Genomic DNA, 93811 nt, shown 5'->3' on the forward strand with positions numbered 1-93811 from the left:
TTGGAGCGGGAAACGAGACTCGAACTCGCGACCCCGACCTTGGCAAGGTCGTGCTCTACCAACTGAGCTATTCCCGCTTAATCTTCGTCTTTCGAACCGCTACTGCCTTGGCTGCCTTCACTCACCTTAGTCACTTACTTTTGTAAGCTCCCAAGGATTCGTTCAGTTGCCGCCTTGTCGCAATTCGAAATACTGCGATTGGGTGGTCTGTGCTTTGCAGCACTTTTCAAATTTTGGAGCGGGAAACGAGACTCGAACTCGCGACCCCGACCTTGGCAAGGTCGTGCTCTACCAACTGAGCTATTCCCGCGTACTACTTAATTTTGCTTTCGTAATTTTCGCATTTCTGCGTCGTTACGGGAGGCGCATTATACGAGAAATCTTTCCCTCTGCAACCCCCCTAAAAAATTTTTTTTGAGCTTTTAACTCAAGTGCTGAAATTATCAGCAAGACGTTCAATTTAGCGCCAAACCCACGCCGCCGCAAGTGGATTCCGGCGGTTACGTGACCAGGCAAAGTTTTACAGCTTGATAAAATGCTCGCGGTAGTAAGCCAGCTCCGCCACCGATTCACGGATATCATCCATCGCCTGATGCGTCCCCTGCTTGGTAAAACCATCAAGAATTTCCGGCTTCCAGCGGCGCGCCAGCTCTTTCAGGGTGCTGACATCGAGATAACGGTAGTGGAAGTAGGCTTCCAGTTCCGGCATATATTTAAACAGGAAGCGACGATCCTGACCGATGCTGTTACCACAAATTGGCGATTTCCCCGCAGGCACCCACTCTTTTAAGAACTCGAGCGTCGCCAGTTCTGCTTCGCGATCGCCCATTGTGCTCGCCTTCACGCGCTCCACCAGCCCACTGGCGGTATGGGTACGGACATTCCAGTCATCCATCAACGCCAGTTGTTCATCAGACTGGTGTACTGCAATGGTCGGCCCTTCCGCCAGAATATTCAGGTTGGCATCGGTCACCAGCGTGGCAATCTCAATAATGCGATCGCGCTCGGGATCCAGACCGGTCATCTCAAGATCGATCCAAATCAGGTTGTTTTCATTGGCACTCATGCTATTTTTCCACCCATTCACAGTGACTATATTGATCCACAATTGCGTGTATCATAGATGTTTTGCCCATCAGGGGCGACCAGGAGTCAGTACGATTGAGTAAAAATAAACTCTCCAAAGGCCAACAGCGCCGTGTGAACGCCAATCACCAGCGTCGTCTTAAAACGTCTAAGGAGAAGCCCGACTACGACGACAATCTGTTTGGCGAGCCTGATGAAGGTATCGTCATCAGCCGTTTTGGTATGCACGCTGATGTGGAATCCGCAGACGGCGAAGTTCACCGCTGCAATATTCGCCGTACTATCCGTTCGCTGGTGACCGGCGATCGCGTGGTCTGGCGTCCGGGTAAACCGGCGGCGGAAGGCGTAAATGTCAAAGGGATCGTGGAAGCAGTACATGAGCGCACCTCAGTGTTGACGCGCCCGGATTTTTACGACGGCGTGAAACCTATTGCCGCCAACATCGACCAGATTGTTATTGTCTCCGCCATTTTGCCGGAGCTGTCGCTCAATATTATCGACCGTTACCTGGTGGCCTGCGAAACCTTGCAGATTGAGCCGATTATTGTGCTCAACAAGATAGATCTGCTGGACGACGAAGGCATGGCATTCGTCAACGAACAGATGGATATCTACCGCAATATCGGTTATCGCGTATTGATGGTTTCCAGTCATACTCAGGATGGGCTGAAACCGCTGGAAGAGGCGTTGACCGGGCGCATCAGCATTTTTGCCGGACAGTCCGGCGTCGGCAAATCGAGTCTGCTTAACGCGCTGCTGGGTCTGCAAAAAGAGATCCTGACCAACGATGTCTCAGACAACTCCGGTCTCGGCCAGCACACCACCACTGCTGCCCGGCTGTATCACTTCCCGCACGGAGGCGATGTGATTGATTCCCCTGGCGTGCGTGAATTCGGCCTCTGGCACCTGGCGCCGGAACAAATCACTCAAGGCTTTGTCGAATTTCATGATTACTTAGGCCTGTGTAAATATCGCGATTGCAAACACGATACCGATCCGGGCTGCGCAATCCGTGAAGCGGTTGATGAGGGGAAAATCGCGGAAACTCGTTTCGAAAACTATCACCGTATTCTGGAAAGCATGGCGCAGGTAAAAACGCGTAAAAACTTTTCTGATACGGATGACTGACAATTAAGCTAACCGTCGTTAGAATCGTCCCCTTTTTTTCAGGATCCGGCATGAACGCCGGATCAGGAACGACAAAACAATGGCCTGGAGGCTACCTTGTTAAATTCATTTAAACTTTCGCTACAGTACATTCTGCCAAAACTATGGCTTACTCGCCTGGCGGGTTGGGGCGCAAGCAAGCGGGCAGGATGGCTGACAAAACTGGTTATCGATCTGTTCGTTAAATACTACAAGGTCGACATGAAAGAGGCGCAGAAACCGGACACCGCCAGTTACCGCACCTTTAACGAATTTTTTGTCCGTCCGTTGCGTGACGATGTGCGCCCAATCGATACCGATCCCAATGTCCTGGTCATGCCTGCCGATGGCGTTATTAGCCAGTTAGGTAAAATCGAAGAAGATAAAATCTTGCAAGCGAAAGGCCACAACTACAGCCTCGAAGCCCTGCTGGCGGGTAACTACCTGATGGCGGATCTCTTCCGTAATGGTACGTTTGTGACCACTTACCTCTCCCCGCGTGACTATCACCGCGTACATATGCCATGCAACGGTATCCTGCGTGAGATGATCTACGTGCCGGGCGATCTCTTCTCCGTTAACCATCTCACTGCCCAGAACGTGCCAAATCTGTTTGCCCGTAACGAACGCGTAATCTGCCTGTTCGATACCGAATTTGGCCCGATGGCACAGATTCTGGTCGGGGCGACGATTGTTGGCAGCATTGAAACTGTCTGGGCTGGCACCATTACGCCGCCGCGCGAAGGCATCATCAAACGCTGGACCTGGCCTGCCGGGGAAAACGACGGTTCGGTGGCACTGCTGAAAGGCCAGGAAATGGGTCGCTTTAAACTCGGCTCTACCGTTATCAACTTGTTTGCGCCAGGTAAAGTGAATCTGGTTGAGCAACTGGCAAGCCTGTCTGTCACGAAAATTGGTCAGCCGCTGGCAGTATCTACCGAAACCTTTGTTACGCCAGAAGCTGAACCAGCCCCGCTTCCTGCTGAAGAGATCGAGGCAGAACACGACGCCAGCCCATTGGTTGACGACAAAAAAGACCAGGTCTAATCCATCAAAGGAAACGCTGACGTGCGCCTGATTATCACTTTTCTGATGGCCTGGTGCCTCAGTTGGGGGGCGTACGCCGCGACGGCCCCCGATAGTAAACAAATCTCACAAGAACTGGAGCAGGCAAAAGCGGCGAAGCCCGCGCAGCCAGAAGTCGTAGAGGCGCTCCAGTCCGCCTTAAATGCGCTTGAGGAGCAAAAAAGCTCCCTTGAGCGCATCAAGCAATATCAGCAAGTTATCGATAATTACCCGAAACTCTCCGCTACTCTGCGCGCACAGTTGAACAACATGCGTGATGAGCCGCGCAGTGTGTCGCCGGGGATGTCTACCGACGCGCTGAATCAGGAAATTCTCCAGGTCAGTAGTCAATTGCTGGATAAAAGCCGTCAGGCTCAGCAAGAACAGGAGCGCGCCCGCGAGATTGCGGATTCACTAAATCAACTACCGCAACAGCAAACCGACGCCCGCCGCCAGTTGAATGAAATCGAGCGTCGTCTCGGGACACTTACGGGAAATAGTCCGCTTAATCAGGCGCAAAATTTCGCGTTGCAGGCCGACTCCGCGCGTTTGAAGTCATTGGTCGATGAACTCGAACTGGCGCAACTTTCTGCCAATAATCGTCAGGAACTGGCGCGTCTGCGTTCGGCACTGGCAGAAAAAGAGAGTCAACAACTGGATGCGTATTTGCAGGCATTGCGTAACCAGTTGAATAGCCAACGCCAACTGGAAGCGGAACGGGCGCTGGAAAGCACCGAATTACTGGCAGAAAGCAGTGCCGATTTGCCGAAAGATATCGTCGCTCAATTCAAAATTAACCGCGAGCTGTCGGCGGCGTTGAATCAGCAGGCGCAGCGGATGGATCTCGTCGCTTCACAGCAACGTCAGGCTACCAGCCAGACGTTGCAGGTTCGGCAGGCGCTGAATACGCTACGCGAACAATCACAATGGCTGGGTTCGTCAAACCTGCTCGGCGAAGCACTGCGGGCACAAGTGGCACGACTGCCGGAAATGCCCAAACCGCAGCAACTGGATACTGAAATGGCGCAGTTGCGCGTGCAACGGTTACGTTATGAGGATCTCCTCAATAAACAGCCGCTGCTACGGCAAATCCATCAGGCCGACGGTCAGCCGCTGACCGCCGAGCAAAACCGTATTCTGGAAGCACAGCTACGCACTCAGCGTGAGTTACTGAACTCCTTACTCCAGGGTGGCGACACGCTACTGCTTGAACTGACCAAGCTGAAAGTCTCCAACGGACAACTGGAAGATGCACTGAAAGAGGTCAATGAAGCGACGCACCGCTATCTGTTCTGGACTTCTGATGTGCGCCCGATGACCATCGCCTGGCCGCTGGAAATCGCCCAGGATCTACGCCGTCTGATCTCGCTGGACACCTTCAGTCAGTTGGGTAAAGCCACCATGATGATGCTGACCAGCAAAGAGACGATTTTGCCACTGTTTGGCGCGTTGATTCTGGTCGGTTGCAGTATTTACTCGCGCCGCTATTTCACCCGTTTTCTTGAACGTTCGGCGGCGAAAGTCGGCAAAGTGACTCAGGATCACTTCTGGCTGACGTTACGCACTCTTTTCTGGTCGATTCTCGTCGCGTCACCGCTGCCAGTGCTGTGGATGACGCTCGGCTACGGGCTGCGCGAGGCGTGGCCTTATCCGCTGGCGGTGGCGATTGGCGATGGCGTTACGGCCACCGTGCCATTGCTGTGGGTAGTGATGATTTGCGCCACCTTTGCCCGCCCGAACGGCTTGTTTATCGCTCATTTTGGCTGGCCGCGCGAACGGGTTTCCCGTGGGATGCGCTACTATCTGATGAGCATCGGGCTTATTGTGCCGCTGATTATGGCGCTGATGATGTTCGATAATCTCGACGACCGCGAGTTTTCCGGTTCGCTGGGCCGTCTTTGCTTTATCCTCATTTGCGGTGCATTGGCGGTAGTCACACTCAGCCTGAAAAAAGCCGGTATCCCGCTGTATCTCAACAAAGAAGGTAGCGGTGACAATATTGCCAACCATATGTTGTGGAACATGATGATTGGCGCGCCGCTGGTCGCTATTCTCGCCGCTGCGGTGGGTTATCTGGCAACGGCGCAAGCTCTGCTGGCAAGGCTGGAAACGTCGGTCGCCATCTGGTTCCTGTTGCTGGTGGTTTATCACGTTATCCGCCGCTGGATGCTGATCCAGCGCCGCAGGCTGGCGTTTGACCGGGCGAAGCATCGACGGGCAGAGATGTTAGCGCAACGTGCGCGTGGCGAAGAAGAAGCGCATCATCACAGTAGCCCGGAAGGGGCAATTGAAGTCGATGAAAGCGAAGTCGATCTCGATGCTATCAGCGCGCAATCCTTGCGGCTGGTGCGTTCACTCCTGATGCTGATCGCCCTGCTTTCGGTCATCGTGCTGTGGTCAGAAATCCATTCTGCTTTTGGCTTCCTCGAAAATATTTCGCTATGGGATGTCACATCAACAGTGCAGGGCGTGGAAAGTCTGGAACCGATTACCCTCGGTGCGGTGCTGATTGCCATTCTGGTATTTATTATCACCACGCAGCTTGTGCGCAACCTACCCGCGCTGCTGGAGCTGGCAATTTTGCAGCACCTCGATTTAACGCCGGGTACGGGCTACGCCATCACCACCATCACCAAATATCTGCTGATGCTGATTGGCGGGCTGGTCGGCTTCTCGATGATTGGTATTGAGTGGTCGAAATTGCAGTGGCTGGTCGCTGCGCTCGGTGTTGGTCTCGGTTTTGGTTTGCAGGAGATTTTCGCCAACTTTATCTCTGGCCTGATTATCCTGTTCGAAAAACCGATTCGCATTGGCGATACGGTGACGATTCGCGATCTCACTGGTAGCGTGACGAAAATTAACACCCGCGCCACCACCATCAGCGACTGGGATCGTAAAGAGATTATCGTGCCGAACAAGGCATTTATTACCGAGCAGTTTATCAACTGGTCGCTCTCTGACTCGGTCACGCGCGTGGTATTGACGATTCCGGCTCCTGCCGATGCCAACAGTGAAGAAGTGACGGAGATCCTGCTCACCGCAGCACGTCGCTGCTCGCTGGTGATCGACAATCCGGCACCGGAAGTCTTCCTGGTGGATCTGCAACAGGGGATTCAGATTTTCGAGCTGCGTATTTACGCCGCTGAGATGGGTCACCGTATGCCGCTACGCCATGAGATCCACCAGCTGATTCTGGCAGGCTTCCACGCCCACGGTATCGATATGCCATTCCCGCCTTTCCAGATGCGTCTGGAAAGTCTGAACGGTAAACAAACGGGAAGGACATTAACTTCTGCGGGTAGACGTCGCCAGGCAGGAAGTTTGTAATGTGTGAAGCTGCCAAATGACGCCAACGTGGCTAATTTAGCAGCTTAACTTCATCTTCAGTTATCTCCGGCTCCAGAGAGTATCATCCATAACGCATTTCTTCCTGACAACTCATCGCCGGACTGGCGATGAGTTGTTATTGCAGATAATCAATCTAAAGTTAACTGAGGCTGATTCGCCATGCGGCTGCAATAGTTCTGGTAAATCGCCATCGCTAACAGCGAGAAGAAGACAGGCCCGCCAATCATCCACAATGTGCTGTCCCAGTCTCCGGCTTCAACTACAGGCTGAATGATGGTGAAGACGTTCGCAAATGTCACCACCAGTACAACAACCACAGTTGCGATCATTGCCGACATATGCGTTTTGAAAATCACAAACGGTCTGTCGAGATCCTGACGCGCTTTAAAGAACGGGAAAGCCAGCGCGAGGAACAGATATGGAATGGTCATGGAAACGTTCGCCATCAGCGTCAGCTTGCTAAAGAACGCCGATGCGGTGCCACCGCCAAAGGAAACCAGCAGGATGAAGACAGTAACCAACCCACACTGCATCCACATAGCAATGGATGGCATCCCCATGGCATTCAGGCGCGTCATCGGCTCCGGCCACAAGGCTTTCGGCGTCCCTTGAATAATCGCTTTCAGTGGTGAGTAGCAAAGTGTAAAGAACGCACCGGTGTAGGCGAGGAACATGGAAAGTCCGGTAATACGCGCAAACCATACGCCCAGCGACAATGACGCTTCAGGTGATAAATGCAGTGCATTACCCAGAGACATCCCCAGGCTCTTCATCAGCACATAAGTAATATTACCAAGGTTAACAGAACCATTACTTAATACCTGCTGCCAGTTAGTGCTGACGCCCCATAAGAATATTGCTAACGAATAACCGATTGAAATAACAATAGCGGCAAAAACAATACCTTTAGCAAAGTTCTTTTCTGGGTTTTCCGTTTTATCTACCAGCCCACCTACAGCCTCAATTCCGCCATAAGCAAAAATGGCAAATACGACAAAAGATAACATCGCCAGACCGGACTGATATCCCGGATTCGGTGATACCAGGAAATTAATATCCTGCGCGAAATGCCCACCATTTAATAACAAAATAGTAATGCTTACTAACAGCAATACTAAATTAAGACACATTACTGCAATACCGCCCACCGCAGTAATACGGGCAATTTTATTAATCCCTTTCGAGGCAACGACGGTAACCAGAATCATCCATGCTACAGCCAGCAGCCCAACCACCTGCGTAGGCTCAAGCCCAGCAATGCGCCAGTGCTGGGTCATATCGCTACCATAGAGGAAAGTAGAAAACGGCACCCAGACTTTAGCGGAGGTACTCACCATCCAAATGATATAAGAGGAAAACCACATAAATGTGCCGATGAAAGCAAAACGTGGTCCAACGCTATTATTCATCCAGGAATAGATACCGCCCTCTTCTTTGCGATAGGCAGCCCCCATTTCAGCCATCATTAAGGCGAATGGAATAAAGAATAATAATGCAGAAAATATATACCACGGAATCGCACTATATCCCATTAAATAATAAGCCGAAGGGCTATTCGCAAAACCGAATACTGAAGTAAAGATCATCAGTATGAGTCCAATTAGACTCATCTTTTTTATCGTGTGAGGCATGAAATCATCCTTCATTTCAGCGCGCATATTAAACGCGCCAACTAACTGCACTACCCACCGATTGGTGGGCAACAATAAAACTAAAACAGAATTGATACCTGGATGATAGCAAACATCCAGTCTTAAATTGTGCGCTTTAGCGGAAAAATGAAAACATATGCTACAGAATGGCGTCAGCTACGCCATTCTGTGTTGGATTTTAGCCAATTTTTCAGAATTATGCCCGGTCAACACTAAAGGCGATCACTTCTGCCAGTGTCTCCGCGCCCAGTGCTAACATCACCAGGCGGTCAACGCCTAACGCCACGCCGGAACAGTCGGGCATACCAACTTCAAGAGCTTCGATCAGGTTATGGTCGATAGGATGCTGCGGTAAACCACGTGCCGCACGTTTACGGTTATCCTGTTCAAAGCGTTGTTGCTGTTCACGGGCATCCGTCAATTCATGGAAACCATTCGCCAGCTCAATACCTTTGTAGTAGACCTCGAAGCGTTCTGCGACCCGATGATCCTCGGTACTGATTTGTGCCAGTGATGCCTGAGTGGCTGGAAAATGGTACACAAAAGTTGGTTTCTCTTTACCAATGTTCGGTTCCACGCCAAAGGTAAACAACAGTTGCAGCAGCGTGTCGCGGTCTTCTTCGGTATCTGCAACGTTGCTGAGATCCAGCTTTGCCGCCACTTCCCGCAACTGCGTTTTATCAGCAGAGAGCGGATCAATTTCCAGATAACGCAAGAAGGCTTGCTGATAAGAGAGGCTTTCTGCTGCCGGGCAGTCCAGCACCTGTTGCAGAAGATCGTCCACCTCGTTCATCAACCGGTACATATCATAGTGCGGTCGATACCACTCCAGCATAGTAAACTCAGGGTTGTGATAACGCCCCATCTCTTCATTACGGAAGCTGCGGCACAGCTGGAATACCGGACCACAACCGGCCACCAACAGGCGTTTCATGTGGTATTCCGGACTGGTCATTAACCAGAGATTCATCCCCTGCGAATGCCCGGGGCCAACGAAACGTGTCTCAAACGGGACCAGATGAATATCGGTTACCGTTGCCTGGCTCATACAAGGCGTCTCCACCTCCAGCACTCCACGATCGGCAAAGAAACGACGGATCTCCGCCATAATCGCCGCACGTTTTAATAAGTTAGGAATAGACGCGCTCGGCTGCCAGGATGCCGTTTCGCTCATAGTAAAATCTCCAGTTTTTAACAAGGGCACGAAGTCTACTCGCAACGCGGCGGCGAGACAAATTTTACGCAGGAATCAATCAACGGTGGACGGCGACTAAAAAAACCGCAATATGATGGTTTAGTAATTAAATTAATCATCTTCAGTGATAATTTAGCCCCCTGGCACGCTAAAAAAATCGATCTCGTCAAATTTCAGACTTATCCATCAGACTATACTGTTGTACCTATAAAGGAGCAGTGGAATAGCGTTCGCAGGCCGTAACTTTCAGATACTTACCCTGAAGTACGGTGCTGCGGGATAAAAACAATCTGGAGGAATGTCGTGCAAACCTTTCAAGCCGATCTTGCCATTGTAGGTGCCGGTGGCGCGGGATTACGTGCTGCAATTGCTGCCGCGCAGGCAAATCCAAATGCAAAAATCGCACTAATCTCAAAAGTATACCCGATGCGCAGCCATACCGTTGCCGCTGAAGGGGGCTCCGCCGCTGTCGCGCAGGATCATGACAGCTTCGAATATCACTTTCACGATACAGTAGCGGGTGGCGACTGGTTGTGTGAGCAGGATGTCGTGGATTATTTCGTCCACCACTGCCCAACCGAAATGACCCAACTGGAACTGTGGGGATGCCCATGGAGCCGTCGCCCGGATGGTAGCGTCAACGTACGTCGCTTCGGCGGCATGAAAATCGAGCGTACCTGGTTCGCCGCCGATAAGACCGGCTTCCATATGCTGCACACGCTGTTCCAGACCTCTCTGCAATTCCCGCAGATCCAGCGTTTTGACGAACACTTCGTGCTGGATATTCTGGTCGATGATGGTCATGTTCGCGGCCTGGTAGCCATGAACATGATGGAAGGTACGTTGGTACAGATCCGCGCTAATGCGGTAGTCATGGCAACCGGCGGTGCGGGTCGTGTATATCGCTACAACACCAATGGCGGTATCGTAACTGGTGACGGTATGGGTATGGCGCTGAGCCATGGCGTTCCGCTGCGTGATATGGAATTCGTTCAATATCACCCGACCGGCCTGCCAGGTTCCGGTATCCTGATGACCGAAGGTTGCCGTGGTGAAGGCGGTATTCTGGTCAACAAAAACGGCTACCGTTATCTGCAAGACTACGGTATGGGCCCGGAAACGCCGCTGGGCGAGCCGAAAAACAAATATATGGAACTGGGTCCGCGCGACAAAGTTTCTCAGGCCTTCTGGCACGAATGGCGTAAAGGTAACACCATCTCCACGCCACGTGGCGATGTGGTTTATCTCGACCTGCGTCATCTGGGCGAGAAAAAACTGCACGAACGTCTGCCGTTCATCTGTGAACTGGCGAAAGCGTACGTTGGCGTCGATCCGGTTAAAGAACCGATTCCGGTACGTCCGACCGCACACTACACCATGGGCGGTATCGAAACCGATCAGAACTGCGAAACCCGTATTAAAGGCCTGTTTGCCGTTGGCGAATGTTCTTCTGTTGGTCTGCACGGTGCAAACCGTCTGGGTTCCAACTCGCTGGCAGAACTGGTGGTCTTCGGTCGTCTGGCGGGTGAGCAAGCTATGGAACGCGCATCTACCGCCGGTAATGGCAACGATGCGGCAATCAATGCCCAGGTTGCTGGCGTTGAGCAGCGTCTGAAAGATCTGGTTAACCAGGATGGCGGCGAAAACTGGGCGAAGATCCGCGACGAAATGGGTCAGTCCATGGAAGAAGGTTGCGGTATCTACCGTACACCGGAACTGATGCAGAAAACCATCGACAAACTGGCGGAGCTGCAGGAACGCTTCAAGCGCGTGCGCATCACCGATACCTCCAGCGTGTTCAACACCGACCTGCTCTACACCATTGAACTGGGTCACGGTCTGAACGTTGCTGAATGTATGGCGCACTCCGCAATGGCACGTAAAGAATCTCGCGGCGCACACCAGCGTCTGGACGAAGGTTGCACCGAGCGTGACGACGTCAACTTCCTCAAACACACCCTCGCCTTCCGCGATGCTGATGGCACTACCCGCCTGGAGTACAGCGACGTGAAGATTACTACGCTGCCGCCAGCTAAACGCGTTTACGGTGGCGAAGCGGATGCAGCCGATAAGGCGGAAGCAGCCAATAAGAAGGAGAAGGCGAATGGCTGAGATGAAGAACCTGAAAATCGAGGTGGTGCGCTATAACCCGGAAGTCGATACCGCACCGCATAGCGCATTCTACGAAGTGCCTTATGACGCAACCACCTCATTACTGGATGCGCTGGGCTACATCAAAGACAACCTGGCACCAGACCTGAGCTACCGCTGGTCCTGCCGTATGGCGATTTGTGGTTCCTGCGGCATGATGGTTAACAACGTACCGAAACTGGCATGTAAAACCTTCCTGCGTGACTACACCGACGGTATGAAGGTTGAAGCGTTAGCTAACTTCCCGATCGAACGCGATCTGGTCGTCGATATGACCCACTTCATCGAAAGTCTGGAAGCGATCAAACCGTACATCATCGGCAACTCCCGCACTGCGGATCAGGGTACTAACATCCAGACCCCGGCGCAGATGGCGAAATATCACCAGTTCTCCGGTTGCATCAACTGTGGTCTGTGCTACGCCGCGTGCCCGCAGTTTGGCCTGAACCCAGAGTTCATTGGTCCGGCTGCCATTACGCTGGCGCATCGTTATAACGAAGATAGCCGCGACCACGGTAAGAAGGAGCGTATGGCGCAGTTAAACAGCCAGAACGGCGTATGGAGCTGTACTTTCGTGGGCTACTGCTCCGAAGTCTGCCCGAAACACGTCGATCCGGCTGCGGCCATTCAGCAGGGCAAAGTAGAAAGTTCGAAAGACTTTCTTATCGCGACCCTGAAACCACGCTAAGGAGTGCAACATGACGACTAAACGTAAACCGTATGTACGGCCAATGACGTCCACCTGGTGGAAGAAGTTGCCGTTTTATCGCTTTTACATGCTGCGCGAAGGCACGGCGGTTCCGGCTGTGTGGTTCAGCATTGAACTGATTTTCGGGCTGTTTGCCCTGAAAAATGGCCCGGAAGCCTGGGCGGGATTCGTCGACTTTTTACAAAACCCGGTTATCGTGATCATCAACCTGATTACTCTGGCGGCAGCCCTGCTGCACACCAAAACCTGGTTTGAGCTGGCACCGAAAGCGGCCAATATCATTGTAAAAGACGAAAAAATGGGACCAGAGCCAATTATCAAAAGTCTCTGGGCGGTAACTGTGGTTGCCACCATCGTAATCCTGTTTGTTGCCCTGTACTGGTAAGGAGCCTGAGATGATTAATCCAAATCCAAAGCGTTCTGACGAACCGGTATTCTGGGGCCTCTTCGGGGCCGGTGGTATGTGGAGCGCCATCATTGCGCCGGTGATGATCCTGCTGGTTGGCATTCTGCTACCACTGGGCCTGTTTCCGGGCGATGCACTGAGCTATGAGCGCATTCTGGCGTTTGCACAGAGCTTCATTGGTCGCGTATTCCTGTTCCTGATGATCGTCCTGCCGCTGTGGTGTGGTTTACACCGTATGCATCACGCGATGCACGATCTGAAAATCCACGTGCCTGCGGGCAAATGGGTTTTCTACGGTCTGGCTGCTATCCTGACAGTTGTCACGCTGATTGGTATCGTTACAATCTAACGCATCACCAATGTAAATCCGGCCCGCCTATGGCGGGCCGTTTTGTATGGAAACCAGACCCTATGTTCAAAACGACGCTCTGCGCCTTATTAATTACCGCCTCTTGCTCCGCACTCTCCGCCCCCCAACAGCTCAACGATATTGTGCATCGCACAATGACTCCGCTTATAGAGCAACACAAAATCCCTGGCATGGCGGTGGCGGTGATTTATCAGGGCAAGCCCTATTACTTTACCTGGGGCTATGCGGACGTAGCAAAAAAGCAGCCCGTCACACAGCAAACGTTGTTTGAGTTAGGTTCTGTCAGCAAAACATTTACGGGTGTGCTCGGTGGCGATGCTATTGCACGAGGGGAAATCAACCTAAGCGATCCCGCAACAAAATACTGGCCTGAACTTACTGCTAAACAGTGGAACGGAATCACGCTATTACATCTTGCAACCTACACCGCTGGCGGGCTGCCGTTACAGGTGCCCGATGAAGTGAAGTCCTCAGGCGACTTGCTACGTTTCTATCAAAACTGGCAACCCACCTGGGCACCAGGAACACAGCGTCTGTATGCTAACTCCAGCATCGGTTTGTTCGGTGCGCTGGCAGTGAAACCATCCGGTTTGGGCTTTGAACAGGCGATGCAAACTCGTGTTTTCCAGCCACTCAAACTCACCCATACGTGGATTAATGTGCCGCCCGCAGAAGAAAAGAATTACGCCTGGGGATATCGTGAAGGCAAGGCCGTGCATGTTTCGCCAGGGGCGTTAGATGCTGAAGCTTACGGTGTGAAATCAACCATTGAAGATATGGCTCGCTGGGCGCAGAGCAATATGAATCCCCGTGATATCAACGACAAAACACTTCAGCAAGGTATCCAGCTGGCGCAGTCACGCTACTGGCAAACTGGCGACATGTATCAAGGTCTGGGCTGGGAAATGCTCGACTGGCCGGTAGATCCAGACAGCATCATTAATGGCAGCGACAGTAAAATTGCGCTGGCAGCACGACCAGTAAAAGCGATTACGCCCCCCGCCCCTGCGGTACGAGCATCATGGGTACATAAAACAGGCGCGACCGGCGGATTTGGTAGCTACATCGCATTTATTCCAGAGAAAGAGCTGGGGATTGTGATGCTGGCTAACAAAAACTATCCCAATCCAGCGAGAGTCGCTGCCGCCTGGCAGATTCTCAACGCTTTGCAATAACAACGCAGATGGTTCGAATTTTCGGACCTTTTATCCGCTTTTCCTTGCTGTCATCTACACTTAGAAAAAAACCAGTAAGGAAACATCTATGCGCCTGTTCCCTCTCGTTGCCGCAGCGACTGCGGCATTTCTGGTCGTTGCCTGTAGTTCTCCCACACCGCCTCGTGGCGTTACTGTGGTAAATAATTTCGATACCAAACGCTATTTGGGTACGTGGTATGAGATTGCCCGTTTTGATCACCGTTTTGAACGCGGGCTGGAGAAAGTGACTGCGACGTATAGCCTGCGGGATGACGGCGGCCTGAATGTCATCAACAAGGGTTATAATCCGGACAGAGAGATGTGGCAGCAAAGCGAAGGAAAAGCGTACTTTACGGGAGACCCGCATCGCGCCGCGCTGAAAGTGTCGTTCTTTGGCCCTTTCTATGGCGGCTATAACGTCATTGCGCTAGATCGGGAGTACCGCCATGCGCTGGTTTGCGGCCCGGATCGCGATTACCTGTGGATTCTCTCTCGCACGCCAACCATTTCTGACGAAGTTAAACAGGAGATGCTGGCAGTCGCGACCCGGGAAGGGTTTGATGTCAGTAAGTTTATTTGGGTACAGCAGCCCGGTAGTTAGTGAGTGCTGAGTTTCAGACCAATAATCCCCAATACGATTAACGCCAGACTCGCCAGGCGCATCGGGTTAGCGGACTCACCGAGCAGTACAATGCCGGTGATGGCCGCGCCGACTGCGCCAATACCCGTCCACACGGCATAAGCCGTCCCTACTGGTAACGATTTCATCGCCCAGGCAAGTAGCGCCATACTGACAATCATCGCCGTCACAGTAATAACACTCGGCGTCAAACGACTAAAGCCGTGGGTATATTTCAGGCCAACGGCCCATACCACTTCCAGCAGACCAGCAATAACTAAGATTATCCAGGACATATCAGGCTCCGAAGATTTGGGGCCGTCCCCGGTGAAAAGAAGCGTTTGCAGGTCGTCCTGCAAAGCTGATGGTGAAGGAGGTATTTTGCCGATTTAAGAGGAAATTTCAACGGTTACGACAGTGATTACCGCCGAGAAAAACAAACGGCACGACAAATCTGCCGTACCGTTATTGCTTATTGCTGCGCTTTCGTCGCTGCGCCAGAAATCGCGTTACCGCCATCAGAAATGTCTTCACCAACGCCGCGCGTGGTATTGCAGGCGGTTAATACAGTTGAAAGCACCAGAACAGAAAAGATCGCTGCAATTGTCTTCTTAACCATAACGTCTTCCTTTTAGGTAATGTTATTTGTGTTTGCCTATAGCAAATTAATAATAGACAACATCACCAAAAATGACGGAAATCTGATGATTTTTCGGAAGTGAAGAATAAATTAGCTGGCAGCGCGGGAGATGGAATTACCAAGATGTTTGATGTCTTCGCCGAAACCCCGAGCGGTGTTACAGCCCGTAAGCAGCGTGCTGGCAAGCAAAACAAGAACGATAAGGCGTTTCATCATCTCTGACCTGAATAAGTGATGGTGCAGCCAACAGGCCGCACCACAACCGCATTACTTCACGCGAGAGACGTATTCACCAGAGCGGGTATCCACTTTGATGACTTCGCCGATCTGTACGAACAGCGGAACTTTAACCACAGCACCAGTAGACAGGGTAGCCGGTTTGCCGCCAGTACCTGCGGTATCGCCTTTCAGACCCGGATCGGTATCAACGATTTCCAGTTCAACGAAGTTCGGCGGAGTAACGGAGATCGGCTGACCATTCCACAGAGTTACAATGCACTCAGCCTGATCCAGCAGCCATTTAGCGTTGTCGCCAATTGCTTTTGCATCAGCAGACAGCTGCTCGAAGGTTTCGTTGTTCATGAAGTGCCAGAACTCACCGTCGTTGTACAGGTAAGTCAGGTTCATATCGACAACATCAGCGCCTTCAGCGGAATCAGTAGATTTGAAAGTTTTTTCTACGCGAGTACCAGTCAGCAGACGACGCAGTTTAACGCGAGCAAATGCCTGGCCTTTACCCGGTTTTACGAATTCACTCGCTTCAACCGCGTAAGGTTCGCCGTCTAACATGATTTTAAGACCAGCACGAAAATCGTTGCTATAGTACGTTGCCATAAGGCCCTCTGAAATTTGTTAATTGGTAGCTAAGCCACAAAATGGCGCATATTGTAACCCTAAATACCCCATCCAGAGAAGATTGGTTAACGCAACTTGCCGATGTTGTGACCGATCCTGATGAACTTCTGCGTCTTTTGAATATAGACGCGGACGAAAAACTGTTGGCCGGACGCAGCGCCAAAAAGCTGTTTGCACTGCGCGTGCCCCGCTCATTTATCGATCGCATGGAGAAAGGCAATCCTGACGATCCACTTTTGCGTCAGGTACTTACCTCGCAAGATGAGTTTGTCGTCGCGCCCGGATTCTCCACCGACCCGCTGGAAGAACAGCACAGCGTAGTGCCTGGTTTGTTGCATAAATACCACAACCGGGCGCTACTGTTGGTTAAAGGCGGCTGCGCGGTAAATTGTCGCTACTGTTTCCGTCGCCACTTCCCGTATGCCGAAAATCAGGGCAACAAGCGTAACTGGCAGGCGGCGCTTGAGTATGTTGCGGCGCATCCGGAACTGGACGAGATTATTTTCTCCGGCGGCGATCCGCTGATGGCGAAAGATCACGAGCTGGACTGGCTGCTGACGCAACTGGAGGCGATCCCGCATATCAAACGTCTGCGGATTCACAGCCGTCTGCCGATTGTGATCCCGGCGCGCATCACAGAGTCGCTGGCTGAACGCTTTGCCCGTTCTACGTTGCAAATCTTGCTGGTGAATCACATCAACCATGCCAATGAAGTAGATGAAACATTCCGTCAGGCAATGGCTAAGTTGCGCCGCGTGGGCGTTACTTTGCTGAACCAGAGCGTTCTGTTACGTGGCGTGAATGATAACGCGCAAACGCTGGCAAACCTGAGTAATGCGTTATTCGATGCGGGCGTGATGCCTTATTACCTGCATGTGCTCGATAAAGTGCAGGGCGCAGCGCATTTTATGGTGAGTGATGATGAAGCACGGCAGATTATGCGTGAGTTGCTGACACTGGTGTCGGGATATCTGGTGCCGAAACTGGCGCGGGAGATTGGCGGTGAACCCAGCAAAACACCTCTGGATCTCCAGCTACGCCAGCAGTAACTGATTAACAGGGAAGTTAAATAGAAAATTGCCTGATGCGCTTCGCTTATCAGGCCTACATCGTGCATTGAAACTCAATGAGCTGTAGGCGGGATAAGGCATTTACGCCGCATCCGCCAAGAGCAACGAACACGAGAACAGAGACCTGCCACTAAACAGGGAAATTTAATCTTTGCCCGTTGCATAACCTTTAATTATTCATATACATTGCTGTTGTTACTCTTTATATAGCTAACACCAATAATTAACCTTTCTTTTCTGTTTATATAGAGTGAGCACGGCTATTTATGTTATTTTAACAACTATTACTACCAAGCCCATTTATCTGGCTTATAAATTAAAATTAATTATTTTATTGAGAAATGGTTAGGGAGAACCTACATGGCCATAAGCATCAAGGGTGTTAATACCGGTGTTATTCGCAAAAGTAATAATTTCATTGCACTGGCACTGAAAATTAAAGAGCCTCGCAATAAAGAGTCGTTATTCTTTATGTCTGTCATGGAACTGCGCGACCTGCTGATTGCGCTGGAAAGTCGTCTGCATCAAAAGCATAAACTGGATGCTGCTGCACGCCTTCAGTATGAGCAAGCTCGCGATAAAGTCATTAAGAAAATGGCAGAAAACATCCCAGAAATTCTGGTTGATGAGCTTAAAAATGCCGATATTAATCGCCGGGTTAACACTCTGGAACTTACCGATAACCAGGGCGAAAATCTCACATTCACATTAACTCTGCATGATGGCAGTAAATGTGAATTAATTGTCAATGAGTTGCAGATTGAAATGCTGGCGCGAGCAATCATTCATGCAATTAATAATGCTGAAATGCGTGAACTGGCATTGCGTATTACATCGCTATTAGATTTCCTGCCGTTATATGACGTCGACTGCCAGGACAATGGCAATCTGGAATATGACACCTATTCTCAGCCGGAATGGAAACATAATCTGTTTAGCCATTATCTGGCGGTGCTTTATCGCTTTAAAGATGAAAGTGGTAAAGAACAATTTAGCGGCGCGGTGGTGAAAACGCGTGAAGCGACAGCGGGTAAAGAAATTGAGGCTATCACACGCCGGATGCTTGATTTCAGCCCACGGCTGAAAAAACTCGCGGGTGTGCCATCTCAGGTCTACGTTCGTACAGTAGCAGCAAATAACGCCCAACCACTGACTCAGGATCAATGCTTACGCGCAATACATCACTTACGAGTTCAGTCCATCAGCAAGGCCGCGCCACAGGCGAAATAATCTCATCTTTTTGAATGCGAGGCTGGAGCCATCCAGCCTGAAATTACTGATAACGTTATCGTTGATCATGCCGGATGCGGCGTAAACGCCTTATCTGGCCTACAAATTCTCGAGCATTCAATCAGTTGCAATGCCCGATGTAGGCCTGATAAGCGAAGCGCATCAGGCAATTACACGTTTGTCATCCAGCCTCTGGATCACATCAGTTCGGGCACTTATAAACCTGACCGATAATCTGGCTATCCGTCGGGACAAAACTGGACAACATTCCCTGCGACGGGCTGCTGATGCCATAAATCACGTTACCGCCCATTGCAGCCGCCTGGTTGCGCAGATCGTTTGCTGCGCCGCGCATAGAACCGCCTTCTTCACCGTGTTGCCCGGAAAGCCAGTTACTTTGCTTACCTGTCGCAGTACCAATCAGTTGGCACTCTGCACCTGGTTGCTCGTCAACAATGCGCACACTCTGACCGGCAGCACTCAATTCGTTACTGGAGCTACAACCCGCCATCAGTAGCGCGGCACCGACAATCCCTGCTAAGTATTTTACGTGCATGTTATTCCCCATAATCAATGAGCTGGACGCAACTCGTGTCGTCCGTGTCTGAATCTTATACTAGAAAGATGACCAAAAGAAAAACCCCCAGACATTTCTGCCTGAGGGTTTCTTTATTTCTGCAAGGTGCAGGGCAATTACATCATGCCGCCCATGCCACCCATACCGCCCATACCGCCAGCAGCGCCTAAATCAGCTGCATCGTTTTTCGGCAGGTCGGTAACCATGCACTCGGTGGTGATCATCAGGCCAGCCACAGAAGCTGCGTACTGCAGAGCAGAACGGGTAACTTTGGTTGGATCCAGGATACCCATGTCGATCATGTTGCCGTATTCTTCGGTTGCTGCGTTGTAACCGTAGTTGCCGTCGCCACCTTTAACGGTGTTAGCAACAACAGAAGGTTCTTCACCGCAGTTCAGGACGATCTGACGCAGCGGAGCTTCCATTGCACGCAGTGCAACTTTGATACCCACGTTCTGGTCTTCGTTCTGACCACGCAGGTCAGCCAGTTTAGACGCTACGCGGATCAGCGCAACGCCGCCACCAGCAACCACGCCTTCTTCTACCGCAGCACGGGTCGCGTGCAGGGCGTCTTCAACGCGTGCTTTTTTCTCTTTCATTTCAACTTCGGTAGCAGCACCTACTTTGATAACTGCAACGCCGCCTGCCAGTTTCGCTACGCGCTCCTGCAGTTTTTCACGGTCGTAATCAGAAGTTGCTTCTTCAATCTGCTGACGGATCTGAGCAACACGGCCCTGGATTGCAGCTTCTTCACCCACGCCATCAATGATGGTGGTGGTGTCTTTGTTAATAACAACACGTTTAGCCTGACCCAGGTCTTCCAGGGTCGCTTTTTCCAGCTCCATACCGATCTCTTCAGAGATTACAGTACCGCCGGTCAGGGTTGCGATATCCTGCAGCATTGCTTTACGACGATCGCCGAAGCCCGGTGCTTTAACCGCAGCGACTTTCACGATGCCGCGCATGGTGTTAACAACCAGAGTTGCCAGTGCTTCACCTTCAACATCTTCAGCGATGATCAGCAGCGGTTTGCCTGCTTTTGCAACAGCTTCCAGAACTGGCAGCATTTCGCGGATGTTGGAGATTTTCTTGTCAGCCAGCAGGATGAACGGGCTTTCCAGTTCTACTGCGCCAGTTTCCGGCTTGTTGATGAAGTAAGGAGACAGGTAGCCACGGTCGAACTGCATACCTTCAACCACGTCCAGTTCGTCCTGCAGACCAGTACCATCTTCAACGGTGATAACGCCTTCTTTACCGACTTTGTCCATCGCTTCAGCGATCAGTTTACCTACAGTTTCGTCGGAGTTAGCGGAGATAGTACCAACCTGAGCAATAGCTTTAGAGTCAGAGCACGGTACGGACAGCGTTTTCAGTTCTTCAACTGCAGCGGTAACGGCTTTGTCGATACCACGTTTCAGATCCATCGGGTTCATGCCCGCAGCAACAGCTTTCAGACCTTCAGTGATGATAGCCTGAGCCAGTACGGTTGCGGTGGTGGTGCCGTCGCCTGCAGCGTCGTTCGCTTTGGAGGCAACTTCTTTCACCATCTGCGCACCCATGTTTTCGAACTTGTCTTCCAGTTCGATTTCACGAGCAACGGAAACACCATCTTTGGTGATGGTCGGTGCACCGAAAGATTTATCCAGAACTACGTTACGGCCTTTCGGACCGAGGGTAACTTTCACTGCATCTGCCAGTACGTTTACGCCGCGCAGCATTTTCACACGAGCGTCGTTACCGAATTTTACGTCTTTAGCTGCCATTATCTTTATTCCTTAAATTCGTATGTTCAGTGTCGTGCGCGGATTACGCTTCAACAATTGCCAGAATGTCGCTTTCGGACATGATCAACACTTCTTCATTGTCGATCTTCTCAGATTTCACACCGTAGCCATCGTTGAAAATAACGATGTCGCCAACTTTCACGTCCAGCGGCTTCACTTCGCCATTTTCAAGGATACGGCCATTGCCGACAGCCAGCACTTCGCCACGGGTAGATTTAGCCGCTGCAGAGCCGGTCAGAACGATGCCGCCAGCAGATTTAGTTTCAACTTCTTTACGCTTGACGATCACGCGATCATGCAATGGACGAATATTCATTGATAACTCTCCTTTGAGAAAGTCCGTATCTGTTATGGATGACGCCGGAGCTTACGTGGTTTCCCGGCTGGTGACCAGAGAAATGGGGATGAGGCTTCGCCCCTTCAAGGGGGAAAAAGAAAAAAAATTCTGATCAGCACAAAATCGGGTAAAAATCCTGATTCACCTCACGTTTCATCGCAATTTCGACATCGCCGTCATAAGCGAATCTGATTGTGCTACCATCGAAATCCTGCGCAGTTGCCCAATATTTGGGCGCAATCGGACATCAACCCATGAGTGGACTCAAACAAGAATTGGGGCTGGCCCAGGGTATCGGCCTGCTATCGACGTCATTATTAGGCACTGGCGTGTTTGCCGTTCCTGCGTTAACTGCACTGGTAGCGGGCAATAACAGCCTCTGGGCGTGGCCTGTTTTGATTATCTTAGTGTTCCCGATTGCAATTGTGTTTGCGATTCTGGGTCGACACTATCCCAGCGCGGGCGGTGTTGCGCACTTCGTCGGTATGGCGTTCGGCTCGCGGCTTGAGAGAGTCACCGGCTGGCTGTTTTTATCAGTCATTCCCGTAGGTTTGCCCGCCGCGCTACAAATTGCCGCCGGATTCGGCCAGGCGATGTTTGGCTGGCATAGCTGGCAACTGTTGTTGGCAGAACTCGGTACGCTGGCGCTGGTGTGGTATATCGGTACTCGCGGTGCCAGTTCCAGTGCTAATCTACAAACGGTCATTGCCGGGCTTATCGTCGCACTGATTGTCGCCATCTGGTGGGCGGGCGATATCAAACCTGCGAACATCCCCTTCCCTGCGCCAGGTGATATCGAACTTACCGGGTTATTTGCTGCGTTATCGGTGATGTTCTGGTGCTTTGTCGGTCTGGAGGCATTTGCCCATCTCGCTTCGGAATTTAAAAATCCAGAGCGTGATTTTCCGCGCGCTTTGATGATAGGTCTGCTGCTGGCAGGATTAGTCTACTGGGGCTGTACGGTAGTCGTCTTACACTTCGACGCCTATGGTGAAAAAATGGCGGCGGCTGCATCGCTTCCCAAAATTGTGGTGCAGCTATTCGGTGTAGGGGCGTTATGGATTGCCTGCGTGATTGGCTATCTGGCCTGCTTTGCCAGCCTCAACATTTATATACAGAGCTTCGCCCGCCTGGTCTGGTCGCAGGCGCAACATAATCCTGACCACTACCTGGCACGCCTCTCTTCTCGCCATATCCCGAATAATGCCCTCAATGCCGTGCTCGGCTGTTGCGTGGTGAGTACGTTGGTGATTCATGCTTTAGAGATCAATCTGGACGCACTCATTATTTATGCCAACGGCATCTTTATTATGATTTACCTATTGTGCATGTTGACAGGCTGTAAATTATTACAAGGACGTTATCGCGTACTGGCGGTGACTGGCGGGCTGTTATGCGTTCTGTTATTGGCAATGGTCGGCTGGAAAAGTCTCTATGCGCTAATCATGCTGGCGGGGTTATGGCTGTTTCTGCCAAAACGAAAAACGCCGGAAAATGGCATAACCACATAATCCGGCGTTTTGACATTAATCCTGGCGATCGTTTTTATGATCAATGCGGTCGCGGTCATCATCTTTTCGCTGGTACTCACCATCAAAAGTATTACCGCCACCGGTTCCGGCGCTAAAACCGCCGCCCGGCATCCGGGAGAAACGCAAATGCGGCATCAGCTTCACTGTCAGATGCTTTTGCACCGGCGGTAATAAAAGAAGAAGACCGAGGAAATCGGTGAAAAAGCCCGGTAATAAAAGCAGCAAACCGGCAATGATCAGCGAAACACTTTTAATCATCTCCGCCGCAGGGTTTTCACCCGCCGCCATTTTTTGTTGCATCAGCACAAAATTCTTAAAGCCCTGATTACGTACCAGTGACATACCGATAACCGACGTGAATATAACCAGTACGAGGGTCAGCAATACCCCCAGGACATGGGCAACCTGAATAAAAATTGAAATCTCAATATAGACATAAAGGAAAATGGCAATAAAAGGTAACCAGCGCAAAGGTTTCTCCTGTAATAGCAACCGGTTAAATCCGGGCGCCTGAATGGGTTGCGAATCGCGTTCAGCTTATATTGTGGTCATTAGCAAAATTTCAAGATGTTTTCGCAACTATTTTTGGTAGTAATCCCAAAGCGGTGATCTATTTCACAAATTAATAATTAAGGGGTAAAAACCGACACTTAAAGTGATCCAGATTACGGTAGAAATCCTCAAGCAGCATATGATCCTGGGTATTCGTCCGATGCAGGGGATAATCGTCGGTCGAAAAACATTCGAAACCACATATATTCTGTGTGTTTAAAGCAAATCATTGGCAGCTTGAAAAAGAAGGTTCACATGTCAAACAACATTCGTATCGAAGAAGATCTGTTGGGTACCAGGGAAGTTCCAGCTGATGCCTACTATGGTGTTCACACTCTGAGAGCGATTGAAAACTTCTATATCAGCAACAGCAAAATCAGCGATATTCCTGAATTTGTTCGCGGTATGGTAATGGTTAAAAAAGCCGCAGCTATGGCAAACAAAGAGCTGCAAACCATTCCTAAAAGTGTAGCGAATGCAATCATTGCCGCATGTGATGAAGTCCTGAATAACGGAAAATGCATGGATCAGTTCCCGGTAGACGTCTACCAGGGCGGCGCAGGTACTTCCGTAAACATGAACACCAACGAAGTGCTGGCCAATATCGGTCTGGAACTGATGGGTCACCAGAAAGGTGAATATCAGTACCTGAACCCGAACGACCATGTTAACAAATGTCAGTCCACTAACGACGCCTACCCGACCGGTTTCCGTATCGCGGTTTACTCTTCCCTGATTAAACTGGTAGATGCGATTAACCAACTGCGCGAAGGCTTTGAACGTAAAGCTGTCGAATTCCAGGACATCCTGAAAATGGGTCGTACCCAGCTGCAGGACGCAGTACCGATGACCCTTGGTCAGGAATTCCGCGCTTTCAGCATTCTGCTGAAAGAAGAAGTGAAAAACATCCAACGTACCGCTGAACTGCTGCTGGAAGTTAACCTCGGCGCAACGGCAATCGGTACAGGCCTGAACACGCCGAAAGAGTACTCTCCGCTGGCAGTGAAAAAACTGGCTGAAGTCACTGGCTTCCCATGCGTTCCGGCTGAAGACCTGATCGAAGCGACCTCTGACTGCGGCGCTTACGTTATGGTTCACGGTGCGCTGAAACGCCTGGCTGTGAAGATGTCCAAAATCTGTAACGACCTGCGCTTGCTCTCTTCTGGCCCACGTGCCGGCCTGAACGAGATCAACCTGCCGGAACTGCAGGCGGGCTCTTCCATCATGCCAGCTAAAGTAAACCCGGTTGTTCCGGAAGTGGTTAACCAGGTATGCTTCAAAGTCATCGGTAACGACACCACTGTTACCATGGCAGCAGAAGCAGGTCAGCTGCAGCTGAACGTTATGGAGCCGGTCATTGGCCAGGCCATGTTTGAATCAGTTCATATTCTGACCAACGCTTGCTACAACCTGCTGGAAAAATGCGTTAACGGCATCACTGCTAACAAAGAAGTGTGCGAAGGTTACGTTTACAACTCTATCGGTATCGTCACTTACCTGAACCCGTTCATCGGCCACCACAACGGTGACATCGTGGGTAAAATCTGTGCCGAAACCGGTAAGAGTGTACGTGAAGTCGTTCTGGAACGCGGTCTGCTGACTGAAGCGGAACTAGACGATATTTTCTCCGTACAGAATCTGATGCACCCGGCTTACAAAGCAAAACGCTATACTGATGAAAGCGAACAGTAATCGTACAGGGTAGTACAAATAAAAAAGGCACGTCAGACGACGTGCTTTTTTCTTGTGAGTAGTAACTTAAAAATAACAATCTAATATCAACTTGTTAAAAAACAAGGAAGGCTAATATGCTAGTTGTAGAACTCATCATAGTTTTGCTGGCGATCTTCTTGGGCGCCAGACTGGGGGGAATAGGTATTGGTTTTGCAGGCGGATTGGGGGTGCTGGTTCTTGCCGCTATTGGCGTCAAACCTGGTAACATCCCGTTCGATGTCATTTCCATTATCATGGCGGTTATCGCCGCTATTTCTGCCATGCAGGTTGCTGGCGGTCTGGACTATCTGGTTCATCAGACAGAAAAGCTGCTGCGCCGTAACCCGAAATACATCACGATCCTCGCTCCGATCGTGACTTATTTCCTGACAATTTTTGCGGGTACTGGCAACATCTCTCTGGCAACGCTGCCAGTTATCGCTGAAGTTGCGAAGGAACAAGGCGTTAAACCTTGCCGTCCGCTGTCTACTGCGGTGGTTTCCGCGCAGATTGCGATCACCGCATCGCCAATCTCAGCGGCAGTCGTTTACATGTCTTCCGTAATGGAAGGTCATGGCATCAGCTACCTTCATCTGCTCTCTGTGGTCATCCCGTCCACCCTGCTGGCGGTTCTGGTGATGTCCTTCCTGGTCACTATGCTGTTCAACTCCAAACTGTCTGACGATCCGATTTATCGCAAGCGTCTGGAAGAAGGTCTGGTTGAACTGCGCGGTGAAAAGCAGATTGAAATCAAATCCGGTGCAAAAACTTCCGTCTGGCTGTTCCTGCTGGGCGTAGTTGGCGTGGTTATCTATGCAATCATCAACAGCCCGAGCATGGGCCTGGTTGAGAAACCGCTGATGAACACCACTAACGCAATCCTGATCATCATGCTCAGCGTTGCAACCCTGACTACCGTTATCTGTAAAGTTGATACCGACAACATCCTCAACTCCAGCACCTTCAAAGCAGGTATGAGCGCCTGTATTTGTATCCTGGGCGTTGCATGGCTGGGCGATACTTTCGTTTCCAACAACATCGACTGGATCAAAGATACCGCTGGTGAAGTGATTCAGGGTCATCCGTGGCTGCTGGCTGTCATCTTCTTCTTTGCTTCTGCTCTGCTGTACTCTCAGGCTGCAACCGCAAAAGCACTGATGCCGATGGCTCTGGCGCTGAACGTTTCTCCGCTGACCGCTGTTGCTTCTTTTGCTGCGGTGTCTGGTCTGTTCATTCTGCCGACCTACCCGACTCTGGTTGCTGCGGTACAGATGGATGACACGGGTACAACTCGTATCGGTAAATTCGTCTTCAACCATCCGTTCTTCATCCCAGGTACTCTGGGTGTTGCCCTGGCCGTTTGCTTCGGCTTCGTGCTGGGTAGCTTCATGCTGTAATGACAAATCGCGGGGCGTTCACGCCCCGCTTTCTTTCCCGCCGACTAACATCATTCCCTCGTCCGTTGTATAGTGACCTCTCTCTTGCGGTTCCATCTGTTCTTGCGAGGTGTTTATGCTTGATGATAAAAGTTCGAATACCGCGTCTGTCGTGGTGCTGTGTACCGCACCGGATGAAGCGACAGCCCAGGATTTAGCCGCCAAAGTGCTGGCAGAAAAACTGGCGGCCTGTGCAACCCTGATCCCTGGCGCAACCTCACTCTATTACTGGGAAGGTAAGCTGGAACAGGAATATGAAGTACAGATGATCTTAAAAACCGACAACGCTCACCAGCAAGCTCTGCTGGAATGCCTGAAGTCTCATCATCCGTATCAAACCCCGGAGCTTCTGGTTTTACCTGTTATACACGGAGACACAGATTACCTCTCATGGCTCAACGCATCTTTACGCTGATCCTGCTACTTTGCAGCACTTCCGTTTTTGCCGGATTATTCGACGCGCCGGGACGTTCACAATTTGTCCCTGCGGATCAAGCCTTTGCTTTTGATTTTCAGCAAAACCAACATGACCTGAATCTGACCTGGCAGATCAAAGACGGTTACTACCTCTACCGTAAACAGATCCGCATTACGCCGGAACACGCGAAAATTGCCGACGTGCAGTTACCGCCTGGCGTCTGGCATGACGATGAGTTTTACGGCAAAAGCGAGATTTATCGCAAGCGACTGACGCTTCCTGTAACCATCAACCAGGCTACGGCTGGCGCGACATTAACTGTCACTTACCAGGGCTGCGCTGACGCTGGTTTCTGCTATCCACCAGAAACCAAAACCGTACCGTTAAGCGAAGTGGTTGCCAACAACGCAGCGCCACAGCCGATGTCTGTCCCGCAGCAAGAGCAGCCCGCCGCGCAATTGCCCTTTTCTGCGCTCTGGGCATTGTTGATCGGTATCGGCATCGCCTTCACCCCCTGCGTACTGCCGATGTACCCACTGATTTCCGGCATCGTGATGGGCGGTAAACAGCGGCTCTCCACCACCAGAGCATTGTTGCTGACCTTTATTTATGTGCAAGGGATGGCGCTGACCTACACGGCGCTGGGTCTGGTGGTTGCCGCCGCAGGGTTACAGTTCCAGGCGGCGCTACAGCATCCTTACGTGCTTATTGGCCTCGCCATCGTCTTTACCTTGCTGGCGATGTCGATGTTTGGCTTGTTTACCCTGCAACTCCCCTCTTCACTGCAAACGCGCCTCACGCTGATGAGCAATCGCCAACAGGGTGGCTCGCCCGGCGGTGTGTTTGTTATGGGGGCGATTGCCGGTTTGATCTGCTCACCATGCACCACCGCGCCGCTTAGCGCGATTCTGCTATATATCGCCCAAAGCGGAAACATGTGGCTAGGCGGCGGCACACTTTATCTCTATGCGCTGGGCATGGGTCTACCGCTGATGTTAATTACCGTCTTTGGCAACCGTCTGCTGCCGAAAAGCGGTCCGTGGATGGAACAGGTCAAAACCGCGTTTGGTTTTGTGATCCTCGCACTGCCGGTCTTCCTGCTTGAGCGAGTGATTGGCGATATATGGGGATTACGCTTGTGGTCGGCGCTTGGCGTCGCATTCTTTAGCTGGGCCTTTGTCACCAGCTTACAGGCCAAATGCGGTTGGATGCGCATTGTGCAAATAATCCTACTGGCAGCGGCGTTGGTTAGCGTGCGCCCACTCCAGGACTGGGCATTTGGTGCGACGCATACCGCACAAACTCAGGCGCATCTCAACTTTACACCAATCAAAACGGTGGATGAGTTAAATCAGGCGCTCGTTGAAGCCAAAGGCAAACCTGTAATGTTAGATCTCTATGCCGACTGGTGCGTTGCCTGTAAAGAGTTCGAGAAATACACCTTTAGCGACCCACAGGTGCAAAAAGCGTTGGCTGACAAAGTCTTACTTCAGGCCAACGTCACCGCTAATGACGCACAAGATGTGGCGCTATTAAAACATCTAAATGTCCTTGGACTGCCGACAATTCTCTTTTTTGACGGACAAGGCCAGGAGCATCCACAAGCACGCGTCACGGGCTTTATGGATGCTGAAACCTTCAGCGCACATTTGCGCGATCGCCAACCGTGAACGACACTTGCAGTGGGAAAGACGGAGGAAAATAGCGTGCAACGTGAAGATGTACTGGGAGAAGCCCTGAAATTATTAGAATTACAAGGGATTGCCAACACCACGCTGGAGATGGTTGCTGAACGTGTGGATTATCCACTGGACGAGCTGCGTCGCTTCTGGCCAGACAAAGAGGCAATCCTCTACGACGCGCTGCGCTATCTTAGCCAACAGATAGATGTCTGGCGTCGTCAGTTGATGCTGGACGAAACGCAAACCGCCGAACAAAAGCTGCTGGCGCGTTATCAGGCGTTATCAGAGTGCGTTAAAAACAACCGCTATCCGGGCTGTCTGTTTATCGCTGCCTGTACGTTTTATCCCGATCCTGGTCACCCTATTCATCAACTGGCCGATCAGCAAAAAAGCGCGGCCTACGATTTCACCCACGAACTATTAACCACGCTGGAAGTTGACGATCCTGCGATGGTGGCAAAGCAGATGGAACTGGTGCTGGAAGGCTGTTTAAGCCGAATGCTGGTGAATCGTAGCCAGGCGGATGTCGATACCGCACACCGGCTGGCGGAAGATATTCTGCGCTTCGCCCGCTGCCGCCAGGGTGGCGCACTGACCTGACAGAAACACAGAAAAGAAGCGATTTGCCGCAATCTTAAGCAGTTGAATCGCTTTTACTGAAATTAGGTTGACGAGATGTGCAGATTACGGTTTAATGCGCCCCGTTGCCCGGATAGCTCAGTCGGTAGAGCAGGGGATTGAAAATCCCCGTGTCCTTGGTTCGATTCCGAGTCCGGGCACCACTAATTCCTGAGAACCCGCCTACAAGGCGGGTTTTTGCTTTTGGGAATACGTCCTTCCTGCCTTCGCCCCATCAACTGCGAATATCATCATACTCACGCGTTTTATCAAATTCGTGTTTCGCAAACGGGCACAGCGGGATAATTTTCCGTTTTTCCTGGCGCATTTTTTCCACGACTTTCGCTACCAGTTGTTTACCAATCCCCTGCCCTTTCAGGCTTTCATCAACATCGGTATGTTCAATAATCGCTAAATTCTCTCCGGTCGGCACAAAGACAATTTCAGCTATTTGATTTCCCTGCGCATCATTGATGTAAAATTTATTATGACCCTCACGTATTTCCATTTTCCCCTCACTTATTTATGACGGTATTTCAATGCACCGCTGGGACATGTATCAATAACATTCACGACGGTAGCGACGTCTACTTCATCCGGCATAATCCACGGCTTACGTTTGAGATTAAACAGTTTGCTATTACCGCGCACACAATTACCGGAATGCTGACATATTGCGGTGTTGAAATAGACATCGACCTTTTCGCCGGTATAGCAGCGATAACCAACATCCAGTAGTTCCTGATCCATGACCTTCTCTCCCTCATAAGTATGGTTTTCGCTATAAGCATAGCTCTCGAATCGCCAGACGACACCGGAAGTTTCAGTTACCAAATCCGCTTCCCCGGATGGCCAATCCCCTTACTCCCTTTGAATTACCCGCAGCATCAGAGATAATGCTTAGGAAATTTGTCATACAAGGAAGCTGATGAGACATTCACTGCCCTGCCGCATGTTACGCAAACGTCCGATGAAACTCAGTACCACGGTGATCTTAATGGTCAGCGCAGTGCTGTTCTCGGTGCTGCTGGTAGTGCATCTGGTTTACTTCTCGCAAATCAGCGATATGACGCGTGACGGGCTGGCCAACAAGGCACTGGCCGTGGCGCGTACCCTCGCCGACTCGCCGGAAATTCGTCAGGGCTTGCAGAAAAAACCGCAGGAGAGCGGTATCCAGGACATCGCTGAAGCTGTACGTAAACGCAACGATCTGCTGTTTATTGTCGTTACCAATATGCAAAGTCTTCGCTACTCGCACCCTGAAACCCAACGCATTGGTCAGCTCTTTAAAGGGGACGACATCCTGAAGGCGCTCAACGGCGAGGAAAATGTCGCTATTAATCGCGGTTTTCTGGCGCAGGCTTTACGCGTATTTACCCCTATCTACGACGAAAATCATAAGCAGATCGGCGTGGTGGCGATTGGCCTGGAGTTAAGCCGCGTAACGCAGCAGATCAATGACAGCCGCTGGAGCATTATCTGGTCAATTTTATTCGGTGTGCTGGTTGGCGGGCTGGGTACATGGATTTTAGTCAAAGTACTTAAGCGCATCCTGTTCGGCCTGGAGCCTTACGAAATCTCAACTCTGTTTGAGCAACGCCAGGCAATGCTGCAATCAATCAAGGAAGGTGTCGTTGCCGTAGACGCGCGCGGCGAGGTCACACTCATCAATGATGCTGCGCAAGAACTGCTTAATTATCACAAATCCCAGGATGACGAAAAGCTATCGACACTGAGTCAGGCATGGTCGCAGGTGGTGGATGTCTCGGAAGTATTACGTGACGGCACGCCGCGACGAGATGAAGAGGTTACCGTCAAAGATCGGCTATTACTCATCAACACCGTACCCGTACGCAGCAATGGCGTTATCATCGGAGCCATCTCTACCTTCAGGGACAAAACGGAAGTTCGTAAGCTAATGCAACGGTTGGATGGGCTGGTCAACTATGCCGACGCACTTCGTGAACGCTCCCACGAATTTATGAACAAATTACACGTGATTCTCGGATTATTACATCTGAAGAGTTATAAGCAGTTGGAAGATTACATTCTAAAAACAGCCAACAACTATCAGGAAGAGATTGGCTCTTTGCTGGGTAAAATCAAATCTCCGGTTATCGCTGGTTTTTTAATCAGCAAGATTAACCGCGCGACCGATTTAGGCCATACGCTGATATTAAATAGTGAGAGCCAGTTGCCAGACAGCGGTAGTGAAGATCAAGTCGCAACGTTAATTACCGCGTTGGGAAATCTGATAGAAAACGCGCTGGAGGCATTAGGGCAAGAACCCGGTGGTGAAATCAGCGTTACGTTGCACTACCGTCACGGCTGGCTGCACTGTGAAATTAACGATGATGGTCCGGGAATTTCCCCCGACAAAATCGATCACATTTTTGAAAAAGGTGTCTCGACAAAAGGAAGTGAACGAGGCGTCGGTCTGGCACTTGTCAAACAACAGGTTGAAAATCTCGGCGGCAGCATTGCCGTGGAATCGGAACCCGGGATTTTCACACAATTTTTTGTCCAGTTACCCTGGGATGGGGAGAGGTCGAGCAAATGATCAATGTATTAATTATCGATGACGATGCAATGGTAGCGGAGTTGAATCGCCGATACGTGGCGCAGATCCCTGGTTTTCAATGCTGCGGAACAGCCTCGACACTGGAGAAAGCCAAAGAGATTATCTTCAACAACGAAACACCTATCGACCTGATCTTGCTCGATATCTATATGCAAAAAGAAAACGGGCTCGATTTACTGCCTGTCCTGCACAACGCTCGATGCAAAAGCGATGTGATTGTCATCTCCTCAGCTGCTGATGCCGCAACCATTAAGGATTCTCTGCATTATGGCGTCGTTGATTATCTAATCAAACCGTTCCAGGCATCACGTTTTGAAGAGGCGCTCATCGGCTGGCGACAAAAGAAAATGGCGCTGGAGAAACATCAATACTATGACCAGGCCGAGCTGGATCAGCTAATTCATGGCAATTCATCTAACGAACAGGATACCCGCCGTCTGCCAAAAGGCTTAACGCCGCAGACTTTACGCACGCTGTGCCAGTGGATTGACGCTCACCAGGACTATGAATTTTCAACCGACGAGCTGGCCAACGAGGTTAACATCTCTCGCGTTTCCTGCCGCAAATATCTGATCTGGCTAGTGAATTGTCACATCTTAGTTACCAGTATCCATTATGGCGTCACCGGTCGTCCGGTTTATCGCTACCGTATTCAGGCAGAGCATTACTCATTACTGAAGCAATATTGCCAATAACGCGTTATTAGTTATCTGGAAGTAACAATTATTGCAGTAATGCAAACCGGCACTGGCACAAGTTACATCAGCCATCAGTAAAACTTGTGCCAGATCAAATATAATTATCCCTCTTCATCCCCTGCGAATTAATATCAATTCGGATAAATAGAGTTTTTAATTTCAAAACGCTAACAAAAGTTAATTAACTATTATGTCACCCGTATTATGTGTATTTTTACCCATAAATAGGTAGATCAGAATAATCTATAAAGTTGATGACATCCGTCTGTAGAACAAAAAATAGACCAATAAATATCAACAAGATAGCGCAAAAACAGACCATTAACATCTGCGAAACACAAACTATAACCCCATCGCCAGAGAGTATTTTTCTCTGAAAAAAACACTTATCACAGTGCATAAATTTACTGCTGCCTGAATCAGCCAATATTCACTGTGAAGTATTTGCTCGAGCCAGCAACGACCAAACGGATATTTAGTCAGTCTCTGATAACAGTTCATCCAAAACAGAATGTGGCTGTGATCTATTTGGCAAGAATTTAAATGGGATTATCGCGAGGGTTTACACATGTTATTTACCATCCAACTTATCATAATACTGATATGTCTGTTTTATGGTGCCAGAAAGGGCGGTATCGCGCTGGGTTTATTAGGCGGTATCGGCCTGGTCATTCTGGTCTTCGTCTTCCATCTTCAGCCGGGTAAACCACCGGTTGATGTCATGCTGGTCATCATTGCGGTGGTGGCAGCATCGGCGACCTTGCAAGCCTCTGGCGGTCTGGATGTTATGCTGCAAATTGCCGAAAAACTGCTGCGTCGCAATCCGAAATATGTTTCCATCGTCGCGCCGTTTGTCACCTGTACGCTGACCATTCTTTGCGGTACGGGTCACGTGGTTTACACCATCCTGCCGATCATCTACGACGTTGCGATTAAGAACAACATCCGTCCGGAACGCCCAATGGCGGCGAGCTCTATCGGCGCGCAGATGGGGATTATCGCCAGTCCGGTGTCGGTTGCCGTAGTATCGCTGGTCGCAATGCTGGGGAACGTAACCTTTGATGGTCGTCACCTTGAGTTCCTCGACCTGCTTGCGATTACCATCCCCTCTACCTTGTTAGGTATCCTGGCGATCGGTATTTTCAGTTGGTTCCGTGGTAAAGATCTGGACAAAGACGAAGAGTTCCAGAAATTCATCTCCGTACCGGAAAACCGTGAGTACGTTTACGGTGACACCGCCACGCTGCTGGATAAAAAACTACCGAAAAGCAACTGGCTGGCAATGTGGATCTTCCTCGGGGCAATCGCGGTGGTCGCACTTCTTGGTGCTGATTCTGACCTGCGTCCGTCTTTTGGCGGCAAGCCGCTGTCGATGGTACTGGTTATCCAGATGTTTATGCTGCTGACCGGGGCGTTGATTATTATCCTGACCAAAACCAATCCCGCGTCCATCTCAAAAAATGAAGTCTTCCGTTCCGGTATGATTGCCATCGTGGCGGTATACGGTATCGCGTGGATGGCCGAAACCATGTTCGGTGCGCATATGTCTGAAATTCAGGGCGTACTGGGCGAAATGGTGAAAGAGTATCCGTGGGCTTATGCCATTGTTCTGTTGCTGGTCTCCAAGTTTGTTAACTCCCAGGCCGCTGCACTGGCAGCAATTGTTCCGGTTGCACTGGCGATTGGCGTTGACCCGGCATACATCGTGGCTTCAGCACCGGCTTGCTATGGTTATTACATCCTGCCGACCTATCCGAGCGATCTGGCAGCGATTCAGTTTGACCGTTCCGGAACCACCCACATCGGCCGCTTCGTCATCAACCACAGCTTTATTTTGCCAGGGTTGATTGGTGTGAGCGTATCGTGCGTCTTCGGCTGGATCTTCGCTGCGATGTACGGGTTCTTGTAATTGCACTCTGCGTGCTGCCCGTCGCTGTGCGGCACGCCATTTTCGTATAACAAATACAGAGTTACAGGCTGGAAGCTATGTCAAATAAAGAGTTTATTTATCAGGCGCCTTTCCCGATGGGGAAAGACAATACCGAGTACTATCTGCTCACATCCGATTACGTTAGTGTTGCCGAATTTAACGGCGAAACCATCCTGAAAGTGGAACCTGAAGCCCTGACCTTGCTGGCGCAGCAAGCCTTCCATGACGCTTCTTTCATGCTCCGCCCGGCACACCAGCAACAGGTAGCTTCTATTCTTCATGACCCTGAAGCCAGCGAAAACGATAAGTATGTGGCGCTGCAATTCTTGAGAAACTCCGAAATCGCAGCCAAAGGTGTATTGCCGACCTGCCAGGATACCGGCACCGCCATCATCGTCGGTAAAAAAGGTCAGCGAGTGTGGACCGGCGGCGGTGATGAAGAAGCCTTATCAAAAGGTGTCTATAACACTTATATCGAAGATAACCTGCGCTATTCACAAAACGCACCGCTGGACATGTACAAAGAGGTCAACACCGGCACTAACCTGCCTGCGCAAATCGACCTGTACGCAGTGGATGGCGACGAGTACAAATTCCTCTGCGTCGCCAAAGGCGGCGGTTCTGCCAACAAAACGTATCTCTATCAGGAAACCAAAGCCCTGCTGACTCCGGGTAAACTGAAAAACTTCCTCGTTGAGAAAATGCGTACTCTCGGCACCGCAGCCTGCCCGCCGTACCATATCGCGTTTGTGATTGGCGGCACGTCTGCGGAAACCAACCTGAAAACCGTCAAGTTGGCAAGTGCTCACTATTACGATGAGCTGCCGACTGAAGGGAACGAACACGGTCAGGCTTTCCGCGATGTCCAGTTAGAACAAGAACTTCTGATCGAGGCTCAGAAGCTCGGCCTCGGCGCGCAGTTTGGTGGTAAATACTTCGCTCACGACATCCGCGTGATTCGCCTGCCTCGTCACGGCGCATCCTGCCCGGTGGGTATGGGCGTCTCCTGCTCCGCTGACCGTAACATCAAAGCAAAAATTAACCGCGAAGGCATCTGGATCGAAAAACTGGAACACAATCCAGGCCAGTACATTCCGGAAGAACTGCGTCAGGCGGGTGAAGGCGACGCGGTGAAAGTCGATCTCAACCGTCCGATGAAAGAGATCCTCGCCCAGCTTTCGCAGTATCCGGTCTCTACTCGTCTGTCACTCACCGGCACCATTATCGTTGGTCGTGATATTGCGCACGCCAAGCTGAAAGAATTGATCGACGCCGGTAAAGAGCTGCCGCAGTACATCAAAGATCATCCGATCTACTACGCAGGTCCGGCAAAAACGCCAGCCGGTTATCCATCGGGTTCTTTAGGCCCAACCACCGCAGGCCGTATGGACTCTTACGTAGATCTGCTGCAATCCCACGGCGGCAGCATGATCATGCTGGCGAAAGGTAACCGCAGTCAGCAAGTCACCGACGCGTGTCATAAACACGGCGGCTTCTACCTCGGCAGCATTGGCGGCCCGGCGGCAGTGCTGGCACAGCAGAGCATTAAGCATCTGGAATGTGTCGCTTATCCGGAACTGGGTATGGAAGCTATCTGGAAAATCGAAGTAGAAGATTTCCCGGCGTTTATCCTGGTCGATGACAAAGGCAACGACTTCTTCCAGCAAATCGTCAACAAACAGTGCGCGAACTGCACTAAGTAACTTCTTTGGCCCAGCGCCTGGCGGCATACTGCCAGGTGATCCCCCTGGGCCACCTCTTTTGCGATTGTAATTTCACGCTTGCTGGTGAATAGTCAGTATTTTCCCTGACTTGCGAACTCACCATGACCCGCACACTCAAGCCGTTAGTTCTTAACACTGGCGCACTGGCGCTGACGTTAATCCTGATGTACACCGGAATTTCGGCCCATGACAAACTCACCTGGTTGATGGAAGTGACGCCGGTAATTATTGTCGTACCGTTGCTGCTTACCACCGCCAGACGTTATCCGTTAACGCCACTGCTTTATGCACTGATTTTCTTTCACGCCATCATCCTGATGGTCGGCGGTCAGTACACCTACGCGAAAGTCCCCATCGGTTTTGACGTGCAGGAATGGCTGGGATTGAGCCGTAATCCGTATGACAAGCTGGGGCATTTTTTCCAGGGACTGGTGCCTGCACTGGTAGCACGAGAAATCCTCGTGCGTGGGATGTACGTGCGCGGACGTAAAATGGTCGCGTTTCTGGTCTGTTGCGTGGCACTGGCGATAAGCGCCATGTATGAGTTGATCGAGTGGTGGGCGGCACTGGCGATGGGTCAGGGAGCGGATGATTTTCTTGGCACCCAGGGCGACCAGTGGGACACGCAATCCGATATGTTCTGCGCGCTGCTGGGCGCATTAACTACGGTGATATTCCTCGCCCGCTCTCATTGCCGCCAGTTACGGCGCTATGGCTTAATCACCAAAGCGCCGGACGCGATTACCCCTTAACGGTGCAACCAGCCTGGCAGCCAGTCGCCGTGGGCGGCAATCAGATCGTCAACAAGGGCATATATTTCGTCAATGCCCAGCACGGCAGCGGTGTGCGGATCCATCATCGCAGCGTGGTAAACACGGTCACGGTTTTCGGTGAGAATGGCTTCGGTGAGCAGCGTCTGTACGTTGATATTGGTTTGCATCAGGGCTGCCAGATGCGAAGGTAGCGTACCGACTTTGGTCGGCTGAATGCCATTAGCGTCAACCAGACAGGCCACTTCCACGCAACATCCTTGCGGCAGGTTATCAATCAAGCCATCGTTACGGACGTTACCATAAATCACGCTCGGCTCTCCGGTCCAGATAGCGTTCATGATTGTGCTGGCATATTCCCGTGATGGTTTAATATCAATCCGGGAGGCGTTCTTATACTCCTCCAGCTCTTTGTGCCAGTTCGCCAGCTGCTCGACGCAGCGTTTCGGGTACTCATCCAGCGGTACTTTATAACGCTCAATCAAATCCTCACGGCCTGGCTTAATAAACCACGGCGTATATTCGGCAAAATGTTCTGACGACTCCGTGACGAAGTAGCCCAGCTTTTTGAACATTTCATAGCGCACAATGTTCTGGCAGCGAGGATTCCCATGAATATTCGGCTTCGGTGCCTGACCTGCGTCATAAGCCGCCAGCAGTTCCGGGTAGAGATTCACGTAACTGCCGTCGGTGGTTTTGCGCTCCAGCTCCAGGTAAAACGCCATATGGTTGATACCCGCGCAACGATAACGCAGCGTGGCGGGATCAATATTGAGATCGCGCGCCAGCTCTTCCGCTGTTCCCTGCACCGAATGGCACAACCCTACCTGTTTGATATGCGGATAGCGGGCATACATCGCCCAGGTATTCATCGCCATCGGGTTAACGTAGTTGAGCATGGTGGCATCGGGGCAGACTTCCGTCATGTCCTCGCAAATTTGCCACAGGTGCGGAATGGTACGCAGTGCGCGCATAATGCCGCCCGGCCCCAACGTATCGGCAATGGTTTGTTCCAGACCATGCCGCTTACAGACCTCGAAATCAGTCACCGTGCAAGGTTCATAACCACCAATCTGAAATGCCACCACGACAAAATCAGCATCCTGTAAGGCTTCTTTCTGTTGCGTGTGGCAGGTGATTTTGCCGCTGGCCCCTGCTGAATCCATCAGCTTACGCACCACAATATGCGACTCTTCCAGGCGGGTGGGGTCAATGTCCATCAGGGCAATATGCGCCGTTTTCAGCGCCTCGCGATGAAACACATCACCAAGAATATTTTTTACGAAAATTGTCGAACCAGCGCCGATAAAAGTAATTTTGGGTGCAGACATCATTCAGGTCTCCAGGCTTGCTTGAATGATTTCATCATGGCAGGCGATGTCGCAGAAAACCTCCGGCTTCCCTGTTGAGCATTCCCAAAAGCTCAGATCCAGGGTTACTTAGCAGTAAATATGAGTTTTTGGGACTAAATTGACTGAAAAACAGAGTAATTAGCCCTTATAAAATCCTCTCTCTTTATGTTTTGTGTCGTCATTCGCAGTCATCCTCAGCTACTCATGACATAATTCTGATAATCCAGGAAAGAGATCCATCCATGAACACAGACACGTTTATGTGCAGCAGTGATGAAAAGCAGACCCGCAGCCCGCTGTCGCTGTACTCGGAATATCAGCGAATGGAGATTGAATTTCGTGCGCCGCATGTCATGACCACCAGCCACTGGCATGGTCAGGTTGAAGTGAATGTGCCTTTCGATGGCGATGTGGAATACCTGATCAACAATGAACAAGTGAATATCAATCAAGGGCATATCACGCTGTTCTGGGCCTGTACGCCGCACCAACTAACCGATACCGGAACTTGTCAGAGCATGGCGATTTTTAATCTGCCGATGCATCTGTTTCTCTCCTGGCCTCTGGATAAAGACCTTATAAACCACGTCACTCACGGCATGGTGATTAAATCGCTGGCGACACAGCAACTTAGCCCCTTTGAAGTGCGCCGCTGGCAGCAGGAATTGAACAGCCCGAATGAGCAAATCCGCCAGCTCGCCATTGATGAAATTGGCCTGATGCTCAAGCGATTTAGCCTCTCCGGCTGGGAACCGATTTTGGTCAATAAAACCTCGCGCACGCACAAAAACAGCGTCTCGCGTCATGCGCAATTTTACGTCAGCCAGATGCTGGGCTTTATTGCAGAAAACTATGACCAGGCGCTGACCATCAACGACGTGGCTGAGCACGTCAAACTAAACGCCAACTATGCGATGGGGATATTTCAGCGAGTCATGCAGTTGACGATGAAACAGTACATTACCGCAATGCGCATCAACCACGTTCGCGCGTTACTCAGCGATACCGATAAAAGTATTCTCGATATTGCCCTGACGGCAGGTTTTCGTTCGAGCAGTCGTTTTTACAGTACTTTCGCCAAATATGTCGGCATGTCGCCGCAACAATACCGCAAACTTAGCCAACAACGCCGCCAGACGCTTCCCGGTTAAAAACGATATCAGTATCAGCCAAAAAAATAATTTAGCTGTCGATAATAAACATTGAAAATTAATTGAAAAATTAATATAAGCTTCTGTTTATAATAATAAAAAATTAAAAACGTTTATTTTTCAATCGCTTTACAGCCTGAAATGCCCGGAAGATACTTGCCCGCAACGAAGATTCCTTCACAACCGGGTAAACAATGATGAAAGTATTAATTGTTGAAAGCGAGTTTCTACATCAGGACACCTGGGTCGGTAGCGCCGTTGAGCGTCTGGCGAATGCCTTGAGTCAACAAAATGTTACCGTCATTAAATCAACCTCATTTGATGATGGTTTTGCCATTCTCTCTTCAAATGAAGCCATTGATTGTCTGATGTTCAGTTATCAAATGGAGCATCCGGACGAACATCAAAACGTCAGAGAATTGATCGGTAAACTTCATGAACGCCAGCAAAACGTGCCGGTATTCCTGTTAGGCGATCGGGAAAAATCAATCGCCGCGCTGGATCGCGACCTGCTGGAGCTTGTCGATGAATTCGCCTGGATTCTGGAAGATACTGCCGATTTTATTGCCGGGCGCGCCATCGCCGCGATGACCCGCTACCGTCAACAGTTGTTACCGCCACTGTTCAGCGCGCTGATGAAATATAGCGACATCCATGAGTATTCCTGGGCCGCGCCGGGTCACCAGGGCGGTGTGGGGTTCACTAAAACGCCAGCCGGACGTTTCTACCATGACTATTATGGTGAAAACCTGTTCCGCACCGATATGGGTATCGAACGAACTTCTCTCGGTTCTTTGCTCGACCATACTGGCGCATTTGGCGAAAGTGAAAAATATGCCGCGCGCGTATTTGGTGCCGATCGCTCCTGGTCAGTCGTTGTTGGCACTTCAGGTTCTAACCGCACCATCATGCAAGCCTGCATGACGGATAACGACGTGGTCGTTGTTGACCGTAACTGCCACAAATCCATTGAACAAGGCTTAATGCTGACTGGCGCGAAACCGGTATACATGGTGCCAAGCCGCAACCGCTACGGCATTATCGGGCCAATCTATCCGCAGGAAATGCAGCCTGAAACCTTGCAGAAGAAAATCAGCGAAAGCCCGCTGACTAAAGACAAAGTCGGGCAAAAACCGTCTTACTGCGTGGTGACCAACTGCACCTATGACGGCGTGTGCTATAACGCCAAAGACGCGCAGGATCTGCTGGAAAAAACCTCTGATCGTCTGCACTTCGACGAAGCCTGGTATGGCTACGCACGGTTTAACCCAATCTATGCCGATCACTATGCAATGCGCGGTGAACCGGGCGATCACAATGGCCCAACCGTTTTCGCTACCCACTCCACACATAAACTGCTGAATGCGCTGTCGCAGGCGTCTTATATTCATGTACGTGAAGGTCGGGGCGCGATTAACTTCTCCCGCTTTAATCAGGCATACATGATGCATGCCACCACTTCCCCACTGTATGCCATCTGCGCATCAAACGATGTGGCTGTATCAATGATGGACGGCAACAGCGGTCTGTCACTGACTCAGGAAGTGATCGACGAAGCGGTCGATTTCCGCCAGGCAATGGCACGGTTGTATAAAGAGTTTACTGACGAAGGTAGCTGGTTCTTTAAACCGTGGAATAAAGAAATGGTTACCGATCCGGAAACCGGCAAAACCTATGACTTTGCTGACGCGCCGCGCAAACTGCTGACCACCGTTCAGGACTGCTGGGTAATGCATCCGGGCGAAAGCTGGCACGGCTTTAAAGATATCCCGGACAACTGGAGTATGCTCGACCCGATTAAAGTCAGCATCCTCGCACCGGGGATGGGTGAAGACGGTGAACTGGAAGAGACAGGCGTACCTGCCGCACTGGTTACCGCATGGCTTGGCCACCACGGCATCGTGCCAACTCGCACCACCGATTTCCAGATTATGTTCCTGTTCTCAATGGGCGTGACCCGAGGGAAATGGGGAACTCTGGTTAACACCCTCTGTTCCTTCAAACGCCACTACGACGCCAACACACCACTGGCGCAGGTGATGCCGGAACTTGTTGAACAATATCCTGACACTTACGCGAATATGGGGATTCACGATCTGGGTGACAAAATGTTTGCCTGGCTGAAAGAAAACAACCCAGGAGCACGGTTGAACGAAGCCTATTCCGGCCTGCCGGTGGCGGAAATCACTCCGCGTGAAGCGTACAACGCGATTGTCGACAACAACGTTGAGCTGGTATCCATTGAAAATCTGCCAGGACGCATTGCGGCGAACTCAGTTATCCCGTATCCGCCAGGAATCCCGATGCTGCTGTCTGGTGAAAACTTCGGCGATAAAAACAGTCCGCAGGTAAGTTATTTACGCTCGCTGCAATCCTGGGATCATCATTTCCCTGGATTTGAACACGAAACTGAAGGTACTGAAATTATTGACGGTATTTACCACGTAATGTGTGTGAAAGCGTAACCACTATTCCGCTGAAGGCGTAATTGTTTTAATAACATTACGCCGCCTGGCCTGAGGCCTTTTGAGTATGGCAACGTTTTCATAAAAATTGCTGCAAACAAAAATGTCATGCTTTTTGCGCGGTCCCACCCCGCGCTTTTTTTTGTTTATTATTTACCCTTATTTACTCTGTAAAATTTTTTGTACATGAGAAATTACTATAAAAATTTGCAATATTAGTAAAACACGTTATTTTTATGCATGTTTTGATTCGTCATACAATTATATAACCCGTTCCCGGTATCTCTCTATGTTGGCGAGATCCACTATTTTTCTTTGCATTTCAGGAGTACATGTATGAGGATTTGCAGCAACCAACCTTGTATAGTTTTATTAACTGAAAAAGATGTCTGGCTAAGAGTGAATGGGAAAGAGCCTATAAGTTTAAAAGCTAACCATATGGCGTTATTAAGTTGTGAAAATAATATTATCGACGCCTCCTCTCTGAATAACACTTTGATTGCTTATATTAGCCTCGACATCATCAAAGATTATCTCCGTTTTCTGAATAAAGATCTCTCGAAAATACCGGTCTGGCAACGTAGCGCCACACCGATTATTTCCCTGCCATGCCTTACACCAGAGGTGTTTCGCGTTGCAGCGCAACATAGCACAGAGCCTGCTGAAACAGAGTCGGAAAAAGAACGAACACGTGCATTATTATTCACTGTGCTCTCTCGCTTTCTCGACAGTAAAAAATTCCTTTCTCTACTTATGTATATGTTACGTAATTGTGTTAGCGACAGCGTTTATCAAATCATTGAAAGCGATATCCATAAAGACTGGAATCTTAGTATGGTAGCCAGTTGTTTATGTCTTAGCCCAAGTTTGTTAAAGAAAAAGCTGAAAAGCGAAAACACCAGTTATAGCCAAATAATAACCACCTGCCGGATGCGTTATGCTGTAAATGAATTAATGATGGATGGAAAAAATATCTCACAGGTGTCACAGTCCTGTGGCTACAACAGCACGTCTTACTTTATTTCTGTATTTAAAGACTTCTATGGCATGACGCCACTCCATTATGTTAGCCAACACAGAGAACGTTCTGTCGCCTGATTTATAACCTTTACAAAGAGATATATTAATAACGGCATCAGCGATAACCCGGCTGACGATAATTCAATGCGCGAATGCAGGCGTATGATATGACGTAATTTATTGTCACGAAGCTCGCCTTCGCAGGAGTTTAATTATGTCTTCGGATGCTGATGCTCACAAAGTGGGCTTAATCCCCGTTACTCTGATGGTGTCGGGGAATATTATGGGGTCAGGTGTCTTTCTGTTACCTGCAAACCTGGCCTCGACTGGCGGTATTGCTATATATGGTTGGTTGGTGACGATTATCGGTGCTTTGGCTTTATCGATGGTCTACGCCAAAATGTCGTTCCTCGATCCCAGCCCTGGCGGTTCATATGCCTACGCGCGCCGCTGTTTTGGTCCTTTTCTCGGATATCAAACCAACGTTCTCTACTGGCTGGCCTGCTGGATCGGCAATATCGCCATGGTGGTCATTGGCGTCGGCTATTTGAGCTATTTCTTCCCGCTCCTCAAAGATCCGTGGGTATTAACCATCACCTGCGTGGTGGTGCTGTGGATCTTCGTTCTGCTTAATATCGTCGGTCCGAAAATGATCACCCGCGTGCAGGCCGTCGCTACCGTGCTGGCGCTGATTCCAATCGTCGGGATTGCCGTATTCGGCTGGTTCTGGTTCCACGGAGAAACCTATATGGCGGCATGGAACGTCAGCGGCCTGGGCACCTTCGGCGCGATTCAAAGCACCTTAAACGTTACGCTGTGGTCATTTATCGGGGTGGAAAGTGCGTCTGTTGCAGCGGGTGTGGTGAAAAACCCGAAACGCAACGTCCCTATCGCCACCATTGGCGGGGTATTGATTGCCGCCGTTTGCTATGTGCTCTCGACCACCGCGATTATGGGGATGATCCCCAACGCCGCACTGCGCGTTTCCGCCTCACCTTTCGGTGATGCTGCACGGATGGCGCTGGGTGATACCGCAGGAGCCATTGTCTCCTTCTGTGCGGCGGCTGGTTGCTTAGGTTCGCTGGGTGGCTGGACACTACTGGCCGGGCAAACGGCGAAAGCCGCTGCCGATGACGGTCTGTTCCCACCGATTTTTGCCCGCGTCAACAAAGCAGGCACACCGGTAGCCGGGTTGATTATCGTCGGTATCCTGATGACTATCTTCCAGTTCAGCAGCATTTCGCCAAACGCAACCAAAGAGTTCGGTCTGGTCTCTTCCGTATCGGTAATCTTTACCCTGGTGCCTTATCTTTATACCTGTGCCGCTTTACTGCTTTTAGGCCACGGTCACTTTGGTAAAGCGCGTCCGGCGTATCTGGCCATCACCACTATCGCCTTCCTTTACTGCATCTGGGCGGTAGTCGGTTCTGGTGCACAAGAGGTCATGTGGTCATTTGTCACGCTGATGGTAATCACCGCAATGTACACACTGAACTACAACCGACTGCATAAAAACCCCTATCCTTTAGATGCACCAATAAGCAAAGATTAAGCCCCCTTAATCCAGCAAACATAAAAGCCAACCTTAAGAACTTAAGGTTGGCTTAACTTTGCTTTGCGAGCATATGCGCACTTTGTTCGATGGAAACACCGTGATGTTGAAGCGCCTTCTAAAAAGACCCTCTTTGAATTTACTCGCCTGGCTATTGCTGGCCTCTTTTTATATTGCTATCTGCCTGAACATTGCCTTTTTTAAACAGGTTTTACAGGCGTTACCGCTGGATTCAATGCATAACGTGCTGGTTTTCTTGTCGATGCCGGTCGTCGCGTTCAGCGTGATTAATATTGTCCTGACGCTAGGCTCTTTCTTATGGCTTAATCGTCCGCTGGCCTGCCTGTTTATTCTTGTCGGCGCGTCTGCGCAATATTTCATAATGACTTATGGCATCGTCATCGACCGTTCGATGATTGCCAATATCATGGATACCACACCTGCGGAAAGCTACGCGTTAATGACACCGCAGATGTTATTAACGCTAGGGTTAAGCGGGGTTCTTGCTGCACTGATTGCCTGCTGGGTAAAAATCAAACCCGCAGTCTCACGCCTGCGTAGCGTTCTTTTCCGTGGGGTCAATATTCTGATTTCTGTACTGCTGATTCTGCTGGTCGCCGCGTTGTTTTATAAAGACTACGCCTCGCTGTTTCGTAACAACAAAGAGCTGGTGAAATCCTTAAGCCCCTCCAACAGCATTGTTGCCAGTTGGTCATGGTATTCCCACCAGCGACTGGCAAATCTGCCGCTGGTTCGCATTGGCGAGGATGCACACCGCAACCCGTTAATGCAAAACGAGAAACGTAAAAATCTGACCATCTTGATCGTCGGCGAAACCTCGCGGGCAGAGAATTTCTCACTCAACGGCTACCCACGTGAAACCAATCCACGGCTGGCGAAAGATAATGTGGTCTATTTCCCCAATACCGCGTCTTGCGGCACGGCAACGGCTGTCTCTGTGCCATGCATGTTCTCGGATATGCCGCGTGAGCATTACAAAGAAGAGCTGGCACAGCACCAGGAAGGCGTGCTGGATATCATTCAGCGAGCGGGCATTAATGTGTTGTGGAATGACAACGACGGTGGCTGCAAAGGTGTCTGCGACCGCGTACCACACCAGAATGTCACCGCGCTGAACCTGCCCGGCCAGTGCATCAATGGCGAATGCTATGACGAGGTGCTGTTCCACGGGCTGGAAGAGTACATCAATAACCTGCAAGGTGATGGCGTGATTGTCTTACACACCATCGGTAGCCACGGCCCGACCTATTACAACCGCTATCCGCCGCAGTTCAGGAAATTTACCCCCACCTGCGACACCAACGAGATCCAGACCTGTTCCAAAGAACAACTGGTGAACACTTACGATAATACGTTGCTCTACGTCGACTATATTGTTGATAAAGCAATTAATCTGCTGAAAGAACATCAGGATAAATTTACCACCAGCCTGGTTTATCTTTCTGACCACGGTGAATCGTTAGGTGAAAATGGCATCTATCTACACGGCCTGCCTTATGCCATCGCGCCTGATAGCCAAAAACAAGTACCGATGCTGCTGTGGTTGTCGGAGGATTATCAAAAGCGGTATCAGATTGACCAGAGCTGCCTGCAAAAACAGGCACAAACACAGCACTATTCACAGGACAATTTATTCTCAACCCTGTTGGGATTAACCGGCGTCGAGACGAAGTATTACCAGGCTGCGGATGATATTCTGCAAACTTGCAGGAGAGTGACTGAATGAAAATACTGATTGTTGAAGACGATACGCTGTTATTGCAGGGGCTGATTCTGGCGGCACAAACCGAAGGCTACGCGTGCGATGGCGTCACGACCGCGCGGATGGCGGAACAAAGCCTGGAAGCCGGGCACTACAGCCTGGTGGTGTTGGATTTAGGTTTACCCGACGAAGATGGGCTGCATTTTCTCGCCCGTATCCGGCAGAAAAAATACACCCTGCCGGTACTGATCCTCACCGCTCGCGACACCCTGACCGACAAAATCGCCGGGCTGGATGTCGGTGCCGATGACTATCTGGTAAAACCTTTTGCGCTGGAAGAGTTACACGCCCGCATCCGCGCCCTGCTGCGACGCCATAATAATCAGGGCGAAAGCGAGTTGATTGTTGGCAATCTGACGCTGAATATGGGGCGCCGTCAGGTATGGATGGGCGGCGAAGAATTGATTCTGACGCCCAAAGAATATGCTCTGCTATCGCGGCTGATGCTCAAAGCAGGCAGCCCGGTGCATCGGGAAATTCTCTACAACGATATCTATAACTGGGATAACGAACCCTCGACCAACACCCTGGAAGTGCATATCCACAACCTGCGCGACAAAGTGGGCAAAACACGTATCCGCACCGTGCGCGGCTTTGGCTATATGCTGGTCGCGAATGAGGAAAACTAATTGAATCTGATGCGTTTTCTGCGCCGACCAATGTCGCTGCGTCAACGGCTGATATTGACCATCGGCGCTATTCTGCTGGTTTTTGAGCTGATTAGCGTCTTCTGGCTATGGCATGAAAGTACCGAGCAAATTCAGCTCTTTGAGCAGGCGCTACGTGACAATCGCAACAACGATCGCCACATCATGCGTGAGATCCGCGAAGCGGTTGCCAGCCTGATTGTTCCCGGCGTATTTATGGTCAGCCTGACACTATTTATCTGCTATCAGGCAGTGCACCGCATCACTCGCCCGCTGGCGGAACTGCAAAAAGAACTGGAAGCGCGCACCGCTGACAACTTAACGCCCATTGCCATTCATAGCGCCACTCTCGAAATCGAAGCGGTGGTTTCGGCGTTGAACGATCTGGTCAGTCGCCTGACCAGCACGCTGGATAACGAAAGGTTGTTTACCGCTGACGTCGCTCACGAACTGCGAACGCCGCTGGCGGGGGTGCGTTTGCATCTGGAACTGCTGGCGAAAACGCATCATATCGATGTGGCGCCGTTAGTCGCACGGCTTGATCAGATGATGGAGAGCGTCTCCCAGTTGTTGCAACTGGCGCGCGCCGGACAGTCATTTTCTTCCGGTAATTATCAGCATGTAAAACTGCTGGAAGATGTGATCCTGCCCTCCTATGACGAACTCAGCACCATGCTCGACCAGCGTCAACAAACTTTGCTGTTACCAGAGAGCGCCGCTGACATCACTGTTCAGGGCGACGCGACCCTGCTGCGGATGTTATTGCGTAACCTGGTAGAAAACGCCCATCGCTATAGTCCAGCAGGCAGCAACATTATGATTCAGCTGCAAGAAGATGGCGGTGCGGTAATGGCGGTTGAAGACGAAGGGCCTGGCATTGATGAGAGTAAATGCGGAGAGTTGAGCAAAGCGTTTGTACGAATGGACAGCCGTTATGGCGGGATTGGTCTGGGATTAAGTATTGTCAGCCGCATCACACAGTTGCATCACGGGCAGTTTTTCCTGCAAAACCGGGAAGAGGCTTCCGGCACGCGCGCCTGGGTACGGCTGAAAAAAGATCAGTACGTGGCAAACCAGATATAGAGAAAGCTGCTGACTACCAGCACGCTAAACACAGTCGTTAAACTTTCATAAACACGGTTTTTCATTGCACTCTCCTCCGTTGTCCTGGAGGAGAGTATGCGCGTCAGAGATTAAGTGAACCTTAAGAGTTCGATTGTTGGCCTGATAAGAGAGTGTCGCATCAGGCAATCCGTTTCAGCTTACTCATCAATTCGCGGATGTTGCTGCACCAGGCGGGTACGTTTCGCCTGCAAATCGGCAATTTCCTGGTCAATATCCTCGATTTTCTGCTCAATATTATCGTAATGCTCGACGAGAATTTCCTTCGCTTCCTGCAAATCTGACGCCGCAGGCGTCGCACCTTTCAGTGGACGATTCGCCGTCTCTTTCATCGTCACGCCAGTGATTAAACCAACCACCGCCACTACCATCAGGTAATAGGCAGGCATCATCAGATTATGCGAGCTTTCCACCAGCCAGGCCGCCAGCGTTGGCGTCAGACCGGCAACCAGCACCGAAATATTAAATGCCGCCGCCAGCGCACTGTAACGGATATGTGTCGGGAACATCGCTGGCAAGGTAGAGGCCATAACACCCGTAAAGCAGTTAAGGATCACCGCCAGCATCAGCAACCCGGCGAAAATCAGGCCGATAATATTGCTGTTAATCAGGATAAACGCAGGAATCGCCAGCGCAAACAACGCAACACTGCCGAGGATCACAAACGGACGACGGCCAAAACGGTCACTCAGCAAGCCCATCACCGGCTGAACAAACAGCATACCGATCATAATCGCGATAATAATCAGCACCCCGTGGTCTTCGGAGTAATGCAGGTTATGCGACAAATAACTCGGCATATAAGTCAGCAACATGTAGTAAGTCACGTTGGTGGCGATCACCAGACCAATACATGTCAACAGACTGCGCCAGTGTTTGGTGGCAATCTCTTTAAACGAGACTTTCGGGCCATCCTGCAAACCTTCGCGGTCACCCTGTTCCAGTTTCTCAACATGTTGCTGGAACGCTGGCGTCTCTTCTAAAGCATGACGAAGATAAAGCCCAATAATTCCCAGCGGCAGCGCGATAAAGAACGGAATACGCCAGCCCCAGTCAAGGAAGTTCTCTTCACCGACGATGGTCGAAATCAACACCACCACGCCCGCACCCAGCACAAACCCGGCAATAGAACCGAAGTCCAGCCAGCTCCCCATAAAGCCACGTTTACGGTCAGGTGAGTATTCCGCAACAAATATCGACGCTCCGGTATATTCACCGCCGACCGAGAAACCTTGTGCCATCTTACAGATCAACAGCAGAATCGGCGCCCAAATACCAATAGAGGCGTAGGACGGTATTAAACCGATACAGAACGTACTGATCGACATAATCACAATAGTGATAGCAAGGATCTTCTGACGACCATATTTATCGCCCAACATACCAAAGAAGAGTCCGCCAAGCGGTCGAATCAGAAAGGGAACGGAGAAGGTGGCCAGTGCAGCAACCATCTGCACGCTGGGGTCAGCCCCCGGGAAAAATACTTTACCTAATGCGTAAGCAACAAAACCATAAACACCAAAATCGAACCATTCCATTGCATTACCCAGCGATGCTGCAGTAATGGCTTTTCGCAGTTTACCGTCATCAATAATGGTGACATCACGAAGGGTTATCGGTTTTACTTTTTTCCTTTTCAGCATAGCTTTCCTCGCAGAGTAAGCCCATTTCCGCACGCGTCAGGCAAATAGACGCGGCGCCCGCAAAAGGGGAGCGGGAATTGCAGGGTGCAATCTCTGTAACAAGCGTAGCTGGTTTGCTTACACGATCCGATTAAGGATTGTACAATCAAACCTGTTGACGCCTGAATTGGGCAGTTAATGACCTTTTTACCCTACCAGCGTTTAAATTTGTGATCAACTTCACGCATGGATTTCGTTGAGCACTCATTGATGTAACTTATTATTTACAGTCAATTTACAGAGAAGATTTCTTCGACCATTGCCCCCGCCAGACGTTGTGCTGAACAGAGCCGTGGCATCCCCAACGCGACGGTTTGCCAGCGTTGGGTTACTGACCAGCAAACAGGCTGCTTATCGGCATCCGACCACTTGCCCAGCCAACTTAAAAAGTCTGCATGATCCCCGCCTGTCGAGGCTCCAGGAGGGGAAAACCACTGATGGTAATAATGGCGAGTGGTCGGTGCCGCATTGATACTATCTGCCAGATATTGCGTCGCTTTCACGCGCAAATCACCCAGCAACAACGCCACCGCTTGCGGGCTTCCCAGATGGCAGGCATCGCCAAACGCTCCCCAGCGCAGCTCCTCCAGAGCAATAAAACAACGTCCCGGTAGCGACCAGGCGTTATACGCACCAGCAAGCCAGCGGGTAAAAATTTGCTCACTCTGCTCACCTGCCTGAACCAGTAACCCTCGTTGCATTAACGCTTTTTCCTTCCAGCGACAGCGGGCAGAAAACCACTCATACAACGCGGCGATTTGCTGGGGAAGTTCCGGGAAAGCAGAGTACGAACGGTGATCCATTTTTTGCAATAGTGCCAAATGTTGCGCGATCTGCGTCAGCGCCAGATGACCGGGATCAAGCATCGCCGCCAGTTTTTCCACCAATGTCAGGCGCAGGCTAAGTGGCGCTTTTAACATTCCGGCATTCGCCCACGTCTGAAGCTGTGCGCGCGCAAGGATCTCCTGCATCAGTCGTTCACGAAGCTGCTGCTGATGGGTTTGTGGATAGCGGGCATCATCGCCCTGCGCCAGATCCACCAAAAAGCGGGGATAAACTGACTCCAGTACGCGACCAGAGCCGTCCAGTAACGTCTTTGTCAATACTGTTCTGCCATGAAAAGAGTTTGAATATCATCGCGTAACAACTGAGAGTCCGTATAAATCCAGCCATGAATCATCACGGTCTGTTGCAATTGCTGCTGCATCATCCTGACCACGGATTCATTTTGTTGACGCAGAGCCAGACTATCGCGTAAACGCGCCTGTAATTCCGTCAAACATAACGCGAAATCAGCGAAAAAAGTGTTCATGCCTGCCGTGACAGAATCATCGACCTGAACCGCCAAAGCTTTAGCCATTTGTTGGCAATAAAGGTCTACTTCTTCGGTTAACGTTCGTTGTAGCGCACTGTAATCAACAGCCTCTGGCGGTGATTTCTCACCACCCCGTCCCCAGTCAGGCTGATTCAGCCAGCGCGAGAACGTCTCACGCACAATGCCAAAACGGCTGCTCTGCTCATCCATTGCTTCCTGGTGGGATATTGCATCGCTGAACAGCTGGCGAGTATTGAAGTGTGGGACTGCGCCGTGAAAAGCAGGAAAATGAAAGCCGGGGCGAAACCCGGACTCATTCAATTCTGTTTTTACCCGCTGCTCGATGGGGTGAATAACATCGCTTAACACCCGGCAAAGGGTTGATTCCAGTTCAGCAAAACGCAGCGTAAAGTCACGGCTGATTTTGGTCTGTGCCGCCTGTAACAGCGTCTCGCAGCGGGTACGAATCTCGCTTAACGGCCACGAATCATGTTGAAACAGCACTGCTAACCGGGTATTCACCTCGTCTTGCTGCTGACGCAGAAAGTCGTTGGCTGATGCCAGAGCCACCTCGATTTCATGTTTAATCTCGCCACTCACCTGCACCTGATTAAGCTGCAATAGCTGCATATTTTCTTCAACCTGGAGGATATTTTGCCGCAATTGCTCGCAAACGACGTTCAGCCCGTGTGCGCGAAAATCAAGGTATTCCCGCGCTTGTTGGGCATAATTCAACAACTTATGCGAGGCAGATCGCAGTGCATATAACGACGCGTTGGCGTAGGCGGCATGGAGTAATGCCTGAACCGGTTGGGCGAACAGCGAATCTTCCCACAGTTGATCGGCAGCATGGCGAATATGGTCGATATCTGCCAGATCGGCATTGCACCAGCGCCTGCCAAGCGCGGCATGGGCAAAATCCTCCACCCAGCGTTGTTGCTCCGGTGCTGGCAACTTACCATTGTTAGCTAACTCATGACGTGCCCGATTTGCCAGATAGCCCCACATCGACGATACCGGAAATATCTGCCCTGGCGTAACACAACCTTTCATCAACGTCCCGGAAATCAGCGCCCGCACCTGTTCTGCATCGTCACTGTTACGATCCTGCTGATCGAACTTATTGACGAGCACATACAGCGGTACTGATTTCCCCACCGCTAAAACCGCCTCACGCACCTCTTCATCGGAGATTGATTTCAGTTGCGTATAGTCCAGCACCGCCAGCACTGCAGAGGCGCGCGCCAGTTGCTCGTTAAGCATTTTTTGCAGATGCGGTTGTCCGGCTTCATTCGGTCCGGGGGTATCCAGCAGCGTCAACTGCCCGGGATAACTCTCTAGCCCTGCCAGATGGACAAACTCCACTTCAATTACTGGAATATGCTCAATGGCGGCGTAAGCAGAAAAAGGAAAATCGACGTCCAGCGCCTTCGCCAGACGCACCAAATCATTCAAACTTTTCAGGCAATGAAAAATTGGCTGGGCACCAAGATAATATTTTTCAAAAGCAACGCCATTTTCGATCCGCTGCATAAGCGCACGCATATCTTTATCTATTTCCAGCAGTTCGGTCAGATGCTCAATATCGCAATCGCGCAGGCGTTGTTGTAATTGTTGGATTAAACTGTCGATTGGTGCGACATGTGAAAAATGCAGCACCGGTTCTTTTTGCCCCGGCGTATGGCGAATAAGCGTCGGCAGCGCAGTCATAGGGCGATTGCGATTAGGCAGAACTTCAGTGCCAACAATAGCGTTAATGGTGGTTGATTTCCCTGCTTTCATGGTGCCAATAATCGCCAGCACCATTTCCAGACGGGAAATTTTTCGCAGCTCATTATTCAGCATTGCGTGACGCTCGGCGATATTAGGCTGACTCCAGGGTAAAGCCAGTGGTGGTGCATCTTCTCCGGGCACAGAGAGCGGCATTTTTTCCAGTAACTGCAACTGTTGTCTGGAAAGCTGTAACAGACGTTCAGCCTCCTGACTTAACTCATATATTGTCTGTGTGTACATGGAAAATTCTTCCTTAAAGCAAATTTCATTATTTTTATTTAGCCAGATCGTTTTTTCGTTCTGTTGTCGGCTTTTATAATTACTGCAGGAAATAATTTTTATATTTAATATGTTGTTTTTATTCGGATGAATAAATCTCTTCCGACAAGTTAAAAGTCAGAAAGATAAAATAACAATTTAATTAAAAAAAGAACAAGAAGAGAGTTAACCTTAACTTAAATAATAAACAGAGGCAAAAAGATTATTTTCTTTTTGCGTTGTCTTTCAAATGAAAACGATCGTCGACTAAAATCAGTAGTACCCCCGACAAACGCAGGGATTTTGTGTATAATTGCGGCCTTTTTCGGCAATCTGCCGTTTTTTGGCGCTTTTGCCCTGCTGACTTTTGAGGAAATCCACATGTCATTACCATACTGCCCGAAATGCAACTCCGAATACACTTACGAAGATAACGGCATGTACATCTGCCCGGAATGCGCCTACGAATGGAACGACGCTGAACCTGCGCAGGAAAGCGACGAGCTGATCGTTAAAGATGCTAATGGCAACCTGCTGGCTGACGGCGACAGCGTTACCATCATTAAAGATCTGAAGGTGAAAGGTAGCTCTTCGATGCTGAAAATCGGCACCAAAGTGAAAAACATCCGCCTGGTTGAAGGCGACCATAACATCGATTGCAAAATCGACGGTTTTGGTCCAATGAAACTGAAATCTGAGTTTGTGAAAAAGAACTGATTTCGAATGCCGGGTGCGATACATCCGGCAACGGTGCCAAATGCCTGATGCGACGCTTGCGCGTCTTATCAGGCCTACAAATTCCCGCGCCATCCGTAGGCCGGAATAAGGCGTTTACGCCGCATCCGGCAACGGTGCCAATGCCTGATGCGACGCTTGCCGCGTCTTATCAGGCCTACTCTTCATCTGTACAAAATTCAAACTACACTTAACTGACTTCTCTTAACTGAGGTCACCATCATGCCGTTAAGCCCCTATATCTCTTTTGCCGGTAACTGTGCCGACGCCATAGCCTATTACCAACGCACGTTAGATGCGGAACTGCTCTATAAAATCAGCTTTGGGGAAATGCCGAAACCCGCGCAGGAAAGCTCCGAAGGTTGTCCTTCAGGGATGCAATTTCCCGATACTGCCATCGCCCATGCTAACGTGCGCATTGCCGGAAGCGACATCATGATGAGCGATGCCATACCGTCAGGAAAAGCCAACTACTCCGGATTTACGTTGGTGCTCGATTCGCAACAGGTCGAGGAAGGGAAACGTTGGTTTGACAACCTTGCCGCCAACGGAAAAATCGAAATGGACTGGCAGGAAACCTTCTGGGCACATGGCTTCGGCAAAGTTACCGATAAATTTGGAGTGCCGTGGATGATTAATATCGTTAAGCAGCAGTCAACACAATAGCCGGGCCTTAATAGCTGATGGGGAGAATTAGGGGGAGGGGCGATGCCTGCCCCATACCCAACATCACCGCCCATACTCATCTTCCATTCTCCGCTCTTCATCTTCCAGCTGCCGACGCTCCTGATCAAGCTGGCGCTGGCGGTCGTCCAGCTGCCTGCGGCGATCTTCAAACTGGCGGCGGCGGTCGTCATATTGTCTGCGACGATCGTCGCTCACTTGACGCTGCCAGCCGTCGTCGCGCGAATCTTCATAGTCACGCCCACGGTCAGGGTTATAAGCGTCGTTAATCGCCTGCTGAATATTACCAATCGTGTCGTCGATAACATCGGCCTGAGCCGGAACGGTGGTCAGCGTGAGCAGGGTGAAAAGAAAGAGCGTGGAGTAAGGTTTCATAAGACAGTCTCTGTGATGGACTGGCTTAACGTTAGTTGAGTGTGAATAACCGGAGTAGCGGAGTAATCTCAAATACGGTAAGGCGCAGACTCTTCCATTAGCTGGATAGCTCGCCGTTTATTTTCCGCCACCAGCACAATGCTATGACATTTTTGATCCGGAGAAATACTCCAGATACGTTCTTCCGGAATGCAGCCACCATCGTAGATCACTTTCGTGCCATCGTAAGGCCAAAATGTCTCTTGTTCAGTGTCTAATATAAACACCGAAATCTGATCGGACTCGCGCGCGATCTTCTGCCAGAGCATCTTCCCGCCATCATACTGATCAAAATCGCTGATGAGTGTGATTCCGCATTGCAGGATTAACGCTTCATACAGTCGCGTTGCCAGACCTTTATCGCGTTCACCTGGGGAGACGCAGATACCTTCCACTTGTACCAGATCCGAGTCTTCCCACCAGCGTTCAACGGCAATAATATCGCTGCCTAACTCTTTTTTACGCTGCAGGTCGAGAGCGGCGAGTACCCGATGACGTGGCACGCCTGCAAAAACTTCAATGTCCGCTTCAATGATGGCCGCTCTTGGCGTCTGGCTGTCATAAATCACCTGTAACAGACGCCCGGAAAGCTCGATCTCTTCCACCACGCGAAAAGAACGAGCAACCGTCATTGGGCTATAGGTGGTTGGCATCACGATCATATGTGAATCGCCTCTTGTCAGTACTGACATAATTCCTTTTATATCCCATTCAGAGCAGAATTGCTCACAATAGCAGCACGTTTGCTCCAGGCCTCTTGATAAATTCTGAAAATCATCCCTCAATTTGCCCCAATGCCTGCGCCAGTTGCACGCGGGTAAAAGGTTTGCGCAGCAGCGCCACTTCTGGCAACGCGGGGTTATAGCTGGGGCGTAAATCCTGACCGCTGATGAGCAGCAGCGTCAGGTGTGGGTAGCGTTTGCGTGCTGCATTGACCACTTCTGCGCCGCTCATACCGCCTGGGAGCATTAAGTCGCTGATAAAAATATCGATTTCCACTGATGCCGCCAGCAGATCCAGCGCCTGTTCGCCGCTGCTGGCTTCCAGCGTCAAATAGCCCAGCAGGTGCAACTGTTCGCAGATTGTCTGGCGTACTGCAGCTTCATCTTCCAGCACCAACACCAGCTTATCGCCGCTGACGGCTGTCTGTTCTACCACCGCTGACGATACATTTTTCGCCGCCAACAACGCACGGGGAAGCTGTAGTCTGACTGTCGTTCCCTGCCCCTGTGCACTTTCGATTTCCACCCTCCCGCCGGACTGACGCACGAAACCATAGACCATCGACAAGCCTAGTCCGCTGCCACTGCCCGTCTGTTTGGTGGTAAAGAACGGCTCGAATACCTGGCTTTTCACCTTCTGCGACATTCCACAGCCATGATCGATAACCTCCAGAGCCACCATGTCCTGACGCTGCCCACCGCTACGGGTGACACGCTGGTTCCAGGTGCGGATTTTGAGGGTTCCCGTCAGCCCTTCCATCGCATCACGAGCGTTCATCACCAGGTTGATGATGGCGTTTTCCAGTTGGCTGACGTCAATCCACGCAGGCCACGCCGGAGACTGTGCTTCAATCTCCAGCGTCAGCGTTGTCGGTAAGGAGTGGCGCATCAATTCGCTTAACTCTTCCAGTAATGTTTTCAGTTCAATGGCTTGTGGATGTAAGGACTGCTTGCGGGAAAACGCCAGCAGCCGTTGGGTTAGTAGCGCGCCACGTTCGGCGGCTTGCTGCGCCCGTTGTATTCGCGGCGCGTCGGGCGAGTCCGTGTTCACCAGCTCCAGGCTGCCAATAATCACCGCCAACAGATTATTAAAATCATGCGCCAGTCCCCCCGTCAGTTGCCCGACCGCTTTTAGTTTCTGGCTGTGCAACAGCGCCTCTTCCAGCCCCTGCCGCTCGGTTTGAGCAATCTCCATCTGCGTGGTTTTCTCTTTCAGCAGCCGTGACGTCCGCTCAAGCGATGCGGTATTACGGGCGAAGACGTTAAAGGCGCGTGCCAGTTCACCTAACTCATCGCGCCGCTGTAACGCCGGAAAGCTGACGTCTGCTTCACCGTGCGCCAGACGGCTCATGGCGCGGGAAATCGCCGTCAGGTTTGAGCCGAGATTGCGATAGATGTACCAACCTGCAAATGCGGTGATCACCACCGCTAACAGGGCAAAAATCATGATCACCCTCTCGCCGGAGCGCAGATCCTGGTAACTTTGTGCTACCCGCTGACCGGAAAGCATCGCCACCTGTTCGGCATAATGGTTTATATCGCTGTTAAGGATCGCCACCAGAGCTTTGATGTGAAACATATACCAGCTAATCGCCAGATCGCTTTGCTCCAGTGACGCCGAAAGCGGCGCGAGTTTGCGCAGTTCACGATTAAAATCAGTAAGTAGCGTATTTACTAACGGCGTATCACTATGAGTCGGCAGAGCTGACATCACTTCAACCAGTTGATGAATAATCGCCTGCGGTGCTGGAGTGGCAATGGCGGCAACGATCAGCCGGTTCATCTCGTTAAGCAAAAGATCATCTTCCGCGTAAGTGACTTTTTGCAGATGCCGCAGATAACTTAAGTTTTGATATAGCGAACTTAACAGCGCGTTACGTTCCAGGTGCCGCCTTTGCCCCCGCTCCAGCATTCCGCCGACGCTGGTTTGCAGTTCATTACTGCGCTGGATGATTCGCGCCACCAGCCCGGCGTCCTGCTGTGCTAAAGGCGCGTTCGCCAGTTGTGCAAGCGAGCTTTTTAATGCCCGCTGTGTCTCCTGCAATCGCTCGGCTTCACCTTTATATTCCAGCGCCCCCACCACCTGTGATAATCGCACCGCCGCTGTCGCCACGTTTGCGGTGTCGCGCGCCAGATTCAGGCTGCCGGTCATATCATCCACCGTTTGCTGCTGCACCTGCTCCTGCATCTGGCTGGCATGACGAAAGCCCATTACCGCCACGCCGCTGACCATCAGCGTCACCGCCACCACAAGCAAATTTAAAAGCAGCAACCGCCCGCGCGCGCTGGCAAAAAAGTGACGTCCGGGGTGCGCCATATCACGCTCCGTAAAGAAAAATCGCAATATGACAAATATGAACGGCTTCTGACATTTTGCATTTACTTTCCTGTGATGGAGTGCTGATATCGACAACCTCGCAGGAGTCCGCCATGAACAGCACGCCAGTTCTGGAGATGCGCAATATTGCCAAAGCCTTCGGCAAATTTTACGCGCTCAAAGGGGTGGATTTGACGGTTTACCCTGGCGAGATCCATGCCCTGATGGGGGAAAACGGCGCCGGAAAAAGCACGCTGATGAAGGTGCTGGCGGGGGCGTATACCGCCACCAGTGGCGAGATCCTGATAGACGGCAAACCCTTTCACATTCGCACACCGAAAGATGCCTTAAGCGCCGGTATTACGCTGATTTATCAGGAGATGCAGCTGGCACCGAATCTGACGGTGGCAGAAAATATTTTCCTCGGCAGCGAGCTTTCCCACGGCGGGCTGGTGCAGCGTAAAGAGATGCTGGTGCAGGCGCAAAAAGTGATCGACCGCCTCGGCGCGCAGTTTAACGCCAGCGATAAAGTCATGACGCTGACCATCGCCGAGCAACAGCAGGTCGAAATCGCCCGCGCGTTGCATCGCAACAGCCGCATTCTGGTGATGGACGAACCTACCGCCGCCCTCTCCTCCCGCGAAACTCACCGCCTGTTTGAACTGATTATGCGACTGCGCGATGAAGGGATGGCGATTATCTACATCAGCCACCGCATGGCAGAAGTGTATGAGCTTTCCGATCGCGTCAGCGTGCTGCGTGACGGGCAATACGTTGGCAGCCTGACCCGCGACAATCTCAACGCCGGGGAACTGGTGCGGATGATGGTCGGCAGGCCGCTGAGCGATCTGTTCAATAAAGAGCGCGATATCCCGCTCGGCAAAGCCCGCCTGAACGTTCACCACCTGACCGACGGCGGCAAAGTCCAGCCGAGTAGCCTGCTGGTGCGTTCCGGCGAAATTGTCGGCCTCGCCGGGCTGGTGGGCGCCGGACGTTCCGAACTGGCGCAGTTAATTTTCGGCGTGCGGAAAGCGACAGGCGGAATGATTGAAGTCGATGGCGAACCGGTGGTGATCCACTCCCCGCGCGAAGCCATCGATCTTGGCATTGGTTTTCTCACCGAAAACCGCAAAGAACAGGGATTGTTCCTTGAAATGGCGGCAGCCGAAAACATCACCATGGCAACCCTGGAGCGCGATGCCAGCTGGGGGATGCTCAATCGCAAAAAAGCACAAACCATTTCCGATGACGCCATTAAGTTGCTCAACATCCGCGTGCCTCATGCCCAAGTGCGAGCAGGTGGGCTTTCGGGCGGTAATCAGCAAAAACTGTTGATCTCCCGCTGGGTGGCGATTGGCCCACGCATTTTACTGCTCGATGAACCCACGCGCGGCGTGGATGTCGGCGCAAAAAGCGAGATCTACCGGATCATGAACGAGATGGCGCGCAAGGGCGTGGCGATCCTGATGATCTCCAGCGAACTGCCGGAGATAGTCGGGATGAGCGATCGCGTTTATGTAATGCGCGAAGGCAGCATTGCCGGTGAGTTAAACGGCAACAACATCACCCAGGAAAACATTATGACCTTAGCGACCGGCGTCAACGACGCCCATTCCCAGGCGGTGCGCTCATGACGACATCTGCAAAGACCTCTGCCAAAAAAATGTTAATGAGCGATCTGATGCAAACGGTCGGCATTTTGCCGATTCTGATCCTGATCGTGGCGGTTTTTGGCTTTATCGCGCCGAACTTTTTTACCGAAAGTAACCTGCTGAATATTACCCGCCAGGCGTCGATCAACATTGTGCTGGCGGCAGGAATGACCTTCATCATTTTGACCGGCGGGATCGATCTTTCTGTAGGTTCAATTCTCGGCACCACGGCGGTGGCGGCGATGGTCGTCTCCCTTAGCCCGGAGTTCGCCATGCTGTCGATTCCAGCGGCGCTGATGCTCGGCCTGCTGCTGGGGTTGTTCAACGGCGCACTGGTGGCCTTTGCCGGATTGCCGCCATTTATCGTCACGCTCGGCACCTATACGGCGCTACGCGGGGCGGCGTATCTGCTGGCAGACGGCACCACGGTCATCAACTCCAACATTAATTTCGAGTGGATAGGTAATAACTATCTCGGGCCGGTCCCGTGGCTGGTGGTGATTGCGCTGGCGGTGATCGTGGTGTGCTGGTTTATTCTGCGCCGCACCACACTTGGCGTTCATATCTACGCCGTCGGCGGCAATATGCAGGCGGCGCGTCTTACCGGCATTAAGGTCTGGCTGGTGCTGCTGTTTGTTTATGGCATGAGCGGCCTGCTTTCAGGGCTGGGCGGGATTATGAGCGCCTCGCGGCTATACAGCGCCAACGGCAACTTAGGCATGGGTTACGAACTGGACGCCATTGCGGCGGTGATCCTCGGCGGCACCAGTTTTGTTGGCGGGATCGGCACCATCACCGGCACGCTGGTCGGCGCGCTGATTATCGCCACGCTCAACAACGGCATGACCTTAATGGGCGTCTCTTACTTCTGGCAGTTGGTGATCAAAGGGGCGGTGATCATCATTGCGGTGCTGATCGACAAATACCGTACCCGACATCATCAAAGCGCATAACAACAATACCCTACACATGAGGAATACAGTATGAGATTGAAGCCCTTAGTGACCGCGCTCTGTGCAGGCGCGCTGCTGGCTGCGGCACCGTTCGCCCAGGCGAAAGAACTGAAATCGATAGGCGTAACGGTAGGCGACCTGGCGAACCCGTTCTTCGTACAGATAACCAAAGGCGCGGAGCTGGAAGCGCGTAAACTGGCAGGCGATAACGTCAAAGTGACGCTGGTTTCCAGCGGCTACGATCTGGGCCAGCAGGTGTCGCAAATTGACAACTTTATCGCCGCTAACGTCGATATGATCATCCTTAACGCTGCCGATTCAAAAGGGATCGGCCCGGCGGTGAAACGGGCGAAAGACGCCGGGATCGTGGTGGTGGCGGTTGACGTAGCGGCAGAAGGTGCCGACGCCACCATTACTTCCGATAACACCCAGGCGGGCGAAATGGCCTGTAAATACATCACCGATCGCCTAAAAGGCAAAGGCAACGTGGTGATCATCAACGGCCCGCCGGTGTCCGCCGTGCAGAACCGCGTCGAAGGCTGCCAGACCGAATTTAAACGCCATCCTGACATCAAGGTGCTCTCTGACGACCAGAACGCCAAAGGCAGTCGTGAAGGCGGGCTGGAGGTGATGACCGCGTTGCTGGCGGCGAATCCGAAGATCGACGGCGTGTTTGCGATTAACGATCCCACCGCGATCGGCGCCGATCTGGCAGCAAAACAGGCACAACGTAACGAGTTCTTTATTGTTGGCGTGGATGGTAGCCCGGACGCCGAAGAGGCGCTGAAACGTGAGAACTCGTTGTTTGTCGCCACCCCAGCGCAAGATCCCCAGGTGATGGCAGCTAAAGCGGTGGAAATTGGCTACGACATTTTGCAGGGCAAACCCGCGCCGAAAGAGCCGGTGCTGATCCCGGTGACGATGATCGACAAAGACAACGTCGGCAATTACAAAGGCTGGACGGTGAAATAAGTCCGAAGCCGGGCGGCGACGCTGCCCGGCGGTAGCGCATTAGCTAATCCAGGAGCTGGCATGATGGAACGTAAAGGTATTATCGCAGCAGGAAATATGCTGGTTGATCACGTCCACCAGATTATCCAGTGGCCGGAGCGCGGCTGGCTGGCGGAGATCACCCACAGCGAACGCTCTACCGGTGGCGCGCCGCTTAACGTCCTGCTGACGCTGGCGAAAATGCGCGCCGGGCTGCCTTTGCAGGCGGTCGGGCTAATCGGTCAGGACAGCGATGGCGATTACATTATGGCGATGCTGGAGCAATATCACGTCAACCGCCAGCATGTGCAGCGCACCACTTTTGCGCCGACGTCGATGTCGCAGGTGATGACCGATCCCAGCGGACAGCGCACATTTTTCCATTCACCGGGCGCTAACCGGCTGCTGGATCTTCCGGCGTTCGACCAGCTTGATAGCAGCATGAAAATCTTCCATCTCGGTTATCTGCTGTTGCTCGAAAGCCTGGATATGCCAGACGATGTTTATGGCACTCGCAGCGCCCGCCTGCTGGCGCAGATGCATGACGCTGGCTATGAAACCTGTCTCGATCTGGTTTCCCGCAAGGGCGATCCGCGCTATCAGCCGCTGGTATTGCCCGCGTTGCGTCATCTGGATTATCTGGTGATTAACGAACTGGAGGCCGGGGAATTTAGCGGGCTGGAGATTCGTTTGCCTAACGGCGAGCCACATATCGCGCATATTGCCGCCGCCGCGCGCGAACTGTTAGATGCGGGCGTGCGCCAGCGCGTGGTGATTCACTGCGCGGAAGGCGCATGGGGAGAGACGCCGGAACAGGGCGGCATGTGGATACCCTCACGGAAATTAGAACCGCGCGAGATTATCGGTAGCGTCGGCGCGGGTGATGCGTTTTGTGCCGGATTTTTGTATGGCTGCCACGAACGCTGGACGCTTACCGAGAGCATCAAACTGGCACATGCCTGCGCACGCGCGAGCCTGTTATGCGCCAACGCCATCGACGGGGCAAAAACACTGGAAGAGCTGCAAACAGAAATGTCGGATTAATGCACGTCGGCAGCGAAGACATAACCCAGACCGCGCAGAGTTTTAATCAACATTGGCTGATGCGGGTTCAGTTCGATTTTGCGTCGTAGTCGCATGATTAATACGTCGATGGTGCGATCAAACACCTCTATGCTGTCACTATGGGTAAACTCCAGCAACTGCTCGCGGCTCAATACCCGACGGGCGTTTTGTGCCAGAGCCAGCAACAAGCCATATTCGCCCTGAGTCAGCTCAACAAGTTGCTGTCGCGGATTGTGTAGCTGGCAGCGTGTGGTATCGAGATACCAGCCATTAAATGACAGCCCGGCATTTTTCTCCTCATTGACCGCCAGCACGCCAACGCGCCGTAACACCGCTTTTAGTCGCGCGACCACTACCCGTGGGGTAAATGGCTTGCAGATGTAATCATCCGCACCCATTTCCAGCCCGACCACCACATCAGACTCACTGCCCAGACCGGTCAGCATCACCACCGGCAATGCAGGACGCATTTTCTGTAGTTGTTGTAATACCATCAGGCCGTTGGTATCAGGCAACATCATATCCAGCACCACCAGCGCAATATCAGGATCGCCTTCAATACACGATATTGCCGCCTGTCCGGTATGGCAGACTGAAACCGTAAAGACATGTTCGCTTAACACGTCCTGCAACAGTGCACAGATAGCCGCGTCATCATCCACTACCAGCACCACGGGTTTCATGGTTACACTCCGCATTATTCACCTGATTAATCATTGTGCGTACTTCCTGGCGAAGTGAAAGAGGAAAGCAATATATATAATGAAAATATAATTCATGTCACATTATTGATATTGTTAATAGATATGCCGTACTTTTTCACCTTCAGCACAAATCCCTAATAAAATGACTCGTTCCGCTCACACTTCCGTTTATTAAAATCGTCGTTTCCCAATTATGATATCGCCAGCTTTAAATGACGTATTTTGCATGGATTACATATTTACGACACAAATGATAAATGGAGATTTATATGAATAACTCTCGGTTATTCCGTTTGAGCAGGATTGTTATTGCGTTAACTGCCGCCAGCGGCATGATGGTAAATACCGCTTACGCGAAAGAGGAAGCGAAAGCCGCCTCCCAATATACGCAACAGGTTAATCAGAATTACGCCAAATCATTACCGTTTAGCGATCGTCAGGATTTTGACGACGCCCAGCGCGGATTTATCGCCCCGCTGCTCGATGAAGGTATTCTGCGTGATGCGAACGGCAAAGTTTACTACCGCGCGGACGATTACAAATTTGATATTAATGCCGCTGCGCCGGAAACGGTAAACCCCAGCCTGTGGCGTCAGTCACAGATCAACGGTATTTCAGGCCTGTTCAAAGTCACCGATAAAATGTATCAGGTGCGCGGCCAGGACATCTCCAACATTACGTTCGTGGAAGGCGAGAAAGGCATTATTGTTATCGACCCGCTGGTAACACCGCCTGCCGCAAAAGCCGCCCTTGACCTTTACTTCCAGCATCGTCCGCAAAAACCGATTGTTGCGGTTATCTACACCCACAGCCACACCGACCACTATGGCGGCGTAAAAGGCATTATCTCCGAAGCTGATGTTAAATCGGGCAAAGTGCAGGTGATTGCCCCTGCTGGATTTATGGACGAAGCCATCAGTGAAAACGTACTGGCGGGTAACATTATGAGCCGCCGTGCGCTCTACTCTTACGGCCTGTTACTGCCGCACAACGCGCAGGGTAACGTGGGTAACGGTCTCGGCGTGACGCTGGCAACCGGTGACCCAAGCATTATTGCGCCAACCAAAACAATCGTCAGAACTGGCGAGAAGATGATTATCGACGGCCTGGAGTTTGACTTCCTGATGACCCCAGGCAGCGAAGCGCCAGCGGAAATGCACTTCTATATTCCGGCCCTGAAAGCCCTGTGTACCGCCGAGAACGCCACGCATACCCTGCACAACTTCTACACTCTGCGCGGCGCGAAAACCCGCGATACCAACAAGTGGACCGAGTACCTGAACGAAACGCTGGATATGTGGGGTAACGAAGCGGAAGTCCTGTTTATGCCGCACACCTGGCCGGTATGGGGCAATAAGCATATCAATGATTATATTGGTAAATATCGCGATACTATCAAGTACATTCACGACCAGACCCTGCACCTGGCAAACCAGGGCTACACCATGAATGAAATCGGCGACATGATTAAGCTGCCACCTGCGCTTGCCAATAACTGGGCCAGCCGTGGCTATTACGGTTCTGTCAGCCACAACGCCCGTGCGGTATATAACTTCTACCTCGGCTATTACGACGGTAACCCGGCAAACCTGCATCCGTATGGTCAGGTGGAGATGGGTAAACGTTATGTACAGGCGTTGGGCGGTTCCGCACGCGTCATCAGCCTGGCGCAAGAAGCAAACAAGCAGGGAGATTATCGCTGGTCGGCAGAGTTACTGAAACAGGTGATTGCCGCCAATCCGGGCGACCAGGTGGCGAAGAATCTGCAAGCCAATAACTTTGAACAGCTTGGTTATCAGGCGGAGTCAGCCACCTGGCGCGGTTTCTACCTGACTGGCGCGAAAGAGCTGCGCGAAGGGGTACATAAGTTCAGCCACGGCACCACCGGTTCCCCGGATACCATTCGCGGGATGTCGGTCGAAATGCTGTTCGACTTTATGGCTGTTCGCCTCGATAGCGAAAAAGCCGCCGGGAAGAACATCAGCCTGAACTTCAATATGAGTAACGGCGATAACCTCAACCTGACCCTGAACGATAGCGTGCTTAACTACCGTAAAACGCTGCAACCGCAAGCCAATGCGTCCTTCTACATTAGCCGTGAAGATCTGCACGCCGTGCTGACCGGACAGGCGAAAATGGCGGATCTGGTAAAAGCGAAGAAAGCCAAAATTATTGGCAATAGTGCGAAACTGGAAGAAATTATTGCTTGTCTGGATAATTTCGATTTGTGGGTGAATATTGTAACCCCGAATTAATTCCACTCATTTTCGGGGGCATTCAAGCCCCCGAAAGTATTTATATTAAAAATACATACAGAAAATTAATACACAATATATATAAGTTATGAATGCGGTGGCTGAATAAAGCTATTTTTATTCATCAAGAAAATAGCCATACTGACGCCTTCAATGGATATTGATATTCACTACAGATATTGTTCGCAGCAGACAGGATGTATTTATTATGCCAACAGTTCTCTCTCGCATGGTGATGCAATTCAAAAAAACAGCCTGGATAATTCCCGTCATCATGGTTTCGGGATGCTCATTATCTCCGGCGATCCCGGTGATTGGCGCTTATTATCCCAGCTGGTTTTTCTGCGCTATTGCCAGCCTTATTGTGACACTCATCACGAGGCGAATTATTCAGAGGGCAAATATCAATCTGGCATTTGTCGGAATTATTTATACCGCCCTTTTTGCTCTCTACGCCATGCTGTTCTGGCTGGCATTTTTCTAATCTATTTGAGATGCGCTCATGGAAAGTACGCCGAAAAAAGCTCCTCGCAGTAAGATCCCTGCCCTGCTGGTCGTTGCGCTGGCGCTTGTTGCCCTCGTTTTCGTTATCTGGCGCGTAGACAGTGCGCCATCAACCAACGACGCTTATGCTTCTGCCGATACCATCGATGTAGTGCCGGAAGTCAGCGGTCGTATTGTGGAACTGGCAGTCACAGACAACCAGGCAGTCAAACAGGGCGATTTGCTGTTCCGCATCGACCCTCGCCCATACGAAGCGAATCTGGCGAAAGCCGAAGCCTCCCTCGCGGCGCTGGATAAGCAAATTATGCTCACCCAGCGTAGCGTTGACGCGCAACAGTTTGGTGCCGACTCGGTTAATGCCACGGTAGAAAAAGCCCGTGCCGCCGCGAAACAGGCCACAGATACATTACGCCGCACCGAGCCATTACTGAAAGAAGGTTTTGTCTCAGCGGAAGACGTTGACCGTGCAAGAACGGCGCAGCGCGCCGCAGAAGCGGATCTTAATGCCGTATTGTTGCAGGCGCAGTCAGCCGCCAGCGGCGTCAGCGGCGTCGATGCGCTGGTCGCCCAACGTGCGGCGGTGGAAGCGGATATCGCGCTAACCAAACTGCATCTGGAAATGGCAACCGTCCGCGCGCCGTTTGATGGTCGGGTCATTTCCCTCAAAACCTCGGTTGGGCAATTTGCTTCTGCCATGCGCCCTATTTTCACGCTAATCGACACTCGTCACTGGTACGTTATCGCCAACTTCCGCGAAACCGATCTGAAAAATATTCATGCCGGTACGCCTGCGACGATTCGCCTGATGAGCGACAGCGGCAAAACCTTCGAGGGTAAAGTGGATTCCATTGGCTACGGCGTGCTGCCGGATGACGGCGGTCTGGTGCTGGGCGGCCTGCCGAAAGTGTCTCGCTCTATTAACTGGGTTCGCGTTGCCCAGCGTTTTCGTCGATAAACCTGACCCGGAAATGTTCCGTATTGGCGCGTCGGCAGTCGCTAATCTTGAGCCGCAATAATGAGCGCGCTCAACTCCCTGCCATTACCGGTGGTCAGGCTGCTGGCGTTCTTTCATGAAGAGTTAAGCGAGCGGCGACCTGGTCGTGTGCCGCAGACCGTGCAGCTCTGGGTAGGCTGCCTGCTGGTGATTCTGATCTCAATGACCTTCGAGATCCCCTTCGTGGCGTTATCACTAGCGGTGCTGTTTTACGGTATTCAGTCGAACGCGTTTTACACCAAATTTGTGGCGATCTTGTTTGTGGTTGCCACGGTGCTGGAGATCGGCAGCCTGTTTTTGATCTACAAATGGTCATACGGCGAACCGTTGATCAGATTGATCATCGCGGGTCCTGTCCTGATGGGCTGCATGTTTTTGATGCGCACCCATCGGCTGGGACTGGTCTTTTTCGCCGTCGCCATTGTCGCCATTTACGGGCAAACCTTCCCCGCCATGCTCGACTATCCGGAAGTGGTCGTGCGCTTAACGCTGTGGTGTATCGTTGTCGGCCTCTATCCAACCTTGCTGATGACGTTAATCGGCGTGCTGTGGTTTCCCAGCCGCGCTATTACGCAGATGCATCAGGCGCTTAATGATCGGCTTGATGACGCGGTACGTCACCTGACAGAAAGCCTTGCGCCGCTACCCGAAACGCGGATTGAAAGAGAGGCGCTGGCGCTGCAAAAACTGAATGTCTTTTGCCTCGCGGACGACGCCGACTGGCGAATCCATAATGCATGGTGGCAAAGCTGCGTGGCAACGGTAACCTACATTTACTCGACGCTGAATCGCTACGATCCCACCTCTTTTGCTGATTCGCAGGCGATCATTGAATTTCGGCAAAAATTAGCCATTGAAATCAACAAGCTGCAACATGCCATTGCCAAAGGGCAGTGCTGGCAAAGCGACTGGCGGCTTAGTGAAGATGAAGCGATGGCGGCACGGGAATGTAACCTGGAGAATATTTGCCAGACACTGTTACAGCTTGGTCAGATGGACCCGCACACGCCGCCAACGCCCACCGCCAAACCGCCGTCAATGGTCGCCGATGCCTTTACTAATCCGGACTATATGCGTTACGCGGTAAAAACGCTGCTGGCCTGTTTGATCTGTTACACCTTCTACAGCGGCGTGGACTGGGAAGGCATTCACACCTGTATGCTGACCTGCGTGATCGTCGCTAACCCCAATATCGGTTCTTCGTACCAGAAGATGGCGCTACGTTTTGGCGGAGCTTTTTGTGGTGCAATTCTGGCGTTGCTGTTTACGCTACTGGTCATGCCATGGCTGGACAACATTGTCGAATTGCTGCTCGTACTGGCACCGATTTTCCTGGTGGGCGCGTGGTTCGCCACCAGCTCTGAGCGTTCTTCTTATATCGGCACGCAGATGGTGGTGACCTTTGCTCTCGCCACGCTCGAAAACGTCTTTGGTCCGGTTTACGACCTGGTGGAAATACGCGATCGTGCCATCGGCATTCTTATCGGTACGGCGGTATCGGCGGTGATTTACACCTTTGTCTGGCCTGAAAGCGAAGCGCGTGCACTGCCGCAAAAACTGGCTGGCGCGCTGGGTATGTTAAGCAAACTGATGCGTATCCCGCGCCAGCAGGAAGTCACGGCTCTGCGCACTTATCTGCAAATTCGTATAGGTCTACATGCGGCGTTTAATGCCTGTGAAGAAATGTGCCAACGCGTGGCGCTTGAACGTCAACTGGACGGCGATGAACGCGCCTTACTGATTGAACGCTCGCAAACAGTTATTCGTCAGGGACGCGACATTCTTCACGCCTGGGATGCCACCTGGAACTCGGCTCAGGCGCTGGATCACGCGCTCCAGCCGGACAGAGCCAGCCACTTTGCCGACGCACTGGAGAAATACGCTGCCGGTCTGGCAACCGCGCTCAACCGTTCTCCTCAAATAACGCTTGAAGAGATACCCGCCTCGCAGGCCATCCTGCCCACCTTATTAAAACAGGAGCAACACGTCTGTCAGCTCATCGCCCGCTTGCCAGACTGGACAGCTCCGGCATTAACGCCCGCCACGGAACAGGCACAAGGAGCCACTCAATGATCAATCGTCAACTTTCACGCTTGTTGTTGTGCAGCATTCTCGGCAGCACGACGCTGATTTCCGGCTGTGCGTTAGTGCGTAAGGATTCAGCCCCTCATCAACAGCTTAAACCAGAGCAGATCAAACTTGCCGATGATATTCATCTTGCCAGTTCCGGCTGGCCGCAAGCGCAGTGGTGGAGACAGTTTAATGATCCACAACTGGATGCGCTGATCCAACGGACGTTAAGCGGTTCTCACACCCTCGCCGAAGCGAAATTGCGGGAAGAAAAAGCGCGGTCGCAGGCAGATTTGTTAGATGCTGGTTCACAATTGCAGGTGGCGGCGTTAGGGATGCTCAACCGCCAGCGCGTCTCTGCCAACGGCTTTTTAAGCCCTTATGCGATGGATGCGCCCGCACTGGGAATGGATGGTCCGTACTACACCGAAGCCACCGTAGGTTTATTTGCTGGACTGGATCTCGATTTATGGGGCGTACATCGCTCAGCGGTTGCCGCCGCCATTGGCGCGCATAACGCCGCGCTGGCAGAAACTGCGGCAGTGGAACTGTCGCTCACTACAGGCGTAGCGCAGCTTTATTACAGTATGCAGGCCAGCTACCAGATGCTCGATCTGTTAGAGCAAACCCGCAGCGTGATTGATTACACGGTGAAAGCGCATCAGAGCAAAGTGGCGCACGGCCTGGAAGCGCAAGTACCGTTCCACGGCGCGCGGGCGCAGATTCTGGCGGTCGATAAACAAATTGCTGCCGTCAAAGGGCAAATCACTGAAACACGAGAATCTCTGCGCGCATTGACTGGCGCGGGCGCCAGCGATATGCCGGAGATCAAACCAGTGGCGTTACCACAGGTACAGACCGGCATTCCGGCGACACTCTCTTATGAGTTGCTCGCCAGACGTCCGGATCTGCAAGCCATGCGCTGGTATGTTCAGGCGTCATTAAATCAGGTGGATTCCGCGCGGGCGCTGTTCTACCCAAGCTTTGATATCAAAGCGTTTTTCGGCCTGGATTCCATCCACCTGGATACCTTATTCAAAAAAAGCAGTCGCCAGTTCAACTTCATTCCAGGCCTGAAATTGCCGCTGTTTGACGGTGGACGGTTGAATGCCAATCTCGAAGGCACTCGTGCCGCCAGCAACATGATGATTGAACGTTACAACCAGTCCGTGCTGAACGCAGTGCGCGACGTTGCAGTCAATGGCACGCGTCTGCAAACGCTGAATGACGAGCGGAAGATGCAGGCAGAACGCGTAGAAGCGACCCGCTTCACCCAGCGCGCCGCCGACGCCGCCTACAAGCGCGGTTTAACCAGCCGCTTACAGGCAACCGAAGCCGAATTGCCGGTGCTTGCCGAAGAGATGTCATTACTGATGCTGGATAGCCGCCGCGTGATCCAAAGCATTCAGTTGATGAAATCGCTGGGCGGCGGGTATCAGGCGGCTCCCGGCATCGAGAAAAAATAAAATGTCTGCCGCGTGATGGCTGTCACGCGGTATTTCGTTTCGTCACGTCAAAACTGACGACAGCCTGTTTTTCGTCAGAGTTTTGAATAAATAGTGCCCGTAATATCAAGGAATGTCCCCAAATAAAATGTGGCATAAAAGATGCATACTGTAGTCGAGAGCGCGTATGCGTGATTTGATTAACTGGAGCGAGACCGATGAAAAAAGTCGTCACGGTTTGCCCATATTGCGCATCAGGTTGCAAAATCAACCTGGTCGTCGATAACGGCAAAATCGTCCGGGCGGAGGCAGCGCAGGGGAAAACCAACCAGGGTACTCTGTGTCTGAAGGGTTATTATGGCTGGGATTTCATTAACGATACCCAGATCCTGACCCCGCGCCTGAAAACCCCCATGATCCGTCGCCAGCGTGGCGGCAAACTCGAACCTGTTTCCTGGGATGAGGCACTGAATTACGTTGCCGAGCGCCTGAGCGCCATCAAAGAGAAGTACGGTCCGGATGCCATCCAGACGACCGGCTCCTCGCGTGGTACGGGTAACGAAACCAACTATGTAATGCAAAAATTTGCGCGCGCCGTTATTGGTACTAATAACGTTGACTGCTGCGCTCGCGTCTGACACGGCCCATCGGTTGCAGGTCTGCACCAATCGGTCGGTAACGGCGCAATGAGCAATGCCATTAACGAAATTGATAATACCGATTTAGTGTTCGTTTTCGGGTACAACCCGGCAGATTCCCACCCAATCGTGGCGAATCACGTAATTAACGCTAAACGTAACGGGGCGAAAATTATCGTCTGCGATCCGCGCAAAATTGAAACCGCGCGCATTGCGGACATGCACATCGCCCTGAAAAACGGCTCGAACATCGCGCTGTTGAATGCGATGGGCCATGTCATTATTGAAGAAAATCTGTACGACAAAGCGTTCGTCGCTTCTCGCACAGAAGGCTTTGAAGAGTATCGTAAAATCGTTGAAGGCTACACGCCGGAGTCGGTTGAAGATATCACCGGCGTCAGCGCCAGTGAGATTCGTCAGGCGGCGCGGATGTATGCCCAGGCCGAAAGCGCATCCATTCTGTGGGGCATGGGTGTTACCCAGTTCTATCAGGGCGTGGAAACCGTGCGTTCTCTGACCAGCCTCGCGATGCTGACCGGTAACCTCGGTAAGCCACATGCGGGCGTTAACCCGGTTCGTGGTCAGAACAACGTGCAGGGTGCCTGCGATATGGGCGCGCTGCCGGATACGTATCCGGGCTACCAGTATGTTAAGTTCCCGGAAAACCGCGAGAAATTCGCCAAAGCCTGGGGCGTAGAAAGCCTGCCGGCCCATACCGGTTATCGCATCAGCGAACTGCCGCACCGTGCGGCGCATGGCGAAGTCCGTGCGGCGTACATTATGGGCGAAGATCCGCTGCAAACTGATGCGGAACTGTCGGCAGTACGTAAAGCCTTTGAAGATCTGGAACTGGTCATCGTTCAGGACATCTTTATGACCAAAACCGCGTCGGCGGCGGATGTTATTTTACCGTCAACCTCGTGGGGCGAGCATGAAGGCGTGTTTACTGCGGCTGACCGTGGCTTCCAGCGTTTCTTCAAAGCAGTTGAACCGAAATGGGATCTGAAAACGGACTGGCAAATCATCAGTGAAATCGCCACCCGTATGGGTTATCCGATGCACTACAACAACACCCAGGAGATCTGGGATGAGTTGCGTCATCTGTGCCCGGATTTCTACGGTGCGACTTACGAGAAAATGGGCGAACTGGGCTTCATTCAGTGGCCTTGCCGCGATACTTCAGATGCCGATCAGGGGACTTCTTATCTGTTTAAAGAGAAGTTTGATACCCCGAACGGTCTGGCGCAGTTCTTCACCTGCGACTGGGTAGCGCCAATCGACAAACTCACCGACGAGTACCCGATGGTACTGTCAACGGTGCGTGAAGTTGGTCACTACTCTTGTCGTTCGATGACTGGTAACTGTGCGGCGCTGGCGGCGCTGGCTGATGAACCTGGCTACGCGCAAATCAATACCGAAGACGCCAAACGTCTGGGTATTGAAGATGAGGCATTGGTTTGGGTGCACTCGCGTAAAGGCAAAATTATCACCCGTGCGCAGGTCAGCGATCGTCCGAACAAAGGGGCGATTTACATGACTTACCAGTGGTGGATTGGTGCCTGTAACGAGCTGGTTACCGAGAACTTAAGCCCGATTACGAAAACGCCGGAGTACAAATACTGCGCCGTACGCGTCGAGCCGATCGCCGATCAGCGCGCCGCCGAGCAGTACGTGATTGACGAGTACAACAAGTTGAAAACTCGCCTGCGCGAAGCGGCACTGGCGTAAATCAGTCCCTCTTACAGCCTCCTTTCGGAGGCTGTTTTTTTATCCATTCGAACTCTTTATACTGGTTACTCCCTACCCAATCGTATTATCAAAATGAAAAAAATTATCGCATTGATGTTGTTTTTGACATTCTTTGCCCACGCAAACGACTCCGAACCCGGCAGCCAGTATGTAAAGGCAGCAGAGGCCGGAGACCGACGCGCACAATATTTTCTTGCCGACAGCTGGTTTAGCTCCGGCGATTTGAGCAAAGCCGAATATTGGGCACAGAAAGCCGCTGACAGCGGTGATGCCGATGCCTGCGCGCTGTTAGCGCAGATCAAAATCACCAATCCGGTCAGTCTGGACTATCCACAAGCAAAAGTGCTCGCCGAGAAAGCAGCGCAGGCGGGCAGTAAAGAAGGTGAAGTGACGCTGGCTCATATTCTGGTTAATAGCCAGGCGGGTAAACCAGATTATCCGAAGGCGATTTCGCTGTTAGAAAACGCCTCGGAAGATCTGGAGAATGATACCGCCGTTGATGCCCAGATGCTGCTTGGCTTGATTTACGCCAACGGCGTGGGCATTACGGCTGACGATGACAAAGCAACCTGGTATTTCAAACGCAGCTCCGCGATTTCCCGTACCGGTTATTCCGAGTACTGGGCGGGGATGATGTTCTTAAACGGTGAAGAGGGTTTTATCGAGAAGAATAAACAAAAGGCGCTGCATTGGTTGAACCTGAGCTGTATGGAAGGGTTTGATACCGGGTGTGAAGAGTTTGAAAAATTAACCAACGGTTAAGATAGGCCTGATAAGACGCGTTAAGCGTCGCATCAGGCGTTGATGTCGGATGCGGCGTAAACGCCTTATCCGACCTACAAAAATCACGCTAAATCAGGCTATTGCACTGTCTGGCGTAGGCCTGATAAGACGCGGCAAGCGTCGCATCAGGCATTGATGTCGGATGCGGAGTAAACGCCTTATCCGACCTATAAAATCACGCTAAATCAGGCTATTGCGCTCTCTGGCGTAGGCCTGATAAGACGCGACAGCGTCGCATCAGGCATCCATACATTGCCGGGTGGATATACCCCCCGGCAATCTTCAATTACTGATCCGCAGTCTTATCAAATTTGCCCAGCATTTCACGTTCGTAGGCCATCGCCTTTTTGCGGTCAAATTTGTGTTCCCACTTGGCAATCACCAGCACCGCCAGCGCGTTACCCACCACGTTCAGCGCGGTACGCGCCATGTCGAGGATACGGTCAACACCGGCAATAAACGCCAGACCTTCCAGAGGAATACCGACGCTACCCAGCGTTGCCAGCAGCACCACAAACGACACACCCGGCACGCCAGCAATCCCTTTCGAGGTCACCATCAGCGTCAGCACCAGAATGATTTCCTGCCAGATGGACAAATCAATGCCATACAACTGCGCGATGAAGATAGCGGCAATACTTTGATACAGCGTCGAACCATCAAGGTTAAAAGAGTAACCGGTCGGCACCACGAAGCTGGTGATTGACGCTGGTGCACCGTAGGCTTCCATCTTCTCAATAATTCGCGGCAGTACGCTTTCAGAGCTGGCAGTGGAGTACGCCAGAATCAGCTCATCTTTCAGAATACGAATCAGGATCCAGACGCTTAACCCGCACAGGCGCGCCACAATTCCCAGCACCACCAGCGCGAAGAACAGAATAGCGAAATGCACCAGCAGCACCAGCTTCGCCAGTGGCCACAGAGAAGAGAAACCAAAGTTAGCCACCGTCACCGCAATCAGCGCAAACACACCCACCGGTGCATAACGCATCACCATGTGAGTCACTTTAAACATGGTTTCAGAGATGGAGCGGAACACGGTCACCAGCGGTTCACGATGCGTCGCGGGCAGGGAAGAAAGCCCCAGACCAAACAGCACCGAGAAGAAGATGATCGGCAGCATTTCGCCTTTCGCCATCGACGCCACAATGTTCGTCGGCACCAGCGACAAAATCGTGCCCATAATGCTGTGGGAACTGCTTTGTACCGCTTCCGTAGTGCTCTGATATTTCGAGATATCGACGGTCGTCAGCTGCGACATATCCACCCCGGCACCGGGCTGGAAGACGTTTGCCAGAGTGATCCCCAGAATGATGGCGACGGTGGTGATCACTTCAAAGTAGATAATGGTTTTCGCGCCAATACGCCCAAGCTGTTTGGCATCACCAACACCCGCGATACCTACCACCAGCGTGGAGATCACAATCGGCACAACAATCATTTTGATCAGGTGGATGAAGATATCACCCGCCGGAGAGAGCAAATTGACGACCAGCCATTCGCGACTGTCGCTATGGTAGTGCAGGTAGCTTCCCAGGAGAATGCCCAGCACCATAGCAAACAGAATCTGCCAGGCCAGGCTGAATTTTATATTTTTCATATGAATGACTTCCTCAATGGAGCACCGTTCCCCGTTCAGAAACGCGAGAACGTGACATACTGCCAGGGCATGAATTGTGTTGCGTTGGTTTGTAGATTTTTTTAACGCTTATGATCAGTATCATTTGCGCGGTATGTTGCGCAACCCTTTAACAACAGAGCTTTTCGCTGCATTAATGCATAATAACGCGAGTTTATGACAGGTTATATGAATAACCATTTGTTATGGAAAGATTTTTATTTGTTTAATCTGCAATAATCGTTAATGGTGATTATTTTTTACATGTATTCATTCGATTATTTTTTACGCAGCTCAATAACATAATCTGCAACGCCGAATGATTAATCCGATCGCCGTTGAAGGAGTTTTGCCATATTAATCGACTCAACCAACTGTGTCCGGTTGACCCTGGGTGAATTGAGATCCATCACTTTTTGCCATAGTTCGATGGCCTGCGCGTAATTCGCCTGCATAAAAGCATCGGAAGCCAGCAGCATCAGGGCGGTAATTTCGTTTTCGTCCAGCGCGAGGGCTTTGTCGATCATTGCGCGAGTCTGGGCGGTCATATGCTGGCTGGCCTGGTAATAAAGCACCGTCGCCAGCGCCGCATACAGTTCAGCGTTCTCACCACGTAGTTGCAACGCCTGACGGTATGCCAGCAGCGAATTACTGTAATCGTTTTGCCACAGGTAATACTCGCCCAGCAACGCCCACTGTTCGCTGTTTTGTGGATTAGCACGAATTTTATCCTGCAATGCCTGAAGCTGCGCTTCCGGGGTTTGCTGGCTGGCAAACTGATGTAGCGGATCGCGCTGACGCTGATATTCACCGAGTACAGCCTGCCATCGCGGACTTAACAAATAACTGCTGAAACAGATAAATAACATAAAAATCGTGAGAGTTGTCAGTGTTTTCACCGGTATTTGGTGCTGTTTCATCGCTTCGCCCTCACTAGCCAGAGGAGCAGTGCCATCAGTAGTAACAACACCACTGGCAGCGCCCACAACACCAGCGTCTGACCGGTCAGCGGTGGGTTATAGCGAACAAAATTACCGTAGCGTTCGGTCATCCAGCCAATGATTTCGACTTCGTTCTTCCCCTCCGCCACCATGCTGTAAACCTGATGGCGCATACTGACTGCCACCGGCGCGTTGGATTCCAGTAAGTTCTGATTTTGGCACTGCGGACAACGTAACTGGCTGGCAATATTTAACGCCTGTTGCTGTTGTTGCGGATTGGCGAATTGCCAGGTGTCTACAACCTGAGCGCGCGCAAAACAGGTAAATAACAGCAGTAACGTGAGAAGTCCTTTATTCATCGCGCTTCCTCCCCCGCCATCCGCTTAACAATGCGCCCGCAATCATCAACAATCCTCCCCCCCAGATCCAGCGCACACCGCTTTGTACATACAAACGAAAAGCGTAACGATCCGCTCCGGTTTTTTCACCCATGACCGCATACCAGTCATGGATACCGTTCCAGCGAATTGACGGCTCCATCATTTGCTGACGACGTGCTTCGTAAAAACGCCGCTCCGGTGTCAGTTCACCAATGCGTTGCTGATGGTCAAATAACGCCACTATCGCTTTTTCGCTGGTGTAATTACCTTTGGCTTGTAGATCGAGGCGCTCAAAACGGAAGGTGTATCCTGCCAGCGTCACCTGCTGACCCGGCTGTAAATTCAGGCTGATCTCCTGACGGCTGACGCTGGAGACCACGATCCCGGCGGCAAATAACAGCACGCCCGCATGAGCTACCAGCGCCGGAAGCTGCGCGCGTTTGCCAGAGACAAACGTCGCCAGCACAATCACCACCAGCATCAACAGACCAAACGGTAACGTCGCGCGGTGAAAATACGGCGCGCCAACGGAGAGGCGTCCCCAGCCCAGCAGGCCGTAAATCATCGGATAAAGCGTTCCCACCAGCACGATCAGTAGCACTGCGCAAAACAGCAACAGCGTAGCGAGGATTAACATTTCCCACGATAACACCGAAAAACGCACCGCCGGGCCACCGTCCCGCGCTCGCCAGCCATACAGAGCCAAAGACGCAAGGCTAATCAGTGCAAACAGGCTGAACAACGGCACGGCGCGGACGTTATCCAGCGCGAACGCATGAACCGAAACCAGAATGCCAGAACGGACAATTAAGGTGCCCAGCAAGGACAGCATCAGAGTAACTATCGCCAGTAACAGCGACCAGTGGCAGAAAATCCCCCGCTGGCGTGTCAGGGACAAACTGTGCAGCAGCGCAGTGGCAGAAAGCCAGGGTAATAAAGAGGCGTTTTCCACCGGATCCCAGAACCACCAGCCGCCCCAGCCCAGTTCGCAGTAGGCCCACCAGGAACCGAGGATGATCCCCGCTGTTAATGCACTCCAGCCAGGTAACGCCCAGCGCCAGCAAATTCGGGCGCTGGCCGCATCAAACTCGCCGCGCAGTAAACTCGCCAGCGCCACGCTCGCCGCCACCATCAAACCGCCATAGCCGAGATAAAGCAGCGGCGGATGGAAGATAAGACCGGGATGTTGCAGCATCGGATTGAGATCGCGGCCTTCGATTGCTGGTGGAAATATCCGCACGAAGGGATCGGACCACAGCACCACAAACAGTAGCAGCGCGGCGAGCATGAGAGATAAAACGGCTAGCGTCAGCGGAAATAGCGGATCGGTTTGCTGCCGATAATGCCAGGCAAACAGCGCACTCCAGGCGGAAAGCAGCAGCACCCAAAGCAGCAGCGAACCTTCATGACCGCCCCACACCGCCGCCAGTTTGAGTTCCCACGACAGCAGGCTATAGCTATGTTGGGCGACATAAATGACCGAGAAATCGCTGATGAGAAAACAATACGTCAGTACGCCAAAGGCGAGCAGCAGGAGCGCGAACTGCGCCAGAATGCCGATGCAAGTGAGCCGCATCATCGCAGGCCAGCGCAACCGCACACCCGCGAAGGTTGTCAACGGGGTCAACACATTGACCCCAAGACTTAACAACAACGCCAGAAAACCGACTTCAGGAAGGAATACGTCCAGAAACCACCTCTTTTCTGGCTTACGCCACCGTCAACTGTCCGGCGTAGAGAATGAAAAAGCGCAGCATCAACACGCCGACCAGACTGGCCCCACACGCCGCCAGCACGGCAGGAATGCCGGAACTGCGATTGACCCACGGTTTGAGCAACATTGGCACAATCAGCCCCAGCCCGGCGACACCAAGCCAGAACCACCACGTCCAGAAACCGCCGCCCAACGCCGCCACCAGTGCACGCACTTTACCGTCATCGCCCAGCGCCAGGCCGACAAAAAACGCCACCAGCAGGAAGATTTCACCCCATACCACAGGGATTTCCATACGGTGAACAAAGTGCGCTTCCGTGGAATGCGGATTACTGCGCTGGCGTATCGCCATGGCGATCAGCGCCACCGCCGCACCGGACGAGATGCCGGAGAACAGGAACAGCACCGGCAGGATCGGGTTATTGAGGAACGGATACGATTTCAGCGCCGACAGCAGAAAGCCAGTATAAGCCCCCAGCAGCACCGCCAGCACCAGCATCAGCGTTTCCAGTCCGCGATGAACGGGCGTCAGCAGGTTCAGAACCTTTTGCACGATCCCCAGCTTCGGCAACCAGCGTTGTTGCAGGGCAAGCAAATCGTGTTCAAAGATTTTCGCCAGCCACAGCACCAGCACCACCATGTAGAGCTGAAACAGCATTACCCCCATCGACATCACCGAGGTAAAACTGTAGTGGAACATCAGCTTCCAGAAGGTCCACGGTCTCGTCAGGTGGAAGACGAGGATCAACAGACCGAGGATCACCGCGCCAGGCCCGACAATCAGCGTGGTACGCAGCAACGTACTGTCTGCGCCGCCCGCCTGCGGGTAGAAGCGACGCAGCAACACCGCCAGCGTCACCAGCCCGGCAGAAATCCCCACCAAAAACAGATAGATGGCAATCGGCCAGTCCCACACCAGTGATTCAAAATGAAATGCGGAAGCCTGCGTCATTGACTCACCTCCCCGTATTTAAACGGTACGCGGTACAGCTTCGGTTTGGTTCCCAGCGCCAGCTTGTAGCGGTAAGAGGGCTTCTGGCGCAGCAGTTGCGAAATCTCACTGTTAGGATCGTCCAGATTGCCAAACGTCAGTGCTTTCGTCGGGCAAGCTTCAACGCACGCGGGCAGCTTACCGGCCTGTAAATTGGTCTTACGGCAGAAATCACATTTGTCCGCCGTCTTTGTGACCGGATGGATAAAGCGCACGCGGTACGGACAAGCGGCGATGCAGTACTGACAACCGACGCAGAGATCCGGATTAACATCGACAATCCCGCTGGCGGCATCGCGAAAAGACGCGCCGGTCGGGCAGACGTCAACGCACGGCGCATGGTCGCAGTGCTGGCAAGACTTACGGAAGAAGCGATATTTCACATCAGGAAATTCGCCCAGTGGCTCGCTACGAATAATCGTCAGGCGCGAGACACCTTCCGGCACCTTGTTTACTTCCCGACAAGCATCCATACAGGCGGTACAGCCGATGCATAACGACTCGTCATGCACCATGCCGTAACGCACGCCATTGATATTCAACGTTTTCGCCACCACGCGTCCTGCGGTGCCGCTGACGGCTGCCAGCACGCCGACGCCGGTGAGAAACTGGCGACGAGACCAGGTCATGGCTGCTCCTTAAGCAACGGAACAGACGCCGGGTTAAAGTTCGGATTGGTGCGCTGATCGCTGTGGCAATCGACGCAAATCTTAATCCGTCCTTTGTCACTTAACGTCTGCATCGTATCTTGCTGTGGATGCAGGGAATGGCAGCTGGCGCACGCCACTTTAGTCACGTGGACATCGTGCGGCCAGAACGCTTTTTGCAACTGTTCCGGCAGATGGCAGGACATACAAACACTGTTCTGCTCACCAACGTTGTACATCGGCTCGTTAAAGCGCATCACATCTTTCACCCCTTCGCGGTGTTGCGGTGACGGCTGGCCGTGACAGTTGGTGCAGGTAACCGGCAATTTATTATTCGGGTTGATAACGGAAGCATGTTTGCCATGCATACCTTCGGTGTCTGGCTTATGACAGTCCAGACAGGCGGCATCCGGGTTACGCTGCTGGGTAACTTCGTAGCGATCACCAGATGCCTGCGCCGCAGGGGTAGCGGTAATTCCGTTCAGGCTCCACAACAGGCCCGACGCCAGCACCCCGGCAGTTAATAACGAACGTAATACGCTCATATTCACTCCATTGTGTTTTCCGCCCCTTGCGAGGCGGAACGGGGGTTATTGGCTTAACAGACCGTTTTTACGTGCCTGCTCTTCCCACTGTGGGATCACCGTTTTGATGAAGTCCTGCTTCTCGGCCTTGATTTGTTCCATGTTCAGGCCAATGGCCTGCTGGGCTTTCTCTTTGGTCGAGATATCCGGGATCTGGATTTCATGGGTGATGCCTTTGGTCGCCAGCAAACGCGCCAGTTTGGTACGCGCATCCGCCGCTTTATCCATCGCCGTGCCAAGCATCCGCAGACCTTCTTCCGGCGCGTGCATATGAATGCCGTGGGAAGCGATCGCCAGATCCCAACGCCACTGAGCATGACGGATATCGTCCTGAATCGGCTTCATTTCGGCTTCCGTCGCGCCAGCATCCAGCGCCGCTTTCGCTTCGAAGTGGGCGTGAACCAGTTGATCTTCGACCTTGATTTTCAGGTCGTTAATCGACTGTTTACGCTCCGCGACCACTTTTTGCAGCGTGGCTTTGTCCTGGGTATGGCAGTTCGCACAAGTCTGGGCGAAGTTATCAAACGGATTGCCAATTTTATGGTCGGTGTAGAGTTTGCCTTCGGCGTTCTGCACTTTTGGCATATGGCAGTCGATACAGGTCACGTTATTTTTGCCGTGAATGCCCGCACTCCAGGTTTCATATTCCGGGTGCTGCGCTTTCAGCATTGGCGTTTTCGACAGGGAGTTAGTCCAGTCAGAGAAGGCAATTTTGTCGTAATACTGCTCCATGTTTTCGACTTTCATGCCGTCATCCCACGGGAATTTAACGGCTTTGTTTTTGCCGTCGAAGTAATACTCCACATGGCACTGACCGCAAACCATCGATTGCTGGTCGAAACGTCCGGCTTTCTCAAAAGGTTTACCAATGGCGTCCATCGCGCGAGCCGCATACGGACGGGAAAGGGTTAACTCCGGCTTGCCTTTGGCGAACTCTGGTGAGGCAGTGTTATGGCAATCGGCACAACCTAAATTGTTGACGATTTCCGGGCCGCCGCGCGCCCATTTACCGTGGAAGTAGCCATCTTCACCGTCTTTCTGGATCAGACGCGCCACATCCGGGCTTTTACAACTCCAGCATGCCATCGGTAGCGGACCATCTTCAGCGTTTTTCGGCGCACCGGTACGCAAAGTTTCACGTACATCGGTCACAGCAAAGGCATGTCCACGCGGCTTGTTGTAATCGCGTGAGAAGGGATACCCCGCCCACAGGATCACCAGACGTGGATCTTCCGCCAGTGCGTCAACACGCTCTGATTGTTCCGAGGTGGCTTTCCAGGAGAGATATTGATCGGGGTGCTGCGGGGCAAAGGTTTCATTCTTCGCTTCCACAGTTACAGGTTTCGCGGGAGCGGCCGTTTGTTCAGCGTGAACAGAAGTGAAAAAGAAAAAAGGAATCAATAAGCTGAAGATACGGCGTGCGTTTATTTTTATCCTTGTCATAGGGGCTTCATCCAAATTTTGCCATTGAGGAAATGGCAGTTTTTATTGTTTTTTCATAACAGTAACCGCACATACACTGTTATGACATTGCTCACCCCTATGTGTAACAAATAACCACACTCAGAATGTTGTCTTTAATCAATTGTAAGTGCATGTAAAATACCACTTTAGAGTTAGTCGGTATCTTCCTCTTTTTCAACAGCATGCATAACTGCATGTTCCTCAAAGAATTAATCAACTTTTGTTGGTGTCCTTCAAAAATTACCCTGCCGTTTATTTGCACAATTCTACTTTTGCGTGATCTGTCGCCCAAATACTAAACAAAACTGCCAATACCCCTACATTTAACGCTTATGCCACATATTATTAACATCCTACAAGGAGAACAAAAGCATGAGTCAAATTCACAAACACACCATTCCTGCCAACATCGCAGACCGTTGCCTGATAAACCCTCAGCAGTACGAGGCGATGTATCAACAATCTATTAACGCACCAGATACCTTCTGGGGCGAACAGGGAAAAATTCTCGACTGGATCAAACCCTACCAGAAGGTGAAAAACACCTCCTTTGCCCCGGGTAATGTGTCCATTAAATGGTACGAGGACGGCACGCTAAATCTGGCGGCCAACTGCCTCGACCGCCATCTGCAAGAAAACGGCGATCGCACTGCTATCATCTGGGAAGGCGATGACGCCAGCCAGAGCAAACATATCAGCTATAAAGAGCTGCACCGCGACGTCTGCCGCTTCGCCAATACCCTGCTTGAGCTGGGCATTAAAAAAGGTGATGTGGTGGCGATTTATATGCCGATGGTGCCGGAAGCCGCAGTCGCGATGTTGGCCTGCGCCCGCATTGGTGCGGTGCATTCGGTGATTTTCGGCGGCTTCTCGCCGGAAGCCGTTGCCGGACGTATTATCGATTCCAACTCACGATTGGTGATCACTTCCGACGAAGGTGTACGCGCTGGACGCAGCATTCCGCTGAAGAAAAACGTCGATGACGCGCTGAAAAATCCGAACGTCACCAGCATTGAACATGTGGTTGTACTGAAGCGTACTGGCGGGAAAATCGACTGGCAGGAAGGGCGCGACCTGTGGTGGCACGACCTGGTTGAGCAAGCGAGCGATCAGCACCAGCCGGAAGAAGTAAACGCCGAAGATCCGTTGTTTATTCTCTACACCTCCGGTTCTACCGGTAAGCCGAAAGGCGTGCTGCACACTACCGGCGGTTATCTGGTATACGCGGCGCTGACCTTTAAATATGTCTTTGATTATCATCCGGGCGATATCTACTGGTGCACCGCCGATGTGGGCTGGGTTACCGGACACAGTTACTTGCTGTATGGTCCGCTGGCCTGCGGGGCAACCACGCTGATGTTTGAAGGCGTACCGAACTGGCCGACGCCTGCCCGTATGGCACAGGTGGTGGATAAGCATCAGGTCAATATTCTCTATACCGCACCCACGGCGATTCGCGCACTGATGGCGGAAGGCGATAAAGCGATTGAAGGCACCGATCGTTCGTCGCTACGCATTCTTGGTTCTGTGGGCGAGCCAATTAACCCAGAAGCGTGGGAGTGGTACTGGAAGAAGATCGGCAACGAGAAATGTCCGGTGGTCGATACCTGGTGGCAGACCGAAACCGGCGGTTTCATGATTACCCCCCTACCTGGCGCTACCGAGCTGAAAGCCGGTTCGGCAACACGTCCGTTCTTCGGCGTGCAACCGGCGCTGGTCGATAACGAAGGTAACCCGCTGGAAGGCGCTACCGAAGGCAGCCTGGTGATCACCGACTCCTGGCCGGGTCAGGCGCGCACGCTGTTTGGCGATCACGAGCGTTTTGAACAGACCTACTTTTCCACCTTCAAAAATATGTATTTCAGTGGCGATGGCGCGCGTCGTGACGAAGATGGCTATTACTGGATCACCGGGCGCGTGGACGACGTGTTGAACGTCTCCGGTCACCGTCTGGGGACAGCGGAGATTGAGTCGGCGCTGGTGGCGCATCCGAAGATAGCCGAAGCCGCTGTCGTCGGTATTCCGCACAATATTAAAGGTCAGGCGATCTACGCCTACGTCACGCTTAATCACGGGGAGGAACCGTCACCAGAACTGTACGCAGAAGTCCGCAACTGGGTGCGTAAAGAGATTGGCCCGCTGGCAACGCCAGACGTGCTGCACTGGACCGACTCCCTGCCTAAAACCCGCTCCGGCAAAATTATGCGCCGTATTCTGCGCAAAATTGCGGCGGGCGATACCAGCAACCTGGGCGATACCTCGACGCTTGCCGATCCTGGCGTAGTCGAGAAGCTGCTTGAAGAGAAGCAGGCTATCGCAATGCCGTCGTAACCCACAATTGCCGGATGCGAGTCGGTAACGGTTTGTAGGCCTGATAAGACGCGACAGCGTCGCATCAGGCATTGATTGCCGGATGCGGCGTATAACGCCTTATCCGGCGTACATTCGGCAAGGGTTACCCGAGCGTTAACCTTCTCCCATAAGGGAGCGGGAATTAAAACAATCCCTACATTACCTCTGGAGAATCTGTGATGAATGGCACTATTTATCAGCGGATAGAAGACAATGCGCATTTCAGGGAGTTAGTCGAAAAACGGCAACGGTTTGCCACCATCCTGTCGATTATTATGCTGGCAGTTTATATCGGCTTTATTTTACTGATCGCCTTCGCGCCCGGCTGGCTGGGCACCCCGCTGAACCCGAACACCAGCGTCACACGCGGTATTCCGATTGGTGTTGGAGTGATTGTGATCTCCTTTGTTCTCACCGGTATCTACATCTGGCGGGCGAACGGCGAATTCGACCGTCTTAATAATGAAGTCCTGCATGAGGTACAAGCATCATGAAAAGAGTTCTGACGGCGCTTGCCGCCACACTCCCTTTCGCAGCTAACGCGGCGGATGCTATTAGCGGGGCCGTAGAGCGCCAGCCGACGAACTGGCAGGCGATTATTATGTTCCTGATTTTCGTCGTGTTTACGCTCGGTATTACCTACTGGGCGTCAAAACGTGTACGTTCTCGTAATGACTACTACACCGCAGGCGGCAATATCACCGGTTTCCAGAACGGGCTGGCGATTGCGGGTGACTATATGTCTGCCGCCTCATTTTTGGGCATCTCCGCGCTGGTGTTTACCTCCGGCTATGACGGCTTAATTTACTCGCTGGGCTTCCTGGTGGGCTGGCCAATTATTCTGTTCCTGATTGCCGAACGTCTGCGTAACCTCGGTCGCTATACCTTTGCGGATGTGGCCTCGTACCGTCTGAAACAAGGGCCGATTCGTATTCTTTCGGCCTGTGGTTCTCTGGTGGTCGTGGCGCTTTACCTTATCGCCCAGATGGTAGGCGCAGGTAAACTGATCGAACTGTTGTTTGGCCTTAACTATCACATTGCGGTGGTTCTGGTCGGCGTACTGATGATGATGTACGTCCTGTTCGGCGGAATGCTGGCGACCACCTGGGTACAGATTATCAAAGCCGTACTGTTGCTGTTCGGTGCCAGCTTTATGGCCTTTATGGTGATGAAACATGTTGGCTTTAGCTTCAACAATCTGTTCAGCGAAGCGATGGCGGTGCACCCGAAAGGTGTCGACATCATGAAGCCGGGCGGGCTGGTGAAAGATCCAATATCTGCGCTGTCGCTGGGGCTGGGGCTGATGTTTGGTACGGCTGGCTTACCGCATATTCTGATGCGCTTCTTTACGGTCAGCGATGCCCGTGAAGCGCGTAAGAGCGTGTTCTACGCCACCGGATTTATGGGCTACTTCTATATCCTGACCTTTATTATCGGTTTTGGCGCGATCATGCTGGTCGGTGCGAATCCGGCCTATAAAGACGCGGCAGGGGCGCTGATTGGCGGTAACAACATGGCGGCGGTTCACCTGGCCAATGCGGTAGGCGGTAACCTGTTCCTCGGCTTTATTTCAGCGGTTGCTTTCGCCACCATCCTCGCGGTGGTTGCCGGTCTGACGCTGGCAGGTGCATCGGCGGTTTCGCATGACCTTTACGCCAACGTCTTCAAAAAAGGCGCGACCGAACGTGAAGAGCTGCGGGTATCGAAAATCACCGTCCTGATTTTGGGCGTGATTGCCATTATCCTCGGTGTCCTGTTTGAAAATCAGAACATCGCCTTCATGGTGGGTCTGGCGTTTGCCATCGCGGCGAGCTGTAACTTCCCAATCATTCTGCTTTCTATGTACTGGTCGAAACTGACCACGCGTGGTGCGATGCTGGGGGGTTGGCTGGGGCTGATTACCGCTGTAGTGCTGATGATCCTCGGCCCGACTATTTGGGTACAGATCCTTGGTCACGAAAAAGCCATCTTCCCGTATGAATACCCGGCGCTGTTCTCGATCACCGTGGCATTCCTCGGCATCTGGTTCTTCTCGGCAACCGATAATTCAGCGGAAGGGGCGCGTGAGCGTGAACTGTTCCGTGCGCAGTTTATCCGTTCCCAGACAGGCTTTGGCGTTGAGCAAGGCCGCGCACATTAATCTCTACCCTTCCCCGGTCAGGCGACCGGGGAATTTCTTCAGAACATCATCCAGGCCACCAGCGGCGAAACCAGTACCATTAATACGCCAGAAAGTATCATGACCAGACTGGCAACCACGCCCTCTTGTTGACCCAATTCATACGATCGCGCGGTCCCGGCGCCATGAGACGCCGCGCCAAATCCGGCACCTTTCGCCATCCCTTCGCGAATCGAGAGACGTAAAAACAGCGCGTCGCCAATCGCCATGCCAAACACGCCGGTGACCACCACAAACAACGCCACCAGATCAGGCTGTCCGCCGAGCGACTGGCTCGCTGCCAGAGCAAATGGTGTAGTGACCGAACGCACCGCCAGGCTACGCTGGATCTCATCCGACAGGGTAAATAATCGTGCCAGCCACACCGAGCTGGTCACTGCCACCACCGTTGCCGTCAGTACGCCCGCCGTCAGCGACATCCAGTGACGTTTAATGATCGCCCGATTGTCATACACCGGCACCGCAAAGGCGATGGTTGCCGGGCCTAATAACCATAGTAGCCAGTGCGCTTCGCCAATATAGTTTTGCCAGGAAATATTGCCGAAAACCAGCAGCATAACCAGTAGTGCAGGCGTCAGCACCAGAGGCATCAACGGCAGTTTACGAAAGCGGCGATAAAGACGTTTATTGAGAAAGTAGATAACCAGGGTTATCGCCAGACAAAGCACACTTAACTGAAAATTAGTCACGGTTTAACCTGCGCATTTCATAGCGATAGACTTTTTCCACTACCCAGGCGGTCGTGCCCAATACCATCACCGTGCTCAACGCGATCACTGCAAAAATACGCCAACCATCCACCAGCAATAGTTGTGCATAGTTCACCACCGCCACCACGGCAGGAACAAAAAACAGCAGCATTTCAGCCAGTAACCAGCGCGCCCCGGCACGTACCCATTGCAGAGGAATAATGCGGCAAACAATCAGCGCCAGCATCAGGATCATCCCCACCAGGTTGGCAGGCAGCGGCAAATGCAGCCAGGAGACGAGATATTGCGCAAAAATAAATAAACCTGCATACAGCACAACCTGCACAAATACCTGAAGAGATTGCACAACGGCAGGGGTAATGCGGCGAAGCGCCACGGACATGAGGGGATATCCTGAAAATAAAACAGAACGTTAAGTATAGAGAGCCTCATGCCGCTACTGAAATGAATTAAAATCATTGCAGGTATAGTCAAAGGGAATAGTTATGGATATCAGAACGCTGCGTTATTTTGTCGAAGTCGTGCGCCAGCAAAGCTTCACCCGCGCAGCGGAGAAGTTGTTTGTGACCCAGCCCACCATCAGCAAGATGCTGAAGAATCTCGAAGATGAGCTGAACTGTATATTGTTGATCCGCGATGGTCGTCGGCTGCTTCTCACTGATACTGGTCGCGTCGTATTTGAGCGCGGGCTGGCTATATTGGCTGAGTTTCGGCAACTGGAAGCTGAGCTTAGCGATATCAATCAGCTTAAAACCGGCGTTTTACGGTTGGGGATCCCGCCGATGGTTGGGATGTTAATGGCCGGGCCGATTGGCTTGTTCCGCCAGCGTTACCCCGGCGTGGAACTGAAGATTTCGGAGTTTGGTGGTCTGACGGTACAACAAGCGGTAATGAACGGCGAACTGGATATGGCACTGACCGCCCTGCCAGTAGAAGAAAGTGGCCTGACAACGTTATCGCTGTTTAGTCATCCGCTTTGTGTTCTGGTGCCGCGTTCAGGTAAATGGCTTGAGCGTGATGCCGTCTCACCAGAGACACTGGCGGAACATCCTCTTCTTATCTATAACGAAGATTTTGCCTTAAGTAAGCAATTGATGGCGTTATTCGATGAACATGGCGTTAAGCCGAGGATTGCGGTTCGCAGCGGACAATGGGATTTTCTCGCCGCGATGGTTCAGTCCGGTGTCGGAATAGCCATTTTGCCGGAACCCATTTGCCAGCGATTAGATAAAAACACCTTAAAATGGCTGCCGCTGGAAAGCGAACTACGCTGGAAATTAGGAATGATTTGGCGTGAGGGCGTTTACCTTTCCCACTGTGCCCAGGCGTGGCTGACCTGTTGTGAAGGATACTGGTTAACGCCAGAGTAAGACGGGTTGGCGGGCAAGCCCGCCAACCCTGCAGATTATTGATTTTCCTCAATCAACAACGCTTCCAGCAAATCGAGATCGTGCAGTAATTTTTGCAGCGTTTCGTTGCTGATCTCCCGCGTGGCGCGCAGGTGGTAGAGTTCAGCGCGTTCAGAACGCAGCGCCGCCAGACGGAAGCGACGCTCCAGGTTCTCTTCCTGAACCGAACTTTCAACGTCATTACGTCCATCGGCGCGACGGCGCAGATTACCAATGACGCGAGAGCTGACTTCAGTGAGCAACTGGTTGTCGATATTCTCTTCGGTATCCGCCGCCAGACGCTCCTCCATTTTCTGGATCGCCACAATTGCCACTTCAGCGGTTGCCGCGCGCGCGATTCGCTCCTCTTTCAACTGTTGTGAATGGTCTGCGACTTCAATGTGTTGTAGCAGAACAGGCAGCATCACTACGCCGACAAACAGCGAAAAGAGAATGACACCAGCCGCCAGGAACACCAGCTCATAACGCGCCGGGAAGACATTTCCATCCGGCAACAGCAGAGGAATAGAGAGCACACCAGCAAGAGTAATTGCCCCGCGCACCCCGGCGAAAGAAGCGATAAGGATTTCTCGTGTCGTCCACGAACCAAACTCCATCGGCTTCTTCTTCAGGAACCGGTTGCTGAACTTTTTCATCGTCCACAGCCAGCCAAAACGCACCAGCATTAGCGCCGCATAAATCAAGATGATGTCAGTAAACAGCATCCAGATTTCGACGTTAGGGTCAATTTCCGCCGCAACCAGCGACGTTTCCAGAATACCCGGTAGTTGCAGACCCAACAGCAAGAACACCATGCCGTTAAAGACAAATTCCAGCATCGCCCAGGTGCTGTTCGCGCGCAGTCGCATCGCCAGCGGCGCACGGCGCATCACGCCGGAACGGGTGATGGTCATCCCGGCGGCAACTGCTGCAAGGATGCCGGAAACGCCAATGTGTTCGGCAATCAGATAAGAGGCAAACGGCAGCAGGAACAGCAATACGATCTGCGTCGCGGGTTCATCGCCGCCCCAGCGGCTGAGGAAACGCAACGAGCGACCATACAGCCAGCTCACCGCAAAACCGGCGAGAATACCGCCAATGGCCACTTTCATAAATTCAACCGTCGCGCCGCCAACGGTGAAGATCATCGTCCCCATCGCAACTGCCACGGCAAACTTCAGCGACACCAGGCCGGAGGCGTCATTCATCAACGCTTCGCCCTGCAAAATACCCATGATTTTTTTCGGGATACGCCCTTCGCCAACAATCCCGGAGAGCGCCACGGCATCGGTCGGAGAGAGCACCGCCGCCAGCGCAAAGGCGGGTATCAGCGGGATACCCGGCACCACCCAGTAAATAAGGAAGCCAATGCCGACCACAGTGACCACCACCAGCGCCAGCGCGAGGCCGAATATTTCCCGACCATGTTCGAGAAATTCGCGGGTTGGTGTTTTCCAGCCATCAGCAAACAGCAACGGCGGGATAAACAAGACTAAAAAGAGTTCAGGATCAAACTCCACATGCAAACCAAACGTCGGCCACGCCAGTAGCGCACCGATGGCGATTTGCATAAGCGGAAGCGGGATCTGAAAGGGCATGACACGAGTGACCACCCCGGACAGCGAGACCACGAGGGTCATTATCAGTATGGTGAAGAAGATTTCCATGCGTTCCCTGTTTGCAATGTTTTTTATGATTTGAGAAAGGCGTTATGCCCGGACTCTCAGTTTTTCAGAATATCGCAAAAGCTCACACAATGTACGGAGAAAATAAAAACGGGCAGCCATTGCCACCCGTTTTCAGAATCTTATTAAAGCTTAGATAGCCCAGCCTCCAGCATAGAAGGTGACCAGCGCCACGGCGATAACGACCGTACCGATGTTCAGCTTACGCCATTCGCCAGAAACCAGACGACCAATCACCAGGGTCGCGAAGCCGATCATGATGCCAGTTACGATGTTACAGGTCAGCACGATGAATACTGCTGTTACCAGACCCGCCATTGCATCGACGAAATCAGCAAAGTCGATTTTCGCCACGTTGCTCAACATCAACAGGCCAACGTACATCAGCGCCGGAGCTGTTGCGTAACCCGGAACGAGGTAAGAGAGCGGAGAGAGGAACAGAATCAGCAGGAACAGCACGCCAACCGTGATTGCCGTCAGACCGGTTTTACCGCCCGCTGCTGTACCCGCCGCAGACTCAATGTATACCGCAGCCGGAGCCGCACCGACCAGGCCAGAGAAAACGCTGCTCAGGGAGTCGGTGGTCAGTGCTTTACCGCCGTCGATAATCTGCCCGTCTTTATCCAGCAGGTTCGCCTGACCGGCTACCGCACGGATGGTTCCGGTAGCATCGAAAACAGCAGTCATCACCAGCGCCAGTACGCTCGGCAGAACCACAGGGTTCAGCGCCCCCATAATATCCAGGCTGCCAATCAGTGAATTGCCGTTTTCATCGCTCAATGAAGGCATGGCGAAAACGCCGGAGAAATGGACGTTAGGATCGAAGATCAAACCGACAATTGAGATACCGATAATGGTCAGCAGAATGCCACCAGGGACTTTCAGTTTTTCCAGGCCGATGATCACCGCCAGACCTACCAGTGACATAATCACCGGGAAGGTCGCGAAATCACCCAGCGCAACGGGCAGACCGTCGAGCGGGTTTTTAATCACCAGACCGACACCATTAGCGGCAATCAGCAGCAAGAACAGGCCGATACCAATCCCCGTGCCGTGTGCCACGCCGTGCGGTAAGTTGCGCAAAATCCAGCTACGGATACCCGTGGCAGAAATTACCGTAAACAGAACACCCATCAGGAACACGGCACCCAGCGCGACAGGTACGCTAATATGTTGCCCCAGCACCAGGCTGAATGCGGTAAACGCCGTCAGAGAGATGGCGCAGCCGATAGCCAACGGCAGATTGGCCCATAACCCCATCGCGATAGAACCAATCCCGGCAACCAGACAAGTTGCAACAAAAACTGCCGCTGGCGGGAAGCCCGCTTTACCCAACATACCTGGAACGACGATAACCGAGTAGACCATCGCCAGAAACGTTGTTAACCCGGCAACCACTTCCTGACGGACGGTGCTTCCACGTTGTGAAATTTTAAACCAGGCGTCGAGTGAACCGCCGGTACGCGCTGATGGCGTAGACATAAGAAAACATCCCCTGAGAGTTTATTTTTCGTCAAGATGCGTGGCGGACAATCCCCTGCCAGCGAAACGTTATTCTTCCTGCTTCAGGTTTGCGACAATCTGGGGCGTCGCAAAAAAGCAAACGTTTAGCTCCGCGCATACAAAACGGGTGGTAAAAAAAAGCAAACGATTATCCGGCGATCATAGCGGCTTTTTCAACCGAAGTTTGCTGCTTTTTTCCCTTTTCTTGTGTTGACGATGAAAAACCAGGCAATTGATGCGCAAACGTTATCGTGGATGCGCAAAATTACGGCATTTGTAGGCAACTTGTGGCGAAGGTTTACGGTAAAAAATCACGCAAGATGGCAAAAATATTGCGGTTAAAAAGGATCACTTTGCACTGGCGAAGAAACAGCGGTGACATACAATTAAAGTATCAACACTAACCGGAACCTCCACCACGTGCTCGAATGAGGTGTGTTGACGTCGGGGGAAACCCTCCCGTGTACCAGCGGGATAGAGTGAAAGACAAAGACCGGAAAACAAACTAAAGCGCCCTTGTGGCGCTTTAGTTTTGTTCATCTTCCAGCAAGCGTGCGCCGGTGCCTTCTTCCCCTAAGCGGTCGCCCGGGTTACGCAACGGGCAGTCGCTACGCGAAAGGCAGCCGCAGCCAATACAACCGTCCAGTTCATCACGCAGCGCGACTAAGGTATGAATGCGCCGATCCAATTCTTCTCGCCATTGCGAAGATAGCTGTTTCCACTCTTTCGCACTTAACGTATGCCCTTCGGGCAACACACCAAACGCTTCACCAATGGTCGCCAGCGGAATGCCAATGCGTTGAGCAATTTTGATAATTGCGACGTATCGCAACACATCACGCTTATATCGCCGCTGATTACCGCTATTGCGGATACTGGTAATCAATCCTTTGCTTTCATAGAAGTGCAGCGCCGATACCGCCACGCCGCTACGTTTCGCCACTTCGCCTGGAGTAAGCAAGGCTTTAATGCGGGGTAATTTCTTTTCCATAAATCGCTTTACCTCAAGTTAACTTGAGGAATTATACTCCCCAACAGATGAATTAACGAACTGAACACTGAAAAGAGGCAGATTTATGTCCCATCAGAAAATTATTCAGGATCTTATCGCATGGATTGACGAGCATATCGACCAGCCGCTGAACATTGATGTGGTGGCGAAAAAATCAGGTTATTCAAAGTGGTATTTACAGCGAATGTTCCGCACTGTGACGCATCAGACGCTTGGCGATTACATTCGTCAACGCCGACTGCTACTGGCTGCCGTTGAACTGCGCACCACCGAGCGCCCTATTTTTGATATCGCGATGGATCTGGGTTACGTTTCACAGCAGACCTTTTCCCGCGTTTTCCGTCGGCAATTTGATCGCACTCCCAGCGATTACCGCCACCGGATCTAGGGTTACTGCCCGCGCATGGCGTCATGCGCGGGTAATTGCTCTGCCCATGCCATAAAAACCTGCGGCGGCATCGCCTTTGCAAAGTACCAGCCCTGACAATAGCGCACGCCGCGTTTGCGCAGCCAGTTGACCTGATCCTCCGTTTCCACCCCTTCTGCAATCGTTTTTAGACCCAGACTGTGTGTCAGTTCGATGATATGTTCTGCAATCAAATGGCTGGTTTTATGCGTGGTCAACGTCTCAACAAACGATTTATCGATTTTCAGGATATCAATATTCAATGAGTTAAGGGGGGATGCTGCCAACTTACTGATTTAGTGTATGATGGTGTTTTTGAGGTGCTCCAGTGGCTTCTGTTTCTATCAGCTGTC

At 51.8% G+C, this 93811-nt stretch carries 81 protein-coding genes, 3 tRNA genes and 2 pseudogenes; 48 read left to right on the forward strand and 38 right to left on the reverse strand.

The window, feature by feature from the left end; all coding sequences use genetic code 11:
* Nucleotide 1: 1 nt before the first annotated feature.
* The 3 genes from FC814_RS06495 to orn form a co-directional block, all read right to left on the reverse strand.
* Nucleotides 2-77 (reverse strand) — tRNA-Gly (locus FC814_RS06495).
* A gap of 157 nt (nt 78-234) precedes the next feature.
* Nucleotides 235-310, reverse strand: a tRNA-Gly gene (locus FC814_RS06500).
* A gap of 210 nt (nt 311-520) precedes the next feature.
* A complete protein-coding gene (gene orn, locus FC814_RS06505) occupies nt 521-1066 on the reverse strand; it encodes an oligoribonuclease (RefSeq protein WP_001275617.1) in 546 nt (181 codons plus the stop codon).
* A gap of 95 nt (nt 1067-1161) precedes the next feature.
* Here orn and rsgA point away from each other — a divergent pair, with 95 nt between their 5' ends.
* The 3 genes from rsgA (at nt 1162) to mscM (ending at nt 6624) form a co-directional block, all read left to right on the forward strand.
* On the forward strand, nt 1162-2214 hold the full coding sequence (gene rsgA, locus FC814_RS06510; RefSeq protein WP_000041984.1) for a small ribosomal subunit biogenesis GTPase RsgA: 1053 nt from the start codon (nt 1162-1164) through the stop codon (nt 2212-2214).
* A gap of 96 nt (nt 2215-2310) precedes the next feature.
* Nucleotides 2311-3279 (forward strand): archaetidylserine decarboxylase, encoded by a 969-nt coding sequence (gene asd, locus FC814_RS06515; protein ID WP_000934903.1) that lies wholly within the window; start codon nt 2311-2313, stop codon nt 3277-3279.
* Nucleotides 3280-3300: 21 nt separating this feature from the next.
* The gene (gene mscM, locus FC814_RS06520; protein ID WP_137325681.1) at nt 3301-6624 is read left to right on the forward strand and encodes a miniconductance mechanosensitive channel MscM; all 3324 of its coding nucleotides are present in this window, start codon (nt 3301-3303) and stop codon (nt 6622-6624) included.
* Nucleotides 6625-6773: 149 nt separating this feature from the next.
* On the opposite strand, the gene yjeM is transcribed toward mscM, so the two are convergent.
* Both yjeM and epmA read right to left on the reverse strand, forming a co-directional pair.
* Nucleotides 6774-8276, reverse strand: coding sequence for a glutamate/gamma-aminobutyrate family transporter YjeM (gene yjeM, locus FC814_RS06525; protein ID WP_137325682.1), 1503 nt, complete (start codon nt 8274-8276; stop codon nt 6774-6776).
* Between the two features lie 217 nt (nt 8277-8493).
* A complete protein-coding gene (gene epmA, locus FC814_RS06530; protein WP_000004775.1) occupies nt 8494-9471 on the reverse strand; it encodes an elongation factor P--(R)-beta-lysine ligase in 978 nt (325 codons plus the stop codon).
* Between the two features lie 324 nt (nt 9472-9795).
* Between epmA and frdA the strand changes: the two genes are divergently transcribed.
* From frdA to blc, 6 genes are all read left to right on the forward strand, one after another.
* Nucleotides 9796-11604, forward strand: coding sequence for a fumarate reductase (quinol) flavoprotein subunit (frdA, locus tag FC814_RS06535; RefSeq protein ID WP_001192969.1), 1809 nt, complete (start codon nt 9796-9798; stop codon nt 11602-11604).
* Nucleotides 11597-12331 (forward strand): fumarate reductase iron-sulfur protein, encoded by a 735-nt coding sequence (gene frdB / locus FC814_RS06540; RefSeq protein WP_000829498.1) that lies wholly within the window; start codon nt 11597-11599, stop codon nt 12329-12331. The genes frdA and frdB overlap by 8 nt, the downstream gene beginning before the upstream one ends.
* Nucleotides 12332-12341: 10 nt before the next feature.
* Nucleotides 12342-12737: a fumarate reductase subunit FrdC gene (gene frdC, locus FC814_RS06545; RefSeq protein ID WP_000208757.1), complete on the forward strand. Its 396-nt coding sequence runs from the start codon at nt 12342-12344 to the stop codon at nt 12735-12737.
* A gap of 10 nt (nt 12738-12747) precedes the next feature.
* Complete coding sequence (gene frdD / locus FC814_RS06550) at nt 12748-13107, forward strand: fumarate reductase subunit FrdD (protein WP_010344911.1); 360 nt, start codon at nt 12748-12750, stop codon at nt 13105-13107.
* Nucleotides 13108-13169: 62 nt separating this feature from the next.
* Nucleotides 13170-14303 carry a BlaEC family class C beta-lactamase gene (locus tag FC814_RS06555; protein ID WP_105290105.1) on the forward strand — a complete coding sequence of 378 codons (1134 nt, stop codon included), beginning with the start codon at nt 13170-13172 and terminating at the stop codon, nt 14301-14303.
* An 88-nt stretch (nt 14304-14391) separates the two neighbouring features.
* Entirely contained in the window at nt 14392-14925 is a 534-nt protein-coding gene (gene blc, locus FC814_RS06560) for a lipocalin Blc (protein WP_137325683.1), read from the forward strand.
* Here blc and sugE read toward each other — a convergent pair.
* From sugE to efp, 4 genes are all read right to left on the reverse strand, one after another.
* A complete protein-coding gene (sugE, locus tag FC814_RS06565) occupies nt 14922-15239 on the reverse strand; it encodes a quaternary ammonium compound efflux SMR transporter SugE (protein WP_000118482.1) in 318 nt (105 codons plus the stop codon). The two genes, blc and sugE, sit on opposite strands and share 4 nt — an antisense overlap.
* Before the next feature lie 176 nt (nt 15240-15415).
* Nucleotides 15416-15562 carry a lipoprotein toxin entericidin B gene (gene ecnB / locus FC814_RS06570; RefSeq protein ID WP_000239596.1) on the reverse strand — a complete coding sequence of 49 codons (147 nt, stop codon included), beginning with the start codon at nt 15560-15562 and terminating at the stop codon, nt 15416-15418.
* 111 nt (nt 15563-15673) lie between these two features.
* Nucleotides 15674-15799, reverse strand: coding sequence for a lipoprotein antitoxin entericidin A (gene ecnA, locus FC814_RS06575; protein WP_000977757.1), 126 nt, complete (start codon nt 15797-15799; stop codon nt 15674-15676).
* 51 nt (nt 15800-15850) lie between these two features.
* The gene (gene efp / locus FC814_RS06580) at nt 15851-16417 is read right to left on the reverse strand and encodes an elongation factor P (protein WP_000257278.1); all 567 of its coding nucleotides are present in this window, start codon (nt 16415-16417) and stop codon (nt 15851-15853) included.
* 41 nt (nt 16418-16458) lie between these two features.
* On the opposite strand from efp, the gene epmB reads away from it, so the two are divergent.
* Both epmB and FC814_RS06590 read left to right on the forward strand, forming a co-directional pair.
* Nucleotides 16459-17487 (forward strand): EF-P beta-lysylation protein EpmB, encoded by a 1029-nt coding sequence (gene epmB / locus FC814_RS06585; RefSeq protein ID WP_000940512.1) that lies wholly within the window; start codon nt 16459-16461, stop codon nt 17485-17487.
* 381 nt (nt 17488-17868) lie between these two features.
* Entirely contained in the window at nt 17869-18738 is an 870-nt protein-coding gene (locus FC814_RS06590; RefSeq protein ID WP_001008042.1) for a YjeJ family protein, read from the forward strand.
* Between the two features lie 202 nt (nt 18739-18940).
* Here the strand turns inward: FC814_RS06590 and FC814_RS06595 are convergent, their stop codons facing one another.
* The 3 genes from FC814_RS06595 to FC814_RS06610 all read right to left on the reverse strand — a co-directional run bounded on the left by FC814_RS06595 (nt 18941) and on the right by FC814_RS06610 (nt 21415).
* The gene (locus FC814_RS06595; RefSeq protein WP_000558209.1) at nt 18941-19294 is read right to left on the reverse strand and encodes a DUF4156 domain-containing protein; all 354 of its coding nucleotides are present in this window, start codon (nt 19292-19294) and stop codon (nt 18941-18943) included.
* A 137-nt stretch (nt 19295-19431) separates the two neighbouring features.
* The gene (groL, locus tag FC814_RS06605; protein ID WP_000729121.1) at nt 19432-21078 is read right to left on the reverse strand and encodes a chaperonin GroEL; all 1647 of its coding nucleotides are present in this window, start codon (nt 21076-21078) and stop codon (nt 19432-19434) included.
* A gap of 43 nt (nt 21079-21121) precedes the next feature.
* Complete coding sequence (locus tag FC814_RS06610) at nt 21122-21415, reverse strand: co-chaperone GroES (RefSeq protein ID WP_001026276.1); 294 nt, start codon at nt 21413-21415, stop codon at nt 21122-21124.
* A 275-nt stretch (nt 21416-21690) separates the two neighbouring features.
* Here FC814_RS06610 and yjeH point away from each other — a divergent pair, with 275 nt between their 5' ends.
* Nucleotides 21691-22947, forward strand: coding sequence for an L-methionine/branched-chain amino acid transporter (gene yjeH, locus FC814_RS06615; protein ID WP_137325684.1), 1257 nt, complete (start codon nt 21691-21693; stop codon nt 22945-22947).
* 15 nt (nt 22948-22962) lie between these two features.
* Here yjeH and FC814_RS06620 read toward each other — a convergent pair whose 3' ends face one another.
* Entirely contained in the window at nt 22963-23439 is a 477-nt protein-coding gene (locus FC814_RS06620) for an FxsA family protein (RefSeq protein ID WP_137325685.1), read from the reverse strand.
* Between the two features lie 336 nt (nt 23440-23775).
* On the opposite strand from FC814_RS06620, the gene aspA reads away from it, so the two are divergent.
* From aspA to FC814_RS06650, 6 genes are all read left to right on the forward strand, one after another.
* Nucleotides 23776-25212, forward strand: a complete 1437-nt coding sequence (gene aspA / locus FC814_RS06625; protein WP_010344893.1) for an aspartate ammonia-lyase — start codon at nt 23776-23778, stop codon at nt 25210-25212.
* 116 nt (nt 25213-25328) lie between these two features.
* Entirely contained in the window at nt 25329-26630 is a 1302-nt protein-coding gene (gene dcuA, locus FC814_RS06630; protein WP_000961959.1) for an anaerobic C4-dicarboxylate transporter DcuA, read from the forward strand.
* Nucleotides 26631-26745: 115 nt separating this feature from the next.
* Nucleotides 26746-27084, forward strand: coding sequence for a divalent cation tolerance protein CutA (cutA, locus tag FC814_RS06635; RefSeq protein ID WP_085461256.1), 339 nt, complete (start codon nt 26746-26748; stop codon nt 27082-27084).
* A complete protein-coding gene (gene dsbD / locus FC814_RS06640) occupies nt 27060-28757 on the forward strand; it encodes a protein-disulfide reductase DsbD (RefSeq protein WP_137325686.1) in 1698 nt (565 codons plus the stop codon). The genes cutA and dsbD overlap by 25 nt, the downstream gene beginning before the upstream one ends.
* 36 nt (nt 28758-28793) lie before the next feature.
* Nucleotides 28794-29369, forward strand: a complete 576-nt coding sequence (locus FC814_RS06645; RefSeq protein ID WP_001188520.1) for a transcriptional regulator — start codon at nt 28794-28796, stop codon at nt 29367-29369.
* 106 nt (nt 29370-29475) lie between these two features.
* Nucleotides 29476-29551, forward strand: a tRNA-Phe gene (locus FC814_RS06650).
* A gap of 71 nt (nt 29552-29622) precedes the next feature.
* Here FC814_RS06650 and FC814_RS06655 read toward each other — a convergent pair.
* Both FC814_RS06655 and yjdI read right to left on the reverse strand, forming a co-directional pair.
* Nucleotides 29623-29895 carry a GNAT family N-acetyltransferase gene (locus FC814_RS06655; RefSeq protein ID WP_000405640.1) on the reverse strand — a complete coding sequence of 91 codons (273 nt, stop codon included), beginning with the start codon at nt 29893-29895 and terminating at the stop codon, nt 29623-29625.
* A gap of 11 nt (nt 29896-29906) precedes the next feature.
* On the reverse strand, nt 29907-30137 hold the full coding sequence (gene yjdI, locus FC814_RS06660; RefSeq protein WP_000371865.1) for a 4Fe-4S mono-cluster protein YjdI: 231 nt from the start codon (nt 30135-30137) through the stop codon (nt 29907-29909).
* A 178-nt stretch (nt 30138-30315) separates the two neighbouring features.
* Between yjdI and FC814_RS06665 the strand changes: the two genes are divergently transcribed.
* The 5 genes from FC814_RS06665 to FC814_RS06685 all read left to right on the forward strand — a co-directional run bounded on the left by FC814_RS06665 (nt 30316) and on the right by FC814_RS06685 (nt 37072).
* Nucleotides 30316-31947, forward strand: a complete 1632-nt coding sequence (locus tag FC814_RS06665; RefSeq protein WP_016159910.1) for a sensor histidine kinase — start codon at nt 30316-30318, stop codon at nt 31945-31947.
* A complete protein-coding gene (gene dcuR / locus FC814_RS06670) occupies nt 31944-32663 on the forward strand; it encodes a two-component system response regulator DcuR (protein ID WP_000611279.1) in 720 nt (239 codons plus the stop codon). The genes FC814_RS06665 and dcuR overlap by 4 nt, the downstream gene beginning before the upstream one ends.
* Nucleotides 32664-33234: 571 nt before the next feature.
* Nucleotides 33235-34575, forward strand: a complete 1341-nt coding sequence (gene dcuB, locus FC814_RS06675; protein WP_000899528.1) for an anaerobic C4-dicarboxylate transporter DcuB — start codon at nt 33235-33237, stop codon at nt 34573-34575.
* 77 nt (nt 34576-34652) lie between these two features.
* Nucleotides 34653-36299 carry a class I fumarate hydratase gene (fumB, locus tag FC814_RS06680; protein ID WP_000066143.1) on the forward strand — a complete coding sequence of 549 codons (1647 nt, stop codon included), beginning with the start codon at nt 34653-34655 and terminating at the stop codon, nt 36297-36299.
* 122 nt (nt 36300-36421) lie between these two features.
* Nucleotides 36422-37072, forward strand: coding sequence for a DUF2238 domain-containing protein (locus FC814_RS06685; protein WP_105280888.1), 651 nt, complete (start codon nt 36422-36424; stop codon nt 37070-37072).
* Here FC814_RS06685 and melA read toward each other — a convergent pair.
* Nucleotides 37069-38424, reverse strand: coding sequence for an alpha-galactosidase (gene melA, locus FC814_RS06690; protein ID WP_085461271.1), 1356 nt, complete (start codon nt 38422-38424; stop codon nt 37069-37071). The two genes, FC814_RS06685 and melA, sit on opposite strands and share 4 nt — an antisense overlap.
* Before the next feature lie 260 nt (nt 38425-38684).
* On the opposite strand from melA, the gene melR reads away from it, so the two are divergent.
* The 7 genes from melR (at nt 38685) to pmrB (ending at nt 48143) form a co-directional block, all read left to right on the forward strand.
* Entirely contained in the window at nt 38685-39593 is a 909-nt protein-coding gene (gene melR, locus FC814_RS06695) for a transcriptional regulator MelR (RefSeq protein WP_001090775.1), read from the forward strand.
* 197 nt (nt 39594-39790) lie between these two features.
* Nucleotides 39791-42058, forward strand: a complete 2268-nt coding sequence (gene adiA, locus FC814_RS06700; RefSeq protein WP_077629710.1) for an arginine decarboxylase — start codon at nt 39791-39793, stop codon at nt 42056-42058.
* A gap of 336 nt (nt 42059-42394) precedes the next feature.
* Complete coding sequence (locus FC814_RS06705) at nt 42395-43156, forward strand: AraC family transcriptional regulator (protein ID WP_001217089.1); 762 nt, start codon at nt 42395-42397, stop codon at nt 43154-43156.
* A gap of 136 nt (nt 43157-43292) precedes the next feature.
* The gene (adiC, locus tag FC814_RS06710; RefSeq protein ID WP_000093133.1) at nt 43293-44630 is read left to right on the forward strand and encodes an arginine/agmatine antiporter; all 1338 of its coding nucleotides are present in this window, start codon (nt 43293-43295) and stop codon (nt 44628-44630) included.
* Nucleotides 44631-44733: 103 nt separating this feature from the next.
* Complete coding sequence (eptA, locus tag FC814_RS06715) at nt 44734-46377, forward strand: phosphoethanolamine transferase EptA (RefSeq protein WP_137325687.1); 1644 nt, start codon at nt 44734-44736, stop codon at nt 46375-46377.
* Nucleotides 46374-47042 (forward strand): two-component system response regulator BasR, encoded by a 669-nt coding sequence (gene basR, locus FC814_RS06720; protein WP_000697918.1) that lies wholly within the window; start codon nt 46374-46376, stop codon nt 47040-47042. Before eptA ends, basR begins: the two co-directional genes overlap by 4 nt.
* Nucleotides 47043-48143: a two-component system sensor histidine kinase PmrB gene (pmrB, locus tag FC814_RS06725; protein WP_001052143.1), complete on the forward strand. Its 1101-nt coding sequence runs from the start codon at nt 47043-47045 to the stop codon at nt 48141-48143.
* Here the strand turns inward: pmrB and pmrR are convergent.
* The 4 genes from pmrR to crfC all read right to left on the reverse strand — a co-directional run bounded on the left by pmrR (nt 48119) and on the right by crfC (nt 53192).
* Nucleotides 48119-48208 carry an LpxT activity modulator PmrR gene (pmrR, locus tag FC814_RS23445; protein WP_000797657.1) on the reverse strand — a complete coding sequence of 30 codons (90 nt, stop codon included), beginning with the start codon at nt 48206-48208 and terminating at the stop codon, nt 48119-48121. The genes pmrB and pmrR overlap by 25 nt on opposite strands.
* Nucleotides 48209-48322: 114 nt before the next feature.
* On the reverse strand, nt 48323-49825 hold the full coding sequence (proP, locus tag FC814_RS06735) for a glycine betaine/L-proline transporter ProP (protein ID WP_032226450.1): 1503 nt from the start codon (nt 49823-49825) through the stop codon (nt 48323-48325).
* A 269-nt stretch (nt 49826-50094) separates the two neighbouring features.
* Complete coding sequence (locus tag FC814_RS06740; protein WP_137325688.1) at nt 50095-50967, reverse strand: diguanylate cyclase regulator RdcB family protein; 873 nt, start codon at nt 50965-50967, stop codon at nt 50095-50097.
* Nucleotides 50964-53192 carry a clamp-binding protein CrfC gene (crfC, locus tag FC814_RS06745; protein ID WP_137325689.1) on the reverse strand — a complete coding sequence of 743 codons (2229 nt, stop codon included), beginning with the start codon at nt 53190-53192 and terminating at the stop codon, nt 50964-50966. Before crfC ends, FC814_RS06740 begins: the two co-directional genes overlap by 4 nt.
* Before the next feature lie 399 nt (nt 53193-53591).
* Here crfC and FC814_RS06750 point away from each other — a divergent pair, with 399 nt between their 5' ends.
* On the forward strand, nt 53592-53927 hold the full coding sequence (locus FC814_RS06750; protein WP_137325690.1) for a zinc ribbon domain-containing protein YjdM: 336 nt from the start codon (nt 53592-53594) through the stop codon (nt 53925-53927).
* Between the two features lie 240 nt (nt 53928-54167).
* A complete protein-coding gene (gene yjdN, locus FC814_RS06755; protein ID WP_137325691.1) occupies nt 54168-54611 on the forward strand; it encodes a VOC family metalloprotein YjdN in 444 nt (147 codons plus the stop codon).
* A gap of 63 nt (nt 54612-54674) precedes the next feature.
* On the opposite strand, the gene yjdP is transcribed toward yjdN, so the two are convergent.
* The 3 genes from yjdP to FC814_RS06770 form a co-directional block, all read right to left on the reverse strand.
* Nucleotides 54675-55004: a DDRRRQL repeat protein YjdP gene (gene yjdP, locus FC814_RS06760; RefSeq protein ID WP_105290470.1), complete on the reverse strand. Its 330-nt coding sequence runs from the start codon at nt 55002-55004 to the stop codon at nt 54675-54677.
* Between the two features lie 68 nt (nt 55005-55072).
* Nucleotides 55073-55705: a GNAT family N-acetyltransferase gene (locus FC814_RS06765; RefSeq protein ID WP_137325706.1), complete on the reverse strand. Its 633-nt coding sequence runs from the start codon at nt 55703-55705 to the stop codon at nt 55073-55075.
* 112 nt (nt 55706-55817) lie between these two features.
* On the reverse strand, nt 55818-58082 hold the full coding sequence (locus FC814_RS06770; RefSeq protein ID WP_137325692.1) for a hybrid sensor histidine kinase/response regulator: 2265 nt from the start codon (nt 58080-58082) through the stop codon (nt 55818-55820).
* Nucleotides 58083-58195: 113 nt separating this feature from the next.
* Here FC814_RS06770 and FC814_RS06780 point away from each other — a divergent pair, with 113 nt between their 5' ends.
* From FC814_RS06780 to FC814_RS06795, 4 genes are read left to right on the forward strand one after another with little or no spacing between them, the layout of a single operon-like run.
* Nucleotides 58196-59716, forward strand: a complete 1521-nt coding sequence (locus tag FC814_RS06780; protein ID WP_137325693.1) for a sugar ABC transporter ATP-binding protein — start codon at nt 58196-58198, stop codon at nt 59714-59716.
* Nucleotides 59713-60687, forward strand: coding sequence for a ribose ABC transporter permease (locus FC814_RS06785; protein ID WP_000213467.1), 975 nt, complete (start codon nt 59713-59715; stop codon nt 60685-60687). Before FC814_RS06780 ends, FC814_RS06785 begins: the two co-directional genes overlap by 4 nt.
* 30 nt (nt 60688-60717) lie before the next feature.
* Nucleotides 60718-61659, forward strand: a complete 942-nt coding sequence (locus tag FC814_RS06790; RefSeq protein WP_137325694.1) for an ABC transporter substrate-binding protein — start codon at nt 60718-60720, stop codon at nt 61657-61659.
* A gap of 60 nt (nt 61660-61719) precedes the next feature.
* Entirely contained in the window at nt 61720-62721 is a 1002-nt protein-coding gene (locus FC814_RS06795; RefSeq protein WP_000970595.1) for a carbohydrate kinase family protein, read from the forward strand.
* On the opposite strand, the gene FC814_RS06800 is transcribed toward FC814_RS06795, so the two are convergent.
* On the reverse strand, nt 62718-63425 hold the full coding sequence (locus FC814_RS06800) for a response regulator transcription factor (RefSeq protein ID WP_137325695.1): 708 nt from the start codon (nt 63423-63425) through the stop codon (nt 62718-62720). The genes FC814_RS06795 and FC814_RS06800 overlap by 4 nt on opposite strands.
* Nucleotides 63426-63715: 290 nt before the next feature.
* Between FC814_RS06800 and yjcS the strand changes: the two genes are divergently transcribed.
* The 7 genes and pseudogenes from yjcS (at nt 63716) to yjcO (ending at nt 73863) form a co-directional block, all read left to right on the forward strand.
* Nucleotides 63716-65701 carry an alkyl sulfatase YjcS gene (gene yjcS, locus FC814_RS06805; protein WP_137325696.1) on the forward strand — a complete coding sequence of 662 codons (1986 nt, stop codon included), beginning with the start codon at nt 63716-63718 and terminating at the stop codon, nt 65699-65701.
* 208 nt (nt 65702-65909) lie between these two features.
* The gene (locus FC814_RS06810) at nt 65910-66185 is read left to right on the forward strand and encodes a YtcA family lipoprotein (RefSeq protein ID WP_137325697.1); all 276 of its coding nucleotides are present in this window, start codon (nt 65910-65912) and stop codon (nt 66183-66185) included.
* Between the two features lie 18 nt (nt 66186-66203).
* Nucleotides 66204-67221: pseudogene (gene mdtN / locus FC814_RS06815) on the forward strand (multidrug efflux transporter periplasmic adaptor subunit MdtN).
* Entirely contained in the window at nt 67221-69272 is a 2052-nt protein-coding gene (mdtO, locus tag FC814_RS06820) for a multidrug efflux transporter permease subunit MdtO (protein WP_137325698.1), read from the forward strand. The pseudogene mdtN and the gene mdtO overlap by 1 nt, the downstream one beginning before the upstream one ends.
* Nucleotides 69269-70735 (forward strand): multidrug efflux transporter outer membrane subunit MdtP, encoded by a 1467-nt coding sequence (gene mdtP / locus FC814_RS06825; protein ID WP_137325699.1) that lies wholly within the window; start codon nt 69269-69271, stop codon nt 70733-70735. The genes mdtO and mdtP overlap by 4 nt, the downstream gene beginning before the upstream one ends.
* Before the next feature lie 197 nt (nt 70736-70932).
* Nucleotides 70933-73080 (forward strand): formate dehydrogenase subunit alpha, encoded by a 2148-nt coding sequence (gene fdhF / locus FC814_RS06830; protein WP_137325700.1) that lies wholly within the window; start codon nt 70933-70935, stop codon nt 73078-73080.
* 93 nt (nt 73081-73173) lie between these two features.
* Nucleotides 73174-73863 (forward strand): Sel1 family TPR-like repeat protein YjcO, encoded by a 690-nt coding sequence (yjcO, locus tag FC814_RS06835; protein WP_105280899.1) that lies wholly within the window; start codon nt 73174-73176, stop codon nt 73861-73863.
* 307 nt (nt 73864-74170) lie between these two features.
* On the opposite strand, the gene gltP is transcribed toward yjcO, so the two are convergent.
* From gltP to nrfA, 8 genes are all read right to left on the reverse strand, one after another.
* Nucleotides 74171-75484 (reverse strand): glutamate/aspartate:proton symporter GltP, encoded by a 1314-nt coding sequence (gltP, locus tag FC814_RS06840; RefSeq protein ID WP_137325701.1) that lies wholly within the window; start codon nt 75482-75484, stop codon nt 74171-74173.
* A 341-nt stretch (nt 75485-75825) separates the two neighbouring features.
* Nucleotides 75826-76422: a heme lyase NrfEFG subunit NrfG gene (gene nrfG / locus FC814_RS06845; protein WP_137325702.1), complete on the reverse strand. Its 597-nt coding sequence runs from the start codon at nt 76420-76422 to the stop codon at nt 75826-75828.
* Complete coding sequence (gene nrfF, locus FC814_RS06850) at nt 76419-76802, reverse strand: heme lyase NrfEFG subunit NrfF (protein ID WP_137325703.1); 384 nt, start codon at nt 76800-76802, stop codon at nt 76419-76421. The genes nrfG and nrfF overlap by 4 nt, the downstream gene beginning before the upstream one ends.
* Entirely contained in the window at nt 76795-78513 is a 1719-nt protein-coding gene (locus tag FC814_RS06855) for a heme lyase CcmF/NrfE family subunit (RefSeq protein WP_137325704.1), read from the reverse strand. The genes nrfF and FC814_RS06855 overlap by 8 nt, the downstream gene beginning before the upstream one ends.
* Before the next feature lie 19 nt (nt 78514-78532).
* Nucleotides 78533-79489 (reverse strand): cytochrome c nitrite reductase subunit NrfD, encoded by a 957-nt coding sequence (gene nrfD, locus FC814_RS06860; RefSeq protein ID WP_016159887.1) that lies wholly within the window; start codon nt 79487-79489, stop codon nt 78533-78535.
* The gene (nrfC, locus tag FC814_RS06865) at nt 79486-80157 is read right to left on the reverse strand and encodes a cytochrome c nitrite reductase Fe-S protein (protein WP_000220269.1); all 672 of its coding nucleotides are present in this window, start codon (nt 80155-80157) and stop codon (nt 79486-79488) included. The genes nrfD and nrfC overlap by 4 nt, the downstream gene beginning before the upstream one ends.
* Complete coding sequence (gene nrfB / locus FC814_RS06870) at nt 80154-80720, reverse strand: cytochrome c nitrite reductase pentaheme subunit (RefSeq protein ID WP_010344836.1); 567 nt, start codon at nt 80718-80720, stop codon at nt 80154-80156. Before nrfB ends, nrfC begins: the two co-directional genes overlap by 4 nt.
* A 45-nt stretch (nt 80721-80765) precedes the next feature.
* A complete protein-coding gene (gene nrfA, locus FC814_RS06875) occupies nt 80766-82202 on the reverse strand; it encodes an ammonia-forming nitrite reductase cytochrome c552 subunit (protein ID WP_000196872.1) in 1437 nt (478 codons plus the stop codon).
* 393 nt (nt 82203-82595) lie between these two features.
* On the opposite strand from nrfA, the gene acs reads away from it, so the two are divergent.
* The 3 genes from acs (at nt 82596) to actP (ending at nt 86715) form a co-directional block, all read left to right on the forward strand.
* Nucleotides 82596-84554: an acetate--CoA ligase gene (gene acs, locus FC814_RS06885; RefSeq protein WP_000078202.1), complete on the forward strand. Its 1959-nt coding sequence runs from the start codon at nt 82596-82598 to the stop codon at nt 84552-84554.
* Nucleotides 84555-84754: 200 nt separating this feature from the next.
* Complete coding sequence (locus FC814_RS06890) at nt 84755-85069, forward strand: DUF485 domain-containing protein (RefSeq protein ID WP_001014565.1); 315 nt, start codon at nt 84755-84757, stop codon at nt 85067-85069.
* Nucleotides 85066-86715 carry a cation/acetate symporter ActP gene (actP, locus tag FC814_RS06895; RefSeq protein WP_000832546.1) on the forward strand — a complete coding sequence of 550 codons (1650 nt, stop codon included), beginning with the start codon at nt 85066-85068 and terminating at the stop codon, nt 86713-86715. The genes FC814_RS06890 and actP overlap by 4 nt, the downstream gene beginning before the upstream one ends.
* A gap of 38 nt (nt 86716-86753) precedes the next feature.
* On the opposite strand, the gene FC814_RS06900 is transcribed toward actP, so the two are convergent.
* Together FC814_RS06900 and FC814_RS06905 are read right to left on the reverse strand one after the other, a co-directional pair.
* On the reverse strand, nt 86754-87443 hold the full coding sequence (locus FC814_RS06900; protein WP_137325705.1) for an LrgB family protein: 690 nt from the start codon (nt 87441-87443) through the stop codon (nt 86754-86756).
* Nucleotides 87436-87846: a CidA/LrgA family protein gene (locus tag FC814_RS06905; protein ID WP_000109436.1), complete on the reverse strand. Its 411-nt coding sequence runs from the start codon at nt 87844-87846 to the stop codon at nt 87436-87438. The genes FC814_RS06900 and FC814_RS06905 overlap by 8 nt, the downstream gene beginning before the upstream one ends.
* 103 nt (nt 87847-87949) lie before the next feature.
* Between FC814_RS06905 and FC814_RS06910 the strand changes: the two genes are divergently transcribed.
* Nucleotides 87950-88834 carry a LysR family transcriptional regulator gene (locus FC814_RS06910; RefSeq protein WP_000354952.1) on the forward strand — a complete coding sequence of 295 codons (885 nt, stop codon included), beginning with the start codon at nt 87950-87952 and terminating at the stop codon, nt 88832-88834.
* A gap of 35 nt (nt 88835-88869) precedes the next feature.
* Here FC814_RS06910 and FC814_RS06915 read toward each other — a convergent pair whose 3' ends face one another.
* From FC814_RS06915 to soxR, 3 genes are all read right to left on the reverse strand, one after another.
* Nucleotides 88870-90519, reverse strand: coding sequence for a Na+/H+ antiporter (locus FC814_RS06915; RefSeq protein WP_000402198.1), 1650 nt, complete (start codon nt 90517-90519; stop codon nt 88870-88872).
* Between the two features lie 150 nt (nt 90520-90669).
* Nucleotides 90670-92019 carry a guanine/hypoxanthine transporter GhxP gene (gene ghxP, locus FC814_RS06920; RefSeq protein WP_000106864.1) on the reverse strand — a complete coding sequence of 450 codons (1350 nt, stop codon included), beginning with the start codon at nt 92017-92019 and terminating at the stop codon, nt 90670-90672.
* A gap of 547 nt (nt 92020-92566) precedes the next feature.
* Nucleotides 92567-93031 carry a redox-sensitive transcriptional activator SoxR gene (gene soxR / locus FC814_RS06925; protein WP_000412428.1) on the reverse strand — a complete coding sequence of 155 codons (465 nt, stop codon included), beginning with the start codon at nt 93029-93031 and terminating at the stop codon, nt 92567-92569.
* Between the two features lie 85 nt (nt 93032-93116).
* Between soxR and soxS the strand changes: the two genes are divergently transcribed.
* The gene (soxS, locus tag FC814_RS06930) at nt 93117-93440 is read left to right on the forward strand and encodes a superoxide response transcriptional regulator SoxS (protein ID WP_000019357.1); all 324 of its coding nucleotides are present in this window, start codon (nt 93117-93119) and stop codon (nt 93438-93440) included.
* Nucleotides 93441-93442: 2 nt separating this feature from the next.
* On the opposite strand, the pseudogene FC814_RS06935 reads toward soxS, so the two are convergent.
* Nucleotides 93443-93724: pseudogene (locus FC814_RS06935) on the reverse strand (EAL domain-containing protein); the annotation flags it as partial.
* Between the last annotated feature and the right edge of the window lie 87 nt (nt 93725-93811).

The sequence above is a fragment of the Escherichia sp. MR genome (assembly GCF_005280595.1).
Classification (GTDB): domain Bacteria; phylum Pseudomonadota; class Gammaproteobacteria; order Enterobacterales; family Enterobacteriaceae; genus Escherichia; species Escherichia ruysiae.

Coding starts and splice junctions, on each gene's coding strand:
- orn (WP_001275617.1), bottom strand. CDS start 1,066: ATGAGTGCCAATGAAAACAACCTGATTTGGATCGATCTTGAGATGACC.
- yjeM (WP_137325682.1), bottom strand. CDS start 8,276: ATGCCTCACACGATAAAAAAGATGAGTCTAATTGGACTCATACTGATG.
- epmA (WP_000004775.1), bottom strand. CDS start 9,471: ATGAGCGAAACGGCATCCTGGCAGCCGAGCGCGTCTATTCCTAACTTA.
- frdB (WP_000829498.1), top strand. CDS start 11,597: ATGGCTGAGATGAAGAACCTGAAAATCGAGGTGGTGCGCTATAACCCG.
- frdC (WP_000208757.1), top strand. CDS start 12,342: ATGACGACTAAACGTAAACCGTATGTACGGCCAATGACGTCCACCTGG.
- frdD (WP_010344911.1), top strand. CDS start 12,748: ATGATTAATCCAAATCCAAAGCGTTCTGACGAACCGGTATTCTGGGGC.
- FC814_RS06555 (WP_105290105.1), top strand. CDS start 13,170: ATGTTCAAAACGACGCTCTGCGCCTTATTAATTACCGCCTCTTGCTCC.
- blc (WP_137325683.1), top strand. CDS start 14,392: ATGCGCCTGTTCCCTCTCGTTGCCGCAGCGACTGCGGCATTTCTGGTC.
- sugE (WP_000118482.1), bottom strand. CDS start 15,239: ATGTCCTGGATAATCTTAGTTATTGCTGGTCTGCTGGAAGTGGTATGG.
- ecnB (WP_000239596.1), bottom strand. CDS start 15,562: ATGGTTAAGAAGACAATTGCAGCGATCTTTTCTGTTCTGGTGCTTTCA.
- ecnA (WP_000977757.1), bottom strand. CDS start 15,799: ATGATGAAACGCCTTATCGTTCTTGTTTTGCTTGCCAGCACGCTGCTT.
- efp (WP_000257278.1), bottom strand. CDS start 16,417: ATGGCAACGTACTATAGCAACGATTTTCGTGCTGGTCTTAAAATCATG.
- epmB (WP_000940512.1), top strand. CDS start 16,459: ATGGCGCATATTGTAACCCTAAATACCCCATCCAGAGAAGATTGGTTA.
- FC814_RS06590 (WP_001008042.1), top strand. CDS start 17,869: ATGGCCATAAGCATCAAGGGTGTTAATACCGGTGTTATTCGCAAAAGT.
- FC814_RS06595 (WP_000558209.1), bottom strand. CDS start 19,294: ATGCACGTAAAATACTTAGCAGGGATTGTCGGTGCCGCGCTACTGATG.
- groL (WP_000729121.1), bottom strand. CDS start 21,078: ATGGCAGCTAAAGACGTAAAATTCGGTAACGACGCTCGTGTGAAAATG.
- FC814_RS06610 (WP_001026276.1), bottom strand. CDS start 21,415: ATGAATATTCGTCCATTGCATGATCGCGTGATCGTCAAGCGTAAAGAA.
- yjeH (WP_137325684.1), top strand. CDS start 21,691: ATGAGTGGACTCAAACAAGAATTGGGGCTGGCCCAGGGTATCGGCCTG.
- aspA (WP_010344893.1), top strand. CDS start 23,776: ATGTCAAACAACATTCGTATCGAAGAAGATCTGTTGGGTACCAGGGAA.
- dcuA (WP_000961959.1), top strand. CDS start 25,329: ATGCTAGTTGTAGAACTCATCATAGTTTTGCTGGCGATCTTCTTGGGC.
- cutA (WP_085461256.1), top strand. CDS start 26,746: ATGCTTGATGATAAAAGTTCGAATACCGCGTCTGTCGTGGTGCTGTGT.
- dsbD (WP_137325686.1), top strand. CDS start 27,060: ATGGCTCAACGCATCTTTACGCTGATCCTGCTACTTTGCAGCACTTCC.
- FC814_RS06655 (WP_000405640.1), bottom strand. CDS start 29,895: ATGGAAATACGTGAGGGTCATAATAAATTTTACATCAATGATGCGCAG.
- yjdI (WP_000371865.1), bottom strand. CDS start 30,137: ATGGATCAGGAACTACTGGATGTTGGTTATCGCTGCTATACCGGCGAA.
- FC814_RS06665 (WP_016159910.1), top strand. CDS start 30,316: ATGAGACATTCACTGCCCTGCCGCATGTTACGCAAACGTCCGATGAAA.
- dcuR (WP_000611279.1), top strand. CDS start 31,944: ATGATCAATGTATTAATTATCGATGACGATGCAATGGTAGCGGAGTTG.
- dcuB (WP_000899528.1), top strand. CDS start 33,235: ATGTTATTTACCATCCAACTTATCATAATACTGATATGTCTGTTTTAT.
- fumB (WP_000066143.1), top strand. CDS start 34,653: ATGTCAAATAAAGAGTTTATTTATCAGGCGCCTTTCCCGATGGGGAAA.
- FC814_RS06685 (WP_105280888.1), top strand. CDS start 36,422: ATGACCCGCACACTCAAGCCGTTAGTTCTTAACACTGGCGCACTGGCG.
- melA (WP_085461271.1), bottom strand. CDS start 38,424: ATGATGTCTGCACCCAAAATTACTTTTATCGGCGCTGGTTCGACAATT.
- melR (WP_001090775.1), top strand. CDS start 38,685: ATGAACACAGACACGTTTATGTGCAGCAGTGATGAAAAGCAGACCCGC.
- adiA (WP_077629710.1), top strand. CDS start 39,791: ATGAAAGTATTAATTGTTGAAAGCGAGTTTCTACATCAGGACACCTGG.
- FC814_RS06705 (WP_001217089.1), top strand. CDS start 42,395: ATGAGGATTTGCAGCAACCAACCTTGTATAGTTTTATTAACTGAAAAA.
- adiC (WP_000093133.1), top strand. CDS start 43,293: ATGTCTTCGGATGCTGATGCTCACAAAGTGGGCTTAATCCCCGTTACT.
- eptA (WP_137325687.1), top strand. CDS start 44,734: ATGTTGAAGCGCCTTCTAAAAAGACCCTCTTTGAATTTACTCGCCTGG.
- basR (WP_000697918.1), top strand. CDS start 46,374: ATGAAAATACTGATTGTTGAAGACGATACGCTGTTATTGCAGGGGCTG.
- pmrR (WP_000797657.1), bottom strand. CDS start 48,208: ATGAAAAACCGTGTTTATGAAAGTTTAACGACTGTGTTTAGCGTGCTG.
- proP (WP_032226450.1), bottom strand. CDS start 49,825: ATGCTGAAAAGGAAAAAAGTAAAACCGATAACCCTTCGTGATGTCACC.
- crfC (WP_137325689.1), bottom strand. CDS start 53,192: ATGTACACACAGACAATATATGAGTTAAGTCAGGAGGCTGAACGTCTG.
- FC814_RS06750 (WP_137325690.1), top strand. CDS start 53,592: ATGTCATTACCATACTGCCCGAAATGCAACTCCGAATACACTTACGAA.
- yjdN (WP_137325691.1), top strand. CDS start 54,168: ATGCCGTTAAGCCCCTATATCTCTTTTGCCGGTAACTGTGCCGACGCC.
- yjdP (WP_105290470.1), bottom strand. CDS start 55,004: ATGAAACCTTACTCCACGCTCTTTCTTTTCACCCTGCTCACGCTGACC.
- FC814_RS06765 (WP_137325706.1), bottom strand. CDS start 55,705: ATGATCGTGATGCCAACCACCTATAGCCCAATGACGGTTGCTCGTTCT.
- FC814_RS06770 (WP_137325692.1), bottom strand. CDS start 58,082: ATGGCGCACCCCGGACGTCACTTTTTTGCCAGCGCGCGCGGGCGGTTG.
- FC814_RS06780 (WP_137325693.1), top strand. CDS start 58,196: ATGAACAGCACGCCAGTTCTGGAGATGCGCAATATTGCCAAAGCCTTC.
- FC814_RS06785 (WP_000213467.1), top strand. CDS start 59,713: ATGACGACATCTGCAAAGACCTCTGCCAAAAAAATGTTAATGAGCGAT.
- FC814_RS06790 (WP_137325694.1), top strand. CDS start 60,718: ATGAGATTGAAGCCCTTAGTGACCGCGCTCTGTGCAGGCGCGCTGCTG.
- FC814_RS06795 (WP_000970595.1), top strand. CDS start 61,720: ATGATGGAACGTAAAGGTATTATCGCAGCAGGAAATATGCTGGTTGAT.
- FC814_RS06800 (WP_137325695.1), bottom strand. CDS start 63,425: ATGAAACCCGTGGTGCTGGTAGTGGATGATGACGCGGCTATCTGTGCA.
- yjcS (WP_137325696.1), top strand. CDS start 63,716: ATGAATAACTCTCGGTTATTCCGTTTGAGCAGGATTGTTATTGCGTTA.
- FC814_RS06810 (WP_137325697.1), top strand. CDS start 65,910: ATGCCAACAGTTCTCTCTCGCATGGTGATGCAATTCAAAAAAACAGCC.
- mdtO (WP_137325698.1), top strand. CDS start 67,221: ATGAGCGCGCTCAACTCCCTGCCATTACCGGTGGTCAGGCTGCTGGCG.
- mdtP (WP_137325699.1), top strand. CDS start 69,269: ATGATCAATCGTCAACTTTCACGCTTGTTGTTGTGCAGCATTCTCGGC.
- yjcO (WP_105280899.1), top strand. CDS start 73,174: ATGAAAAAAATTATCGCATTGATGTTGTTTTTGACATTCTTTGCCCAC.
- gltP (WP_137325701.1), bottom strand. CDS start 75,484: ATGAAAAATATAAAATTCAGCCTGGCCTGGCAGATTCTGTTTGCTATG.
- nrfG (WP_137325702.1), bottom strand. CDS start 76,422: ATGAAACAGCACCAAATACCGGTGAAAACACTGACAACTCTCACGATT.
- nrfF (WP_137325703.1), bottom strand. CDS start 76,802: ATGAATAAAGGACTTCTCACGTTACTGCTGTTATTTACCTGTTTTGCG.
- nrfD (WP_016159887.1), bottom strand. CDS start 79,489: ATGACGCAGGCTTCCGCATTTCATTTTGAATCACTGGTGTGGGACTGG.
- nrfC (WP_000220269.1), bottom strand. CDS start 80,157: ATGACCTGGTCTCGTCGCCAGTTTCTCACCGGCGTCGGCGTGCTGGCA.
- nrfB (WP_010344836.1), bottom strand. CDS start 80,720: ATGAGCGTATTACGTTCGTTATTAACTGCCGGGGTGCTGGCGTCGGGC.
- nrfA (WP_000196872.1), bottom strand. CDS start 82,202: ATGACAAGGATAAAAATAAACGCACGCCGTATCTTCAGCTTATTGATT.
- acs (WP_000078202.1), top strand. CDS start 82,596: ATGAGTCAAATTCACAAACACACCATTCCTGCCAACATCGCAGACCGT.
- FC814_RS06890 (WP_001014565.1), top strand. CDS start 84,755: ATGAATGGCACTATTTATCAGCGGATAGAAGACAATGCGCATTTCAGG.
- actP (WP_000832546.1), top strand. CDS start 85,066: ATGAAAAGAGTTCTGACGGCGCTTGCCGCCACACTCCCTTTCGCAGCT.
- FC814_RS06905 (WP_000109436.1), bottom strand. CDS start 87,846: ATGTCCGTGGCGCTTCGCCGCATTACCCCTGCCGTTGTGCAATCTCTT.
- FC814_RS06910 (WP_000354952.1), top strand. CDS start 87,950: ATGGATATCAGAACGCTGCGTTATTTTGTCGAAGTCGTGCGCCAGCAA.
- FC814_RS06915 (WP_000402198.1), bottom strand. CDS start 90,519: ATGGAAATCTTCTTCACCATACTGATAATGACCCTCGTGGTCTCGCTG.
- ghxP (WP_000106864.1), bottom strand. CDS start 92,019: ATGTCTACGCCATCAGCGCGTACCGGCGGTTCACTCGACGCCTGGTTT.
- soxR (WP_000412428.1), bottom strand. CDS start 93,031: ATGGAAAAGAAATTACCCCGCATTAAAGCCTTGCTTACTCCAGGCGAA.
- soxS (WP_000019357.1), top strand. CDS start 93,117: ATGTCCCATCAGAAAATTATTCAGGATCTTATCGCATGGATTGACGAG.